The 98,899-nt window shown below is 38.1% G+C and carries 89 protein-coding genes, 14 tRNA genes, 2 rRNA genes and 1 other annotated feature (1 of these 106 running past the window's edge); of the genes, 15 read left to right on the forward strand and 90 right to left on the reverse strand.

Annotated features, from left to right (window positions below):
- From recJ to ACEN4I_RS00395, 32 genes are all read right to left on the reverse strand, one after another.
- Nucleotides 1–1,389, reverse strand: partial view of a single-stranded-DNA-specific exonuclease RecJ gene (gene recJ, locus ACEN4I_RS00240; protein WP_407127483.1) — the 5' portion only. It extends 945 nt beyond the left edge of the window; only the first 1,389 of its 2,334 coding nucleotides appear in the window; its start codon is at nt 1,387–1,389; the stop codon falls past the left edge of the window.
- A gap of 135 nt (nt 1,390–1,524) precedes the next feature.
- Nucleotides 1,525–2,391, reverse strand: a complete 867-nt coding sequence (locus ACEN4I_RS00245) for a DegV family protein (RefSeq protein WP_407097219.1) — start codon at nt 2,389–2,391, stop codon at nt 1,525–1,527.
- Nucleotides 2,392–2,413: 22 nt separating this feature from the next.
- Complete coding sequence (locus ACEN4I_RS00250) at nt 2,414–2,974, reverse strand: DUF1836 domain-containing protein (RefSeq protein ID WP_407097218.1); 561 nt, start codon at nt 2,972–2,974, stop codon at nt 2,414–2,416.
- A 152-nt stretch (nt 2,975–3,126) separates the two neighbouring features.
- Complete coding sequence (locus ACEN4I_RS00255; RefSeq protein WP_407101875.1) at nt 3,127–3,489, reverse strand: lipopolysaccharide assembly protein LapA domain-containing protein; 363 nt, start codon at nt 3,487–3,489, stop codon at nt 3,127–3,129.
- Nucleotides 3,490–3,536: 47 nt separating this feature from the next.
- A complete protein-coding gene (locus ACEN4I_RS00260) occupies nt 3,537–4,337 on the reverse strand; it encodes an SDR family NAD(P)-dependent oxidoreductase (protein WP_407126290.1) in 801 nt (266 codons plus the stop codon).
- A 13-nt stretch (nt 4,338–4,350) separates the two neighbouring features.
- A complete protein-coding gene (gene rnz, locus ACEN4I_RS00265; RefSeq protein WP_407097215.1) occupies nt 4,351–5,295 on the reverse strand; it encodes a ribonuclease Z in 945 nt (314 codons plus the stop codon).
- 57 nt (nt 5,296–5,352) lie between these two features.
- Complete coding sequence (gene obgE / locus ACEN4I_RS00270) at nt 5,353–6,678, reverse strand: GTPase ObgE (protein ID WP_407097214.1); 1,326 nt, start codon at nt 6,676–6,678, stop codon at nt 5,353–5,355.
- A 381-nt stretch (nt 6,679–7,059) separates the two neighbouring features.
- Entirely contained in the window at nt 7,060–7,785 is a 726-nt protein-coding gene (locus tag ACEN4I_RS00275; RefSeq protein WP_407101871.1) for an amino acid ABC transporter ATP-binding protein, read from the reverse strand.
- Nucleotides 7,778–9,265 (reverse strand): ABC transporter substrate-binding protein/permease, encoded by a 1,488-nt coding sequence (locus tag ACEN4I_RS00280; RefSeq protein ID WP_407101869.1) that lies wholly within the window; start codon nt 9,263–9,265, stop codon nt 7,778–7,780. Before ACEN4I_RS00280 ends, ACEN4I_RS00275 begins: the two co-directional genes overlap by 8 nt.
- Nucleotides 9,266–9,964: 699 nt before the next feature.
- Nucleotides 9,965–11,254, reverse strand: coding sequence for a glutamate-1-semialdehyde 2,1-aminomutase (gene hemL / locus ACEN4I_RS00285; protein ID WP_407101867.1), 1,290 nt, complete (start codon nt 11,252–11,254; stop codon nt 9,965–9,967).
- Entirely contained in the window at nt 11,238–12,674 is a 1,437-nt protein-coding gene (gene hemA, locus ACEN4I_RS00290; RefSeq protein ID WP_407101865.1) for a glutamyl-tRNA reductase, read from the reverse strand. The genes hemL and hemA overlap by 17 nt, the downstream gene beginning before the upstream one ends.
- A 94-nt stretch (nt 12,675–12,768) precedes the next feature.
- The gene (yihA, locus tag ACEN4I_RS00295) at nt 12,769–13,353 is read right to left on the reverse strand and encodes a ribosome biogenesis GTP-binding protein YihA/YsxC (RefSeq protein ID WP_407097209.1); all 585 of its coding nucleotides are present in this window, start codon (nt 13,351–13,353) and stop codon (nt 12,769–12,771) included.
- A gap of 368 nt (nt 13,354–13,721) precedes the next feature.
- The gene (gene clpX, locus ACEN4I_RS00300) at nt 13,722–14,975 is read right to left on the reverse strand and encodes an ATP-dependent Clp protease ATP-binding subunit ClpX (protein ID WP_407097227.1); all 1,254 of its coding nucleotides are present in this window, start codon (nt 14,973–14,975) and stop codon (nt 13,722–13,724) included.
- A gap of 244 nt (nt 14,976–15,219) precedes the next feature.
- Entirely contained in the window at nt 15,220–16,500 is a 1,281-nt protein-coding gene (gene tig, locus ACEN4I_RS00305) for a trigger factor (RefSeq protein ID WP_407097208.1), read from the reverse strand.
- 163 nt (nt 16,501–16,663) lie between these two features.
- Nucleotides 16,664–17,626 carry a tetratricopeptide repeat protein gene (locus tag ACEN4I_RS00310; RefSeq protein WP_407101863.1) on the reverse strand — a complete coding sequence of 321 codons (963 nt, stop codon included), beginning with the start codon at nt 17,624–17,626 and terminating at the stop codon, nt 16,664–16,666.
- Between the two features lie 222 nt (nt 17,627–17,848).
- A complete protein-coding gene (locus ACEN4I_RS00315) occupies nt 17,849–18,631 on the reverse strand; it encodes an acetyl-CoA carboxylase carboxyltransferase subunit alpha (protein ID WP_407097206.1) in 783 nt (260 codons plus the stop codon).
- A gap of 40 nt (nt 18,632–18,671) precedes the next feature.
- A complete protein-coding gene (gene accD, locus ACEN4I_RS00320; protein ID WP_407097205.1) occupies nt 18,672–19,523 on the reverse strand; it encodes an acetyl-CoA carboxylase, carboxyltransferase subunit beta in 852 nt (283 codons plus the stop codon).
- A gap of 41 nt (nt 19,524–19,564) precedes the next feature.
- Nucleotides 19,565–20,932 (reverse strand): acetyl-CoA carboxylase biotin carboxylase subunit, encoded by a 1,368-nt coding sequence (locus tag ACEN4I_RS00325; RefSeq protein ID WP_407097204.1) that lies wholly within the window; start codon nt 20,930–20,932, stop codon nt 19,565–19,567.
- Nucleotides 20,933–20,936: 4 nt separating this feature from the next.
- Nucleotides 20,937–21,359, reverse strand: coding sequence for a 3-hydroxyacyl-ACP dehydratase FabZ (gene fabZ / locus ACEN4I_RS00330; protein WP_204211168.1), 423 nt, complete (start codon nt 21,357–21,359; stop codon nt 20,937–20,939).
- Between the two features lie 55 nt (nt 21,360–21,414).
- On the reverse strand, nt 21,415–21,891 hold the full coding sequence (gene accB, locus ACEN4I_RS00335) for an acetyl-CoA carboxylase biotin carboxyl carrier protein (protein ID WP_407097203.1): 477 nt from the start codon (nt 21,889–21,891) through the stop codon (nt 21,415–21,417).
- Complete coding sequence (fabF, locus tag ACEN4I_RS00340; protein ID WP_407101861.1) at nt 21,892–23,130, reverse strand: beta-ketoacyl-ACP synthase II; 1,239 nt, start codon at nt 23,128–23,130, stop codon at nt 21,892–21,894. It lies immediately after the preceding gene.
- A 21-nt stretch (nt 23,131–23,151) separates the two neighbouring features.
- Nucleotides 23,152–23,889 carry a 3-oxoacyl-[acyl-carrier-protein] reductase gene (fabG, locus tag ACEN4I_RS00345; protein WP_407101859.1) on the reverse strand — a complete coding sequence of 246 codons (738 nt, stop codon included), beginning with the start codon at nt 23,887–23,889 and terminating at the stop codon, nt 23,152–23,154.
- A gap of 31 nt (nt 23,890–23,920) precedes the next feature.
- The gene (gene fabD, locus ACEN4I_RS00350; RefSeq protein WP_407101857.1) at nt 23,921–24,850 is read right to left on the reverse strand and encodes an ACP S-malonyltransferase; all 930 of its coding nucleotides are present in this window, start codon (nt 24,848–24,850) and stop codon (nt 23,921–23,923) included.
- 100 nt (nt 24,851–24,950) lie between these two features.
- Nucleotides 24,951–25,910, reverse strand: a complete 960-nt coding sequence (gene fabK, locus ACEN4I_RS00355; protein WP_407101855.1) for an enoyl-[acyl-carrier-protein] reductase FabK — start codon at nt 25,908–25,910, stop codon at nt 24,951–24,953.
- 30 nt (nt 25,911–25,940) lie between these two features.
- The gene (locus ACEN4I_RS00360) at nt 25,941–26,171 is read right to left on the reverse strand and encodes an acyl carrier protein (protein WP_407097198.1); all 231 of its coding nucleotides are present in this window, start codon (nt 26,169–26,171) and stop codon (nt 25,941–25,943) included.
- A 34-nt stretch (nt 26,172–26,205) separates the two neighbouring features.
- Entirely contained in the window at nt 26,206–27,183 is a 978-nt protein-coding gene (locus ACEN4I_RS00365) for a beta-ketoacyl-ACP synthase III (RefSeq protein WP_407101853.1), read from the reverse strand.
- An 18-nt stretch (nt 27,184–27,201) separates the two neighbouring features.
- The gene (locus tag ACEN4I_RS00370) at nt 27,202–27,651 is read right to left on the reverse strand and encodes a MarR family winged helix-turn-helix transcriptional regulator (RefSeq protein WP_407097196.1); all 450 of its coding nucleotides are present in this window, start codon (nt 27,649–27,651) and stop codon (nt 27,202–27,204) included.
- 281 nt (nt 27,652–27,932) lie between these two features.
- Nucleotides 27,933–28,265 (reverse strand): DUF2187 family protein, encoded by a 333-nt coding sequence (locus tag ACEN4I_RS00375; protein WP_407097195.1) that lies wholly within the window; start codon nt 28,263–28,265, stop codon nt 27,933–27,935.
- Nucleotides 28,266–28,495: 230 nt separating this feature from the next.
- Nucleotides 28,496–29,104, reverse strand: a complete 609-nt coding sequence (locus ACEN4I_RS00380; protein WP_407097194.1) for an alpha/beta hydrolase — start codon at nt 29,102–29,104, stop codon at nt 28,496–28,498.
- Between the two features lie 578 nt (nt 29,105–29,682).
- Nucleotides 29,683–30,132 carry a MarR family winged helix-turn-helix transcriptional regulator gene (locus ACEN4I_RS00385; protein WP_407097193.1) on the reverse strand — a complete coding sequence of 150 codons (450 nt, stop codon included), beginning with the start codon at nt 30,130–30,132 and terminating at the stop codon, nt 29,683–29,685.
- Nucleotides 30,133–30,440: 308 nt separating this feature from the next.
- Nucleotides 30,441–31,118, reverse strand: coding sequence for a CBS domain-containing protein (locus tag ACEN4I_RS00390; protein WP_407097192.1), 678 nt, complete (start codon nt 31,116–31,118; stop codon nt 30,441–30,443).
- A gap of 42 nt (nt 31,119–31,160) precedes the next feature.
- On the reverse strand, nt 31,161–31,757 hold the full coding sequence (locus ACEN4I_RS00395; RefSeq protein ID WP_407097191.1) for a TVP38/TMEM64 family protein: 597 nt from the start codon (nt 31,755–31,757) through the stop codon (nt 31,161–31,163).
- A gap of 262 nt (nt 31,758–32,019) precedes the next feature.
- On the opposite strand from ACEN4I_RS00395, the gene ACEN4I_RS00400 reads away from it, so the two are divergent.
- Nucleotides 32,020–32,667, forward strand: a complete 648-nt coding sequence (locus ACEN4I_RS00400; protein ID WP_407101851.1) for a PepSY domain-containing protein — start codon at nt 32,020–32,022, stop codon at nt 32,665–32,667.
- A 55-nt stretch (nt 32,668–32,722) separates the two neighbouring features.
- Here ACEN4I_RS00400 and ACEN4I_RS00405 read toward each other — a convergent pair whose 3' ends face one another.
- Nucleotides 32,723–33,283 carry a CDP-alcohol phosphatidyltransferase family protein gene (locus tag ACEN4I_RS00405; RefSeq protein WP_407101849.1) on the reverse strand — a complete coding sequence of 187 codons (561 nt, stop codon included), beginning with the start codon at nt 33,281–33,283 and terminating at the stop codon, nt 32,723–32,725.
- A gap of 172 nt (nt 33,284–33,455) precedes the next feature.
- Complete coding sequence (locus ACEN4I_RS00410) at nt 33,456–34,130, reverse strand: hypothetical protein (protein WP_407101846.1); 675 nt, start codon at nt 34,128–34,130, stop codon at nt 33,456–33,458.
- A 185-nt stretch (nt 34,131–34,315) separates the two neighbouring features.
- On the opposite strand from ACEN4I_RS00410, the gene ACEN4I_RS00415 reads away from it, so the two are divergent.
- Nucleotides 34,316–34,405 (forward strand) — tRNA-Ser (locus ACEN4I_RS00415).
- A gap of 101 nt (nt 34,406–34,506) precedes the next feature.
- On the opposite strand, the gene ACEN4I_RS00420 is transcribed toward ACEN4I_RS00415, so the two are convergent.
- A complete protein-coding gene (locus tag ACEN4I_RS00420; protein ID WP_407101844.1) occupies nt 34,507–35,451 on the reverse strand; it encodes a DUF975 family protein in 945 nt (314 codons plus the stop codon).
- A 312-nt stretch (nt 35,452–35,763) separates the two neighbouring features.
- On the reverse strand, nt 35,764–36,540 hold the full coding sequence (locus tag ACEN4I_RS00425; RefSeq protein ID WP_407097186.1) for a general stress protein: 777 nt from the start codon (nt 36,538–36,540) through the stop codon (nt 35,764–35,766).
- A 269-nt stretch (nt 36,541–36,809) separates the two neighbouring features.
- Between ACEN4I_RS00425 and ACEN4I_RS00430 the strand changes: the two genes are divergently transcribed.
- Nucleotides 36,810–36,883: transfer RNA gene (locus tag ACEN4I_RS00430), tRNA-Arg, on the forward strand.
- Nucleotides 36,884–37,048: 165 nt separating this feature from the next.
- Here ACEN4I_RS00430 and ACEN4I_RS00435 read toward each other — a convergent pair.
- A complete protein-coding gene (locus tag ACEN4I_RS00435; RefSeq protein ID WP_407101842.1) occupies nt 37,049–38,032 on the reverse strand; it encodes a diguanylate cyclase domain-containing protein in 984 nt (327 codons plus the stop codon).
- A 201-nt stretch (nt 38,033–38,233) separates the two neighbouring features.
- Here ACEN4I_RS00435 and ACEN4I_RS00440 point away from each other — a divergent pair, with 201 nt between their 5' ends.
- The gene (locus ACEN4I_RS00440) at nt 38,234–38,617 is read left to right on the forward strand and encodes a PH domain-containing protein (RefSeq protein ID WP_407097184.1); all 384 of its coding nucleotides are present in this window, start codon (nt 38,234–38,236) and stop codon (nt 38,615–38,617) included.
- A 70-nt stretch (nt 38,618–38,687) separates the two neighbouring features.
- Here ACEN4I_RS00440 and glnA (ACEN4I_RS00445) read toward each other — a convergent pair whose 3' ends face one another.
- From glnA (ACEN4I_RS00445) to ACEN4I_RS00510, 14 genes are all read right to left on the reverse strand, one after another.
- On the reverse strand, nt 38,688–40,028 hold the full coding sequence (gene glnA, locus ACEN4I_RS00445; protein WP_407101840.1) for a type I glutamate--ammonia ligase: 1,341 nt from the start codon (nt 40,026–40,028) through the stop codon (nt 38,688–38,690).
- A 45-nt stretch (nt 40,029–40,073) separates the two neighbouring features.
- Complete coding sequence (locus tag ACEN4I_RS00450) at nt 40,074–40,466, reverse strand: MerR family transcriptional regulator (protein WP_407097182.1); 393 nt, start codon at nt 40,464–40,466, stop codon at nt 40,074–40,076.
- A 597-nt stretch (nt 40,467–41,063) separates the two neighbouring features.
- Nucleotides 41,064–42,395, reverse strand: a complete 1,332-nt coding sequence (gene glnA / locus ACEN4I_RS00455) for a type I glutamate--ammonia ligase (protein ID WP_407097636.1) — start codon at nt 42,393–42,395, stop codon at nt 41,064–41,066.
- Nucleotides 42,396–42,564: 169 nt separating this feature from the next.
- Nucleotides 42,565–43,830 carry an aminotransferase class I/II-fold pyridoxal phosphate-dependent enzyme gene (locus ACEN4I_RS00460; protein WP_407101838.1) on the reverse strand — a complete coding sequence of 422 codons (1,266 nt, stop codon included), beginning with the start codon at nt 43,828–43,830 and terminating at the stop codon, nt 42,565–42,567.
- Nucleotides 43,827–45,074 carry a GTPase HflX gene (hflX, locus tag ACEN4I_RS00465; RefSeq protein WP_407097634.1) on the reverse strand — a complete coding sequence of 416 codons (1,248 nt, stop codon included), beginning with the start codon at nt 45,072–45,074 and terminating at the stop codon, nt 43,827–43,829. Before hflX ends, ACEN4I_RS00460 begins: the two co-directional genes overlap by 4 nt.
- A 39-nt stretch (nt 45,075–45,113) precedes the next feature.
- Nucleotides 45,114–46,046, reverse strand: coding sequence for a tRNA (adenosine(37)-N6)-dimethylallyltransferase MiaA (gene miaA / locus ACEN4I_RS00470; RefSeq protein ID WP_407097633.1), 933 nt, complete (start codon nt 46,044–46,046; stop codon nt 45,114–45,116).
- Between the two features lie 489 nt (nt 46,047–46,535).
- Nucleotides 46,536–46,934 carry a rhodanese-like domain-containing protein gene (locus ACEN4I_RS00475; RefSeq protein WP_407101836.1) on the reverse strand — a complete coding sequence of 133 codons (399 nt, stop codon included), beginning with the start codon at nt 46,932–46,934 and terminating at the stop codon, nt 46,536–46,538.
- A 105-nt stretch (nt 46,935–47,039) separates the two neighbouring features.
- Complete coding sequence (locus tag ACEN4I_RS00480; RefSeq protein ID WP_407097631.1) at nt 47,040–48,134, reverse strand: hypothetical protein; 1,095 nt, start codon at nt 48,132–48,134, stop codon at nt 47,040–47,042.
- 192 nt (nt 48,135–48,326) lie between these two features.
- Nucleotides 48,327–49,295, reverse strand: coding sequence for an ROK family glucokinase (locus tag ACEN4I_RS00485; RefSeq protein WP_407101834.1), 969 nt, complete (start codon nt 49,293–49,295; stop codon nt 48,327–48,329).
- A gap of 19 nt (nt 49,296–49,314) precedes the next feature.
- Nucleotides 49,315–49,542 carry a YqgQ family protein gene (locus ACEN4I_RS00490; protein WP_407097629.1) on the reverse strand — a complete coding sequence of 76 codons (228 nt, stop codon included), beginning with the start codon at nt 49,540–49,542 and terminating at the stop codon, nt 49,315–49,317.
- A 2-nt stretch (nt 49,543–49,544) separates the two neighbouring features.
- Nucleotides 49,545–50,246: a rhomboid family intramembrane serine protease gene (locus ACEN4I_RS00495; protein WP_407101832.1), complete on the reverse strand. Its 702-nt coding sequence runs from the start codon at nt 50,244–50,246 to the stop codon at nt 49,545–49,547.
- 97 nt (nt 50,247–50,343) lie between these two features.
- On the reverse strand, nt 50,344–50,928 hold the full coding sequence (locus ACEN4I_RS00500; protein ID WP_407126350.1) for a 5-formyltetrahydrofolate cyclo-ligase: 585 nt from the start codon (nt 50,926–50,928) through the stop codon (nt 50,344–50,346).
- Between the two features lie 255 nt (nt 50,929–51,183).
- Nucleotides 51,184–51,333, reverse strand: coding sequence for a 50S ribosomal protein L33 (rpmG, locus tag ACEN4I_RS00505; RefSeq protein WP_204211082.1), 150 nt, complete (start codon nt 51,331–51,333; stop codon nt 51,184–51,186).
- Nucleotides 51,334–51,455: 122 nt separating this feature from the next.
- Complete coding sequence (locus ACEN4I_RS00510; RefSeq protein ID WP_407097626.1) at nt 51,456–53,102, reverse strand: glycoside hydrolase family 13 protein; 1,647 nt, start codon at nt 53,100–53,102, stop codon at nt 51,456–51,458.
- Nucleotides 53,103–53,290: 188 nt separating this feature from the next.
- On the opposite strand from ACEN4I_RS00510, the gene ACEN4I_RS00515 reads away from it, so the two are divergent.
- Nucleotides 53,291–53,641: a hypothetical protein gene (locus tag ACEN4I_RS00515; RefSeq protein ID WP_407101826.1), complete on the forward strand. Its 351-nt coding sequence runs from the start codon at nt 53,291–53,293 to the stop codon at nt 53,639–53,641.
- A 21-nt stretch (nt 53,642–53,662) separates the two neighbouring features.
- Nucleotides 53,663–54,190, forward strand: a complete 528-nt coding sequence (locus ACEN4I_RS00520; protein ID WP_407097624.1) for a hypothetical protein — start codon at nt 53,663–53,665, stop codon at nt 54,188–54,190.
- A 75-nt stretch (nt 54,191–54,265) separates the two neighbouring features.
- On the opposite strand, the gene ACEN4I_RS00525 is transcribed toward ACEN4I_RS00520, so the two are convergent.
- On the reverse strand, nt 54,266–56,362 hold the full coding sequence (locus tag ACEN4I_RS00525) for a peptidoglycan D,D-transpeptidase FtsI family protein (protein WP_407101823.1): 2,097 nt from the start codon (nt 56,360–56,362) through the stop codon (nt 54,266–54,268).
- 200 nt (nt 56,363–56,562) lie between these two features.
- Between ACEN4I_RS00525 and ACEN4I_RS00530 the strand changes: the two genes are divergently transcribed.
- Nucleotides 56,563–59,322, forward strand: a complete 2,760-nt coding sequence (locus ACEN4I_RS00530) for a YfhO family protein (RefSeq protein ID WP_407101821.1) — start codon at nt 56,563–56,565, stop codon at nt 59,320–59,322.
- A gap of 63 nt (nt 59,323–59,385) precedes the next feature.
- Here ACEN4I_RS00530 and ACEN4I_RS00535 read toward each other — a convergent pair whose 3' ends face one another.
- Nucleotides 59,386–59,994, reverse strand: a complete 609-nt coding sequence (locus tag ACEN4I_RS00535) for a superoxide dismutase (protein ID WP_407097384.1) — start codon at nt 59,992–59,994, stop codon at nt 59,386–59,388.
- Nucleotides 59,995–60,961: 967 nt separating this feature from the next.
- On the opposite strand from ACEN4I_RS00535, the gene ACEN4I_RS00540 reads away from it, so the two are divergent.
- Complete coding sequence (locus ACEN4I_RS00540) at nt 60,962–61,738, forward strand: DUF1189 domain-containing protein (protein ID WP_407127488.1); 777 nt, start codon at nt 60,962–60,964, stop codon at nt 61,736–61,738.
- 670 nt (nt 61,739–62,408) lie between these two features.
- Here ACEN4I_RS00540 and ACEN4I_RS00545 read toward each other — a convergent pair.
- Together ACEN4I_RS00545 and ACEN4I_RS00550 are read right to left on the reverse strand one after the other, a co-directional pair.
- A complete protein-coding gene (locus ACEN4I_RS00545) occupies nt 62,409–63,734 on the reverse strand; it encodes a DEAD/DEAH box helicase (protein ID WP_407097385.1) in 1,326 nt (441 codons plus the stop codon).
- Nucleotides 63,735–63,955: 221 nt separating this feature from the next.
- Nucleotides 63,956–64,261, reverse strand: coding sequence for a hypothetical protein (locus ACEN4I_RS00550; RefSeq protein ID WP_407097386.1), 306 nt, complete (start codon nt 64,259–64,261; stop codon nt 63,956–63,958).
- A 401-nt stretch (nt 64,262–64,662) separates the two neighbouring features.
- On the opposite strand from ACEN4I_RS00550, the gene zwf reads away from it, so the two are divergent.
- The gene (gene zwf / locus ACEN4I_RS00555) at nt 64,663–66,171 is read left to right on the forward strand and encodes a glucose-6-phosphate dehydrogenase (protein WP_407097387.1); all 1,509 of its coding nucleotides are present in this window, start codon (nt 64,663–64,665) and stop codon (nt 66,169–66,171) included.
- 126 nt (nt 66,172–66,297) lie between these two features.
- On the opposite strand, the gene proS is transcribed toward zwf, so the two are convergent.
- From proS to ACEN4I_RS00575, 4 genes are all read right to left on the reverse strand, one after another.
- A complete protein-coding gene (gene proS / locus ACEN4I_RS00560; RefSeq protein WP_407097388.1) occupies nt 66,298–67,737 on the reverse strand; it encodes a proline--tRNA ligase in 1,440 nt (479 codons plus the stop codon).
- A 713-nt stretch (nt 67,738–68,450) separates the two neighbouring features.
- On the reverse strand, nt 68,451–69,320 hold the full coding sequence (locus tag ACEN4I_RS00565) for an aldo/keto reductase (RefSeq protein ID WP_407101819.1): 870 nt from the start codon (nt 69,318–69,320) through the stop codon (nt 68,451–68,453).
- Nucleotides 69,321–69,349: 29 nt separating this feature from the next.
- Nucleotides 69,350–70,885, reverse strand: coding sequence for a phosphomannomutase/phosphoglucomutase (locus tag ACEN4I_RS00570; RefSeq protein WP_407101817.1), 1,536 nt, complete (start codon nt 70,883–70,885; stop codon nt 69,350–69,352).
- Between the two features lie 55 nt (nt 70,886–70,940).
- Entirely contained in the window at nt 70,941–71,396 is a 456-nt protein-coding gene (locus tag ACEN4I_RS00575; RefSeq protein WP_407101815.1) for an arginine repressor, read from the reverse strand.
- A 173-nt stretch (nt 71,397–71,569) separates the two neighbouring features.
- Nucleotides 71,570–71,794: a binding site (T-box leader), on the forward strand.
- Between the two features lie 150 nt (nt 71,795–71,944).
- On the opposite strand from ACEN4I_RS00575, the gene argS reads away from it, so the two are divergent.
- Nucleotides 71,945–73,639, forward strand: coding sequence for an arginine--tRNA ligase (argS, locus tag ACEN4I_RS00580; RefSeq protein WP_407097392.1), 1,695 nt, complete (start codon nt 71,945–71,947; stop codon nt 73,637–73,639).
- A 36-nt stretch (nt 73,640–73,675) separates the two neighbouring features.
- Here the strand turns inward: argS and yidD are convergent, their stop codons facing one another.
- From yidD to ACEN4I_RS00615, 7 genes are all read right to left on the reverse strand, one after another.
- The gene (gene yidD, locus ACEN4I_RS00585) at nt 73,676–73,927 is read right to left on the reverse strand and encodes a membrane protein insertion efficiency factor YidD (protein ID WP_407097393.1); all 252 of its coding nucleotides are present in this window, start codon (nt 73,925–73,927) and stop codon (nt 73,676–73,678) included.
- A 77-nt stretch (nt 73,928–74,004) separates the two neighbouring features.
- Entirely contained in the window at nt 74,005–75,750 is a 1,746-nt protein-coding gene (locus tag ACEN4I_RS00590; RefSeq protein ID WP_407101813.1) for an ABC transporter ATP-binding protein, read from the reverse strand.
- Nucleotides 75,747–77,414: an ABC transporter ATP-binding protein gene (locus ACEN4I_RS00595; RefSeq protein WP_407127486.1), complete on the reverse strand. Its 1,668-nt coding sequence runs from the start codon at nt 77,412–77,414 to the stop codon at nt 75,747–75,749. The genes ACEN4I_RS00590 and ACEN4I_RS00595 overlap by 4 nt, the downstream gene beginning before the upstream one ends.
- Before the next feature lie 422 nt (nt 77,415–77,836).
- A complete protein-coding gene (gene trmL / locus ACEN4I_RS00600; protein WP_407097396.1) occupies nt 77,837–78,346 on the reverse strand; it encodes a tRNA (uridine(34)/cytosine(34)/5-carboxymethylaminomethyluridine(34)-2'-O)-methyltransferase TrmL in 510 nt (169 codons plus the stop codon).
- 25 nt (nt 78,347–78,371) lie between these two features.
- Nucleotides 78,372–79,532, reverse strand: coding sequence for a tRNA epoxyqueuosine(34) reductase QueG (gene queG / locus ACEN4I_RS00605; protein ID WP_407101809.1), 1,161 nt, complete (start codon nt 79,530–79,532; stop codon nt 78,372–78,374).
- A 561-nt stretch (nt 79,533–80,093) separates the two neighbouring features.
- A complete protein-coding gene (locus tag ACEN4I_RS00610; RefSeq protein WP_407101807.1) occupies nt 80,094–80,945 on the reverse strand; it encodes a putative RNA methyltransferase in 852 nt (283 codons plus the stop codon).
- A gap of 33 nt (nt 80,946–80,978) precedes the next feature.
- Nucleotides 80,979–81,869: an NAD-dependent dehydratase gene (locus tag ACEN4I_RS00615; protein WP_407097399.1), complete on the reverse strand. Its 891-nt coding sequence runs from the start codon at nt 81,867–81,869 to the stop codon at nt 80,979–80,981.
- A 181-nt stretch (nt 81,870–82,050) separates the two neighbouring features.
- On the opposite strand from ACEN4I_RS00615, the gene ACEN4I_RS00620 reads away from it, so the two are divergent.
- The gene (locus ACEN4I_RS00620) at nt 82,051–82,488 is read left to right on the forward strand and encodes a DUF2188 domain-containing protein (protein WP_407097400.1); all 438 of its coding nucleotides are present in this window, start codon (nt 82,051–82,053) and stop codon (nt 82,486–82,488) included.
- A 97-nt stretch (nt 82,489–82,585) separates the two neighbouring features.
- Here the strand turns inward: ACEN4I_RS00620 and ACEN4I_RS00625 are convergent, their stop codons facing one another.
- Together ACEN4I_RS00625 and ACEN4I_RS00630 are read right to left on the reverse strand one after the other, a co-directional pair.
- Entirely contained in the window at nt 82,586–83,152 is a 567-nt protein-coding gene (locus ACEN4I_RS00625) for a YtxH domain-containing protein (protein WP_407097401.1), read from the reverse strand.
- Nucleotides 83,153–83,242: 90 nt separating this feature from the next.
- Nucleotides 83,243–84,520, reverse strand: a complete 1,278-nt coding sequence (locus ACEN4I_RS00630) for an aminotransferase class I/II-fold pyridoxal phosphate-dependent enzyme (RefSeq protein WP_407101805.1) — start codon at nt 84,518–84,520, stop codon at nt 83,243–83,245.
- Between the two features lie 257 nt (nt 84,521–84,777).
- On the opposite strand from ACEN4I_RS00630, the gene ACEN4I_RS00635 reads away from it, so the two are divergent.
- From ACEN4I_RS00635 to ACEN4I_RS00650, 4 genes are all read left to right on the forward strand, one after another.
- On the forward strand, nt 84,778–86,115 hold the full coding sequence (locus ACEN4I_RS00635) for an ABC transporter substrate-binding protein (RefSeq protein ID WP_407097403.1): 1,338 nt from the start codon (nt 84,778–84,780) through the stop codon (nt 86,113–86,115).
- 205 nt (nt 86,116–86,320) lie between these two features.
- Nucleotides 86,321–87,145: a carbohydrate ABC transporter permease gene (locus ACEN4I_RS00640; protein WP_407097413.1), complete on the forward strand. Its 825-nt coding sequence runs from the start codon at nt 86,321–86,323 to the stop codon at nt 87,143–87,145.
- A 161-nt stretch (nt 87,146–87,306) separates the two neighbouring features.
- Entirely contained in the window at nt 87,307–88,053 is a 747-nt protein-coding gene (locus ACEN4I_RS00645; protein WP_407097414.1) for a carbohydrate ABC transporter permease, read from the forward strand.
- A 43-nt stretch (nt 88,054–88,096) separates the two neighbouring features.
- Nucleotides 88,097–88,729, forward strand: a complete 633-nt coding sequence (locus ACEN4I_RS00650) for a YesL family protein (protein ID WP_407097404.1) — start codon at nt 88,097–88,099, stop codon at nt 88,727–88,729.
- A gap of 62 nt (nt 88,730–88,791) precedes the next feature.
- On the opposite strand, the gene ACEN4I_RS00655 is transcribed toward ACEN4I_RS00650, so the two are convergent.
- The 22 genes from ACEN4I_RS00655 to ACEN4I_RS00760 form a co-directional block, all read right to left on the reverse strand.
- Nucleotides 88,792–88,950 (reverse strand): OadG-related small transporter subunit, encoded by a 159-nt coding sequence (locus ACEN4I_RS00655; RefSeq protein WP_407101803.1) that lies wholly within the window; start codon nt 88,948–88,950, stop codon nt 88,792–88,794.
- A gap of 40 nt (nt 88,951–88,990) precedes the next feature.
- A complete protein-coding gene (locus tag ACEN4I_RS00660) occupies nt 88,991–90,061 on the reverse strand; it encodes a sodium ion-translocating decarboxylase subunit beta (RefSeq protein ID WP_407101925.1) in 1,071 nt (356 codons plus the stop codon).
- A gap of 96 nt (nt 90,062–90,157) precedes the next feature.
- A complete protein-coding gene (locus ACEN4I_RS00665) occupies nt 90,158–91,288 on the reverse strand; it encodes a sodium ion-translocating decarboxylase subunit beta (protein WP_407101801.1) in 1,131 nt (376 codons plus the stop codon).
- A gap of 17 nt (nt 91,289–91,305) precedes the next feature.
- Nucleotides 91,306–91,668, reverse strand: a complete 363-nt coding sequence (locus ACEN4I_RS00670) for a biotin/lipoyl-containing protein (RefSeq protein WP_407101799.1) — start codon at nt 91,666–91,668, stop codon at nt 91,306–91,308.
- A 15-nt stretch (nt 91,669–91,683) separates the two neighbouring features.
- Nucleotides 91,684–91,947, reverse strand: coding sequence for an OadG family protein (locus ACEN4I_RS00675; protein ID WP_407101797.1), 264 nt, complete (start codon nt 91,945–91,947; stop codon nt 91,684–91,686).
- A gap of 15 nt (nt 91,948–91,962) precedes the next feature.
- Nucleotides 91,963–93,384, reverse strand: a complete 1,422-nt coding sequence (locus ACEN4I_RS00680; RefSeq protein ID WP_407101795.1) for an oxaloacetate decarboxylase subunit alpha — start codon at nt 93,382–93,384, stop codon at nt 91,963–91,965.
- Nucleotides 93,385–93,495: 111 nt separating this feature from the next.
- Nucleotides 93,496–95,142, reverse strand: coding sequence for a phosphoenolpyruvate carboxykinase (ATP) (locus tag ACEN4I_RS00685; RefSeq protein WP_407101793.1), 1,647 nt, complete (start codon nt 95,140–95,142; stop codon nt 93,496–93,498).
- Nucleotides 95,143–95,400: 258 nt separating this feature from the next.
- The gene (locus ACEN4I_RS00690) at nt 95,401–95,589 is read right to left on the reverse strand and encodes a hypothetical protein (protein ID WP_407097411.1); all 189 of its coding nucleotides are present in this window, start codon (nt 95,587–95,589) and stop codon (nt 95,401–95,403) included.
- Between the two features lie 233 nt (nt 95,590–95,822).
- Nucleotides 95,823–95,906: transfer RNA gene (locus tag ACEN4I_RS00695), tRNA-Leu, on the reverse strand.
- A gap of 41 nt (nt 95,907–95,947) precedes the next feature.
- Nucleotides 95,948–96,018, reverse strand: a tRNA-Cys gene (locus tag ACEN4I_RS00700).
- Nucleotides 96,019–96,039: 21 nt separating this feature from the next.
- Nucleotides 96,040–96,111, reverse strand: a tRNA-Gln gene (locus tag ACEN4I_RS00705).
- A 9-nt stretch (nt 96,112–96,120) separates the two neighbouring features.
- A tRNA-His gene (locus ACEN4I_RS00710) sits at nt 96,121–96,193 on the reverse strand.
- Nucleotides 96,194–96,212: 19 nt separating this feature from the next.
- Nucleotides 96,213–96,283 (reverse strand) — tRNA-Trp (locus ACEN4I_RS00715).
- A gap of 10 nt (nt 96,284–96,293) precedes the next feature.
- Nucleotides 96,294–96,374 (reverse strand) — tRNA-Tyr (locus tag ACEN4I_RS00720).
- Nucleotides 96,375–96,377: 3 nt separating this feature from the next.
- A tRNA-Phe gene (locus tag ACEN4I_RS00725) sits at nt 96,378–96,450 on the reverse strand.
- Between the two features lie 45 nt (nt 96,451–96,495).
- Nucleotides 96,496–96,568, reverse strand: a tRNA-Asp gene (locus tag ACEN4I_RS00730).
- Between the two features lie 19 nt (nt 96,569–96,587).
- A tRNA-Val gene (locus ACEN4I_RS00735) sits at nt 96,588–96,660 on the reverse strand.
- Nucleotides 96,661–96,685: 25 nt separating this feature from the next.
- Nucleotides 96,686–96,757, reverse strand: a tRNA-Glu gene (locus ACEN4I_RS00740).
- A 24-nt stretch (nt 96,758–96,781) separates the two neighbouring features.
- Nucleotides 96,782–96,871: transfer RNA gene (locus ACEN4I_RS00745), tRNA-Ser, on the reverse strand.
- 44 nt (nt 96,872–96,915) lie between these two features.
- Nucleotides 96,916–96,989, reverse strand: a tRNA-Asn gene (locus ACEN4I_RS00750).
- 10 nt (nt 96,990–96,999) lie between these two features.
- Nucleotides 97,000–97,115 (reverse strand): 5S ribosomal RNA (gene rrf, locus ACEN4I_RS00755).
- Between the two features lie 83 nt (nt 97,116–97,198).
- Nucleotides 97,199–98,899: ribosomal RNA gene (locus ACEN4I_RS00760) — 23S ribosomal RNA — on the reverse strand; the annotation flags it as partial.

A 98,899-nucleotide genomic window follows, 5' to 3' on the forward strand; every position in this document is an offset into this window, starting at 1 on the left:
GTCTTCTTCGGTTACTACTTTGTCGATATGGATTTCTTCTCCCATTTGACCTGACAGTTGTTGTACAGCAGCATAGTCATTTAATTTGGAACGAATCTGTTCAATATTTTCACTTGGCACCGTTAATCCGGCTGCCATATGGTGTCCCCCAAAAGCTACTGTTAAAGGGCGGATTTTACCCAAAGCTTCATACAAGTGAAATGCTTGAACACTTCTGCCTGATCCCTTTGCCGTTCCGTTTTCACGGTCAATGTTCAGGATGATCGCTGGTTTGCCTGTCTTTCCAACTATTTTACTGGCAACGATCCCAAGGACTCCTTCATGCCAGCCTTCTTTAGCTAACACATAAACATCTGGTGAAGTATCTGTTTGTTCAAGCATATCGAATGCTTCGTCGGTTATTTTTTTTACGTACTGTTGTCTTTCTTCGTTCTTCCCTTGGATAATCTGCGCAATAGATTGTGCTTCATTTTCATCAAATGTAGTTAACAAACGTACTGCAGGCGAAGCGTCTCCTAGTCTGCCTGGAGCATTCAATCTCGGCCCAATAATAAAACCGACTGATTCCTCATCTATTTCGTTTTTTTTAACGCCGGCTACTTCATATAAGGCTACTAACCCTAACCGTTGCGTTTGCTTCAATAATGCTATTCCTTGAGTCACCAAAACCCGATTTTCATCTCTCAATGAGACTAAATCGGCAATCGTCCCCAAAGCTACTAAATCCAGCAATTCAACGGGCATTTCCCCAAGCAGAGCAGTAGCAACTTTAAAAGCCACCCCTACACCTGCTAAATCTCCAAAAGGGTACTGTCCAGCTGGATGACGTGGGTGTACAATTGCATAAGCATCCGGCAGTTCTTCAGGAAGCTCATGATGATCGGTTACGACTACATCAACACCTAATTCCTTAGCTCGTTTAATCGCCTCATGCCCAGACACCCCGTTATCGCAAGTAACGATCAACTGGCACCCTTCATTGATCAATTTTTCAAAAGCTTTACTGTTAGGTCCATATCCGTCTATAAAACGATTGGGGATATAAAAATCTACATTGGCGCCAATCATTTCCAGTGTTTCAAGCAACACCGATGTACTAGTCACTCCATCCGCATCATAGTCCCCGTAAATGATAATTTTATCGCCAGTTTCTACCGCTGCCATGATTCTTTCTGTAGCACGTTCCATATCATGCATCAAAAAAGGGTCGTAAATCCGCTTTTCACTTGGATGAAGAAAAGATTGGATCTTTTCTTTTGTATCTAATCCCCTGTGTAAACACAAAGAAATAAATAACGGTGAGTAAGAAAGTTCTCTGGATAATTCTTGGATCAATTGATGATTTTCAGTTTTTTCTGCTTGTTTCCATTTCATACGAGCATTAATCACAGTCTTCACTCCCAACCTAACTAGTATATCAAATAAGCCGTATAAATGGTAGATAATGGACAGCAAAACATCCTCTCTAAAAACAAAAAACTTCAACAATAAGAGAGAAACTCTTGCTGTTGAAGTGCAACTTTTTTATTTTTCCAATCGGCTGACAGCGATCCCGATCAAACCAGGTCCAGTATGTACCCCTAAGGCTGGGCTGAGCGAATCAAAATAATTTGTACGGATATTCGGTAAAGCATTTTTCAATTTTCCAGCAATCGTGTCCGCCAATTCTTTAGTTTCTCTACCTGCATAACATACTGCCACATCGTACTTAACCGCTTGCTGTGCAAATTCAATCGTAGTATCGATCAGTTTTTGGATTCCTTTTTTACTTCCGCGAGCTTTAGCAACGGTGTAATAAATTCCATCCTCATTACATGAAATAACCGGCTTCAAGTTTAACAAGTTTCCGACAAGTGAGGAAACAAGTCCAATTCTGCCGCCTTTTTGAAGATATTCTAAAGTGTCCACATAGAAATGTACTTTAATATCTTCTATTCCATTTTGAAGTTTTTGTTTAATGATTTCCCATTCGAGACCAGCTTCTACATACGATAACGCTCGCTCTGCATGTAGCCCGCTGCCGATTCCAATATTCTTGGTATCCAACACAAAAACGTCTAAGCCTTCTATTTCTTCTGCCATTAAACGCACCATATTATTGGTACCGCTCAAGCCGCTTGAAATGGTGATGGCAATAACTTTAGTGTAGCCTTCTGCTTTGATTTCCATCATCATTTTTTTGATAGCTTCTCCGTCAGGCAAAGAGGTTTTAGGAACTTCTTCTTTCAAACGGTCATAGATTTCTTCTGCTTGAATGTCTACTTTATCGGTGTATTCCCCATCTTTGTAAATGATTTTCAAAGGAATCACTTTCATATTGCCCTTTTCTAAAATGTCCTGTGGAACATCTGATCCTGAATCAACTAGAAAAGCAATCTTTTCTTTATTCATTTTCTAATCGTCCTCCATTTAATTAATTACTTTTAGTTTCTTGATTTTCTGTCACTATAAGCGAAGCCACTAATTTTTCAGTCGCTATTTTAGTCGCTACTGCTAATGTAGCATTACGAACTAAAATATTTTCTTCTGTACAATCCTCTTTCATTAAAGGAACGTTACTGGTATTTCCGATTCTTGAAGCAACTGCCTTCAATGCATATTCTTGTTCAGAACAAAATAAATTATAAGCCTCTCTTATACCGTTTACTGAAGCTTGGTAGACGATCCCGTCTCTGACTTCTGGAATCGTAATCACTTGCTTAAGAATAGAGATAGCAATTAAATAGGCCAAGTGTTTCTTAGTGTACCTTTTTTTGACCGGTTTTGGAATAAGTTTCAATTTCACATAATTATTTACCATAGAGGAAGTAATGATTTTTTTATCATGGGTCGGATTGAAAATAACTAAATAATTTTCAATCAATGTAATGACTTGATCCATATATAAGTCGATATCTGGTAAATCATCCCATCTTGGCAAATGGTACTCTTCAACATCCACTTTCCATTTCAATAACTCTTCATTATACGTCATGTTTTCATATCCTTTTTAAAAGATAATTTATTTTAACACACACAAAGCTACTAGACAACATAGTTACAAGAACTAGATGAAAACGGTATAAAAAACTACCTCAATGTCTTTTCAGTTGTGGAAGAGATATTAAGGCAGTTTAAATTAGACCGTTATTTGGTTTCTGATTGATTCAATTGAGCTTGGAGTTGTTGAATTAAGCTGTTTTTGTCGCTTAATTCAGTCTCATGAGCTTTTTGAATATGTGCAATTTCTTGTTCTTGCTGTGCTTTGGAATTTTCTATTTCTTTTTTCAGTTGTTTGACTTCTTTCCGCTCTTTCAGCAAAGGCCCGGTCGAAATCAATACGGCTACTAAAGCTCCTATAAGCAAGGAGACTAAGATAACCATGATTAAAGGCCATGAAGCAACTGTAAAAGCAAAATTCACAGGGACTGCCTCAGTATTCATAACCGCAAACGCTGCAATCAATATCACTAATACCAATGCAATAATAGTCGTCCATTGTCTTCTCATTTTTTCAACCTCGCTTTGTTTAGTCGTTTCAGCTTTTTATATGAAATTTATTTTTGATTGAATAGAGTACTTGCTAAGTAATCCCCCATTTTAGGGAATAACGTATAGAATCTGCTGGCAACTTCCATCGATTTCGGCAAATTCAATTCTCGTTTGTTCGTACCGATCAAACGGACGATTTTGTGAGCCACTTCCTTAGGATCCAGTACATATTTGTCAACCTTAGCTAAATAGTCTCCATTTTTATCTGCTTTATCAAAGAAGGTTGTATTCACAGGACCTAAATTAACCGTTGAAACTTGAATAGATAATGGTTTCAGTTCTAGACGCAAAGCGTTTGTGTACCCAATAACCGCAAATTTAGTTGCAGAATAAATGGTCGATTTAGGAGTTGCCATTTTCCCTGCCATAGAGGCTATAGTGATGATATGACCACTTTCTCGTTCAGCCATATGAATCGCAGCCATTTGAGAGGTGTACATCAATCCCAGCACGTTCACTCGGAACATATCCTCTGCAATTGCCATATCTGCCGTCAATACACTTTCAAAGTGTCCAAAACCTGCATTGTTGATTAATACATCAATAGGACCTATTGTTGCAGTGATCTCCTGAAAGACAGCTTCAATTTCCTCAGGTTTTGAAATGTCCATCGAAAACAAGTAGGCTTTTTTACCTGAGATTTTTTCACAGGTATCTCTTACAGTCTGCAATTTATCTAAACTCCTAGCTGCAACTACAACGATGGCTCCTTCTAGAGCGGCTTCGTAAGCTATTTGTTCTCCGAGACCAGAAGATGCCCCGGTAATAAAAACGACTTTATCTTGCAAATGGTTATCAGATTTCACAAAGCTACCTCCTCTATAAATATTCTCCATCTTTTTGAAGCGGAATATCTACTTCACTAAAGTCTTTTACTACTGTGGTTTCTTTGAAAATTTTCTGTGCTTCTTTTTCAAGTGCATGAACATCTTTGGATAAAAATCGAGCACTGATATGTGTGAGTATCAGTTGTTTCACGTTAGCAGCTTTAGCTGTTTCAGCTGCTTCTACATTTGTAGAATGATTGTACTCTTTAGCAAGCTTGCGATTCGCATGATCAAATGTACTCTCATGCACTAATACATCCGCGTTTTCTGCCAACAATCTGCTGTTATCTGTTTTTTTAGTATCCCCTAAAATAGTCACCACTCGACCTTGATGCGGCGCTCCAATAAAATCTTTTCCATTGAATACCCGGCCATCTTCCAATGTGATCGTTTCGCCGTTTTTCAACTTGCCAAATAATGGCCCAAACGGAATACCTGCTTCTTTCACTTTATCTGCCTGAAGCGTTCCTTGATGACTGGCTTCTTCTATTCGATATCCAAACGATTGAATCCCATGCTTCAATTCCAGACAACTGACGGTAAAGTATTTATCTTGAAAAACAATGCCTTCTTTTTTGATTTCTTGAAATTTCAATGGATATTTTAAATACGTTCCACTGATTTTTAACGACGTCCTAACAAACTGCTCGATCCCTACAGGTCCGTAAATAGTAATTAGACCATCTCCACCCTGAAAAGCACGACTAGCTAGAAAACCTGGCAGTCCATAGATATGATCGCCATGCAGATGCGTAATAAAAATTTTATCCACTTTTCTCGGCTTTAAGGTGGTATGCAATATTTGTTGCTGCGTTCCCTCTCCACAATCAAACAACCAGACAGAGTTTATTTCATCCAACAGCTTCAAAGCAATACTGGATACGTTTCTTTGTTTTGAAGGTACGCCAGAACCTGTTCCCAAAAATAATAATTCCATTTCCTTCATCCTAATCTTCTTAAACTGTATATCTCTACTTTATTCTAACAGGGCTGTTTAATCCATGTATTCAAATTCAAATTCTTGATCTTTCATACGAACAATATCCCCATTTTTAGCACCACGTTGTCTCAATTCAGCGTCTACTCCCATAGATCTTAATTGACGAGCGAAACGCAAGGATGATTCATCATGATCAAAGTTGGTCATTTGGAAGAGTTTGATCAATTTATCTCCTCCAAGTGTCCATGTTGCATCCGGTTCTCTTTCAAGCGTATATGGTTTTTCTTCTGGTGTGTATTTGTATAGAATTGTTTCTTCATCATCCGCATCAACTTCATCATACACAGGGAACGGTTGCGTATTTTCCAATAAATCAGCTGTTTTACTCAGCAAGGCACTGATCCCTTTATGAGTCACAGAAGAAATTGGGAAAATAGCGATATCGTCATCAAATTCATTTTCTTTCAGTTCTTGAATTTTTTTCTTAAATATTTTTAAATTCTCTTCAGCATCAGGCATATCCATTTTATTCGCAACAATGATTTGCGGACGTTCTAATAAACGTAAGTTATACGACTCCAGTTCATTATTGATAACTTGGAAATCGTCAAATGGATCGCGTCCTTCGCTGCCGCTCATGTCAATGATATGCAGCAATACACGCGTACGTTCGATATGACGCAAGAATTGGATTCCCAGACCTACACCTTGTGAAGCTCCTTCAATCAATCCTGGCATATCAGCCATTACAAAGCTACGGCCATCGTCAATACGGACCATTCCTAAATTCGGTACCAAAGTTGTAAAGTGGTACGCTCCGATTTTAGGTCTTGCAGAAGAAACCACTGACAGCAAGGTTGATTTTCCTACAGAAGGAAATCCAACTAGCCCAACGTCAGCCAATACCTTTAATTCCATTTCGATTTCAAATTCTTGACCAGGTTCTCCATTTTCAGCAATTTCGGGAGCTGGATTTCTCGGTGTTGCAAAACGGATATTTCCTCGTCCACCACGACCACCTTTTGCGACTATTAATGTTTGGCCATCTTCAATCAAATCACCTAAAACTACTCCAGTTCCAGCGTTTTTCACTACTGTACCTGGTGGAACTTTAACGATTAAATCTTTTGCTCCTCTACCATGCATTCCTTTAGTCATCCCATTTTCTCCATGTGAAGCTTTGAAATGACGGTTAAAACGGAAATCCAATAACGTTCTTAAGCCTTCATCAACTACAAAAACGATGTTTCCTCCTTGACCACCGTCACCTCCAGATGGACCGCCATCAGGAACATACTTTTCACGACGAAAAGAGACCATTCCATTACCGCCGTTACCGGCCTTAACATTAATTTTTACTTGATCTAAAAACATTGACATACTTATTTCCTCCTCAATTGATTGAGACTAGAATAATTCTATTTATTGATGATTTCTTGAACGGATAACTTATTTACTTTTTTTCTCAAAAAATCAGGATCCTATTGTGGAATCTTCATCAACTTTGAAAGATTCTACTACATTCACGCTTAATTGTACTTTTATTTTTGACATTTGTCCATTTAAACAAGAGAGAATCCCTGGATAATGACGAGTTCTGTTGCGATTTTAAGTCATCTAAGGGATAAAAATGCATTTGCCTTAAAAAGGTCTAGGATCCTCTTCTTCCTTTCACAGCGAACTCTCACATTGAACACATAAAAACAGTACCAATGAACCACTCCACTGATACTGTTTTTAAACTTTTTTCATCTGCCTGTACTACAACACTTTAGCTAAAAAATCTTGTGTCCGTTCATGTTGTGGAGAATTGAACATTTCTTCTGGTGTTCCTTGCTCCACAATGTATCCCCCATCCATAAACAATACGCGATCGGCTACTTTTTTTGCAAAGCCCATTTCGTGGGTTACAACGACCATTGTCATCCCTGATTCTGCCAAATCTTGGATAACGCTCAATACTTCCCCAACCATTTCAGGGTCCAATGCACTTGTCGGTTCATCAAATAGCATGACTTCAGGATTCATTGCCAATGCGCGTGCAATGGCAACCCGTTGTTGTTGACCTCCAGACAAATTAGATGGAAAAGCCTGTGCTTTTTCTTCCAGTCCAACTTTTCTCAACAATTCAATCGCTGTTTTTTCAGCAGCTTGTTCGTCCATCCCTTTTACTTTTATAGGAGCGATTTTCATATTCTCTAATACGTTTTTGTGAGGAAACAAGTTGAAATTTTGAAACACCATTCCCATTTTTTCTCTCAAATGGTTTAATTTAGCTTCTTTTACGTTGGTCAAAGAAGTCCCGTCAAAAATAACTTCCCCTTCAGTAGGCTTTTCCAATAAGTTCAAACAACGCAGCAAAGTACTTTTCCCTGAACCAGAAGGGCCGATGATCACAACTACTTCACCTTTTTTTATTTCCTCGTTAATATCTTTTAAAACGACATTTTCTCCAAATGATTTTGCTAAATGTTCTATTTTAATCATGTGACATCTTCCCTTCGTAGTAGTTCAGTAATTTAGTTAAACTGAACGTTAAGATAAAGTAAATGACCATACTAACTGCTAGGGGAGCAATACCCCGGTAAGAAACAGATGTGACCACTCTTGTTTGGAAAATCAATTCGCTGACCCCAATAACAGAAACGATCGAACTTTCTTTGATGATCGTCACAAATTCATTTCCTAAAGCTGGCCAGATATTTTTCAATGCTTGAGGGAAAATGATGTGTCTCATAGCCGTATTTTTACTCATTCCTAAACTGCGAGCTGCTTCGACTTGGCCAGTTGGAACAGAGGATAGACCAGAACGTATGATTTCGCAGACATAAGCACCGCTATTCAATGAAACGGCAATAATTCCGGCTAACATAGCTGGGATATTAATGATATATCCTACAGCAAAATAGATAAACATGACTTGGATCATCATTGGTGTGCCACGTACAAACTCCACATAAGCAGTCGCTAAAAAACTAAATAATTTATTGTGGGACAACCTTACTAAAGCCAACAGTACACCAATAATAGAACCGATAATCACGCTGACTACTGAAATAAAAATCGTATTCAGTGTTCCTTCTAAGAAATAAGACCAATAATTGGTCATAGAATTTGTGCCTGACTCAGACGATTCTGAATCTTGAGCTGTTTCCAAATAATTTCCAGCTTGAGCTAGGTACTCAGGAATCAGGTCTTCCGCTTGAATCTCAGCTAACGAAACATTGACTACATCCATTAGAGCGTCAGATCCCTTAGACATCGCAATAGCAGATCCTTCAGTCTCTCCTCCTTCAAAACCACCTTCAAAAGTCAGAAGCGCGTCATCAACGCCTGCAAAAGACAACGCGTTCGGGCCTTCCATAACGATAGCATCTACTTTTTTGGTTTTTAAAGCCAGCAATAAATCTGATGTTTTTCCTAAAGAAATCAATTCTGAGTCCGTCATTTCTGTTTTAGTTAATCCTTCTTGGATCGAACCCATTTGAGCCCCGACGATTTTCCCTGCAAAATCATCTTTTGAAGCATATAGGTCTTTGTCTTCAGAACGAATGACAATGTTTTGAGTAGCTTGGTAATACGTATCGCTAAAATCAACACTTAATTTACGTTCCTCTGTTGCAGACATACCTGCTAGAATCATATCTATATTGCCTGTTTCAAGAGCCGGTATCAAGCTGTCAAATTGCATATCTTCTACTTGCAATTTTACACCTAAATCATCCGCAATCTTCTGAGCAATCGAAATATCCATCCCGACGATTGTATCTTTTCCGTCAACAGTCGCGTGAAACTCATATGGCGGGAAATCAGCACTTGTTCCCATAATGAGAACGCCACGTTCCTTGATATCTTCCAAAGATGTGTCTTGTGAGGTTTCTTCTGCGGAAACGAATTGTGGGAATGAGAATAGTGGCAACATAAATCCAGCTAACAACATTAAGGTTATCAAACCTTTTTTCTTCATATTTTTTCCTCCTGAATAGGGTACTCATAATCAATAGAGATAGTTTAACAAACCAAGAATATTTATGCAATATATTTTTGATAAATTTCTTTTTTATACATTATTAAACGTTTTTATACATGTTTTAAGCCTCGTTTATGTATATTTCCTATGCAAAAAAGAGATTCTACAACATTTGACGTTGGTAAGTAAAAAAAATAAATCCTAAACCTTTAAAAAACTCATTTCTAGAAATCTTTGGTGGAATATGAGATTGCTTATAGCCATGCAAAGGATGCAAAACAAAGGAAACTCTGTGGGCTTACGCTCAAGCGTATTGCTGCAATTGTCCCCTTTTATTGAGAGGCGATACTATATCGTTGAGTTTTTTTTATTATATGGTAGTTAAAGGGTTGGTTTGAACCATATGTGGTTAAAGAGTTTGAGGATATAGTCGTTGAGAAGCTAGTTTAGACCATATCCAGTTAACTACTTTAAAGATATGGTAGTTAAGACCTTATTAACTACCATATTGACTGATTTCGACTTAAGATATGGTAGTTGAGACTTTTTTTTTCGGCTCAAGGCGGTCCAATAGCTTTCTGTAAGCAACACCATAGTCCGGAGAAAATTTCTTTACCCACGCTAGAAGATGAAGAGCAAAAAAGACTGAAAAGAGAATTTTTCTCTTTTCAGTCTTTTGGATCACATTATTCAACTCTATCTCATCAATGCTGCAAAGCTTTGATCCATAGCAGTCAATGTATCTTCAATATCTTTTTCCGTGTGTTCTGTACACAAGAAAATCCCTTCAAATTGTGAAGGAGGCAGAAAAATGCCTCGATCTGCCATCTCTTTATAGTATTTGGCGAAAAATGCTGTATCGCTCGCCTTACTTTGCTGATAGTTAGAAACAGGTGCCTCAGTAAAGAACATTCCTATCATACTGCCTGCTTGATTGACGGTTATGTCAATACTGTATTCTTGACTTAAGGAATGGATCCCTTCTTTTAGGAGATTGCCTAAATGTTCAAAATAACGGTAATCTTCTGGTGTCAATTGAGATAGTGTCGCTATACCAGCAGCCATAGCAATAGGATTACCTGACAATGTTCCAGCTTGGTAAATTTGACCAGCTGGAGCAATGTGTTCCATGATCTCTTTGCGTCCACCGTAAGCTCCTACAGGTACCCCTCCGCCAATTACTTTTCCTAAACAAGTAATATCGGGAGTCACACCAAAGTAGCCTTGTGCACTATGGTAACCGACTCTAAATCCAGACATCACTTCATCAAAAATCAATAACGCTCCATCTTGTTGAGTTAGTTCACGCAGTCCCTGAAGAAAACCATCTACAGGAGGAATAACTCCCATGTTCCCCGCAACTGGTTCAACAATGACCGCAGCGATTTCGCCTGCATAAGCAGCAAACAATTCTTTTACAGCTGCCAAATCATTGTAAGGAGCTACATACGTATTGGAAGTCGTGCTTTTTGGAACTCCTGGAGAATCAGGTAAACCTAGAGTAGCTACACCAGACCCTACTTTGACTAATAAAGCGTCATCGTGTCCATGGTAACTGCCCTCTAATTTAATGATCTTATCTCTTCCGGTATAACCGCGCGCTAAGCGCAACGCGCTCATAGTGGCTTCCGTTCCCGAATTTACGAATCGCACCATGTCGATTGAAGGTACTCGATCGATCACAATTTCAGCTAGTGCAGTTTCCATCTCGGTCAACGTACCAAAACTAGTTCCTAATGCGGCAGCTTCCTGGATTTTTTTAACTACAACAGGATTTGCATGGCCTAGGATCAACGGACCCCATGATAAAACATAATCAATGTATTCATTACCATCTTCATCAATAATATGGCTTCCTTTACCTTGCTTCATTACAATAGGAGGAACATCCACTGATTTAAATGCCCGCACAGGACTGCTCACCCCGCCTGGCATAAGCTGAACAGATTTTTTGAAGATTTCTTCTGATCTAGTAGTATTTCTCAAACTGAACGACCTCTTTTCTTTCGAAATTAAAGACCGCTTTGTTTTCTTCTAGTGCTTTAGTGTCTTCTTTTTCTGATTTTGCTTCTTCTTTAGGTTTTTCTTCTCTCAAACCAATATTTACTGCAAATCGATTCATCTCTTTTTCAGCTTTTTCTGATGAGTCTGTTTTTGCCATATCTTTCAGTGATTGAATCGGTTGTTTAGACAATTGGTTGATGACGCTTTGCATGTGTTTCTGAATCACTTCTGTCTCATGTTCCGTTAACTCAGGCAATTTATTTTGTAAACTGGTCATCACGGTGTCTTTGAGTTGATTATTTTTTTGACTGAATTCTTCCAAATAAGGAACTGATTTTCTTTCCTGGAACCAAAAATTGAATTGATAAACAGCTTCTTCCATTTCTGATTTGATAAAACTCAGTTCTTTTTCTTGTAATTGATTGGTCGATTTTAATTCACTGCTGATTCTGTCCATATCAAATAGGAAAATTTGTTTGTCCATTCCCAATTCTGTTTCTATGTTCCGGGGAACAGAAAGATCCATCATCATTTGATTTTTCTTAGAGAACCGTATATCATTCATTTTCTTGACTACATCCGTCGTTATAATCAAATCTTTAGACTTGGTAGCAGTAATTACACCATCGACTTTGGCTAATGACATAGGCAAATGGTTGTAATCGCCTGTATGAAAAGTCCGCATACTGATTTCACGTTTCTTCAGAAGATTCGACCATTCGTTTAATTTAGCTACTACTTTTTTTGTCTTTTCATAGTCACGGCTGACGATCGTGACAGAATCAGCCCCTTGATAAACTAAGGCTTTTGCTGCAGATTGAGCCATTTTCCCTGCCCCGATGATCAAAAATCGTTTATCGGAGAATTCCGACCATTCTTGCTTGAACAACTGTACTGCTGCTGAAGCAGCATCTCGTGATACTTGATCTATTTTAGTTACGGTATGCATTTTCTTAGAAAATGCTACTGCTTTGTTAAATAAAGAACTCAAGATAGGGCCTACTGTCTTTGCCATTTGAGCAACTCGATAAGCATTTTTTACTTGTCCCAATATTTGGCTTTCTCCCACAATAGCGGAATCCAAACCTGTGGTGACATTAAATAAATGTGAAGCAGCACTCAAATTCGATTTTCCATAAGTAGTAGAAATCACTTGAGAGACATCGTACCCTGAATAATCAGCAATGTAATGCAATATATCGCCGTGTTTAAAAGAATCAGGATCAACATACAAATAGTATTCTGTCCGATTGCAAGTTGTCAAAATAGCCACTTCTTTTATTCCAGAAAACGAGTGTATATCAGAAAGTTGTTGATTTATATCGCTCTCTTCTATAGCATAATTTTCTCTAATTTCTATTGGTGCACATTGATGATTCACACCATAAAGTAAGATTTTCAATGTTTATCATCCTTTTAATTCTTCATTCCAATGTTGTGAGTGAATAGATTCGTTTCTAGGTCTTAACACCTAATATAAGTCCATTATTTTTAATCTACTTGATTTTTTCTTCAATGTACTTCCAAACTTCATCCATACCTAATCCTGTTTCTGAAGAAAATGTAAGAAGTTTATCCTCTGCATCCATCTCAAAGCCGTCTTTAATGATTTTTTCATGTTTATTCCATTTACTGCGTGGAATCTTGTCTACTTTTGTTGCCAAAATTAAAACAGGAATATCATAGTATTTTAAGAAATCATACATTTGAACATCATCGTTAGTAGGTGGATGTCTAAAATCAACCACGCAAATGGCTAGTTTTAATGTTTCTCTCTGTGTAAAGTATGTCTCCAGCATCTCTCCCCACTTAGCTCGTTCTGTTTTAGAAACTTTTGCATACCCATAACCAGGTACATCGACAAAATAGAATTTTTCTTCAATTTTGTAGTAATTCAATGTTTGCGTTTTTCCAGGTTTACTGGAAGTTCTAGCTAATTTTTTACGATTCGTCATCTTATTGATAAAAGAAGACTTCCCTACATTTGATCTTCCTGCCAACGCAATTTCCGGAAGGTTTGTCGTAGGATACTGTTTTGGTGAAACAGCACTAATGATAAATTCTGCATTATTTACTTTCATAATGTTTTGCACGCCCTTTATATATCTTACTGTATTTTATGATTTTCCAGTTTAATTAGATCGATCTATACTATATCACTAAACTAGCGCACAGCAATTTTTCCCTAGTTTACGATTCTACGAAACTAGGGGCATTTCTGATGGTAAAAACTCATTCGCCCGATAAATCCATTTCCTATTCTAACATACCTGATACTAAAATATAATATTTAAATCTTCTTTTCGCATTTTCCCAACATAAAAAAGAGATATTTGTAACACAATTGTAAAATTACGATTGTATCTTTTTAAAAAAAAAAGCAAAAAAACTACAGAAGATCAGCCTTTTTACCGGTTGATCTTCTGTAATAACAGGTTTAATTAAACTATTAAACGACTTTTTTGCCTTCATTATTATAGAAAATGGCTTCAGTGGTACCTGCGACCGCTTCTTTCGTGATCACACATTTAGATACTTCTGGGCGACTTGGTAAGTCAAACATAATTTCCAACATCAAGTTTTCGATAATCGAACGCAAACCACGAGCTCCAGTGTTTCTCTCGATAGCTTGTTTGGCAATTTCGCGTAAAGCATCTTCTTCGAATTCCAATTCTACGTTATCTAATTCCATCAATTTTTTGTATTGTTTTACCAAAGCATTCTTCGGCTCAGTTAAAATATGGATCAAATCATCTTCTGTTAATTTTTCCAGAGCAGCCATAATTGGCAAACGTCCAATAAATTCAGGAATCAATCCGAATTTCAATAGGTCTTCTGGAATAATTTGCTGCATTACAGATTTAGATTCGTCGATTTTTTTCTTCGATGAACCAGAACCAAAACCGATCACTTTTTCTCCTAAGCGGTTTTTAACGATCGTATCGATTCCATCAAAGGCCCCGCCAACAATGAACAGAATATTCGTTGTATCTAATTGAATAAATTCTTGTTGTGGGTGTTTTCTTCCGCCTTGAGGAGGAATACTGGCAACCGTACCTTCTAAGATTTTGAGTAAAGCTTGCTGTACGCCTTCACCTGATACATCACGAGTAATCGATACATTTTCACTCTTACGAGCAATTTTATCGATTTCATCAATATAAATAATCCCTTTTTCAGCACGTTCAACATCAAAGTCAGCTGATTGCAATAATTTCAAGAGAATGTTCTCAACATCTTCCCCAACGTAACCCGCTTCTGTAAGGCTGGTTGCATCTGCAATCGCAAATGGAACGTTTAGAATACGCGCTAGAGTTTGAGCAAGGAATGTTTTCCCAGAACCAGTTGGTCCGATCAAAGAGATGTTGCTTTTTTGCAGTTCAATTCCATCTTCTTCTTTTTCACCCATATGATTCACACGCTTGTAGTGATTGTACACCGCAACAGACAAGGATTTCTTAGCCTGTTCTTGACCAATCACGTATTCATTTAAAATTTGTTGAATTTCTTGAGGTTTTGGTACTTCTAAGAATTCACCATAACCTACTTCACTAAATTCTTCATCTATGATTTCTTTGCATAAGTCGATGCATTCGTTACAGATGTAAACACCAGGACCGGCAACGATTTTCTTCACTTGATCTTGTGTTTTTCCACAGAATGAACAACTTACGACTCCACTTGTTTCTTCATCATTAAACATGTTCCCATACACCTCAATTCTGTTTCCTGTTTCAATCATTGACACCACCTCTACAGTAGCACAATGTTCAAACTTTTTAAATAATAGCATAAAAAAAGGGATAATGCTACTCATGGTGATCTTCATTGAGTAAGAAAGGGACCAGACCAAAAAACCTATGGCCCAGTCCCTATACATACCAAGAGTATACCTCTTAAAACTGTTCTAACTGACGTGCTTCATCAAAACAGCACTTGATATAGAATTATTTTTCTACTGCAGAAGAAGTGATTAAATCAATAGCTTTTTTCAATGAAATGTCGTGTTTCAACATATCAGGAGTCAAAGCATTTCTTACAGCATCCACTTCCATACCGTATTCTTCAGAAAGATTTTTGATTTCTTCTTCAACTTCTTCATCAGAAGGCTCAAAGTTTTCTTTTTCAACAATAGCTTCTAATACTAAGTTTGTTTTCGTTCTGAATTCTGCATCAGTTTCCATTTGTTTGTGCAAGTCTTGTTCTGTAGTACCAGTGATTTGGTAGTACATTTCAGGAGATACACCTTGTTGTTGCATGTTGTTTAAGAAGGATTCCATTTGACGGTGAACTTCGTCATGTACCATTGAATGTGGAATTTCTTCGATTGTTGCATTTTCTACTGCTTGACGAATAGCTGCATCTTCAACAGCTTCTTCAGCTGAAGCTGTTTTAGCTTCTGTTAATTGTTTTTTCACTTTTTCTTTTAATTCGTCAAGAGTTTCAACATCTTCGTCTACATCTTTAGCGAATTCATCATCTAATTCAGGAAGTTCTTTTGCTTTAACTTCGTGAACTTTAACGTTAAATACTGCTTTTTGACCTTTCAAGTCTTCAGCTTGGTAGTCTTCTGGGAAAGTTACGTTAACTTCCACTTCATCTTCAGCTTTTTTACCAACTAATTGGTCTTCGAATCCTGGAATAAATGAGTTTGAACCTAATTCAAGTGAGAAGTTTTCGCCTTTTCCACCTTCAAAAGCTTCGCCGTCCTTAAATCCTTCAAAATCGATCACAACAGTATCGCCATTTTCAGCTGCTTCTTCTTTTAAAACTAATTCAGCTTGAGCGCTGCGTTTGCTTTCTAAGTTTTGAACTACATCTTCGTCAGTTACTTCACGGTCTTGTTTTGGAACTTCAAGACCTTTATAATCACCAAGTTCAACTTCTGGTTTTACAGTGATTTTAGCTTCAATTTCCCAAGCTTTTCCAGTTTCCATGCTTTTCACATCGATTTGTGGTTGGTCAACTGGTTCAACGCCTGTTTCTGCTAAAGCAGCTTCATAAGCGTCTGGTAAGACAGCGTTCAATGCATCTTCATATAACGCTTCTTCCCCATACATTTTGTTAAATACTTTACGAGGAACTTTCCCTTTACGGAAACCTGGTACTGATAACGTACCTTTAACTTTGTTAAAAGCTGTATCGATTCCTTGTGTTATTTGTTCTTGTGAAATTTCAAATGATAGAACACCATCATTTTTTCCTGTTTTTTCCCATTTTGCAGTCATGTAAATTACCCTCCGAAATATTCTATTTTCATAGTCTTTTGAAGACTTGCATACTTTTTCATATTACACTACTTATGCGGTTTTGTAAATAAAAATTGCTTTTGAATCCCTGACAAATAAGAAATTTTTCTCTGTAATAGACGTTCTTTGATCTATAGACAGCTTAAGATAACATCTGTTCAATTTCTAAATTCAATCGATTGATCCAATCAGCCATTTTTTGAATTTCCTTATCATCTTCAGACTCATTTTTAGATTCTATGTCGTACCGTCTAAAGCTCAAGGAAATCCATTCGTCAGCATCGGTAATCACTTCTTCAATATAAGGATGCAGCAATAAAAAATACAAATTCATTTCTTGAAGCAAAGCGTGATACAACGAGGGATTATCATCTTCAAACTTTTCTTTTAATCCTTCAATGACAGCTTCAACGACTCTTTCATCTTCTAATGAAGTTAATTTTGCAGGAGTGACCAATCTTCTTTGCTCAAACCAATACAATTCAAATTCTTCGTCTACTTGATGATCAATTAAGATTTCCAGCACCGTACTTTTTACGATTTCATTGACAAAAGGGTTCCTTAAAATGCTTCTTGCTCCTAATGCATACCACTCTTTGTCCATTTCTTTCATGTCTTTGACCAAAGCGGCTTGGTGCTCAAAAGATTTATCCCCCATTGCTAATATCTCTTTCAACAATTCTTGATTGTGTTTCTTTTTCTCTTGCTGATGTTTGTTTTTTTCGTGCTCTAAAGCAATTTTAGTAGCTTTCCACATTTCTTTCGTCGATGTGCTCAGATTGTGTTGTGCTGTTTTCTTTTGGATAATTCGCTCAGCTTCAACGAACAACTGACTTTTGATTAAAAGTGTGGTGTATAAACTATACAAACTTTCTTCATTTTCATAAAGTTCTTTTTTATCATCTGCGATCTCTTTTGCAGTTTCATAGTCTTCCAGTTGATACAGTGCTGATACATACATGGCATTCACACTTGGTTCTTGACGAATAGCGTATGCTTCTTTAAAAAAACGACAAGCTTCTTCTATTTTGCCTACTTGAAACATTTTGACAGCTTTTTTTAAATACAGCTCATAATTATTTGGAAAATCGATCCGTTCTCCCATGGTTCACCTTCTTTGCACCATTTTGCTTGCGCTAGCAAAAGTTTTTTTAGCTTCCTCAATTTTAGAGAGCAGCTGGTTGATTATTCACACCAGCAACTTTGCTGCAACGTATGTTTTCAGTTTAACACACCACACGAAGTTCTGTGAATAAAATCCTTGCTGCACGAAAAAACTTATCTTTCTACTATAAAATAGAAAGATAAGTTTTTTTGTCTAGTTATTTTAAAACGCTCTAAATTTTTTATACCGTTCATTAACTAATTCTGTAGCTGTTTTCTTGGACGCAACAGATAAAAAGTCGGCTATCTCTGTTTTTAAGGTAGCGAGAATTTGTTCTTGGGCCAGACGCTCACCTTCGATAGATTCAGAAATAATTTTGTCTATCACAGACAAATCCATTAAGTCATCTGGTGTCAGCTTCATTACTTCTGCTGCTTCCTTAGCTCGTGAAGCATCTTTCCAAAGAATAGACGAAAATCCTTCAGGCGATAATACAGAATACATTGAATTCTCCATCATCCATACTTCATTTCCCATAGCCAAAGCTAAAGCTCCGCCACTTCCACCTTCTCCAAGAATAATCGAAAGAATAGGAACTTTTAATTGACTCATTTCGAGAAGATTTCGTGCAATAGCTTCTCCTTGACCTCTATCTTCTGCCTCAACGCCACAATAAGCTCCGGCAGTATTCACAAAATTGATGACAGGACGGTTGAATTTTTCTGCTTGTTTCATCAAACGCAATGATTTTCGATAGCCTTCAGGATGAGGAGAACCAAAATTGCGACGAATATTTTCTTTGAGTTCGTGTTCTTTTTGGTTTCCGATCACCGTAACTGCTGTACCATTTAAAGTAGCAATTCCGCCAACGATAGCTTTATCATCACGAAATAAACGATCACCGTGTAATTCTATAAAATCTTCAAAAATTTCTGATACGATATCCAGCGTGTTTAAACGGGATATTTTTCGCGCGCGTTCTACGATTTCAATGGCTTTTTCCATTTAGGGCACCTTCTTTGTCAACGCTGTTTAAAAAGCTGTTTTATTCATGTAATTTAAGTATTGATCCCAACATTTGTTTCAATTCGCTTCTTGGGACGATTTGGTCGATAAATCCATTTTCCATAACCGATTCAGCTAACTGAAAATCATCAGGCAATTTTTCTTTAATGGTTTGTTCGATCACACGTTTCCCAGCAAATCCAACTAATGCTCTAGGTTCAGATAAAATAATGTCTCCTTGCATAGCAAAACTAGCTGTTACGCCGCCTGTGGTAGGGTCTGTCAACACAGTGATATACAGAAGACCGGCTTCGCTATGTCGCGCAATAGCTCCGCTTATTTTAGCCATCTGCATTAAAGAAATAATCCCTTCTTGCATTCTGGCACCACCAGAAGCAGTAAAAATAATCACAGGCAATTTTTCTTCTGTAGCTCGTTCAACTGCACGCGTAATTTTCTCTCCGACGATGTGACCCATACTTCCCATCATAAACGTCGAATCCATTACGCAGATGACTGTATGATGGCTATTTATTGCAGCTTTACCCGTGACAACTGCTTCATTCGAGCCGGACTTATTTTGTGCTTGTTGCCATTTATCTTCGTATCCGGGAAATTCTAACGGATTTGACTGCTCCATCACTTTATCCCATTCCTCAAAGCTGCCTTCATCGGCAATCAATTGAATCCGCTCGGTTGCACAAATTCTAAATGAATATCCGCATTCTGGACAGATTTTATCATGACCTAAATCTTTGGTATAAATTGATTTATGACACTGAGGACATTTGGTAAACATTCCGTCTGGTACAACGGGAATCGCTGTATCTTCGGTTTGTGTTCGATCCACATGAATGGGAATGTACACTCGTTTCTTCTTAAACAGTTTCAATTTATCACCTCTGTAAAAAGTTCTTACTTTCTTCGATTTAATTAATCAATACGAGGCACCCAATTTTTAAGAAAATCCGTTTCTAAATAACTAGTGTCGTATTCTCCACTAATAAAAGTGGCATCATTTAATAAATCTTCCTGAAAGAATTGATTGGTTATGATTCCTTCTATAACAAGTTCACCTAATGCACGTTTCATTTTAGCTATGGCTTCCGGACGATCCGCACCTTTAGTGATGATTTTTGCAATCATCGCATCATAATAAGGAGGGATTTCAGCACCTTGGTACATGGCGCTTTCCACCCGCAAACCGAGCCCGCCTGAAGGAACTAGTAAATAGTTTAATGTTCCAGGGGAAGGAGCAAAATTAAACGCTGGATTTTCAGCATTGATACGACACTCGATCGTATGTCCTGTTAGTCTAACATCTTCTTGTTTCAAAGACAATTCTTGACCAGAAGCAATTAAAATTTGCTGTTTGACAATATCTACTTCAGTCGCCATTTCCGTAACGGGATGTTCTACTTGTATACGGGTATTCATTTCCATAAAGTAATAGTTGCTATCTACATCTAACAAAAATTCAATCGTTCCCGCATTTTGATAATGTACATATTTAGCTGCTTTTACAGCAGTTTCTCCTAGCAACTGTCTTTGTTCTTCATCGATCGCTACAGAAGGAGATTCTTCGATAACTTTTTGATTTTTACGTTGTAAAGAACAATCACGTTCTCCAAGATGGATCACATTCCCATGATTATCCGCCAGAATTTGAACTTCTATATGACGCGCATGTTCAATGATTTTTTCCATATACATATCATCATTTCCAAAAGCAGCTTTTGCTTCAGATTTAGCGTTCACATAAGCAGTTTCTAGTTCTTCTTCATTCGCTACACGACGCATCCCTTTACCGCCACCGCCAGCACTGGCTTTCAGCATCACAGGATACCCAAGACTTTTAGCTGCAGTTTTAGCTTCATCCATAGAATGAATGAATCCTTCACTACCTGGAATAACAGGTACACCAGCTTCGATCATTAGTTCTCTGGCATTTGCTTTATCTCCCATTTGATGAATGGTTATCGGTTTTGGACCAATAAAAACAATATTCATTTCTTCACACATAGTCGCGAACGTACTGTTCTCAGATAAGAATCCAAAACCAGGATGAATCGCTTGAGCGTTTGTGACTACTGCTGCACTTAATATAGATTGCATATCCAAATACGAATCGGTTGCTTTTGCAGGTCCAATACAAATAGCTTCGTCTGCTAATTGCATGTGTAAAGCGTCTCGATCTGCTTCGGAATAGACGGCGACTGTTTTAATCCCCAGTTCTTGACACGCACGTATCACACGTACGGCAATTTCGCCTCTATTTGCAATAAGAATTTTATTTAACATAGGCTTAACGTCCGATAATAAATGTCAATTCGACTTCGCAGACTTTTTTCCCGTCAACGTAAGCGACACCTTTACCGATTCCTGCATAATCTTTTAATTTCACGATGTCTACATGTAACATCAACTGGTCGCCTGGTTGAACTTTTTTACGGAATTTAACTTTGTTCATTCCACCTAAATAAGCTGTTTGTCCTTTAAATCTGTCTAGTGACAATAGAGGAATCGATCCAGCTTGAGCCAATGCTTCTAAGATGTAAACTCCAGGCAATACAGGCTCGCCAGGGAAATGCCCTTGGAAAACTTCTTCATTGATGGTGACATTTTTTAATGCTACCACATGTTCACCAGGTGTCATTTCTTCCACACGGTCGATAAAGTAAATTGGGAAACGATTGGGGATTAATTTTTGGATCTCTGCTATATTCATTTTAGTCATTTCTAAAATTCCTCCTTAAATAATGTAAAAAGCGGTTAAATCAGCCCTAATCAACTCTGAATAACGCTTGGTTGTATTCTACAACTTGACTGTCTTCAATCAGAATTTCAGTAATCGTTCCATCTACTTCACTCTTGATTTCATTCATTACTTTCATAGCTTCTACAATACAAAGTGTTTCGCCAACTTTTACAGTATCTCCTACTTTTTTAAACTCAGGTTTTCCTGGTTCTGGAGATAAATAAACCACTCCTACAATCGGAGATAAAATCTCTTCCCCTGCGGCAGCCGGAGTGCTTTCCGTTTCCCTCACAGTGACGGATTGATAGCTGCTTTCGTTGTTGTAAGCTGTTTCGTTTACAACAGGGCTAATTGTTTCAATTTTTGTGTCTTTAGTCATTGATTGAGAAGTAGCAGAATTTTTGCTCATTTGAACGGTTACGTTGTCCATTTGCAATTGAAATTCTTTTAGAGAAGACTGATCAACCAAATGCAGCAACTCTTTTACTTGGTTAAAGTCCATCTATTTTCCCTCCCATTTTTTAAATAAGGTTACGGCATTGTGTCCACCAAAACCTAATGAATTGTTTAGAGCGTATTGAATCTCTTTTGCTCTACCTTCATTTGGAATGTAGTCTAAATCACATTCTTCATCCGCTACTTGTAAACCGATGGTTGGAGGAAGGAAGCCTTCTTGTAAAGCTTTCACACAAGCTACTGCTTCGATACCACCAGCAGCACCCAATAAGTGACCCGTCATACTCTTAGTACTTGAGATAGCTACTTGCTCAGCTGCATCCCCTAAAGCGTATTTAATGGCTTTCGATTCTGATGAATCATTGGCTTGAGTACTTGTTCCATGAGCGTTGATGTATCCGATATCCGCTGGTTGAATATTTGCTTCATCCATAGCTAATTTCATCGCTCTACCTGCTCCGCTGCCATCTGGTGATGGAGCTGTCATGTGATAACCATCTCCGGTTGCACCATATCCAACGATTTCTGCATAAATAGTAGCACCGCGTTCAATAGCATGGTCAAGACTTTCCAACATCAATACGCCGGCGCCTTCACCCATAACAAAACCATGACGCTCTTTGTCAAATGGAATCGACGCACGATCAGGATCAGTACTAGTTGATAGAGCATTCAATGCTGCAAAACCAGAGATTCCGATTTCATTTACCGTTCCTTCTGCACCGCCAGCAATAATAATATCTGAATAACCATGTTTGATATTACGGAAAGCTTCTCCGATAGAGTTGTTTCCTGATGCACATGCTGTAACGATAGACGTATTGATTCCACGTGCACCAATGGCAATGGAAATATTTCCAGCTACCATGTTTCCAATTGCTAAAGGTACGAACAATGGAGCAACGCGTTGTGGACCTTTAGTGTGCATTTTAATGATTTGCTGTTCCATAGCGTTCAATCCGCCAATACCAGAACCTACAATGACTCCAAAACGATCCATGTCTGTTTTTTCTACATCAATACCGCTCATTTCAACAGCTTGAACAGCAGCTGCAACCCCATATTGTGAGAATTCATCCATACGTTTAGCAACTTTACGGTCCATATAATTTTTTGGATCAAAATCTTTTAATTCTCCAGCAACTGAGATCCCAGTTTCGCTAGCATCAAATTTAGTGATTTCTTTAATTCCGTTCTTTCCTGCTTTTAAGCCTTCCCAAAAGGTTTCAGCTGAGTTACCCAATGGAGTAACTGCACCCATACCTGTAATGACTACACGATTCATTTGTGTTCGTCCTCCTTATTATTAACCGTTCATGACCATTCCACCGTCAACATTGATGACTTGGCCTGTAATATAGCGGTTTTCGCTTAAAAAGACTGCTAATCTGGCTACATCTTCCACGTTTCCAAAACGTTTCAATGGAATTTGACCAACAGCTTGTTCTTTCATTTTATCTGACAATACATCTGTCATTTCTGTTTCAACAAAACCTGGAGCAATCGCATTAACAGTGATTCCTCTAGCTGCTAATTCTCGTGCTGCTGATTTAGTTAAACCCACAACACCAGCTTTACTGGCTGCATAGTTGGCTTGGCCAACGTTTCCTACTAAGCCCACAACACTGGACATATTAATAATTGTGCCGCTTTTTTGTTTCAGCATCACTTTTGAAGCATGACGAATCGTATTGAACGTCCCTTTTAAATTGATATTGATGGCTTGGTCAAAATCCTCTTCTGCCATTCTCATCAACAACATATCTTTTGTGATACCGGCATTGTTCACAAGCACGTCTACACTACCAAAAACTTCTTTCGTTTCTTCAATCAACTTTTGAGCAAAATCAAAGTCGCTTACATCGCCTAAGATTGTATGCGTTTTAGCTCCTAAACTTTCCAATTCATTCAACAAACTTTCTGCTATCGGCTTCCGACCGTTCAAAACGATGTTTGCGCCAGTTTTCGCAAATTCTACAGCAATAGCTTTTCCAATTCCTCTAGAACTTCCAGTTACAATAACAGTTTGATTTTTTAGATTCATATCCTCATCCTTTTTCTGCTATCTTCATGTTTTACGCAAGTTTTTGCAGCGTTTTTTCAAGCGATTTTATGTTTTCAACATTCATGATTTGTACTGTTTTATCGATTTTTTTGATAAAACTGCTTAATGTTTTACCTGGACCGATTTCAATAAAGGTATCTACACCCATATCGATCATTTTTTGTATGCTATCTTCCCAATAGACTGGAGACATCACTTGTTTGACCATTAATTCTTGAATAGCTTCAGCGTCTTCAATGGGTTTACCAGTGGTATTACTGATAATGGGAATACTAGGATTCATTATCTTGACCGTTTTGATTTCTTCTTTTAATTGTCTAGCTGCTGGTTCCAATAGACTGGTATGAAAAGGTCCACTGACTGTCAGCGGCACTACACGTTTAGCTCCAGCTTCCGACAATCGCTTGCTCGCTATTTCAACAGACTCTTTTAATCCTGCAATAGCAATTTGTCCAGGCATATTGTAATTTGCTGGAGAGACAACCCCATATTCCTCAGCAACTTCTTGGCAAATTTGTTCAATAATCAAGCGGTCTAATCCCATAACAGCAGCCATCGCACCTTCTCCAAGTGGAACTGCCTCAGTCATGTATTGGCCTCTTTTTTTCACTAATTGAAGAGCCTCCGGGAACGACAATACTCCTGCTTTCACAAATGCACTGTATTCTCCTAAGCTCAGACCAGCGACTACATCAGGTTGTAGTCCTTTTTCGGTCAATAAAGCATCAATGGCCATACTGACGGTTAAAATAGCCGGCTGTGTATACATCGTTTGATTTAATAGATCATTTTCTTCAAAACAAAGAGACTGCATATCTAATTGCAATGCTTCACTTGCTTGTTGGAAAATATCTTTTACGCTGTCATACTCTTCGTAAAGTTCTTTTCCCATACCTGCATATTGAGCACCTTGACCACTATATACAAATGCTGTTTTCATCAGTTTCACTTCCTAAAAAAAGAACTAGAAAACTATCGGAAGCAAAAAGAACTTCTTTTAGCTTTCTAGCTAATATAATGTGGCTGGTTGTTGTAAGAGTCTATGCCTCTAACGAACTAGCTTGTTTACGAATAATATCTTGGTATTCAGTCATTAATTCTTGAATGATTTCATGACAACTTTGTTCTTTTTTCACTAAACCGGCACTTTGACCAGACATGAATGAACCAGTGTCTTTATCTCCATCAATAACCGCTCTTTTCAATGCGCCTTTCCCCATTGCTTCTAAACGATCGAAATCTGGATTTTCATCACTCGTGATCTCTTTTTCTACTTTTAAGTATTGACGAGTCAATTTATTACGCAACACACGAACAGGATGTCCGGTAATTTGTCCTGTAATAACCGTGTCAATATCTTTTGCTTTGATAATAGCGTCTTTGAAATTTTGATGAACGGTACTTTCATTCGCCACAACAAAACGAGTTCCTAACTGTGCAGCTGAAGCTCCCAACATAAACACGGCTGCAACACCACGGCCGTCAGCAATACCTCCAGCAGCAATAACAGGAATGTTTACCGCATCTACAACCTGAGGCACTAAGTTCATCGTAGTTGTTTTCCCGATGTGTCCCCCAGCTTCCATTCCTTCACAAATAATGGCATCTGCGCCTTCATTTTCCATACGTCGCGCTAAAGCAACTGAAGCCACTACTGGAATAACTACTGTACCGACTGCTTTGAATTGAGCCATATACCGACCAGGAGAACCTGCTCCTGTAGTTATCACTTTTATGCCTTCTTCACAAACTACTTTGACAACATCTTCTACATATGGTGAAAGGAGTAATACGTTAATCCCGAAAGGTTTGTCGGTTAAAGCTTTTGTTTCATGAATCAATTCACGAACTGTTTCTCCTGTCGCATGTCCACACGCCAGAATCCCTAACCCTCCAGCATTTGATACAGCACTTACAAGACTAGGATTCGCTACCCAAGACATTGCGCCTTGAATGATTGGGTATTTTATTCCAAGTTTTTTTATTAAATCTGTCTGCATACAGATATTTCCTTCTTTCTATATGTAGAATTATTTTTTCGCGATTTCAGCTTCTACAAAGTTTACGATATCTTGTACGGTGTTTAATCCTTCTTCTGATTCGATCTTAATATCAAATTCGTCTTCGATATCATTGATGATTTGGAATAAGTCTAAACTGTCTGCTTCTAAGTCTTCACGGAAGTTTGTAGTTAATTGTACTTCTTCCTCGTCTTTATCTAATTGGTCCATAATAATTTCTTGAATTTTTGAAAATGTCATTGTTGTTTCCTCCATTAATATATAATTTATTTTTTTATAGTTGGATGAGCATGGAACCCCATGTCAATCCGCCTCCAAAACCCGTTAAAACAATCTTTTTGTTGCTTCCCAGACTTAACTTGTCTTCAGCAACCAATTCATGTAAGAGCAGCGGGATACTTGCTGCTGATGTATTCCCATATTTGCTGATGTTGACAGCAAACAACTCTGGTGAAATTTTTAATTTTTTTGCGATAGCTTTTAAGATCCGCTCATTCGCTTGGTGAGCCACTATACATTCTACATCCTCGAAGGGAGTATTGGTGTCGCTTAACAGCTTTTGAATGCTTTGTGGAACGCTGCGTATAGCAAAATCAAAAATGCTTCTGCCTTCCATTTGTAATGAATACTGATGCTCAGCTTTTTGCGAACTCCATTTTTCAGAAAGAGACAAGGTTCCTGCAGTAAGCGCGTTTCCGCGGCTTCCATCAGCATGAATGTCTTCTCCTAAAACAAACGATTCGCCTGGAGTATGTTTTAATAACACACCGCCAGCTCCATCACCAAAAAGAACAGCAGTACTTCGATCATTCCAGTCGATAATCTTCGACATGACTTCTCCGCCCAGAACTAAACCGTAACGGTAACTGCCTGACTGCATCAACTTATCGGCTATCGATAAAGCATATACAAACCCTGAACAAGCAGCGTTGACGTCAAACGACATGATTGAATGAGCACCTATTTTATCTTGCACTAGGCTGGCTGTAGAAGGACTCAAGTAGTCAGGAGTCATTGTTGCAACAACAATGAAATCCACTTCTTCAGCTTGTACACCTGCATTTGATAAAATATGCTGAGCGGCTTTGGCACATAAATCTGACGTATTTTCAGTTTCGCTGATATGACGTTCTTTAATACCTGTGCGGCTTGTTATCCATTCATCAGAGGTCTCTAAAAATGTTTCTAACTGTTCATTGGAAATAATTCTTTCTGGTACGTAACTTCCTGTACCGACTATTTTAGTTCCCATTCCATTCAACTCTGTTCTCTATAAAGAATTTTTTGTGCGATCTAAGAATAGATGTAAGTTTCTCAAACCTTTTACTAAAATTTCTGCTTCTTCGTCGCTTAAATCACTAAGCGTTTCTTTGACCATGTCACGATGAAATTTATCGTGCAGGCGGTAGAGCAGACGTCCTTTTTTAGTCAGTCCAAGTTTTACCACTCGTCTATCTTCTTCGCTTCTAATACGTTCGACATACCCTTTTTTCACTAAATTGTTTATTGATACAGTTAGTGTACCTACAGTTACATAGGTTCTCTTAGCTACTTCTGTGGTGGTGTTTTCTCCGTACATTCCAATGGCTTCGATTGTGTGCATCTCTTTAATAGATAAATCATTAAATCTACTGCCTTTTAAAGCATTTTCTTCAATAATTAAGACTTCATTGAATATCTTAACTAAATAAGGATTTATCTCATTGACAATTTTATCCACATCTCTCCTCCCATCTGATGAATATCCAAAACAGAATTTAGTTTGAACATCAAATTGTTTGACAATCAAAATACTAATTCATTTTAGTTTGACTGTCAATAAAAATTCGCAACTTTTTTTGACAAGAACTCAAAACAAGCTATATATCAGCATTTTAAGAGAAACTATTTTGAAACCCAAAGTAACGTAGAACCTGAAAAATATCTCTTTTACTATTTTTTCTAAAAAAAACAAAAAAAGCTGGATCTGATTTAAGATCCAACTTCTTAACGTGTATTTTTTTAGAGAACAGTTTGTTCAATATCTTTAAAATTAACAATAGTTCTATCTTCCATTAAATCTTTCATTTTTTCAGAAGATAAGTCCCAGGAGATATCTACAACAGCACTATTTTTCAATAGTTTTGTAATGACACCTGCCATTTTTTCATCGCGGAAAGTAAAAATAATTTTATCTCCCACATCTGGTTTAAAAGACAACTTAATCTCTTCAATCATCTCAACAGCTTCATTATAGGGTACTCCTAGAAGAGTTGCAATTCTCGAATTGCTTGCTCCTTTTCTAAGTTCCACTTCAACTAACGATTGAATCTCTTTGGTAATTTTATTACCCATTTAATCCCCTCATTTCTTCAACTCTACAAAGAATGTAACTTAAAAAAATAATCTTTTACTCTCAAACTCCTCTTTCATTATAACACAATTATAATTTTTCGCAAAATAACTAACGTTTCTTTAATTTTCCTTTATTTTTAGTCCAGAAAACAGAAAAACTACGACTAAAAAGTTTTACCTTTTCCATCATAGTTATAGAAGGGACAAAAAATTTATACACTGTACCTTTTTTAAGAGAAGTTTTTAATATACCATTGAGCAGCAGCAACCACTTCTTTTTGAGTCAAAGAATGTCCATGCTGTCCCCAGTCAATTTCCACTGTGGAACCAGCTTCTTCAAGAAGGTGTTTTAAGTCTTTGCTTTCTTGAGGAGCACAAATCGGATCATTTTCTCCAGCCCCAATAAAGACTGGGACTTGGTTTAAATTAGGCAGATCCATTCCTCTAAGTGGAACCATTGGGTGGTGAAGAATTGCACCTTTTAACACATCTTGGTAATGGAATAGTAAGCTTCCAGCGATATTTGCCCCATTTGAATAACCTATCGCTACGACATTGTCTCGATCAAAGCCATATTTTTTGGCGGCTTCATCAATAAAATCTGCTAGATTTTTCGTTTCTTCTTTTAAATTTTCAATATCGAAAACACCTTCAGCTAATCGTTTAAAATAACGTGGCATTCCATTCTCAACTATATTTCCACGTACACTCAATACTGATGCTTCTGCATCGACCATCTCTGCTAGCGGCAGTAAATCATTTTCCGTTCCACCCGTTCCATGCAACAATAGTAACGTTGGTTTTGTTGGATTAGTGCCTTCTTTAAATAAATGTTTCATCAACCTCAACCTCTCTGATTTAGTTTGGTTTAATTTCTCTTATTTCTATTGGAGTCAGCAATAGCTCCGCGCTCTCAGTAATAGAGAACGCTAAAGTAATTGGGGTCCTTCACTTCTGTCGGATAAAAATCTTTAATTGCCACTCCAGCTGTCACACCATAAAACGTATACGGATTTTCTTTTCCGTCTGTTCTGGCTACTAATTCTAACTGCAGGTCGGGAGGATCTTGGAAGTTAAATAATCTTCTCTAAAACAAGCAGATTTTTCAACGGGTATACCAAAAGAAAGCACTCATTATTCCTATAAGGGCAGTGATCTTTCTGGAACCACATAAAATGTGACACCAGTTTGGCCGTCTCCAATTGTTCCTTGACGAGCATTTCCAAAGGAACAAACGTCATGATCGTACCTGGTTGACCTTTTTCATTTTCAAAATATAAATGATAGATACCTGGATCATCAAAATCCACCTTTTTTAATGTGTCGAAACCCAAGTACAAAACCTTAAAAATCAACGTTTTATTGGGAATTCCCAAAGTTTGTTTCTCAGTTCCTGTTCCCCTAGCCGTTATACAGATTATTTATTTTTTGTACTTTGCTCTGCTGCAGTCAAGCCAACTTTTTTTACTAACGGGATCAGCGTTTCTATTTCTTCACTAGATAATACAGAAAACAATTCTGTAATCATTTTTTCATGAAGAGGGAAAGCTTCTTCCATGAAGGATTTACCTTTATCTGTTATGTGCGCGAAAATAACTCTGCGGTCGGTCGCACACGGTTTCCTTTCGATATGTCCTTTTTGCTCTAATTTATCAATGACATACGTCATACTGCTGCTGGAAAGCAGTATTTTTTTTCCAATGTTTTGGATCTTTTGTTCTCCTTTAGCATAAAGCAACTCTAAAACTGCAAATTCCGTGGGGTTTAACCCATACTTCACCATGTCTTGTTTCATCACATCTTGCAGGCTTTGAGACGCTCGCAACATCACTGTTAGCGCTTTTAAAGAATCTTCATTTTTCGCCATTAAAAAAACTCCTTCCATGTATACATCGCTTATTATATATATCAAAATAATTTATCTTCAATTCGAGATAAACATACCATAGATTTTTCTGCCCGTCAAACAAATCGCTGGGAAGCTTTTAGTCTACAAAAGAGTGATCCATGCCTTTTACATCTATAAATGATCAAAAAAAAGCTGTGATAGAAATATCGCAACCTTTAGTTCTAGTTCTATTTAAATGTCATTATCTTTCTGTACGCAAGAGCTTTAAAGCTCTTGACCAACTCAGTATACATAACATAAAACAGAACAGATTTTTTTGAATTCTTCTATAAATCAGAAGGCGTAATAATCCCCATAGGACTCTCAGTTTTTTTACCGTTTTCAGTAATCAGCAAAGCATCGATTTTCCGATCCTTTTTTAACAGTTCTGCAGCTACATCGATACTCATATCTTTTCGTACGAATAAATAATTGTTGCTTTTAGAGTCTTCTCTCAAGATTTCTTCTGTTGTAACTTGTTTTAAATCCACTACAGCGGACTTTAAATGATTGGCTAACCAGTACGTAATGCCATTTTCTGTCAACAAACCAATCAAATCTCCTTTTTGATAGACAGGAAAATGAGTGATCTGTTTATTTTTAATGGTTTCCAATACGGTAAGAAATAAGTCCTCAGCTTGGAAATGAACCACATCTCGTTTAAAAGCAGGATAAACTTTTGGCGGGCTTTTGATTACAGATTCAATCAATTCGATCCTATCTACAACTTTATCCGTAGGTACAGCTAAGTAACGGCTTGTCTCCAGTTTTTTATGCACTAACACATTTCTTAGATCGGCAAAAATTTGCAAATCATTCTTATATTCTTTGACTCCGCTATTGCGGTATTCATTTTCATCTAGCAAATGATAAAAAGGTTTTTTGTGTGCTTTTTCATTGCTCATAAAACTCAAATGATTGTGAATGCGGTTAAAACTAGCTAAAAATCGTTCTGCATTATCCACTTTCTCATCCTTTCTTTGATTTTCTTACGATCCAAAAGAACTTTAGAAAATATTCAACCAGTTCACTATCGTAGTCCATCCCAGGCTGTACAATATAATTGGAATCGGCTTTCCAAGAATAATAATCACAGCAAATTTTTTCCAAGACATTGTTGTTAATCCAGCTAAATAACACAACGCGTCATCAGGTGCTATAGGACCAAAAATACCGATAGCAAAAATGCGATCAAACATTTTACCATCATTTAACCATTTGGAATACTTGTTGAACACTCTCTTGCTTAGCATCTTTTCTACTAATGGCTGGCCATAACGTTTAGAAATCAAAAATGCTCCAAAAGAACCTATACAGATCCCAATATAATTGTACACGATTCCCCATACCGGACCAAATAAGATCACTCCAGCCACACATGTAACGGCTGCTGGAAGAATAGGCAACACGACTTGTAAAAACTGAATAAAAATAAATACCAATATAGCTTGTGCCCCGTAACTTTCAACATATTGAATCAAACTCTCTCTCGAGTCGAAAACGTCATTGCTGTAACCAAGATAAAGAAAAAAAACAGTCATCACCAATCCCGCCAGTGTCAGCAAATCAAACCAATTGAAGCGGAACTTTTTTACGTATTTCATATCTAAACCCCAATTTCTATATCCATTCTTAATTTCCCTACAATGATTGTACGATAATTATTTGATGTATGCACTCCTTCTTTCGTTGTATTTTTCCTTCTTCTGTCAAAAATACTTTGAGCAGATGAATGTTAGCCATTATTTTTTCTTGTTATACTGCAGGTATAAGTAAGAAATTTCGCTATGTATCCTCTTTTTATTTTTTTATAAACAGATGCCACTTAGCGAATTAGCTGAAAAACAAAAAGAAAGGAAGATCAAAATGACAAACAAAAGAAAACTAGCCTTTTTAGCTTTAATTAGTACAGGGATTTTAGGGGCTTGCGGAACGGACTCCTCAACGGATACCGGTTCAGAGGAACAAAGCAGTTCTGCTCAAGAGAGCTCGACCAGCAGTCAATCAGAAGACATGAGTTCAGAATCATCTGAATCAGAAACTACTGGCGACTCTTCTTCTAGTAGCTCAGAATCTGCTCAAGGAATTCATGAACAGGAATTTGATATCAGTTTAGATGATGCCATCCAAATTTATAACGAAACCCATCCTAATTCTTCTATTGAATCCATTGAATTTGATGATGACGATGGAAAATACGAATATGACTTTAATGGGTTTGATGAGTCTGCTGAATATGAATTGAGCATTGATGCTTCTACAGGAGAAGCCATCGATAGAGATACTGACAATAATGATGATGACAACAATGATGCTTTGAACTTAGACAACATCGTTTCTCCTCAAGAAGCTATGACAACTGCTATGGAAGAAATCGGCTCTGGATATGTGGATAATTGGCATTTAGATACCGAAAACGGCTCAACCGTTTATGAGATCAGTATTGAGAATACTCAAGATGATGACGACATTATTATTAATGCTGAAACAGGAGCATTCATGCACAGAGATTAAACCATTTAACGACACACAAAAAGCTGGCCTAGACCAGCTTTTTGTGTACTTTTATTTAGTTGTTTGATTGATACATATGCACAAAAATTTTTGTGTACAACATGAACGACAACAATAAAAAGAATCCCGTGATCAACATTAATCCATTAGCAACAGCATCACTGATCATTGGAAAAGCCACCATTATCGTCATACACGTATAAAATACCGCTGTTGACACTTTTCCATACCACAAAGCACCGTCTAATTTTTTGTTTTTCTTGATCAAAACAATATTCCAAAAGAGCATGGACAGTTCTTTCACTAAAAATAAAATCACGATGATCCACATATACTGAAAACGAACCATTAAACAAAACAGAATCGCCGCTTGTGTTACTTTATCTGCTACCGGATCCAACAACTTTCCGATATCCGTAATTTGATTGAATTTTCGAGCAATAATGCCATCCACTAAATCTGTGATTCCAGAAAAAAGGATGATGAGGCCCGCAATTCTATAATCTTGGATACTGTCAGCATTTACATAAAATGAAACAAATACCGGTACCAGAATTAACCGAATAATAGAAAGTATATTGGGGATCGTGAAAATCTCTTTTCCCTTATGTGCCATTCTCTCTCCTCCACTAATCTTTTACTGTTTTATCCTTATGTAGGACACTTATCTTTTTTATCATACCATTTGATAAAGCTTTTTACATCACTTTTCATCTTGAAAAAATATCCTGTGACACAAAAAAAGAACCTGAAAGTAATCTCTCAGGATCCAGACTGTATCATTAAAATTATCTTTCATCGTATTCAAATGAATCGATTGAATAAGTAACATTTTCTAGATCACTCACACTAAAGAATGCTTCTTGACTGTCCATTGGAATTTTGAAATACGCTGGCATTGTAGTATCTGTTTCCAGAATCCCAAAATCATCTTCAGATAAAACAAATGGAGCGCTATCTAATATAACTTCCCCATCAACAGTACTCATGCTGACAGTTAAGTTAATATTTGTCATTGCCATATCTGTCCGGTTCACTATAATGAACACCGCTTTAACATTATCTTGACCTTGCTCCCCTAAAAATAGACCTGTGAAATGAATAGCCACATCATTATCAATACCTAATTCTTCCGTTTGGGACATTCTAGTTTGGATTTCTTGGAGCAATGGATCGCTTTCTAACGTATAGCCTTGATCGATCTCAGATTTTTGAGGGACTAACGGGAATTCTGAAGTGGCTACTTCTCCGCCAGTACTCTCAGACTCACTTGAAGTTGCTTCTGAAGAAGCCGCTGAAGATGATGCTGAACTCTCTTCTACACTTGATTCAGAAGTTTCTGCGCTAGATTCAACACTAGACTCTGAAGATTCGCTTACTTGTGACTCTTCCGTAGTACCTCCCATTAAATCGCAACCCGCTAACAAAGCAGCAACTCCCAGTAACGTTACCAATTTTTTCATATTCTTCTCCTCCTAAGTTTTTGCCCCTTTCCAGATAAGTGATTATCAATTAAGAAACATAAGGTGTTTTACTTCTACAATTCTATTATACCTTAGAAGAGATAGTGTTCAAAATGAAATACTCAATTTGGTTATTGTCATCCTAAAAAAACAGGTTTATACTAAAGAAAGTGGCCAATAACAATGGAAGATTACCCAAGTTCGGCTGAAGGGGACGGTCTCGAAAATCGTTAGGCGAATTTATTCGTGCAAGGGTTCAAATCCCTTATCTTCCATACAAAAAAGGCTGCTGGCCTATAATTTACAGACTTCTTCGGTCTGGTGTTAGCGTTTAGGCCTGCAGTCTTTTTTTATTTTGTACAGTTAGTATTGAACACTAGAACCTATCTTGGTTATTTTCTGAATCATCAAAATCATCGGATTCATCATATGGATCGATGTAGTCAGTAGAATAACTAGAATTCTCTTCATATTCCACTTCATCCATTTCCATCTCTGGGAAACCCACTAAATCACGGTAAAAAACTTGATTAGCTGTTTTTCTATAAGGTTCAACATAAAGCGACAGAATGAGGATCACTAAAATGAACGCCAAGACTACAAAAATCATTCCAAAGAAGAATCCCCAGAATTCATTTGGTGCATATGTGCTGGCATATTCGAATTGGTAGCTGATCGTATTGATACTGCCGAAAATAAACGCTAAAAATAGAATAACGGGTATTAAGTACCATAAAATAAATGAAAATTGCAGTTTAAAATAGTCCCATTTTCTACCTTCCATGATTTCTTTACTGCGTTGAATCGCACCCATGATATCCAAATTTGGATCGTCTTTGTAGACATTAAACGATTGACTGTAACTATAAGATTTAATGATTCCTGGTATGATCAACAATAAACTCCACAAGATAATAAATAAATTAGTTACTACTGAGATCCCTAAAACTTTAAAAAATCGATTGGTTTTTAAGGACTGAAACATCGCTTCTACAGTTAATTTTTCCCCGTCAACCATATCTAGTAAAGACCAGTCATAACCGACTGCGAAGACAGCCGTAATAAAGCTGACTACTATAGTCACCAATGAAGAAAGAATCGTTTCTCTTGTACTTGCAGCTATCATATCCGAGGTAACCAGTGCTGGATCTTGTGAAAATGTTGATGTTAAGCTCTCAAAGCTGCCCGCTCCTACGAGACCCAATAACACCTCACTGATAATGGAAGTTAAAATAGTCATAATCACTAAGTTTAATATCGCTATTTTCCAATTTCCTGAAAGCCTTGCTTTGGCTTCTTTCTTTAGTTCTCTTATTCTCATACATACTCCTCCACTCTTTCCCTACATTTTTCTGGTGGGCTACGCTCATTATACCAAATAAAGAGAATTCTTTAAGAATAATTCAAAAGAATTCTCTTTTATTTTTTATGAAGTATTGACAACAAATCCATGACTATAAGTTACTTTTTTTTCTTTGGTCTCAAGAAATAAATCAAAGACAGCAGCAACGAAAAATACACTCCGACATACCCTAAAGCAAAATAGGTGATGATTCTCAGCATTGATCTCACCAACTTTCTTTTAAAGCAACGTCCTCTCGTTTAACAGACTCAACAGCTCGTATGATGTCTACTATCTTCTCTTCTCATCATCTGGACCTTCTCCTTGTATATTAGGACTGTTCGAATCTAAAGGTTCTATACCTTGCGGTGGAATTTTAGGGTCAATTCCAAATCCTGGTATAGTCGGATCAGTTGGCTCATCTGTTAAAGGTTGATTGTTCAATTCTTGATTAACTTGGGTAACCTCATGATCTTCAACGTACTGAGTTTCTTCGTCTGCATTTCTATTTCTCTCCTTAGACGTGTAAGTGAATTTATCTTGTACATCTGTTGTCCCGCTATCTGAAGTACGTATATCATTGGAATTTCTTGAACTGAAATCAGCATCGACTCCTGTTCCAGGTAAAATCGGGTTGATTCCACCCGGGGTTTCGTTAAAATCTCCTGTCTCTCCACCAGTCATACTAGTATTTTCAGAGGATTGAGCAGTCTCGCTTTCTCTTCCCATAGTAAAGCTCGTGCTTTCTTCAACCAATATGACATAGCCATTGTTTTTGACCACTTCATTGTATTGATTTCTCAAATGCTCCTCTAATTCATATTTTCCTAAAGGATTTTCTGCATCACTATCACTAAAACTTTCTTTTATTTTATCTAGCATTCCTTTATCTTCTTCTTTAGCTACTGTATCTATTTTAGCATCAGTGATATCTTTTAGTTGTTCTTCATTTTCTTTTTTAGTCATGACCGTGATGTCTTTTTCTTTGTACCCCAATTCTACCAAGTCATTTATTTTTTCTACTGTTTCTTCTGCTGATAAAAAACTATCAATTACTTTATAGCTCATATTTTTTCCTCCTCTTATTCCTATCTTCTAGGAATTGCATCTCTTTCAAGATAATCGTATCAAATCAGTAACCCCTTTCCAACTATTTAGCCTAGGGAAGTATCCATTTTGCGCTTTCCTACGAAGATGTTTGATCGCTTTAGCTTTATTTTCAGTAATGGTAAAAAAGGATATAACTTTTTTTACATATTTATGAGTTTTCTGTTGACTTTTTATTCATTTGGGCCTATAATAAATCTTGTCGCTGGTTAAACAACGACAAACAAAATGTCTCAGTAGCTCAGCAGGATAGAGCATTCGCCTTCTAAGCGAACGGTCGGGAGTTCGAATCTCTCCTGAGACGCTAAAAATATCTAATGTATAAATGTATTTATATCGTTAGTACAAAACTAAGACACTCTCTTCGGAGAGTGTTTTTTTATTTTGTCTTTATTTCTGGTCAACAGACAAAAGCATTCTTTCCGATAAAGAATGCTTTTAATCGAATCATTATTATAGAAGAAAATAGTTATCCCACGACTTGATTTCCCCCGTTATTATCAGCAGCCACCATTTTTTTAGAGGCTCTTTGAATCAGTTCGCTAATAGTTTCAATGGGATTATATGTAGAGATACCTGCACTGACACTCACATTTCTCGGCACATCAAACAATGTTTCAAAAACAGCTTGACGGATCGTCTCTGCGGTGTCATGAGTTTCTTTTTTAGTGGTGTTTTCCAGCAATATGAGAAAGACGGATTCTCGGTATCTTCCAGCAATATGTTTGTCTTGTATAACTGTCTGAATGATTTTACCTACTGTCTTCAGCACTTCTTCACTCAACATAATACCGAAATCCTCTTCAAATCTGGCATAATGATCTATTTTTAAGAAAACAATCGACAGCGGTTCATTTTTCGCTTTGGCTTTGCTGGCGCATTTGGCCAACTCAACTGTGATAGCTGATCGTGAATACAAAGACGTTAATGAATCGGTTTTTAAACGATCGGATAGATGTTTATTTTTCGATTCTAATTGTTCTCTGTCTACTTCTTCTTCAGTCACATCAAATACAATTCCAGAGAGGAAAAGGGGCTCGCCTTTTTCATTTCGTTCCGTCACTTTCCCACGGTCTTGATATACTTTCCATGAACCATCTTTAGCTTGGATACGATACTTCACTTCCCACACAGGAATTTTCCCCGCAAGATGGTCTCTCATCTTTTGCATGACTTCTTCTTTGTCTTCTGGATGCAGTTTGTCTGTAAAAAACTGAAAGGTCACTTTCTCCGGTAAATCTTCTTTTCCATACCCAATCGCTTCTGCTTTCAATGGATTGAACGTCACTTCATTCACTGTAAAATCCCAGAACCATTGTCCCAAGTTTCCAGTCCAGCCAAATTCTAAACGCTCTGATTTTTGAAATGTCTGCAACAATTCTTTATTTAATCGCGTTAAAGACACTATTTTGGTTACCAATTCTTCTTTTGAATACTCTTCGTATTCTTGCATTTTATCAACTCCTTTTGTAGAACTTGAGCGGAAACTTAAAAACCCTTTATTTAAGTAAGTTTACTATACTTTAGCTTCCCCTTCAATAAGTCTTCAAAAAACTTCTTTCTTTCTATAAATAGCGTCTCTGCTTTCACTTCTTTCTACTCTTTTGATATACTGGTTGAAATGAGTATTTATTAACTAAAGGAGTGTATATACATGGGATTACTTGGCGGAATGATGGGAAATGCAAGCAATATCAGCGCAGAAGAGGCACGTAAAAAGTTAGGCAGTGTTGTTTTAGACTCAGAAGAAATCGATTTAGCTTTCAAATTAGTGCGGGATACGATTGTTTTCACGAATAAACGATTGATTGTTATAGATAAGCAAGGAATGACAGGGAAAAAAACGACTTTCCAATCATTACCTTATAAATCGATCAGCCGGTTCACCGTTGAAACTTCAGGGCATTTCGATTTAGATGCCGAATTAAAAATCTATATTTCAAGTGGTGCAGAACCAGCTGTAAACTTGCAATTTACAAAAGATAAACATATTGAAGCCATTCAACAAGCCTTAGCTTTAGCTGTTTTAGGCGCTTAATTGTTCACAATAAAAAGGCACAACTGATCGCTGTAAACGATCAATTGTGCCTTTTTGATTAAACAAAAGCTTAATACAATTTCAAGTATTGTTCTCTTTCCCATTGTGAAACTTGGATACGGAAAGCATCCCATTCTACTTTTTTCGCTTCTACAAAGTTATTGTAGATATGTTCTCCTAAGCCATCTTTGATGATTTCATCTTTTGACAATGCTTTAACAGCGTCCAATAAAGTTGAAGGCAAGTCATAGATTCCATTAGCTTGGCGGTCTTCTTCATCCATTGCATAAATATTGCGGTCGATAGGTGCCGGCAATTCTAAGTTATTTTTAATCCCGTCAAGTCCAGCTTTCAGCAAAGCAGCCATCGCTAAGTAGGGGTTTGCGCTCGGATCTACACTGCGTACTTCAATACGTGTAGACATGCCGCGCGATCCTGGTATACGGATCAATGGTGAACGATTACGACCACTCCATGCAATATACACTGGAGCTTCATAACCGGGAACTAGACGTTTGTACGAGTTGACTGTTGGGTTGCAGATCGCTGTAAACGCATGTGCGTGAGCTAAAGTCCCCGCAATAAATCCACGAGCTGTATCGCTTAACTCCATATCTCCTTTGCTATCATAAAATGCATTGCCTTCTTTAGTAAAGAGAGATAAATTAAAGTGCATACCTGATCCATTGACACCAAATAAAGGTTTCGGCATAAATGTTGCGTGCAAACCATGTTGACGCGCAACTGTTTTGACCACTAATTTAAAGGTTTGAATATTGTCGCACGCTTCTAGTGCGTTGGCGTATTTCCAATCAATCTCATGTTGTCCAGGAGCTACTTCATGATGACTAGCTTCAATTTCAAAACCTAGTTCTTCTAATTGCAATACGATATCGCGACGGCAGTTTTCTCCTAGATCAACAGGAGCTAAGTCAAAGTAACCACCATGATCATTCAATTCCAAAGTTGGTTCATTTTTATCATCTAATTTGAACAAGAAGAACTCCGGTTCCGGTCCTAAGTTAAATTCAGTAAACCCTAGTTCTTCCATTTCCATCAACACACGTTTTAAATTCGCACGCGGGTCCCCTAAAAATGGAGTGCCGTCCGGATTATAAATATCACAAATCAAACGTGCCACTTTTCCTTTGCCTTTCCCGACCTCCCAAGGGAAAATCAGCCAAGTATCCGTATCTGGGTGTAAGTACATATCACTTTCTTCGATCCGCACAAAACCTTCGATAGAAGAACCATCAAACATCATTTTATTGTCTAACACTTTCTCCAATTGACTAATGGGCACTTCAACGTTCTTTATGGTTCCTAAAATATCGGTAAACATTAATCGGAGGAATCGTACATCCTCATCTTTTGCAGCTTGTTCAATAAATTCTTTGGTAAATTTTGCCATTACTGTTTCTCTCCTTTATAAATCAGACTTTTTTATGTAAAGCTATTAATGTTTAAAACGTTGTTGATTCAGTTTATTTTTATCTTTGGGAGACATTCCACTAATAGATAAAAACTCAGAATACAAAATTCTTCTAACATCATCATCTGTTAAATTCTTTTCATATGATTTGGTTTTTTCATTATTTTCGAGCTCTTTCAATTCATAAATCCTTTTAATACCTGCCATGTTGATTCCATCAGCTAAATAATCTTTAATCTCAAGGAGCACATCAATATCATTCAGAGAATACATTCTTCGATTGCCTTCATTCCGTTCAGGATAAATCAACTCTTGTTCTTCATAATAACGAATCTGTCGTGCCGTTAAATCCGTCAGTTTCATAACTGTACCAATTGGAAATACAGACATAGATCTTCGCAATTCTTTTTCTCTCATTTTTGTCCTCCTCTCAATTACTTTTACAGATTACCAGTTCATATCGTGCATGTCAATCTATTTTTTACAAAATGTTAGGTTTTCTAACATAGATTTACGAACTTAAACATTTTAAAAGGGTTCTTCATTCCGAATATCAAAACAAATTTTCAGGTATACCACTTTTTATAAAGGGGTGAAAACAGATCCACTTTCTCGCTGCAATAAAGACTACTATTCGCCTGACTGGTTCTATGAGACTGAAAAGTTATGTTCAATATAAAGCCTCATAAAAAAATTACTACCTTTAACTGTTGAAACTGCTCTCTTGACTCATACAATTAATCATCATCAGACTTTGAGAATCTATTTTGACCGGCTTAAGTTTAAATCAGACAAAAAAAGACCGAGACACTTTCGCGGTCCCAGTCTTTTAGATTCTGCAATATTTGACGTTAGTAAATAAAAATAGTTTCCTTTTTAAGGCTAAACCTTTTAGAAACTCATCCTTAGAAATATCCTCCGGTCTATAAGGTTTTCCATAAGCAGTTCCATAGGTCGGAGGAAATTTCTTTACCAACGCCAGAAGATAAAAAATCATCTTTTATACATCGTAATTTATTTTTTAAAGTATTTTTGTTGTTCCCATGGAGATACTTGTTCATTGTATTCTACCCATTCTTGTGTGCGAATGGTAATGAAGTTGTTATACATATGATCGCCCATAGCTTCTTTCATGAGGTCATCTTTTCTCAAGTAATTGACCGCTTCATATAATGTCGCTGGCAAACGCTCAATGTCTTGTTCCCCCAGTTCTGAAGATGTCATTTGATAAATGTTCTTTTCAACCGGATCTGCTACAACTTTACTTTCTTGAATCCCGCTTAATCCAGCTTTTAACAATACCGCTAAAGCAAGATACGGATTTGCGCTTGGATCTACACTGCGTAATTCAACACGAGTAGACATCCCTCTAGAAGTTGGCACGCGCACTAGCGGCGAACGGTTGCTGGCACTCCATGCAATATGCACAGGCGCTTCAAACCCTGGTGTTAAACGTTTGTATGAATTGACTGTTGGGTTGCAAATCGCTGTATAAGATTTAGCGTGTTTCAACAGACCGGCTATGAATTCGTGAGCTGTTTTGCTTAATCCCATAACATCTTCTTCGTCATAAAAAGCATTTCCTTCTTCATTGAATAAAGACATGTTGAAATGCATACCTGATCCATGAACCCCATTGATCGGTTTCGGCATAAACGAAGCATGCAATCCATGTTTGCGGGCAATTGTTTTTACCACTAGTTTAAAAGTTTGAATGTTGTCACAAGCTTCTACGGCATCTGCATATTTCCAATCGATCTCATGTTGCCCAGGAGCAGCTTCATGGTGGCTGGCTTCAATTTCAAAGCCTAATTCCTCTAGTTGCAACACAATATCCCGACGACAGTTTTCACCTAAATCAGTAGGCGCTAAATCAAAATACCCACCATGGTCGTTTAATCGCTGCGACGGTTCTCCGTTTTCGTCTAATTTAAACAAGAAAAACTCCGGCTCTGGCCCTAAATTAAATTCTGTAAAGCCCTCACTTTCCATTTCTTCTAAAACTCGTTTTAAATTTGAACGAGGATCTCCGGCAAATGGGGTCCCATCTGGATTGTATACATCACAAATCAACCGTGCGATTTTTCCGTATTCTGTATCCCACGGGAAAATGAGCCAAGTCGATAAATCTGGTCGTAATTGCATGTCACTCTCTTCAACTGCTACGAAGCCATCGATTGAGGAACCATCAAACATCATTTTATTGTCTAGTACCTTATCGAGTTGACTGATGGGAACTTCTACATTTTTTATGACCCCATCTATATCCGTAAACATCAAACGTAAGAATCGTACATTTTCTGACTGTGCAATTTCCTTGATTTCTTGCTTTGTATGATTTTTCATTGTTTTGTAACTAAACTCCTCTTAATTTTTTTAGTCCTTAAATTGTGTCTCCCACAATTTCTCCTTACTAAACGTAACACAAAATCACTGGACTTGTCATGGAATAACCCCTAAGGAACACAGCAAAAAGCCTGACCATAAACTATCTGCTATGATCAGGCTCACTAAATTAAGGGGTTTTTGTTTCAAAATACAACTCTGATACGGCAGCTGTTACAGCTAGTTTGACATGTTCATATGTCAAACCACCTTGGACATACAACGTATAAGGTGCGCGGATCGGACCATCAGCTGTCAGTTCAATACTTGACCCTTGAACGAATGTTCCAGCTGCCATAATCACATCATCTTCATATCCCGGCATATAGGCTCCAATTGGGGTTACATGTGCATTGATTGGAGAATATTTTTGGATCGTTTGCGCAAATTGAACCATCTTCTTTTCATCATTCAATGAAATCATTTGGATCAAGTCGGTGCGTTTTTCATCCCATCTTGGTATAGAAGAGACTCCGCAAGTTTCCAATAAAGCAGCTGTATAAACAGCACCTTTTAAAGCTTCTCCCACAGTGTGAGGAGCCATAAAGAAACCTTGATACATTTCCGGTAAGCTGTACAGAGAAGCCCCAGCTTCACGACCGATACCTGGAGAAGTCAAACGGTAACCACATGCTTCTACTAGATCCAAGCGACCAACGATGTACCCGCCGATTTTAGCTAACCCTCCACCCGGGTTTTTGATCAATGAACCTGCCATCAAATCAGCGCCAACTTCTATCGGCTCTCTTTCTTCCACAAATTCTCCATAACAATTATCCACAAAAATAATGACTTCAGGATTGACGCTTCTGACAAATTGGATCATTTCTTCAATTTTCTCAATCGTAAAGGAAGGACGGCTAGCATAGCCGCGAGACCGTTGAATCGCTACAACTTTCGTTTTAGCCGTCATTTTTTCTTTGACCATTTCAAAGTCTACACTGCCGTCTTCTAACAGAGCTACTGAATCATACCCCATTTGATATTCTTTAAAAGAGCCGACTGCATTTCCGGTCACTCCGACAACTTCCAATAACGTATCATACGGCTGCCCTGTGATGTACAACAAATCATCTCCAGGACGCATGATTCCAAATAACGCTGTAGTAATCGCATGGGTTCCTGAAATCAATTGCGGACGGACTAGCCCTGCTTCAGCTTTAAACACGTCTGCGTACACTTCTTCTAATGTATCGCGGCCAAAATCATCGTATCCATAACCGGTAGAAGGGTTAAAATGCTGATCAGAGACACGTTTTTCTCGAAAACTGTCCAGCACTTTCTTTTGATTGATCAAGGCGTTTTCGTGAATTTGATCCACCATCGGCTGGATTTTCTTCTCTACCTCAGTAATTCGTTGTTGCAATTCTGATGTATATTGTTTATTCCAACTCATTCTTTCTCCGATTCTCCAATCCATCTAGACGTCGCTTTAGCATAACCTTTTACGACATAAACATTTTTTTCTTCATCGTATACTTGTGTCGCTATTTGTGTTTCTTGTTTCAACTGAATCAATAAATCTCCTTCAGCTACAGGTACTTCTATCCGATACGGTTCCATGATTTCTTCTACTTTGTCCATTAATTGAGTCAACAGCAATTCGATATCTTGATCATTTTTAGCAGACATCACAATGTTCGGGAAATAATCTGGATAAAACGGTCCTTCAATCAAATCACTTTTATTATAGATCGTTAAAAGCGGAAGGTGGTCCATTTTTAAATCCATCAATAAATTCATTACGGTACGTTCATGTTCCAACATGTTTTCTGCTGACGCATCCACGACATGCAGCAATAAATCGACACCTCTTGTTTCTTCAAGAGTAGATTGAAAAGCTTCAATCAATTGTGTTGGCAAGTCTTGAATAAATCCTACTGTATCGGTTATCGTGACATTTAGTCCGCTTGGCAATTTCAACTGCCGTGTCAGCGGGTCCAGCGTAGCAAACAATTTATTCTCTTCATACGTTTCAGCATGGGTCAACTTATTGAGTAATGTTGACTTGCCGGCATTGGTGTACCCCATTAATCCAATCTGAAAAATATTGCTTTCTTTTCGCTGTTTACGTGTCAGTTCACGGTGTTTTTCTGTTTTGAACAATTCTTTGCGAATATCGTTTATTTGATCGCGAATGTGGCGACGATCCGTTTCCAACTTAGTTTCACCAGGTCCTCTGGTTCCGATTCCACCGCCAAGCCTCGATAAGTTTACCCCTTGACCAGCCAGTCTTGGCAATAGATATTGCAATTGAGCCAATTCAACTTGCAGCTTTCCTTCTTTGCTTTTGGCGTGCATCGCAAAGATATCCAAGATCAATTGCACCCGGTCGATTACTTTTACTTCGACCACATCTTGAATATTTCTCGTTTGTCCTGGAGTCAGTTCATGGTTAAAAACGACCGTATCGGCTTCCAGCTCTTCTACTAATAGTCCTAATTCTTCTATTTTCCCTTTGCCCAAATAAGTTCGTGAATCTGCTCGCGCTCTTTTTTGAGTCAAATGACCGACCACTATCCCTTGAGCCGTTTCTGTCAATTGTTCCAATTCTTTTAGGGAATAATCAAATCCAAAATCTGTTTCTGTCGTTTGGACTCCTACTAGTATGACTCGTTCTGCTTTAGCTTGTGTCTCCATAAAATCACCCCTTCATCATTTCATCCGGCATTTAAATCACTAGTTAAAAAACGCCTCAACTTCTGCCAACACTTGTTTCTCATCTGTTGGATGCTCTACCAGATTCCACCAACTGACATTATCCATGCGATTCCTGAACCAAGTCAGTTGTCTTTTAGCATATCGTCTAGAATTTTGTTTGATTTGTTCAATGACCTCTGATTTAGTTTCTTCTCCTTTAAAGTAAGAGAACCATTCTTTATAGCCAATTCCTTTGGCCGCTTGCGTATCTTCCAGACCTTGTTCGACTAACTGATACGCTTCTTTTTCTAGACCAGCAGCAAGCATTTGATCCACGCGTAAATTGATTCGGTCATACAATACAGAACGTGCCGTGTCTAATCCGATTATTTCAGCATCGTAAATCGATTCTTTTTGCTGACGTTCATTTTGGTAAGAAGAAAATGGTTCTCCGGTGACGTGAAATACTTCCAATGCTCTGATCACTCTTCTGCGATTATTGTGGTGTATTTTCTGAGCTGCCTCTGGATCGATCTTTTTCAACTCTTCCCACAAAAAAAGATTTCCTTTTTCCTCTGCTATAGCTTCTTTTTCATTTCTGAATACTGGATCTGTCTGACCTTCTCCACCATAACTGACATCATACAGCAGCGATTCAATGTACAAACCCGTCCCGCCTACAATAATCGGGATTTTCCCTTTGGCAGTGATTTGTTTAATCAACTCTTTGGCTCTTTTTTGAAACACTGTCACCGTGTAATTGCCCCATGGTTCTATTTCATCAATTAAATAATGGGGAATCCCCTCCATTTCTTCAGAGGTTACTTTAGCTGTTCCGATATCCAAACCTTTATAGATTTGCATAGAATCACCGCTGATGATTTCACCATTCATTTTTTTGGCTATTTCGATACTCAAACTCGTTTTCCCAACTGCTGTCGGTCCAACAATAACAAGTATTTTGGTTTTCATGAGTAATACAACACTCCTTTTGCTACCAATACTCCCTTTACTCAAGAAAACAACTAAAAAGTCAGTGAAGATAACGCCTTTACTTTTAGAATCCTTGATGCTGGATCAGAATATGGTTCCTTCTATTATCTTGGTAATTATACCATATATTACGCTATTCCTCTCCTATCAAACCTAATTCAGTCTTTCTATCTTTACAAAAAATCTGTTCGTATAACACAAACACGACCTCAGTAGCAGAATTCTTCAAAAGGTTCACTCAGGAGGCGCTTAGATTGATTCTAAAATGTAGGCTTCTTAGTTGGATTGAATAAGCTGCGTTGGCAGACATGCGCAAAAAAGCAGCTCATACTAACATAAAAACTACCCGGACTGTTTGGAAAAAGCCCAAACTATTCGGATAGTTTTATGTACGATGAGCTGGATGCTCTGCTCAGCGCTCTTTTTTTAGACGAGTTGTGTACGAGCAAAACGCCATGTTTTACTCTATTATCTAGCTTTCCGTTTGATTTTGCCTGTCCATTTTTTGTAGCCGCCCTTTAATGTGTAAAGGTCTGTGTATCCGGCTTTACGTAATTTTAAGGCTGCACGTCTGCTGATAGTTTGATTTTCATCGTAAAGGTAGATGGGTTGATCCTTACGAAAATCAGTGATGCGTTGTTTTAACATAGAGTATGGAACATTGCGTGCTCCAAGAATATGTCCTGCATCAAAATCGTCTTTTTCACGAACATCAACTAATTGCACTTTTCTTAATCTCTTGGTAAAATCTTCTTGCGGTAATTCCACGGCTGCATTTTTACGTCTAAAGTATTGTACCAGTTCGTAAATACCCCAAATGATAATAACGCCCCATAATATATAATTGATAATTGTCGTTGTTTCCAAAATCTAGTGAACCCCTTTCTGTACATCCTTGTTCAAGTACTAATTTTACACAAGAATGCGCTAATTTACTAGAGGTTTTTTCTTGCTGTAAAGAGAATCCATGGATTAAAGGGAAATTAATTCATGGATTGTTTGATTTTCGATATCGATTAGCAGTTCGAAGTTCCAACCGTACAAGCAATACTGTCCATTTGCAGAAATTAAAATCGGTGCTTCTTCTGGCACTTCTACTATAGGTTCAATTTGGCCTTCTTCAAAATTCAATTCAGCAAAGATAAATTGACCTGGCTCCTCCTCAATGGAGACAGCCTTCTCTGCAAAAATACCATAAATAGAAGTGCCTCTTTCTGCTTGTGTTAAATAAGGGAATAAAATGCGATTATTCATAGTAACTTTCGGAGCCACCATAAAGCCTGCATCTACTAAAAATGGGTATTGATAAGTCAACATGATTTCTTGCTCGTTGAAATCTGATGGAGTGAACTTGATAAACGTATCTTCATGTAAAAAGAAATCAGATGCATAGGAATCCAACAACAAAACCTCGCCGTTTCGGATATCTCCCATGTATAACTTTCCGGTTTCCAAGGTAAAATCATCTTCATTATCGATAAATAAGTACAAGTTTTCAGAGTACCATTGCGGATTCAAAGAAGCTGACTCGACAGCGGTGTATTCATTGGTCTCAATGTTCCAATTGTAGACTGACGTATTATTGTCTCCTTCATAATAAGATACAAAAGCGACAGCTGGATTCTGTGCATTGACATTTATGTCTACAAAACCGTTGGAATTGATCGGCAATTCTTGGATTTGTTCCCCTGCGTAACTTAATACAATCAATGTCGACGCAGCATTTTTTACTTGCTGCACAATAATTTTTTCTTCACTAGCAATGACGTTCGAGGCTAAGATGAAAGAATCAGTTTCATACAGCAAGCTGAAAGAACCGGTAAAAATATTAAATGAGTAAAGCGAATCCCCATCTATATCTCCCGATTGAACAATAATTTCTTCTTCCGATTTCCAACCGATTATTTTACGGAATTCTTCTCTCGGTAAAGGAATCTGCTCGAAGACAACTTCCTCTTCTGTTTCATCACCTGTACTTGGTGTTGCATCCTTAAATTGACAAGCACTTAAAAATAAGGCGACAACTAGAAGTAAAACGACTATTTTACCAGTGGATAAACGTATCATACTCATCACCCTATTTTGGAATTTCAACTTCATTTCAATCCTGTCACTTTTTTTACGTTCTGATAACAATCTAAACTTATTATAACATAGACTACTACTGACCTCCTGCATAATGCCTGTAACCCAGCATAGTCTTACAAATGAAAAAGCACCACGGCCTTTTGCCTTGGTGCTTTTGCTGTCATTATTCTATTATTCCGCTACAGAAGCTTTTACCAGTGAACTAGCTCCGATAACACCTGCATCATTTCCTAAAATCGCTAAACGAATCTTTGTGGATCGACGAATAGTTGGAAATGTATATTTTTCAAAATAAGGTTGAATGGTTTCCGTTAAAATCTCTCCAGCTTTTGAAACGCCTCCGCCAAGAACGATCGTAGACGGATTTAAAATATTCGCCAAGTGAGAAGAAGCTAACCCTAAGTAGTAAGCTACTTTATCTACGACCATCAAAGCTAGCGGATCTTTTTCTTTCGCCAAATCAAAGACATCTTTTGCAGTGATCAATTGTCCGTCATCAATGATGTATTTTAGTCTGGAATCACCCGCAAAGCTATCTGAAAAGTCTCTCGCCAAATGAACGACACCTGTAGCGCTGGCAACAGTCTCTAAGCAGCCCGTTTTTCCACACGTGCAGGCATACCCGTTCGGGTCTACTGTAATATGGCCAACTTCACCTGCTGCTCCAATTGCTCCGTGAACCAATTTTTTCCCTACAATGATTCCGCCTCCGACGCCTGTACCAAGAGTCAGAAACACAACGTTTGGATCGCTTTCTCCTGCGCCTCTCCAAGCTTCGCCTAAAGCAGCTACATTTGCATCATTGTCTATAAAGAATGGAATTTGTGTTCCCGCTTCAATTTGCTCTCTGACAGGCTGTACTGTTTTCCAATTTAAATTATAGGCACCGATAACGGTTCCATTTACAGCATCAATTGTCCCCGGCGAACCCATTCCGATCCCTATAAAATCTTCTGAAGTCATGCCATACATGTGCAAGTGTTTATTGATGGCTTCAATAATAGAAGGAACGATTTTTGTACCTTCTTCAGAAATATCCGTCTCAATACTCCATTTTTGTTGGATTTCTCCTTCTTCTGTTAAAATAGCAAATTTAACCGTAGTACCGCCCAAGTCGATTCCAATAATTTTTTTTGACATATGTATTCCTCCATGTTGACTAGTTATTTTTTTGATCCATGTGTTCTTGTTCCCATTGGTGCTCTTTTTTTAAGATAACCATAGCCGAGACAAATACGTCTCGTTCAATTAAATGAGTTTGATAAATTTTCCTTAATTCGTCCATCATCAATTCAAGATCCCAGAGTCTTTCACCGACGTGGACAAAAATACCGTAGCGTTTCAGCAATTGCTGCACATCGTAAACACTTTTTAAGGAATGTTCCATCTCTAAAACACTCCTAAAGTGCGTACATAACCGATGATCAACAGCACTGCCAAAAGACCGGCAAAACTCGCACCATATAGCAAACGTTTCTTTTTCCATCTGGGTAATGGATTTTGTACACTAATAGCCGTTGACAATAAAAATCCTCCTGCAAGACCGCCTAAATGTCCTGCTAAATCTACAGAGGAATTGAAAAATCCGAAAATCAAATTAATGACAATCAAAGTTCCAAAATTCCGAGACATTTGTTGGATCGCCGGATTATTGGTGTATGTTCTGCCTAAAAATATCGTAGCTCCGAATAAACCGAACAAACTCGTACTGGCTCCTGCTGATACAGATAAGGCATTAAATGCAAAACTAGCTGCATTCCCTGCTATTCCGCTTAAAAGATAAATCATAGCGAAACGCCAGTGTCCCAATGTGTTCTCTAATTGGATACCCAGAAAATACAAAATAACCGAGTTCATCAGCAAGTGTACCCAACCAATATGCAGGAATATAGGAGTGACTAATCGCCACCATTGACCTGCCACCAGTAATGGATTAAACTTCGCCCCATATTGAACTAAAGTCAAGGTGTTGGTGCTTCCTCCGTCAAAAGTCATTAAGATAAATAACAGAATTTGAAGACCTAAAAAAGTATACGTGACGATTGGTTGCCTCAAATAGCGTTTTATTTTCATTTGAGTTTGGTAATTCATCTATTAAACTCCATTCTCACTTATATTTTTTACTCATTCGTCTTTTCAATTCTATATTATAGCACAAAGTAATCTTCACAAAATGCAAAATAATATTTTATTTTCCTGTTTGGAAATCTGCAGTTGAAATAACCTTATCTTCCATGACTAAAGCGTCCATCGGTATATCAAAGGGTTCAGGATCCCACAAATCAATTTGCTGTTCCTTTAATACCAACGCTATTTTAGTCCCTAAAAAATCTGCTAAAAACCGATCGTAATAACCCCCACCAAATCCTATCCGATAACCCTCTTTTGAAAATCCCAGTCCCGGAACAACCACTAAATCAATGGCATTTTTAGCAATAGGCTGTAATGCAGGATCCGGTTCAAGCAATCCAAATGAAGAAATTTTCATCGGTGTATGTTCATTATATAAGACAAAATCCATGATCCGTTCTTTTTTTGCTCTCGGCATCACGATCTTTTTATTTGTTTTCCATGCTTCTTCCACTATAGGCAAAGTATTCAATTCGAACTCTTGAGCCATGGTCAAGGCAATGGTTGAAGCTTGCTGCCAATAGCGCGAACGAAAAAGATTGGCATAAATTTTTTCTTCTGCTGCTTTTTTTTCAATTCCGCTTAGTTTTTTTAACGTCCGGATTTTGTCTTTCCGAATCTCTTTTTTATTCACTGTTTCCACTTTCCCTTCTTAAAGTTGTGATAGAGGTCATTTACATACCCGTAAATTTAATTCCTTACTTCACACTCTTCTTCAGTATAGCAAAAAAGGAACCGGTATAAATCCCCCAATTCCTTTTTTCTTTGTGATTTTTTGATTGTATTCCACTAATCGGCTCGTAAGACAATACGACCCTGCGGCTGTTTGAATAAATCAACCAGTCACAGGGACGTATTTATACGGCAAGCCATACGTATTCCACAGCATTTAACTAAATTATTTAGTTTCACGGTGTAGAGTTACGCGACGTTCGCGTGGGCAGTATTTTTTAAATTCAACACGGTCCGGATTGTTACGTTTGTTTTTCTTTGAGATGTAGTTACGTTCTTTACATTCAGTACATTCCATTGTGATGTTTACGCGCATGATTTTCCCTCCAAGCATTAAACAATATTTGAAGATAGTTATTTATCCAATCTTCCGACTTGATTATGATACCATTTTTTTATAGTAGATTCCAGTATTTTTTTATTCTTTGTAAAGTTTTTTTACTTTACATAAAGAGGAGAATCTAATTTAACGACAAATGTTTCGTAAGCATCCAATTGAAGTTGATTTAAATCATATCGTTTAACCGCACTATTACTGATGATGGGTTCCAATTCAGTTGTTTCCTCAGTAAACTGAAATTTGTTGACTTGCTCACTAAAATTCGCCACGACCAGCCATGTCTCTCCTTGGAAAGTTCTTGTATAAGCAAATAAAGATTCATCTTCTTCTGCCAACAATTGATAATCACCGTAAACCATAAGAGGATTTTCTTTTCTCAATTGAATCAATTTTTGGTAAGTATAAAAAATAGACTTTGGGTCAGCTAAAGCTTGTTTCACGTTGATCGACGGATAATTTGGATTTACCGGCAACCAAGGTTGTCCTGTCGTAAAACCTGCCTCTTTTGAATCTTCCCATTGAATTGGAGTGCGTGCATTATCTCTTCCTTTAGCATTGATAGAAGCCAAAACAGCTTCTTTGCTGTACCCTTCTGCCAAACGTTCATGATACATATTCTTTGTTTCTACATCATCTGCTTGGGAAATATCGGTCAGGGTAATATTTGTCATACCGATTTCTTCTCCTTGATAAATATAAGGAGTTCCTTTCATCATATGCAGCAAAATAGCAAACATTTTAGCACTCTCCACACGATGTTCCTGATCATTTCCCCATCTCGAAACGATTCTGGGCTGATCATGGTTGTTCCAAAAAAGACTATTCCAACCCTCATTTTGAAGCTCCACTTGCCATGTAGAAAGAACTTGTTTTAATTCCACAACAGACAGCGGTCTTAGATCCCATTTTGCTTTTCCCGGCTGTTGGTCGAGAGCCATATGCTCGAATTGAAACACCATAGATAATTCTTTGCGATCGGTACCAGAAAACAGTTTCGCTTGTTGAGGATTAGCTGAATTGGTTTCTCCAACCGTCATCACATCCTGTTTTCCAAACGTTTCACGATTCATTTCCTGCAAATATTCATGCAACTTAGGACCGTGAGCGGTGATCTCTTGGTCTGGCAGTTTACCGACCAACTCAATAACGTCCAACCGAAATCCGCCGATCCCTTTATCCAGCCAAAAATTCATCATGTTATAGATCTCATAACGCATGTCTTTATTTTCCCAATTTAAATCTGGTTGGCGTTTACTAAATAGATGCATAAAATATTGCTCGGTTTCTTCCTCATATTCCCACGCGGAACCGCTAAAAACAGAACCTAAACCGTTTGGAACATCTCCATTCACTGGATCTCTCCAAATATAATAATCGCGATAAGGATTTTCCTTGGATTTTTTTGCCTCAATAAACCAAGCGTGTTCGTCTGATGTATGGTTGACAACCAGATCCATTACTAAACGAATATTTCTTTTTTTAGCTTCTGCTATCAGCAGTTCCATATCTTCCATTGTTCCAAATTCTGCCATGATAGCATAATAATCGCTGATATCATATCCATTATCATCATTAGGCGATTCATAAACTGGACTGAGCCAAATCACGTTAATCCCTAATTTTTCAAGATAATCCAATCGTTGAATGATTCCTTGAATGTCTCCTATCCCATCTCCATTGCTGTCTTGAAAACTTCTAGGATAGATTTGGTACACTACTGCATTTTTCCACCATTTTTTGTCCATAGTTAACTCCTTAAGTTTTTTGATAAGGCTTTCAAACGTAGTTTACCATATCTTTCAAACCGAGAGGACACCTTTTTTCAAAAGGTACAAAAAGCATGAAATTATATTAAGTTTTATTTACAACATAGGTTTTGTGCGCATATTGTGGTAAACTTTTTCTGGAAGTAAATTATAAAGAGGTGAAATAAATGGATTTATGGATTATTGTGATTGTTCTACTTGTTATTGCAATAGCTTTGATCGTTTGGTCTTTCTATAAACAAGACAATGGAGAAAAAGTGCAAGAAGAATTTGAAGAATTATCTTTGCAGTGGTTGCAAGAAATCGATCATTTGAAAAAAAGAGTCACTTTACTTGAATCAGAATTGAATATTCAATCGGAAGAATTGCCTTTATCTGATAAAGTACATGATGTATTAAGAAAACACATCATCACTTTGTATACACAAGGTGCTGCACCTGAAGACATTTCCAGCCAAACACGTTTATCTGAACAAACCGTTCAAACGGTCATAGACGATTATGTGTTAGAAGCCTAATCAATCAAGGAGGTACATAACATGAGTAAACCAGCATTACGATTCTTGTCGTTAGGTTTCTTGGTATCTGCACTCATTCTTGCAGGTTATCGTTCGTTCTTTTACGAATCCCAACCTGTTGATGCAACAGATGCTTCAACTGAGTTGACTCAAGAAGATGAAACGTATAAAGATAAGTATGAGAGTCTGCTTGCAGAAACTGAACTGGCAAAAATGGAAAGCGAATACGCTGAAGATGGACAAGATACTGAATCTACTGATGAAACAGCTGCTGAGGAAAGCTCTGAGAGTGAAACTGAAGAAGCAGACAGCAGCACAGAAGAATCTTCATCCGAAGCTGTGACAGCTACTGTTGTCATCAATAACGGCGATCCAAGCAGTATTGCAGCTCGTCAGTTGCAAGATCAAGGAATTATTGAAAATTCTGCTGATTTTGACAACTTTTTAGAAGAGAACAATTTGTCAAACCTAATTCGACCTGGTACTTTCACAATTGAAAGTGGTATGTCGTTCCAAGAAATCGCGGACATCTTATCAAGTGAAAATTAATTTTCCTGATATTAAAAGTTGTCAAAAAAAGGCCGGCCCATATCTTATGGACCAGCCTTTTTTGATGTCCTACACTTATTCTGCTCCTTCAGAAGAGTCCGTTGCATCTTCATCAGGGGTTGCTTCTTTGTACTCGCCTACTTTGAAATAAGCATCCATTACTTTTCGTGCAGCAATCGTATTTTCATAGTTTGTATTGTTGTTTGGTAGATTGGGCACAATGACAGCCACCGTAATTTCCGGATTATCATATGGCGCATATCCCACAAAGGTCTTATTCGTTACTGATTTTCCATTATAAAAAGCTTGGGCAGTCCCCGTTTTTCCTGCGGCCTCATACTCAGCACCTACAAAACGAGAACGTGCAGACCCATTCGCTCCGTGTACTACTTGGTAAAAGCCTTGATGCACTCGTTCCATCGCTTTAGGATCAACATTGACGGTGTTTAAAATCTCAGGTTCTAATTGTGTTTCGATTGTTCCTAAACCGCCATCTTCCCCTGTAGACCAAATTTCATCTACCAGTCTAAGCGCGATACGTGTGCCTCCGTTAGCAATTGTTGAAGCATACTGCAACAACTGAATTGGAGTATACGTATCGTACTGTCCAAAACCAAAGAACATTGCTAAACCAGCATTTGGATTAGGCCCAACATATCCAGTTGCTTCACCTGGTAAATCAATTCCTGTTTCTACACCTAAGCCAAATTGAGCAAAGTAATATCTTAGTTTAGTCATGACTTGGTTGACGTTTATCGGGAATGTTCCCTTGGAATTAAGTTGGTACTGACCGCCCATCCGTAAAACGACTTTTGCCATATAAACGTTTGAAGATTGTTCTAACGCGCCTATGTCATTTAATGCGACACTACCATTTCGGTTAAACACCGAGCTAATACTTTGAGTTTGCCCTGTTTTAAGTGGAGCATCGACAATTACATTATCATCAAAGGTCAACGCGCCATCCATATAGCCGGCTAATACAGTCGCACCCTTTACAGCAGATCCCATTGAATAACTTTGAGTAATATTTCCCAATGCATCATCTTCAATTTTGCCTGTTTCAGAATTGTATTTTTTACCGACTAAAGCTAAAATTTCTCCTGTTTGCGGATCAGAAGCAGCAATGTAAATTCTATCATTGTCCCCTTCTCGTTCGCCTAGTGATTCAACAGCAATTTGTTCTATCGTCTCTTGAAAATCCATATCTGTTGTCAGCACTAAATTATCGCCTTTTTCACCAGCGTACTGTTCAATCGTTTCAATGATATCTCCATTAGTGTTGGTTTGAGTTTCTGATTTAGATTTGGAACCGCTGAGAACTGATTCATATTGCTGTTCCAGCTGACTGTTTCCCACACGATCGTTTCGTGCATATCCTCTAGCCAAGTAAGTAGATAATTGACTTTCAGGTACTCCTTGTTCCTCTGTGGAAACTTCTCCAAGAATACTCTTCAGCATACCTTCTTGAGGATAATTTCGGATCCAATCTGTACCCGTATCTACACCTGGCAATGAACTTAAATGTTCACTGACTAAGGCGATTTCTTGATCTGTCACATTTTCATTTTTAATGTTGATCGTTGTTAAGGCATAAGCCCCATTCATTTTTTTAAAGATAGCTGCCGCTTCAGTTTCCACATCAGACATTTGAGCAATGTCTTCATCCGTTACTTTGGAAATTTGCGTTTGATAAAAATCAGAACCGCTTAGATCCAATTCTTTTTCTGATAATCTCTTATTGATTTTTTCCTCATTCAGAACTAACCAATAGTCTTGCAGATCACGAGGTGTAATATCGTATTCACTTTCGTTCTCTACTCTGACTTTAGAGGGCATATCGATAACAGCGGCTAAATCCAACGCTATCTTAGCCATATCTTCTGAAGGAACACCTTGTCCACGTGTATAGGTGATCGTTTGTACCGCTGTATTCCCTACCATTTTACGATGTTCAGCATCATATATTTCACCACGAGGCACATTTCCGGTTGCTAAAGTTGTCTCTGTTCGAGCAACTTCTGCTTCAAATTCTTCACCACTGACAATTTGCAAATAACCAAGTCTTAAAATAAGTAATGCGAAGCACACAAACACACCAGCAAATAGTATGTTAAGTCTTAAAGGAATATGCGACTTATTCTTCGTTTGTTTTTTTTGATTTGATTTCAAATGAACACCTTCCTATTTAAGTAGAACTTCGTATATTGTAACAGATTATCCGACCTTTAACCATAATCGCTAAAAAGTTTCACATTTAACTTTTTTTTGAATTCCTATCAGTAAAAAAACTTTTTTCCTGAATCGATTATTTCTCCTGCTTGAATATGCTATTCTAGGAGTAAGCAATTTTTTACTTGGGGTGATCGATCATGAAAAAACGAATAAGACTATTTATTCAAAATCAATGGCCATTATTATTAGCTTTTGCAGTCCCTTTTTTGGTTATGTCCGTCATTCATGCATTCAAAGGGGTCTATCCATTTGGAAATGAAACTGTATTAACGATTGATTTGGGACAACAATATGTTGATTTTTTAGCTTATTATCGCACGACGCTGCTTGAAGATCCGTCAGCTTTCTTCTATTCCTTTTCGAAAGCCATCGGCGGGGATATGGTTGGATTGTGGGCTTATTATTTAGCCAGTCCATTTAATCTGATTTTCTTACTATTGCCGCAATCGCAAGTTGCATTAGGCGTTACAGTAGTCACTATGCTGAAATATGGTTTAGCCGGCTGGAGTTTCGCCTACCTATTAAAAAAAGAATTTGGTGGGGATGGTTTTAGTCTAGTAGCCTTTTCAACAAGCTATGCTTTAATGGGATACACGATTGTCAATCAATTCAACATCATGTGGTTAGATGGAATTATCTTCTTGCCGCTCATTATTTTAGGTTTGGAACGGCTGATCAAGCAGCAAAAAGGTGGTTTTTACACTGTTTTTTTAGCCATTTGCCTGATATCCAACTATTATATAGGGTATATGGTCTGCTTTTTCCTTGTTCTTTATTTTATCTTCCGCTGTATCAGTATTGGATTTCCACATACCAGTAAACGAAGGGATAATGTTCTGTCATGTATCAAAACAAGTTTATTGTTCATTTGGCATTCCTTGTTAGCTGGCGGTCTTTCCGCTATCTTGTTGCTTCCTACCCTTCATTCATTAATGGTAGGAAAAGCCAGTTATATAGAGTTGGATTTTAAATGGGAAACAGATTACTTTTTTCCTGAGATGGTCTCGAAATTTTTTGTTGGAGCCTTTAATTTTGACCAAATGCCTTCGGGATATCCAAACCTGTTTATAGGCAGTTTAGCTCTATTGTGCGTCTGCCTGTATTTCTTTAATCGGGCGTTTCCGTTACGAGAACGTGTTGCAGCTTTCGTACTAGTGACTTTTTTTATTTTCTCTATGAATATAGATGCCATGAATAAGATCTGGCATGCTATGCAATACCCGAATTGGTATCCGTATCGCTTTTCGTTCGTGGTCTCTTTCTTCCTATTATTATTAGCTTTTCGTAGTTTTACTCATTTGAAAGGGGTCAATCCTTTAGCTACTTTTTTAACCATGGTCATTGCATCTGGAATAGGACTGTATGTCTATAATGGAGAATTTGACTTTCTCACTCCCATCCAAGTCATCATTACTATGTTGTTTACATTCTTGATTTTATTGCTGCTTATTTTGAAACCACAACAGTATAAATGGTTGGGTTTCGTTTTATTTTTGGTAACGAGTATTGAAATGACGGTCAACGCCAGCATTTCTTTATCCAGGTTAAGTTATGTAGATCAAGACACGTTTTCTGTTTATCAGCAAAGCCAGCAGCAAGTGATCGATTGGATAGAAAACCAAGATGATGATTTATACCGGATCGAAAAGACTTTTGTGCGTACTAAAAATGACAGCTTCCAAGCCGGATTTAATGGCATTACGCATTTCAGTTCTACATTTGAAAGTGCTGTGCCCGACCTTTTCGGCCGTTTAGGAAATCCTGTCGGAGGTGGATTCCTGACCTATTCAAATGGGACACTTTTAACCGATGCTTTGTTTGGAGTGAAGTACTACGCCAGTGAACGAAACGATCTGTATTGGAAAGACAATGAAGATATCCCTGCTTTGATAGAAACCGCGACGGAGCCATTAGAACAAAACAATTTTAGATACGATACTTTTCAAACAGCATTCTCTTTCCCATTCCGCTCGTCCTTAAATAAAGACAAGTATCATTTTACTTTGAAGCAGACTAAACCAGATTTAAAAGACTATCAAAAGATCGCCGCTACAAACCAAGTTGTGATTTACGAAAATCCTTATAGTCTGCCATTTGCATTCGGCAGCTCGAGCAATATCGAATCGGTATATTTACAGAAAAACCGGCCTATTCAAACACAAGAAGCTGTACTGAGTGCCCTAGCAGGAAGCAGCAACGCAACGACTTATTTCTTTCCTGAAGAGTTCTCAAGCACGATCTATCAAAATGTGCTGCTCTCTGGTTCTAGTTTTGAGCCAATTATTGAAAAAGACGACGAAGAGATTAAATCATCCGTTCAATTTCAATTTACTCCGAATACCAATGATGCTTATTATCTTACCGTAGGCTCTGCTATTGGAGACGAAGACGTCAACTTGTATTTAAATGGAGAACCATACGCATTCTATGATAGTTCAAATGAGACATTGATCCATAACTTAGCCAATGAAGATTATGGAAAGACGATAACATTTGAAATTGAACTGCTGGAAGATTCAATTTCTTTAGAAGATATTCAATTGTATCGCTTAGATACATCCGCCTTTGTTCACTCTATCGAATCCTTGCAAACTGGTGGAATGGAAGTTGATCATCATAGTCAGACAAACATCGAAGGTATTGTTACTATTCAAGACAATCAAGATTTCTTAATGACTTCAATTCCGTTCAGTGAAGGATGGTCTGTTTCTGTAGACGGTGTTCCGGTTCAGCCAGAAGAAGTGATTGATGGTTTACTAGGTATTCGGATCCAACCAGGAAAACACAAAATTGTCTTTTCTTACCGTACTCCTTATCTATTTGAAGGCATCATTATTACTTTTATTGCAATCGTATTATTGCTAATCCCTTCTATCCTCAAAAAAAAAAATATGTAACACAATAAAAAACCAAGCAATGGGATGCGAACATCTCATTGCTTGGTTTTTTATTTTACCGAGTTATTTTGCAGCGTCGTAACGTTTGCCTGCTTCTTCCCAGTTTACTACATTCCAGAATGCTTCAATGTATGCTGGACGTTTGTTTTGGTAGTTTAAGTAGTATGCATGTTCCCATACATCTAGTCCAATAATTGGAGTTTTACCTTCAGTTAATGGAGAATCTTGGTTTGGAGTTGAAACAACTTCAAGTTTCCCATTGTTTACTACTAGCCAACCCCAGCCTGATCCAAATTGACCAGCTGATGCTGCGGCAAATTCTTCTTTGAATTTATCGAAGCTTCCAAAAGTTGCTTCAATAGCATCCTTCAACGCTCCTGTTGGTTCACCGCCGCCATTTGGAGATAAAATTTCCCAGAAGAAGCTGTGGTTTGCGTGTCCGCCACCGTTGTTACGTACAACTGTACGAATATCTTCAGGAACAGATTGTAGATCTGCAACTAATTCTTCGATCGTTTTGTCCGCTAATTCAGGGTGTTTTTCAAGAGCCCCATTAGTTTTCTCAACATAAGTTGCGTGATGCTTGTCGTGATGTAATTTCATTGTTTCTTCATCAATGTGTGGTGCTAAAGCATCGTATGCATAAGGTAATTCTGGTAATTCAAAAGCCATAGTGTCATTCCTCCATATAATAAAATAGTTGCTTACTATTAATAATCTAACACTTTTTATAACCGATTACAATTTAAAAGACGAATTTTGTGAATTTCTTTGTCACATCTTATAGATCATACAGAGTCCTTCCATTTATCCATCATGGGAGTTACTGTCAGTAATGTTACAGGTAAAATGGGCACTCATACGTTTTAACGCTTCAGCGCTTATGCAGTCTTTGTAGCGTAAAAGTTTTCAATCTGTTAAGATTCAAAACGATCCCCTGACGTTCGTCAGACAGCACTGATTCCGGATGAAAGTTCTTTACCAACACTATACAAAGATGGAACAGGCATTTTTTCGCCATCGAATAAAAATGCCTCTTTTTTAAACCAGTCTGGTTCTATTTCACGTCATACGTATGAAAAAATTTAAATAAAAAATAAGATTACGAATCCTCTCGTCTCTGGTATGCTAAAAGAAAAATGCGGAAGTGGGCGACATGAACGAGATTTTATATCTGTTGAATGAAGTGGAAGGCTTCTGTCTTCATTATGAGAAAGACCTGCTTTCTTTGCACTTCCCGAAATATTTAGACACGCTTTTTAAGCTGTGACTCGTTTGAGACCCGTGATATTTCTGAAGGAATAGGGGGGGCTTGTAGCCATGTAAAGGATGAAATGTGAATTACGGAGCGTTAGCGCTTCAGCGCTTACGATTCCGTTTGAAGCTTGAAAGTCTGGAGACTACAGGCTCCAGACGGTCCCATGGCTTTCACAAGCAAACCCGTCCATTCCGGAGGAAATTCCACCCCATAGAGCCGCCCCTACTTATTAAGAGAGCGTTTTAGAAAGAAGACTTTAATTTTTGGGAGAAAGTACTTTTCATGCGTATGACGTGGTTCTATTTCAAGTGCTATTGAGTTTAGTTTCATAAAAGATTACAATTACATAGAACATCAAGAATTTTTTAAGGAGGAATACTTATCCAGCTCTTTCAGTTATTTAAAGCATCTTTATCTCGTCCTGAACAATTGATCCAAGCAAAGAATTTAAAAACAGGAAAAATAATTTTGTATTTTATCTTTTTGTCTTTTATTTTGACGATTCCCAGTTGGGTTCAAACCAATCAGCTATTAACAGATTTTATTCAAGATGGACAAGAAGTTGCTCAAAACATACCCGATTTTGAAATAGAAAATAACCAAATCACCCCTGCAGAAGATGCAGAAAGCTTTATTTATCAAACCAATTCTATTATTTTCGCTTTTGATCCCAGTGGCAACATCACCTCATCAGACATTGATAAACGTGTTTCCGGCAATACTCTTGGAATCTCATTGCTAGAGGATGGACTTTATTTAAGCATTCCCTTATACCCTATCCAGTTTCCATATAGTCAACTAAATGGGATGGATCAGGATACTTTTAAAGACGTTATATTAGGATTGCAAACCGTTAATCCTTTCGTTTTAGGTATTACCTTTGTACTATTATGGGTCAGCTCTTTGATTTTAGCTTTGATCTATAATTTTTTGTACACTGTATTTGGAAATTTGATTGCCACTATCACGAGAAAGCCATTGCGTTTTAGTGAAACGTGGAAAGTGGTGTTAGTTGCTTCTACTCTTCCAACTATTTTATTTACCGTATTGAATCTATTTAATATTCATCCTTTATTCCAATTAGAAGTGCAACTGGGAGTGACGATTTATTTTTATTATTTGTCTATCAAATCTATTCCTAAAAAAGAAACTCTCTAATAGATTTTTATTATCTAGATCGGACGTGCAAAAGTCGCATCAAAGACTTTTACATGTCCTTTTTTGTAGTTCTATAAGAAGAAATCACTTTATTTCGTATCCTTCCATAAACCGCTTTTAGTCCTCTCCCATTTACTTTATTCCTATTGCTTCCTCCTTTTACTTGAAAAAAACTATGAATTTTTTGTTATTATTAATAAGTAAGCAAGTAACCACTTGCTATCATCTGTTGCAGTGCTCTCAAAAATACCACTTTGACAATCGTTGGACGCGTCAGTCCATTTCCACAGTTATTTCTGCTTTTCTGGCATATCTATCCATACTACTGGCTACATGAAGTCCACATAGCCAAGTACATCTAAGCGATCAACTTGACCGCTACTCTTACATTTAATCTATACATTAGTTTTCCAACCTTAAGGGAAACCCTCCAATCGAAAGCATCTTCTTATGCGAGTCCTGACTTAGTATAGAATATCTAGGATTGTTTACATTTTTTGCAAACACAAATCATTGAACCTTCTTGTATATTAGGAAGAGGAAAAATAACTTTTCCTCATTTCCTGCCCAACAATAGAATTTATTTTGATATACCCGTTTTTAATCGGATAATTGAAAAAGATCTCAAAAAAGAAGGCCATCTCTTTTTGAGACAGCCTCCTGCTTATACTTATGATTTTTTACCACGATTGCCTTCAATTCGTCGTTTTCGTTGGTTATTCTTTTTGATTTCACGACTGATTTTCTTTTTGTAACCTGGCTTGACGTTTTTCTTTTTCTTTTTCACATAACCGCGTAAAGATGGGCTTAATGTATCTTTAGCAGTGTTTTCACGTTTTTCTCGTCGTTGGCGGTCAAAAGTTTCTTTGATTTCACCTTTTGAAATTTTCTTCGGTTCAAATTTCACACCAATCTTTTCAATATCGTTCACCAAATTTTCTTCGCTTGGAGCATAAAGGGTAATGGCGATCCCTTTCATATTCTTTCTTCCCGTTCTTCCGACACGGTGAATAAAGAATTCTAAATCATTCGGGATCTCAGCATTGATGACGTGAGAAACTCCTTCGATATCGATGCCTCGAGAAGCTAAATCTGTCGCTACAACATATTGGTATTCCAGATTTTGGATTTGTCTCATCACGCGTTTACGCTCACGTGGAGGAATATCTCCGTGAATTGTAGCCACTTTTAGGCCTCGCGATTTTAACTCATTAGCAATTTCTTCTACTTTAGCTTTTGTATTGGCAAATACGATTGCTAAATAAGGTTGTCCGATCGTCAGCAATTGATAAATGATATCCACACGTTCTCTTCCTTTAGTAGAGATCAACCAATTATCAATTGAATCAGAGATAACCGTCTTAGGTGCAATTTGTTCAAATAAAGGATTTTCCATGTATTTCTTTAAGAAGGGTCTTAGAGATTCAGGAATAGTAGCTGAGAAGACCAGCATTTGCAAGTTATCCGGCATTTTGCCTGCAATTTTATCCACATCTTCTAAGAATCCCATATCTAAAGTCATGTCAGCCTCATCGACTACAAATGCAGTCGCAGTATGGACCAACAATCCATTAGCATTCACTAAATCTAGAATCCGTCCTGGAGTACCGATTGCAATATGAGGTTGCGTATTTTCTAACTTACTCAATTGGCGTTTTTTATCTGTCCCGCCGACAAAGTTTTGGACAATAACAGCTGGATTTGATTTTTCTGCCAATTGAACAGCTGCAAGATACAACTGTTCAGCAAGTTCACGACTAGGCGCAGTAACAACAACTTGGACTTCATTTTTTGCAGCATCGATTTTGTTCATCAATGGCAGCAAGAATGTATGCGTTTTTCCAGATCCGGTTTGAGATTGGCCAATAACACTTCTGCCTTTTTGGATAGCTGGAATCAATTTTTCTTGGACTTCTGTTGGTTCCTTAAAGCCCAATTCTTGGATCGATTCAATCAAAAAAGGTTGCAAATTAAATTTTTCAAATGGGTGTACCATTGTATCGCCTCTTTCTATCAATGTTATTTCTAGAATAACAACGTGGATGCTTTTTTTGGTTGTTCATTAGACTTTCCTACTTAACAAATTTACCACATTCATTCGTTTATATAGAATAATGAATTCTGAATTTTTCTATGACTCCGCATCTTGACTAGTATAACATAAAACCCATCTTTTTCTAAGTATGAATTGTGCGTGTTCCTCCATTTTTTATTGGTTTAACGGAAACGAGTTCTAAATGCAACAAATAAACAGATCCCCGCAATCGCTATTATAATAAAGTACCCACAAAAGATGATCTCCATGGCTAACAAGTCATAGAATAAATAACCCATCAAAGTCCATGTGAATGTTATCACGCCTGTTACCATCATAAAGCGACCAATCAATTTCACTCTCTCTTCAGCATCTTCTTTCTTGAAAAGACTCATAACATTCATTTTAAGTTGTCCTTTATTCAACAGCTTTCCGTCTACGAATAACAGCCCACTAAATAATGCGAAAACTAAAAATAAATAGTCCACTTTTTCCCCACTCTCTATTTATAGATACTTTGATTATACGAACAAATTAAATTAAGTTAAACCAATAACCTTAACTGAAATAATAAATGGTTTCTTTTCCTCTACTGATTAGAACTTGCACAAAATGTTTTTTTTCCTCCGAATCATCATTCTTAAAAACGAAAGAAATTCGTTGCAACCGTTAACAAATTTAGGTTTTATTTGATTCCTATGTTAAAATAAAATGGCTATTACTATTTACTAAATGAGAAATTTATCGTAAACGCGGTATAACAAATCAACTTCTTTGAAAACGAATGATTGATTCTGCTCTCAGAAAAAAGTACAATTAATTGAAGCAAACTTAAGATAACAATACCTGTTCGTCTTAAAGGATTACTTGAAAGTGAGGTTTGGTTAGAGTGATTGAAGAAAAAAAAGCTCTATTTATCATTTTTGGCGGGACTGGAGATTTAGCCAATCGTAAATTATATCCCTCCCTCTATCGTTTATTTAAAAAAGGCTATTTGAAAGAGCATTTCGCTGTTATTGGAACAGCTAGAAGAGAATGGTCTGATGACTATTATCGGGAGATCATCATGAGTAAAATTGGAGATTTGGCAGAATCTGAGGAACATGCGAAAGAATTTGCAAGTCATTTTTATTACCAATCCCATAATGTACAAGACATCGAACATTATAAAACATTGCAGTCGCTTGCTGAACGTCTAGACGACACTTATCAATTAGACGGAAATCGGATGTTTTATTTAGCAATGTCCCCAGATTTCTTTGGAATCATCGGTGAAAACATTAAATCGCAACAATTGCTGACTGAAAAAGGATTCAATCGTTTGGTGATCGAGAAACCTTTTGGAAATAATTACGAAAGTGCCTTTGAACTCAATGATCACATTCGTGCTTCTTTCAATGAAGATCAAATTTATCGGATCGACCACTATCTAGGAAAAGAAATGGTTCAAAATATTTCGACTATCCGATACGGCAATCATTTGATCGAATCCATGTGGAACAATCGCTACATCAATAACATTCAGATCACTTTGAGCGAATCTTTAGGCGTTGAAGAACGCGGTGGTTACTATGATACCAGTGGAGCTCTAAGAGATATGGTTCAAAATCACATTCTTCAAATTGTAGCCTTGTTGGCAATGGAACCTCCAGCTGTCTTCCGTGATTATGAAATTCGACAAGAGAAAATCAAAGTTTTGCGTTCGCTTCGTTTGTATTCAGAAGAGGAAGTACGTGTAAACTTTGTTCGCGGTCAATATGGAAGAAGTACTGTCAACGGAGAAACTTTGACAGGATATTGTGAAGAGAAAAATGTGGCTGAAAATTCTCAAACAGAAACTTTCGTAGCTGGAAAATTGTTTATTGATAATTATAGATGGTCTGGTGTTCCACTATATATCCGTACTGGTAAACGTTTGGCTGAAAAAGGGACACAAATTGATATCGAATTCAAAAATGTTCCTCATCAATTATTCCAAACAGCCGATAATCAGCCGTTGCCTCCAAATATATTGTCTATTTTCATCTCTCCTACCGAGGGATTTGCATTGCAATTAAATGCTAAAAAAGTAGGCCCAGGAGTTCAACCTGAACCTATCCAATTGACTAGTTCTCATTCTGCAGAAACTACTGCGAACAGCCCTGAAGCCTATGAAAAATTGATCTTAGATTGTTTAAACGGCGATGCGACAAACTTTACGCATTGGGATGAAGTAGCAGCATCATGGGAATTTGTGGATAAGATTCGTACAGCTTGGGATACGTTTGATATGGAGTTCCCGAACTATCCAAGCGGCTCCATGGGTCCTATCGAAAGTAAACATTTATTGCAAAAAGACGGCTTTAATTGGCATTGGTCTCCTGTGTCTACGATGAAAGATACAGCAGAACAGGACTAAATAAAACCTTAATCTAAAAGAGATCAAAATTCACCTGTTATGTGGTGGATTCTGGTCTCTTTTGATTGTTATGATAAAAAAACATCTCTCAGCATTCGCTGATGAGATGTTTTTCTTTTTTATGGATCAATAAGCTCTTGCTAACCAAACGGTATGTTTAGCAGGTTTACCGGATACGATACAAGTTTCTTTAACCACAGGTGGATTGAAAGGAATATTACGAGTTGTGAAGCCTGTTTCTTCTTTGATTTTAGCTTCCGTTTCCAATTCGCCATCCCAACCAGCTAAGACAAACCCTGGTACTTCTCCCGCAGTTTTTTTCTCTTCGATATGAGCTTTCAGCTCATCTAATGTATCGATCGTTGTATATTCATTTTCTTTGCGGTATTCACGAGCTGTTTCCAACAAGCGTGTTTGCATACTGTCAAGTGCTTCTGGTACGTAAGCCATGATATCATCTAAAGAAACGGCCTCTTTATCGCCTAGATCGCGCATTTTAACCATCACTTGATTATTTTCCATATCTCTAGGGCCAAATTCAATACGCATTGGCACACCTTTTAGTTCCCATTCATTGAATTTGAAACCTGGAGAGTTGTCTGTATCATCTAAAATGACACGGAAACCGTTCACTTTCAATTCGGTTTCTAATTCTCTTAAACGTTCCACGATCTCTGGTTTTTTCTTCCATGGACCAACAGGCAATAAGACGACTTGTTTAGCAGCCACTTTCGGCGGCAATACCAATCCTTGCTCGTCCCCATGAGTCATGATCAAAGCACCGATCAAACGTGTAGACACGCCCCATGATGTCGTATGAGCTAGTACATGTTGATTGTCTTTATTCAAAAATTTGATATCAAAAGCTTCAGCAAATTTCGTTCCCATATAGTGAGAAGTTCCTGCTTGAACCGCTTTTCCATCTTTCATCATAGCTTCAACAGAAAAAGTATCTACTGCCCCAGCAAAACGTTCAGAAGGTGTTTTTTGCCCTTCGTATACTGGTACAGCTAACAATCCTTCAATTACTTCTTTATAAATAGTCAGCATACGCATCGTGCGTTTGCGTGCATCTTCTTCGCTTTCGTGTGCTGTATGCCCTTCTTGCCATAAAAACTCAGAAGTGCGTAAAAATGGTAAAGTTTTCTTTTCCCAACGGAATACATTTGCCCATTGGTTGATCTGCATTGGTAAATCGCGGTAAGAGTTTACCCAATCACTAAAGGCTGTACCAATCATTGTTTCAGAAGTAGGACGCAAAGCTAAACGTTCTTCCAATTGTTCTCCTGCTGCTTCAGTTACCCATGGCAATTCCGGGCTGAACCCTTCAATATGATCTTTTTCTTTTGTAAAGAATGATTCAGGAATCAGCATTGGGAAGTAAGCATTACGGATACCTTCTTCTTTAAAACGTTTATTGAATTCCTCTTGGATGTGTTCCCACATTTCGTAGCTGTCCGGTTTGAACACGATACACCCACGAACTGGTGAATAATCCATTAAATCGGCTTGTTTGATTGTTTGGATATACCAAGCTGAAAAATCTTCTTTTTGTAAATTACTCATACTTTCTTCCTCCTATTTTAACGAACGATTTTGGCAAAAAAAATAAGCATACTCCATCCTCTAAAAAGGACGAAACATACTGTCTCCGCGGTACCACCTTAATTGGTCAGTTTCAGTTGACCCAACTCAATTTCTGATAACGGCAGAACTCCGGTCATATTTCTACAACGTATTGTCAGGAAGGTTCAATCAATCAGCGGGGGCTTTTCTTTCAGCAATCAAAAAGCTCTCTTTTACCCATCATTTATCTACTAACCCTAACGCACCTACATTGCTTATTCTAAGCTAACTTCTTTTAAAATACAAGGATTACTTTTTCAGAGGCGGCTTATGACGTGTGATGCTTTTACTTTTTTCAAAACTGCCTTATGGTTAAGGAACAGCTTTGTAGCTCATAATTCAGCCTGGTGGTTCAACCCAATTATTAGGTAGAACCATTATAGATCACTAATCGAACCGATAACTCCTGCGAATTGTTAAGTAGAGCCACTATAGCTGGCAATTCACACCGGTAAAGCAAGCCGATTATTAAGTAGAACCACTATAGTTCACAATCCGAACCGGTAAACCACTCCGATAGTTAAATAGTACCCAACCTTCCTTATCAACGACTTATGGAAACCACCACAAAAAGCTCTGGGCGCTAGGAATTGTTTCCTAGCGTCTAGAGCTTTTTGTGTATTTAATTTGATCGACACAACACAGTCCAACTATTATTTAGCGTCTTCTGGACGGATAGAAGTTTCTTTAAATCTTTCTTGATCATCAGGATCGCTACCGTAGCGAACACCAGTATCTAAAGATTTCATTTGCTCCATCTCTTCAGCCGTTAAACTGAAATCAAATATTTCACTGTTTTCTTTGATGCGGTTAGCGTGTACAGATTTTGGAATAATCACTTCTCCTCTTTCTAAGTGCCAACGCAAGATGACTTGTGCAGGTGTTTTGCCGTATTTTGCAGCTAATTCCACAATGATCGGTTGATTGAACAAGTCAGTTTTTCCTTGACCTAATGGACCCCATGCTTCATGAATAATGCCGTTTTCTTTCATGTATTCGTGCAATTCATTTTGCGGGAACTCTGGGTGAGTCTCAATTTGATTGATCATTGGTTGCATCAATTCTTGTTTTTTCAATTCTTCTAAATGGTGAGTTTGGAAATTAGATACGCCGATGGCTTTGACTCTGCCTTCTTCGTACAATTCCACTAAAGCTTTCCAAGTTTCCACGTATTTAGGAGCAGCCCAGTGAATCAAATACAAGTCTAAATAGTCTGTATCTAAACGATCTAATGATTCTTGGAAAGCTGCTTTCGTTTCTTCGTAGCCTTGGTCGTAGTTCCACACTTTTGAAGTCAAGAAAATTTCTTCTCTGGTAATACCAGATTCTTTTAGTCCTCTAGCCAAGTATTCTTCATTTCCATAAATTTTGGCAGTATCAAAATGACGGTAGCCAACTTCGACAGCAGCTTTGACTGCTTCCACAAGTTCTTCTTCGTCCTTCATCAAAAATACGCCTAAACCTAATTTAGGAATTTCGACTCCGTTGTATAATGTAATACTTTCAGCTAATGGTTGAACCACATTAACACTCCCTTTTCTACCTTTTTTCTTTATAACTTAGAAGAATCTAGTCCTTCTTGTTGACTAAAGAACAGTTTAACATTTTCTCGCAATTGAGCAATCGAATCTGCTTGATCACTTTCAAAATATAAAACCAGCAACGGTTCATGCAGACTTAAGCGTAATAAAAACCAGCCTGTTCCATATGCACCAGATGTATTGACACGTACACCCTCTAAGTTGTTGTTTTCAATCTCCATATCCGGCTGATCAGTTATAAAGTTTTTAAATGCTTCAATAACTTCCTCGCCAGTTTGTTGGACTGTATCTGTAGTGATTTTAAAACGAACTTCATCTGTTTCAACAGGTTGTTTTAATGATTCAAATAAACTCGAGAACTCCTTGCCTTCTGCAGATAATTCAGCATCCGCAATCAAGATCTTAGCAATCAAGTAAGCTCCATCATCCAGGAAATAATTTTCTTTCAGTGCTGCATGACCACTCGTTTCGATCGCAACTGATGTGTGCACACCTTCTTGATTTAATTTGATGGCTTGATTGATGACGTTGCGGTAACCCGTTAGGTGCCGATTTTGGTGTCCTCCAAGCTGTTCAATAAAGTCTTTCAAGTGTTCAGAAGTCGCTGAACTTGTCACGATAGTCGTTCCCGGATTCTCTTGGATCACGATTGCTGAAATTACCGCAATCAGATTGTTCCGATTCACCGTTTGTCCGTGGCGATCTACTAAAGCTGATCGATCTACATCCGTATCGAAAATAACTCCCATATCGGCATCACTGTCCAGCACGGCTTGTTTAATGCTTGCCATCGCTTGTTTGTTATCGGGGTTTGGAACATGATTGGGAAAATTGCCATCTGGTTCCAAGAATTGACTTCCTGAAATATCCGCTCCCAGCTTTTCCAATACTTCTGTGGCAAAAAAACCTCCAGCTCCGTTTCCAGCATCCACAACAATGTGTTTTCCCTCTAAAGGAAGTTCAGGATTACGAGCTGTCGTGATGCCAGCTTGAATTTTTTGACGTAAATCAGCTGCATAATCTTCCAACAAATTTTTACGTTCAATGATGCCTTGATTATTCTCCCAAGTCACAGCATCCCAATTCGCGTTTTCCAACATAAAAGTAATGTCTTCGTGCTCTGCTCCTCCATCAGCTGTAAAAAATTTCAAGCCGTTGTATTCAAACGGCAAATGACTGGCAGTGATCATAATGGAAGCATCACAGGCATAATACTCATATTGAGTGGCCATAAAAAGTGCCGGTGTCGTTGATAATCCAACATCTACCACGTCGATACCTGCATTATTCAAGGCTTCGATCAGCACTTCTTTGATTCGGTTTCCAGATAAGCGGCTGTCTTGTCCGATAGCAACTTTTACAGGTTTCTCTAAATTATCCATTATCAATTGCTTTTTCTCTTTTAACCAACAAGCAAAACCAAAAGCTATGGATTCGATTGTTTGATCATGCAACGTAATGTCGTGTTCCGGTGTTTTGACCGCTATTCCACGTATATCAGAGCCATTTTGCAATTTTAGTAATTCATTTGCTGATTCACTAGCCAATTTAATTCCTCTTTTCTTTTAAAATGAGACTTCTAAACATATCCTATTTTTAATTTTACAGTTTAATAAATTGATTCAAATATTCATACATTTTTATCGCATTTTCTTCGTCTTTTGAAATCAATAGACAAGTATCGTTACCACCTACAGAAGCCACTATCTCAGGAAATTCGATCGCATCAATCAATGCCGCAGCGACGTGAGCATTTCCAGGTATAGTCACAATAATCGTGATGAATTGTACACGTTCTAGTTTTACCACGACATTGCCCAATGTTGATTGCAGACGCTCTTCTACAGACAAATTATTCGTTTGGTATAAAGTATATTTCATACCACCTTGAGGAGTCGAAGTTTTGATTAAATTCATTTCTTTAATATCTCTAGAGATAGTCGCTTGGGTTGCTTCTACTCCCTCCTCTTTTAAATAATGGAGCAATTCATCTTGGGTAGCAATATCGTGATTGGTGATAATCTGTTTGATTGCTAATTGACGATTCGTTTTTTTCATAGCCAAACCTCCATATGTAATTCGTTTCTTTGTCTCCCAGTATATCAAAAAAAGGTAGAAAGCGGTTAATAATTTAATTATTTTTACAATAATAATGAATAAACATTCTTTTTATTGAAAAACATTGGCATCTCGCCTGTTGTTTTGTTATAATAGGCTATACAAAATTGAATGAACAATCGTAGATGAAGAGAGTACTGCTTGAGGATGTTTTGAAGCGAGCTGGGTTGGTGAGAGCCAGTAATAAAAACTTGCAGGAAGCGCACTTCGGAGAGATGAGAACAAGGATCAGTATCACTAGTTCCATCCGGCTTATTCGGCCGTTACAGTGAATCAAGTGGTTGCGTCAATTTGACGTTGCAATAAGAGTGGTACCGCGGGGAATTCTCGTCTCTTTTTTAGTTTGATGTCATGAAAACTAAAAAAGGGCTATTTTTTTATGCAAAAAAACTGTTCTCCAGATGATTGGGTCTTTTCTACTGAGCATAATACATTCATAAATACAAAGACAAAATTTAAAAAACAAATTAACTAGAGGAGTTATGACAATGAATTACAAATTACAAGTGGCTCAAGCCTTGCATGAACAAGTTTCAGAAACATTGTCTGTTGAAGACATTCTTAACTTATTGGAAAAGCCAAAATCCGTTGAACATGGGGATGTAGCTTTCCCAGCTTTCTCACTAGCAAAAGCTTACCGTAAAGCACCACAACAAATTGCTGCCGATTTAGGAGAAAAAGTATCTTCCCCCATTGTTGAAAAAGTTGAAGTTGTCGGACCTTATTTGAACTTTTTCTTAAATAAAAAAACCGTTAGTGCCCACGTCTTACAAGAAATCTTAGAACAAAAAAATGCATACGGTGATATCAATATCGGACATGGAGAAAATGTTCCGATCGATATGTCTTCTCCTAATATTGCTAAACCTATTTCTTTAGGACACTTGCGTTCTACTGTAATCGGAAATGCTTTAGCACATATTGTTGAAAAAATGGGCTACCAACCTATCAAAATCAATCACTTAGGAGACTGGGGTACTCAATTTGGAAAATTGATCACTGCTTATAAATTATGGGGTACTGAGGAAGCGGTTAGAGAAAATCCGATTCAAGAGTTATTGAAACTGTATGTTCAATTCCATGAAGAAGCAGAAGAAAAACCTGAATTAGAAGACGATGGCCGTGAATGGTTCAAAAAATTAGAAGATGGTGACGAAGAAGCTACTGAATTATGGAAATGGTTCAAAGAAGAATCTTTAAAAGAATTCAATCGCATTTATGATAAACTAGAAATCACGTTTGATTCTTTCAATGGAGAAGCTTTCTACAATGACAAAATGCAAGAAGTTGTCGATTTATTAGAAGAAAAAAATATTTTGACCGTAGACAACGGAGCTACAATTGTGGATTTAGAAAAATACAATTTAAACCCAGCATTGATCAAAAAATCAGATGGTGCAACACTGTATATCACCCGTGATTTAGCTGCTGCTATTTATCGTAAACGTACGTATGATTTTGCTTTATCTCTATATGCAGTTGGAAATGAACAAAGCAATCATTTCAAACAATTAAAAGCTGTTCTGACTGAAATGGGTTATGACTGGGCTAATGATATGCACCATGTTCCATTTGGTCTGATCACAAAAGATGGTAAAAAATTGTCTACACGTAAAGGAAAAATCGTTCTTCTAGAAGAAGTATTGGATGAAGCCGTTGCCGTGGCCCTAAAACAAATCGAAGCGAAAAATCCTGATTTACCGAATAAAGAAGAAGTTGCCCGCCAAGTAGGTATCGGCGCTGTTGTCTTCCACGATTTGAAAAATGATCGTTTAAACAACTTTGACTTTACGATCGATGAAATCGTTCAATTTGAAGGAGAAACAGGCCCTTATGTTCAATACTCTAGAGCTAGAGCTTTAAGTATCTTGCGTAAAGCAGGCGTTGATGAAGTTTCTGCTGCTGATTTCTACGCTTTAGATGATGCTTACAGTTGGGAAGTGATCAAACTGATCCAAGAATATCCTGAGACACTTCAACGTGCTTTTGGTAAGTTGGAACCATCTGTAATCGCTAAACACGCGATCCATTTGGCACAAGCCTTCAACAAATACTACGCCAACAGTCGTGTATTGACTGAAGATGCTGAAAAACCAGCCCGTTTAGCTTTGGTTCAAGCAGTCGCTATCTTATTGAAAGAAGATTTAAGAATATTAGGAGTACATTCTCCTGACCAAATGTAACAGCAAAAAAAACGAGGTTGAGTAGAAGGCAAACTTTTACTCAACCTCGTTTTTTTTATTGCGTCTAATGGAAAAATGTTCCGGGACTGGATCATACCCTCCTCTGACAAATGGATTACAGCGTAAAATTCTAAAGAAGCCCATAATTGATCCCTTGATCGCTCCATGTTTGCGAACCGCATCGATCGAATATTGCGAACAAGTTGGATGGTAGCGGCAACTGGGTGGAAAAAGAGGAGAAATCCCTTTTTGGTATCCTCTAATCAATAAAATAACAATTTTTTTCATTTATTCACCTACATCATATGATTCTCTTATTATAGAGCAACACCCTTACTTTTGTAAAGTAAGGGTGTTGCTCTGTTTTATTGACTTTTTTCTTTTTGTGAACGATACATTTCTGCATAGATTCCTTGTTTTTGAATCAATGACTCATGATCTCCCTGTTCTACAATTTGACCTTGATTCAGCACTAGAATTTGATCAGCATGTTGGATCGTCGACAAGCGATGGGCAATAATGAATGTTGTTCTTCCCTTTTTCAACACCTCCATCGCATGTTGAATCATTTCCTCCGTTTCAGTATCGATACTTGAAGTTGCTTCATCTAAAATCAATATTTCAGGATCAAAGGCCAGCGCTCTCGCAAATGAGATTAATTGGCGTTGACCAGACGAAAGCGTACTGCCCTTATCCACTACGGGTTCATCAATTCCCTTTGGCATATTATGCAGCAAGGTGTCTCCGCCAACTTCTTCGATTGCTTTGATCACCGCTTCACGACTGATCGAAGTTTCTCCCAACGTAATGTTTGAAGCGATCGTTCCCTTAAACAAATAAGGGTCCTGCAGCACGATCCCCATATGTCTGCGCAAACTTTTTCTAGAGACGGATGTGGTCGGCGTACCATCTATTGTGATCGTCCCCTTAGTCGGGTCATAAAAACGGAATAACAAATTCATGATCGAGCTTTTTCCTGAACCTGTATGGCCTACTAAAGCGACCGTTTGACCTTTTCTAGCTGTAAAATCGATATCTTTCAATACGTATTCTTCATCCTTATAAGCAAATGAAACTTGATCAAAGACAACTTCCCCTTCTTTAAAGTCTAATTCGCCTGTCTGGTCTTCTTCTGTTTTGACTAATTTCATTTCAAAAACTCGTTTCGCCGAAGCCATCGCAGTCTGCAAGTAAGCGTATTGGGTCACAATACCTTGAATGGGATTAAATAAACGAGTCGTGTAATCTACATAAACATACAATACTCCAACTGTTATCCCTAGTGCCGAACTAAAATAGGCGTTTCCAAAATACACTACCAACAAGAGCAAGGTAATATTTTTAATCACTTCCACAAAACTAAACGAGCCCATAGAATCCAATAACGTAAATTTCAAACTGTATTTATACCACTCTTCATTTACATCCGTAAATTCTTTTTCCATTTTGTCTTCTTGCTGATAAGCTTGAATGATCGACATCCCTTGAATGGATTCATTTAAGGTCCCATTGATCTCACTAACCAATGACCGGATTTTTGTAGTAAACGGTACAGCAAACTTTTGGTACACAACTGCCCACAATACAAAGAAAGGAACCAATAACAGCGTAATCAATCCAAAAGTAATGCTAATTTGCATCAAGGCAATATAGATCCCTACTAGATAAATCAAGTTGGTCAACACTTGTCCAACCACAACGACGTAAAATATCCGTAATTGCTCCGTATCATTTGTGATACGAGAAACCACTTTTCCAGCAGGCAAATTGTCAAAATAACGGATCGGCAGTTTTTGTACATGGGCAAATAAATCATTCCGCATATTTTTAACGATTTCATTTGCTCCGATAGTCAGCAGTAAGAAACTAAAGTACCGGGTTATCGCTGTTACAAGCGCCAGTCCTAAGAATACGGCTAAATAACGGATCAATAAATCGACAGCTAGCAGCGTCTGATTCGAAGGAGCAATTACATCATCAATGATTCGTTGAATAATCAAGGGACCTGCTAAATCAGCTCCTACAGCAACAATCATTAATAAGATCCCAATAGAAAAATGGAGTTTTTTCTGGAAGGAATAAACCACTAATTCTTTAATTGTATTTTTCATTTAGTGTCCTCCTCTTTTAATTGTTGTCTTTGGTATTGCGTTTGGTACCATCCTTCTTTGGCAATCAAATCAGCATGTGTACCTTCTTCAATAATTTTCCCATCTTCCAGCACAATGATCCAGTCTGCATGATGAATCGCTGATAGACGATGAGTGGTGATCAAGGTCGTTTTCCCTTTACGAACGTGTTGAATATTATCAATGATTTTTTGTTCTGTTTTCGCATCTACTGCAGATAACGAGTCATCTAAAATCAAGTACTCTGGATTTTTAATCAACGCACGCGCAATGGAAACACGTTGTTTTTGCCCACCTGAGATGGCAACGCCTCTTTCTCCAATCAATGTATCCAACCCTTCAGGCATTCTAGCTAGATCTTCTTCAAAATTGGCCAAACGAACTGCATCCATGATCTCGTCATCCGTTGCTCCTGGCTTGCCGAACTGAATATTTTCTCTTATTGAACGAGAAAACAGCGTATAATCCTGCGGGACATAACCGATCATTGGTTTCAACACGTCGCTTTTCAACTCTTGAATGGACTCAGATCCAACAGTGACCGCTCCATTTCCAGCAGGATATTGGAGCAGTAATTGACGGATAAAAGTCGTTTTCCCGCTCCCGGTTTTTCCTACAATCCCCAGAGTATTTCCTTGAGCGATTTTAGTTTTGACATTCGCCAAATTGGCAGACTCAGAAGAGGGATATTTAAAGGTGACTCCTGAATATTCGATATCTTGACTATCCAGTACAGCTTTGTATCCCTCTTGCTCCATATCATCACTGGATCCCAATACTTCTGCCACTCGTTTCATAGAAGCACTACCTTGCTGCACCAAGTTGATCAGTTCCCCGACTGCCTGAACTGGCCACACCAGCATACCTAAGTAGACTTGGAAAGAAATCAACTGTCCTAAAGTCAGTTCTCCATTTGAAACTAAAACAGCACCGTAACCAAATGCTACAATGTAACTGATTCCCATCAAGATCTTTACAATCGGAGAAAACAAGGCGTTGATTTGCGCTACAGAAATGTTTTTTTGCAGGACATCTTCTGTTTTTTCCGCAAATTTTTGAGCCATAGCATCTTCTTGAACGTACGCACGCACGACTCGTACACCCTCTACGCCTTCCAAGACATCATCATTGATATCTGCAAAAGCTGTTTGAGAAGCTAAATATCGCTCATTCACTCGATCTCCAAGTATTTTCAACAGATACGCCATGATCGGCATAGTCAGCATAGACCAGATGGTCAATTTCCAAGACACCGAAACAAACATCATGACCAAGATAAATCCAAGAAAAACTGTCGAATCCATGGTTACCATAATTCCATAACCAGCCATTTCTGATATTGCATCTAAGTCATTGGTGGAACGGGCCATTAAATCTCCGGTACGATATTTTTCATAAAAGGTTGCTCTCATACGTAAAAAGTGTTTCATTAATCGTTCTCGTAGTTCTTTGGCCAATAAGTTTCTGCCTCCGAAAAATAGATATCCCCAAAATACTTCTGTTCCATAAGTAATTACGATCGATAGAACAAATAAAGCGATTTGGCTGATTAGTCTTTCAGTAGTTAATGTATTGCTGTAAATCTGGTCGATCACATTTCCAATGATATATGGTGGTATCAGCACTGCCGCATTTGAGAATAACATGGCAAATATCCCCCACCCATATCTCTTCTTATGCGTTTTAAAAAAAGGCCACAATTGTTTAACTAACTCTTTCATTCTCCCCCAACTTTCCACGCTCCTATCAAAAAAAGACAAAAAAATAGCACTAATCTATTAAAAAACAGATGAGTGCAGAATTTCCTTTACATTTACTCGTCGATTTTTGAATAGGAGGATAATCTTAATTTATGAATGTTTAAATCTGCTAAATAAATCATGATCGATTCTCTCCATTTCCTAAGTATAGTTTACAAGTCATATTGTAGCCCTTTCATTAAAAATACACAAGTCAAATTGACATATTTTATTCATCTTTTTCATTATTTTCTTAGAAGTTGATTTTGGACTATAAAAAAAGCCCACCTTGGAATAGAATGAACTTCTCCAAGATAAGCAAGTAAAGGTTAGTCTAGTTTGTCGTTAGCGTAATGGTGTTGCAATTCTAATCCAGAAAATTCTTGTTGCCGTAATACTTCATAAATCATAATGGCCGCTGTATTGGAGAGATTTAAAGAACGCACGTGTTCATCATTCATCGGTAATCGTACACACTTCTCTTCATTTTCACGCATAAATTCTTCCGGCAATCCTGTTGTTTCTTTCCCAAAAAGAAAATAATAATCTTCTTCTGTATTGGTATAATCTACCTCGCTGTAAACGCGATTGGCAAACTTAGAGACTAAAAACAGCTGTCCGTCTTTAGAATATTCCATAAAGGCTTCCAAGTTTTTATGATAAGTAATGTTTACATCATTCCAATAATCTAATCCAGCTCGTTTTAAATGTTTGTCATCCGTTTTAAATCCTAATGGCTCAATCAAATGTAAATGCGAGTTGGTTGCAGCACACGTACGGGCAATGTTTCCTGTATTTGCTGGAATCAGTGGTTCAAATAGTGCAATGTGATTTGTCATGTTTCTTTCTCTCTCTCCTATTAACTTACTTCAATTTTTTATTTCTGATGACTTCAATAGCTTGAGTAATCTCATAAACAGCTTCTTCATCCGTCTCTTTCTCCAAAGCTTCGTGTAGAAATTCGATCACCAGATCATCTCTTTTTGTGACTATTTTGGAAATAGACCAAGCTGCTGTCCCACGAATTACGGGACGAACATCTTCTTCGATGCAGCGCAACAGATCCGGCAAAGCAGTCCGATCACGCGAGTTTCCTAAGGCAATAATAGCATTTCTCTGCAGCGGCTTCTTCCCTCTCCAGGAACCAGCCATTGAGCCAAATTGCTCTTTAAAGTCTTTGTTGCTGATTGTCAGCAATGGTTTTAATTTGGGCATCACTTTTTCAGGATCGGGTTCCATTTCATCATGAAAATGAAAATCTTTTCCTCTATTATAAGGACAAACAATTTGGCAAATATCGCATCCGTAAATGACATGTCCGATTTTACGGCGGAATTGTTCGTCCATCATCCCTTTGGTTTGTGTCTGGTAAGAAAGGCATTGTTTAGCATTGATTCTTCCATCTCCCAGTAATGCTCCAGTAGGACAAGCAGTGACACAACGCATGCATTCCCCGCATCCAAAAGGAACAGGTTCGTCTGGCTCAAACTCTAGATTAGTGATGATTTCTCCCAAATACACATAGCTGCCGAATTCTTCTGTGATCAGCAAGCCATTTCGCCCAATAAACCCCACTCCCGCTCGTTGAGCTACGGCAACATCTACTAATTCGCCCGTGTCTACCATCGGCTTAAAAGTCACTTCTTTATCAGCGGTCACACGTATATAATCGATGAGGCGCTCCATACGATTCCGCAATATGTCATGGTAATCTTGCCCCCAAGAAGCGCGCGCAAATTCTCCACGTCGAACCCCTTTTTCTCTCTGCGGAGGCTCACTCATTTTTGTAGGATACGCTAAAGCAATGGAGATAATAGATTTTGGCTGATCAAAAATCAACTCTGGATAAACGCGTTCTTCAATGACTTTGTGTTCGAATCCAGAATGGTGCCCTTTTGCTTGTTGAGCTTTCAATCTTTCCTCTAGACCATCAAACGGTTCTGCTGTAGCAAACCCGATTTTATCAATGCCGATTCGTTTACTTTCCTCAATGATCCGCTTTTTTAATAAAGTCCCACTGGTCATCTCGATCCCAACCTTCATGTCGTCTTCATAATTTAAGAATGTAAGTTTATTTTATCATATTTACTCTGTCTAGTCTGTTACAATTCAATCCTGTCTTTTTAAACGGTTCCGCAATTTTTGACGTAAGTAAGTAACGGCTAACTATCTTATAAGCTAAATCAGATAGAACTTTAGTTGGGATATAGGTTGCTCATAGTATCCTAGATCATGGCTGAAGAATGACGATAATGCGGTTGTTATCGTCATGGAGCACAGTTGAATGAGGATAATCTGGTTGTCATCATCAATGAGCACAGCTAGATGATGATAATGCAAATTTGAACGACAAAAAAACGTATCGCTTCGGTGTCCAGCACTGCGAAACGATACGTTAGTAGAGCCTCTTGATCTCATTAACTTTTATCAACATCTGATGGGATTACTGATAAAAACGAATGAACCTGTTTGGCTTATAAATAACAATATAACACCATCATGATATGAATGCAAGGGAAATCTTTTAAATAGTTTTCTTGTCTCAACTAAAAATGACTTTTTTAGGAAATCGTTTGATTTGCTTGATTATTCTGGCATTTTACCCACTAATAAACAAACATGGATCGTAATTTCTTTCAGTGGATGAGCTACCGCATATTTTAAAGCTTCCTCACTTGCTCCCCAGTTCAAAGGGGTCATTTTCACCAAATCCTGATAGTTTTCCAGCGTCAGCGGAAAACTATATCGAATGGTGTAAATTTGACTCTCCGGAAAGTGTTCTTGGAACTTTGCGACCACCAGTTCATTCGAATACGATTGCTTCTCTTCTCGATCTCGATAAAGCACATTTCTTAGTTCTATTAAGTAATCTTTATCCGGAACAATTTTTAGAAGAGTTCCATTAGGCCGCAGCATTCTTTTGAATTCTTGATAATTCGAAGGAGAAAAAATGTTCAATAATGTATCAGTTTGTTTACTTGCAAATGGAGAATGAGCCAAATCAGCCACACACCAAAAAGCATCTGTAAAATGACTTCCCGCTAAAGCAATCGCATCTTTGGAGATATCGAATCCGATTTGCTTTCCTTCAAGCCCCAATGAAGACAGATAGTCTAATTGAGAACCTTCCCCAGATCCAATATCAATGGTTGTACCGTTTTTTTCTTCAATGTGCTCCATAATCTCGTCCAGCATAATGTTGAACAAACCCGCTTGAGCTATCCGAAAACGTGAAGACAGCATCTCCGTATCGTATTCATTAGAGACCCCTTTTGTTAAAAAATGAACCGTCCCTTTTTTAGAAATATTAAAGTTGTGGCCTTCTTCACACACCAGACTATTTCCATCTACCGATTGAAACGGCTCTTGACAAATAGGACATTGAAACAAATCAAGATTTTCTTTCAAGAATTTTTTTGCTTTTTCTATCTTTTTCAACTCTTTGAAACTCCTCACTAGACTAGTTAGACCTTAGTTATTTTCTTGTTTTAGTTCGGCAGTTAATTGGTATATCAACGGTTGCAGCCAACTTTTTAAATCCGGTACAGGATACCCTTCTTTTTCTAAACGCGTCACTTTCAAATAACAGTCTTCCTTCAGACTAAACGGCGATTGGTTTTCTTCATCAGAAGTGTATTCAATATTGGCTTGTTTTCCAGTGGCTTCTTCGATCCAATGCATCAACGTTTCCAGTTCAACGGTTTCATTTGAACTCGCATTGTAGACCCCTGTTTTTTGGTTTTCGATCAACCACATCATAACATTAGCTACTTCGCTTCCCTTAATGAAACTGATGCGCGCATCAGCACGATATAGACGGAAACTTTCTTCATTCATCATTCGACGAATATAATAGTGCAGACGCTCAGTATAATCATTCACATCTAAGACGATTGGAATCCTTAAAGCCGCAGTTGGAAAAGCTTCGTCTTCAAACAAGACTTTTTCTGCTTGACGTTTGCCTTCTCCATAAGTAACTTCTTTAGTTCTGTCCAAATCAAATAACCAAGGATCAAAATCTGTTTCACTGTATCCATCTTTGCTTCCTTTATAAACGGATAATGTGGAAGTGAATAAGTAATACCCTACTTTTCCACCCAGCTTTTCTTGAATGATTTGCGCATCTTCTTTTGTGAAACAAATATTGTCTAATACAATATCCCATTTTTTTTCGCAAATATCGTTCCATCCTTCATGTTCCGCATCAGAACGGTCCAGTACAACGTGTGCGACATTTTTGCCTTTTGGCACTTTATTGTTGCCTCTTGTAGCGAAAGTGACATGGTATCCTTTTGAAATCAGTTTATCTGCTGCTTTACGTCCAAAAAAACGCGTGCCTCCTAAAATAAGCACTTTTTTCATGCGCTTCACTCCTCGCGTGATTTTTTTATAAATCAACTGTACCATAAGTCCTATTTTTTTACATTAACAGAAAGTAGTTTTCCATAGTATTTTTTTGTTTTTATAAATCGTTTCATTTGCTGAGTGAGTTAAAGAGTGATACATTGTGAGGGAAATAGTTCAGATAGAAAGGATAGATACTATGCCATGGAATATGAACGATTTTCCAAATGCTTTTAAAAATTTCGACCCTTTATTGCGTAAAAAAGCCATAGATATCGGCAATGCTCTACTCGACAATGATTATCCAGAAGATAGAGCCATTCCTATTGCAATCTCACAAGCAAAAGAATGGTTGTCAGATGCTTCAAAAGATGAAAAAGAAGCCTACGAGAACGAAAAGAACCCAACCAAAACTGACAAACATGATACCTCCAGCTCCAATCCAGATTTATTGGACAATGATGTGGAAGTCTATTTTGAAGACGACACTTGGGTCGTAAAAACAGAAGATGCTAAGCGTCCAAGTGATACATTTGATAAAAAAGCAGATGCTGTAAAGCGCGCCAAAGAAATTGCAGAGAATAAGGATTCTTCCGTTATTCGCTATACAAAAGACGGAAAGAAACAAGATGATTGATTGAAATAACCCTTCTGAAATTCATGGAGTAAAGTGAATTTCAGAAGGGTTATTTTTTGTTGAGACTTTATGAGTTGTTTAATTTCTTTAAAGTACTTTATTCTTTAAAGGTATTTTCAATATCCAACTCTTCTTCAAAGGCTTCTTGATACAATTCATATTCTCTTTCGCCTTGTCTTTCTTCTTTGGCTTCGGTGATTTCTTGTTTCGATTGTTTAGCCAGCTCTCCAGAGTAGATTTTAACATTGTTTCCAACATCCGAAAGATCATTTTTCAATTCACCAGCAGTGATTTTCACATCTTGTGCTGCTGCTTTAAGATTGGCTTTTAACAAGTCTTTACTCATGGAGTTTTTATTTTTCAATCCCTTTAGATTTTCCTTTAAGATCGGACCATCTACTCTGGCTTGACTTGAAATTTTGTTGGAGGCTTCTTTAAAGCTAACAGATACACCTTTTGAAGCATCTTGAAGTACCGCTTTGACATCTTCGCTTTTATCTTTAGCAATATCAAAATAATCTTTTCCAGTTTCTTTCGTGCGATTTGCTTTCTCCATTAATTCTTCTTGTAACTCATCACCTGGTTTTGGTGCATATAACATAGCTGCTGTGTAGGCTGCTGCTCCTCCAATCAATGCTCCTAACCAAAACGTTCCTTTTGACATAGCTATCCACTCGCTTTCCTTAAATTCATAAATAACCTTTTTATTTCCTTTATCTCATTTATTTTAGCATGCTGAAAAGTATTTCACACTTTATTTGTTTGAGTCCAGTTCTTTTTCTAAACTAACCATTTCTACACACAAACAAATTGCCTTAACAGCGGCTTCTATTTCTTCCACTGAGATAGATGTTGGCGCTAAACGGATACTGTTATTTCGTGGGTTGACTCCATAAGGATAAGAGGCATTCGCTTCTGTTAAGCTCACTCCAATATCCGCTAATAACTCAACAATTCTGTCTGCACAGCCATCCATTGTCGTTAAATGCACAAAATACCCCCCATTTGGCTCGGTCCATTCCAACATCGTTGATTCTTCACCAAAGTAGTTTCCAAAAAGATTACTGATGCTGTCAAATTTTGGTTTCAATAGTTCAGTATGTTTTTCCATATGTTGCAGTAAATGCTTTTTATCTTTCAAGAATTTCACATGACGTTTCTGATTGACTTTATCAAATCCAATCGTCTGATCAGAAAGAACTTCTGTAACCCAATCAATATTTTCTTTACAAGCTCCCAAAGCTGCTACCCCGGCACCTGGAAAAGTAATTTTTGAAGTAGAACAGAACATCCAAACTCTTTTTTCCGTTCCATATGATTTGCTGGTTTCTAATACATTTTGAACATGTTCTTTCTTTTCTTTAAGGTGGTGCACGACATAAGCATTGTCCCACATAATCACAAAATCTTGAGCAAGAGTTTTCATTTTAGCCAATCTGTCGACTACTTCGTTCGAGTAGGTCACTCCTGTAGGATTGCTGTAAGTAGGGATACACCAGATTCCTTTGATTGAAGCATCATTAGCTACTAGAATTTCCACTTGATCCATATCCGGTCCAGTTGAAGTCATTTCAATAGGAATCAATTCAAACCCTAATTTTTCTGTTGCATTGAAGTGTCGATCATAACCTGGACTTGGGCATAAAAATTTGACTACCTTTTCTTTAGCCCATGCTGAATTTTTATCTGACTGTCCTAAAAACATTTTGCTGGCTAAAACAGTATACATTAACTGCAAGCTCGAATTCCCTCCAACGATGACCTCATCAGCGGTAATTTCCAATACTTCTGAAAAAAATTGTTTCGCTTCAGGGATCCCTGTCAGTACACCATAATTACGAAAATCAGCTTCAGTTTCTTGATACAGATCTTCCGGCGTTAAAATGTTCAACATCGGTTCAGATAAGGCTAATTGATCTTTGCCAGGTACTCCCCTTTTCAGATTTAATTGAAAAGGTTTCTCTTTGAATCTATCGTATGTCTCTTTCAGCTCTTCTAAACGGTTAATTTTTTCTTCATTTGTTTGTCTCATCTTGTTTAGTCTCCTTAGCGGCATCATTCTTTTTGTCAATAGGTAAATTATAGCCAAAATAGTTGCGGAGGGGAAGAAATACCTGATTGAAGCAGTTTTTTTATTTTTATATCATTTAAGGCTATTTATTTGAATACTTCGAAACTATAGTATATCATCAAAATTGAAGAAGCACTCATTAATGTATGCCCTTACGTTAAGTGCCGACATTAATTCTGCTATTCCCATTATAACTTAGAAAGGTGAAGGTGGTAGCAATGATTAAAAGAAAGAAATTTTGGCTTTCTTTGACCCTTACAGCAGGAACTGCGCTTTTATTAGCAGCATGCGGAGGAGGAAATGAAGAAGCAAATAATTCCGAAGATACCGGAGCGGATGGAGATAAAGTTTCGATTGAATTCTGGTCTTTCTGGGGCTCTGGTTTACGCAGAGACGCTATTGAAGAAATTATTGAAGATTTTAATACATCACAAGACGAAATCGAGGTTGAGTACGTTTATCAACCATGGGGAGACATATGGACCAAATCACTAGCTTCTATTGCAGCTGGGGATCCACCTGATGTTATCGTTCAAGACATCAATTCAGTTCAACAACGTGCAGAAGCACAACAATCAACGAACCTTCAAGACTACATCAACCAAGAAGATGATATGGAATCTCTCTTCTATCCTCATTTATGGGAAACCGTATTCTATGAAGATAATGCCTATGCGTTGCCTTTTAATACAGATACCCAAGTGCTTTTTTACAATAAAGATGCTTTTGAGGAAGTAGGCTTAGATCCTGAGACTCCACCTGCTACATGGGAAGAATTAGAAGAATACGCTCGTGCTTTAGATGTACAAGACGGAGATTCATGGGAACGCATCGGATTTTACCCGCTTTGGAATGTAGGCGCAGATGTTTGGGCATTAAATGCGGATAATGGCGTAAGCTGGTTCGATGACGAAGGTAATGTGACCATTGATACACCTGAAAAAGTAGAAGCTCTTGAGTGGATCTTAGAATGGCAAGACTACTATGGTGCTGACACTATCAATTCATATGAAGCAGAATTCGGCTCAGGAGTTGCTGATCCATTCATTTCTGGATTAGTGGGTATTCGAGCTCAAAATATCAACTATTACACCAATTTACTTGAAAATGCACCTGAAGACTTTAACTTTGGTGTAGCACCTTTACCAGAACATGAAGAAGGCAGCGGAAATTGGTCATGGGGTGGCGGTTTCGTTCTAGAAATCCCATACGGAGCAGAAAATCCTGAAGCTTCTTATGAGTTTATGAAATACCTCACTTCAACAGAAGTTCAAGAAAAATTTGGTTTGAATAGTTTTGATATTATGGCAAACCAAGAAGCTAACACTAATCTGACAACTCATCCTGATTTAGATGAGGAAGGCCAAATGATTTATGAAATGGCTGACCGCAATTTAGAAAACACAGTGATCACTCCTGTTCCTTTGACTGCACCTGACTTTAGTTCTTTAGTGAATGGAGAAATTGATAATGTGATGCTTGGAAATAAATCACCTGAAGAAGCATTGGAAGCAGCTCAAGCTTCAGTTGAGAATCTCGTTGAACAAAACGAATAACGGTTTATTTCATGAGCAAAATGACTCAGCGGACAAGGTGACAGAGGCTATTCTTTGTCGCCTTGTTTTGTACTAAACGAAAGAGGTGAAAAAATTGGCTGCTACAACAGAAAAGCAAAAGAAAAAAAAGACTAAAAAACAAAAAAATGATGCTCTTTGGGGCCTCTTCTTTGTCTCTCCATTTATCATTGGTTTCGTTATTTTTATGTTGGGGCCAATGCTATTTTCTTTCTATGGAAGTTTTACTAACTACAATTTGACTTCCAAAATGGACTTTATCGGCTTTGATAATTTCAGAAGAATGTTTACACAAGATGAGCTTTTTTGGAAATCACTCTATAATACGGGGTATTACGTCTTGTTCAATGTTCCTTTGACAGCGATTGGGAGTGTTTTATTAGCCGTCTTATTAAATCAACGCGTGCGAGGAATCTCCATATTCAGAACTATTTTTTATTTACCCGCTATTTTATCTGGTGTGGCCGTCTATGTATTATGGATGCAGATGCTCTCTCCTACATCAGGTTTAATAAATACTATATTAGCTTGGGTCGGGATTCAAGGTCCTGCTTGGTTATTTGATCCCCAATGGACAAAACCGGCTCTGATCTTAATGAAACTGTGGAGTGTGGGAGGCGCAATGCTGCTGTATTTGGCGACTTTGCAAAACGTTCCAAACCAACTATACGAATCAGCAGAAATCGACGGAGCCAGTGCTTTTAAACGATTCCGTCACATTACTTTACCAATGATCACGCCCATTATTTTTTATGATGTAGTTACATCAACTATCGGAGCTTTCCAAATTTTCCAAGAAGCTTATGTCATGTCGGAAAGTGGCACGAATGGTCCAGCGAATTCCCTTCTCTTCTACAATTTACATATGTGGAACAAAGCTTTTGTGGCTTTTGACATGGGGTATGCAATGGCTATGTCTATGGTATTATTTGTTATCGTGTTGAGTTTAACATTTGTGAATTTAAAATTGGCTCCTCGTTGGGTACATTATGGAGGAGGTCGAAGTGAATGATTGAAAATGTTTCGAATACAAAAACTTCTGAACAAACTGAAAAAATTATTCCTAAAAAGCAGCACTTTAAGAGTCGGAAAAGACAACGTAATGCAAATAAATTCATTTCTTACATTCTTTTGATTGGGGTAAGTATTGTTCTATTAGCTCCACTCTTTTGGATGGTCTTTACTTCTTTAAAACCAATGGAAGAAATCGTGCGCTTCCCGCCAAGCTTCTTTCCGGAAACTTTACAATGGTCCAATTATACAGAAACCATTGCAGCCTTTCCGTTTTTCAAATATGCAAGAAACACTTTGCTGATCACGTTTTTTGTTGTGTTAGGTAATGTGGTGTCCAATTCATTTATCGCCTATGGTTTTGCTAAAATATCTTTCCCAGGGAAAAACATTTTATTTTCTCTCGTCTTAGCTACCATGATGATTCCAGGATTTGTTACCATGATTCCACAATACATTCTATTCACTCGAATCGGCTGGGTAGGAACTTATTTACCGTTGATCGTCCCGTCTTTCTTCGGTAGTGCCTTCAATATCTTCTTGATGCGTCAATTTTATTTATCGATCAATGATGAGTTGATTGAAGCCGCCCAGATTGATGGTGCAAATCATTTGTATATCTGGAGTCATTTAATGGTTCCTTTGACTAAACCAGCATTGATTACTATTGGGATCACATCCTTTAACGGAGCATGGAATGACTTTCTTGGACCATTGTTGTATATTCATGATGAAGAGATGTATACCTTACAAATCGGATTACAAACTTTCCAAAATCAATCGACTACCCAGTGGAATTATTTGATGGCTGGAGCTACTTTAGTCATGATCCCAACAGTCTTATTGTTCTTCTTCGCTCAGAAATACTTCATTCAAGGAATGGACTTGACTGGCGGAACAAAAGGATAAAAAAATGAAAATATACAGTAAATCGGTAGAAAGGACAACTCTGATGAAAAAATTCGACTTTACCAACGGAATTGTAGAAGGTACCGAATGGATATCCCGACTGGCTGTTTTGAACCTTGTATGGCTGTTGTTTTCACTGCCTTTAGTTACCGCAATTCCAGCCACAAATGCCTTGTTCCATATCTTGCATTTGTGGTCACAAGGCGAAACGTCTGTGCCTATTTTTAAAACTTTTCACCATTATTTTAAATCACATTTTTGGGAAGGATACAAAATTGGGCTGCCGGTTTTCGGAATATCTGCAATCCTATTCCTAGACAGTTGGTATTTAGCCAGCTTATCCTCTCCAGCAGCTTGGATACAAGTTTATAAGTACGTGATTTACGTCGCTTCTATTCTTTTTGGATTGACAGCTTTATTCTATTTCCCGTTAACCAAAAAGCTGACTACTTCTTTGCCAAAAAAATTTTTAACGGGGTTTGTTTTAATGGCTGGTCATCCGCTCATCAGCTTGGGACTATTCCTCATCTCTGGAGTATTGCTTTTTGTATTGTTGAGATGGCCAGCATTATTCTTTTTCTTTTCAGTAAGCGGTCTTGGCTGGATAGCCACAATAGCTGTAAAAACTACTTTCACTAAAACCCTGTTGAAAAAAATCCATTCTGTACAGAGCTAAATGAACAGTTAAAAAGGAACGCCAAGACAGTAAAGTTATTGTCCTGACGTTCCTTTTTTAATTTAGTTTTTTACTGAAGAGTTATCCCCTTTTGACGGAAATAATTTGATCAGCAAAATACTCGTCACGTACAAGATAAACAGGACAGCAAAAATTCCTAACATACCAATACCCATAAGTTCCAATCCTTTTTCTAAAGCTGTGTAATCTACATCAAACATTCTACCGCCTCCCTTCAAGAAAACGATCTTTACAACAAGGTCACATAAAGTAATTCAATACTAAGCCTCCAGCTACAACCGAGGCAATCTGTCCAGAAACATTCGCTCCAATTGCATACATCAATATGAAATTCTGATTGTCTTCAGTATGGGCCATTCGCTGGATAACTCGAGCTGACATAGGAAATGCAGAGATACCAGCAGCACCGATCATCGGATTGATTTTTTCTTTTCTGAATATATTCAGAAACTTGGCGAATAGAACCCCGCCGATGGTATCCATTACAAATGCCACCAGACCAAAAGCAATGATTAAAAGTGTACTAAGATTTAAAAACTGATCAGCCGTCATTTTTACTGAAATGGTCAATCCCAATAAAATACTGACCAGATTGACTAATTCATTTTGTGCGGACTGACTCAATCGATCCAATACACCGCATTCCCGCATCAAATTGCCAAACATCAAAAAACCGACTAACGGCAATGAAGCTGGAGCGACAAAGCCCGCCACAAAAACAACACTAATTGGAAATAAAATTCTAGTTGATTTAGAAATTGATTCTGCTTGGTAAGTCATCTTGATTTTCCGTTCTTTTTCTGTAGTGACCGCTTTGATGGCGATAGGCTGAATGATAGGCACTAAGGCCATGTAAGAATATGCTGCTACAGTAATGGGTCCCAATAAATGAGGCGCTAACTGATTGGCTACAAAAATGGATGTCGGACCATCTGCCGCTCCAATAATTCCGATAGAAGCAGCTTCTTGCAAATCAAATCCAAATATAATCGCTACTAAAATAGTAAAAAAGATCCCAAATTGAGCTGCTGCTCCAAATAAAAACATAAAAGGGTTCTTTAACAATGGTCCAAAATCGATCATTGCTCCGATACCGATAAAAATCAACAATGGAAACAACTCATTCGAAATCCCAAAATCAAAGAGAACATCTAAAATTCCTTCTTGAGTCTGTCCATTTATTTCTTGACTAATCAATCCAGAGCCGGGTATATTGACTAATACAGCGCCAAGCCCCATCGGAATAAGCAGTGTAGGTTCATACTGCTTTTTGATACCCAAGTAAATCAACAAAGCTCCAATTCCCATCATAATGATTTGACCAGAAGTAACTGCTGATAATCCATTGATAAAAGCTTCCAAATAATCCCCTCCTGCCACCATACGCTATTATTCCTCATTTCTTCATTAACCAAAGAAAGATAACAACACACCTGCAGCTACTGCAGAACCAATGACACCTGCTACATTTGGCCCCATGGCGTGCATCAACAAGTAGTTGGAAGGATTGGCCTTTGCTCCCTCTTTTTGAACTACACGTGCAGCCATCGGAACGGCAGAGACGCCTGCTGCACCAATCATTGGGTTGATCTTTCCACCAGACAGCTTGCACATCAATTTCCCCATCAATACACCACCTGCTGTCCCTGCAGCAAATGCGGTTAAGCCCAACAACACAACTTGTAAAGTCTCTATAGTGAGTAAAATATCCCCATTGGCTTTAGCTCCAACCGTTATCCCCAGCAGAATCGTGACAATATACATAAATGAATTTTGTAACGTTTCAGTAAGTTTCGGTACAACGTTGCTTTCTTTCACTAAATTTCCCAGCATCAGCATTCCGATTAGTGGAGCTGATGAAGGAACAACTAAAATAACAAATATCGTAGTTACAATAGGAAACAATATTTTTTCTGCTTTTGATACTGGACGCAACTGTTCCATTTTAATTTCTCGTTCTGCTTTAGTTGTTAAGGCTTGTATGATCGGTGGTTGGATAATAGGAACCAATGCCATATATGAATAGGCAGCTAACGCTATGATGGGTAATAAATGATCTGCTAATTGAGTAGTCAAATAAATTGCTGTCGGTCCATCTGCACCACCAATAATTCCAATAGATGAAGCTTCTTGAGGCGTCATTCCCAAAGCCAAAGCTCCGAAAAAAGCAATAAAAATCCCGACTTGTGCCGCTCCGCCTAACAACAAGGTCTTAGGATTTGCAATTAAAGGTCCAAAATCAATCGTTGAACCTAAACAGAGAAATATAAGTGGCGGATAAATTCCCAGCTCTGTTCCTTGATAGAGATAGTACAAGAGTCCTCCTGACGAACCAGCCTGAGGAGCCAACATGAGATTGGCTAAAGGCAAATTCACTAATAACATTCCAAAAGCTATCGGCAACAGCAGATAAGGTTCATACCCTTTTTTGATGGCTAAATATAGAAAAGCACAAGCCAATAGGATCATAATGACGTGTTTGTAACTCATATTGACCAGACCAGAAGTAGTGATGAGTTCATTTAGTGCCTCAAACATTCGCCTTCCTCCTCACCTCAAGAGATAACCATCAATGAGTCCCCAGATTCTACCGCCTGATTAGCTCGTATTTGGATACTTGAAACCACTCCATTGTTGGGAGCTACAATTTCATTTTCCATTTTCATGGCTTCTAAGATGCACAAGACTTCTCCCTTAGAGACTGTTTGTCCTTCGGCTACTTGAAGACGCAAAATAGTACCGGGCATTGGAGCAGAAATGGTATGACCATCAGTCTGAGTTGTATTATGATTCTGCTGCGGTGTTGATTGGACAGGTGCAGTGGGTTGTGCGAGCTGTTGGGAGCGAGTTTCAGTGTCGACTTCTTTCACAGATACTTGATAGACTTTTCCATTAACCGTAATTTCGTAATTTTTCATGTCATGATCCTCCATTTAACGAATTCTTTTTATGGACGTGATTTGATAATGCTTATTTTGCTGCTCTTCATTCGCTAAAATCAATGCCATCAAAGCCGCTGCTGTTCTCGTCTCTTCATCTTCCACTAGAGTCGTTGCAGCTTGTGATTTCTCTTTTTGTCTTTCTAAGACGATCCGAGATAAACTGATGACAAGCTGCAGCCCAATCAAAATGAGAAAAACAACTAACATACTAATGACAGTGACCACTACTCCATCCATAACAGTGAAATTTCCCATACTACCCCTCTTTCCTTACATACTCGCTGAAATTCGTATCACCACATCTTCAGCTACAGATTGTACTGTTGGTTCAGAAACCATCACAGGTCTTTGGTATTTCTTTTCTAAAAAAGCTTTGCCTACTTGCGGGAAAAGAGCATACGTCAAAACATCCTCATCTGATTTTGCTAAGTCACCCAACTCTTTTTTCAACCGATCGAATTCTGGTTCGATATGATTTGCAGGACGATCGGTTACTACAGGATCATCATGAATGATCGACTTCCTGAATTCTTCGCTTACCGGTACCGGAGTTTGCCCATAAGAACCACGCAAATATTCTTTGATTTCATTTGGTACCATCTTATATCGTTCCACAGATAAAACATTGAATACGGCTTGAGTTCCGACCATTTGGCTCATAGGGGTTACAAGAGGCGGGAAACCTAAATCAGCACGTACACGAGGAACTTCTTTCAGTACCTCATCGTATTTATCCGTAGCATTAGCTTGCTTCAACTGAGATAACAGGTTAGACAACATCCCACCTGGAACTTGGTAAATCAGCGCTTTTGGATCTGATCCCATCATTTTCGGGTTCAACAATTCATTTGCCAAATATTTATCTCGAATAGGTTTAAAATAATCCGCGACTTCTTCTAACAGGTCAACATCTAGTTTAGTACGATTCTCCCCTTCATTTAAACAAATAGCCATTGTTTCTGTAGGTGGTTGACTAGTCCCTTCTGCGAATGGTGAAATAGCGGTATCGATCATATCCACTCCTGCTTGGACTGCCATCAGATAGGTCATTTGAGATGTGCCGCTGGTAGCATGTGTATGCAGACTTAAAGGTACCGTGATGACCTCTTTTATTGCCTTAACTAAGTCTTTTGCTACATAAGGGGTCAGTATTCCAGCCATATCTTTAATGCAAATAGAGTCTGCACCCATATCTTCCATTTGTTTCGCTAAGTCAGCAAAATAAGGGATCGTATGCACATCACTGATCGTATAACAAATGGTCAATTGTGCATGCCCGCCATTTTTTTTTACCGCTTTTAAGGAAGCTTCTAAATTTCGTACATCATTTAATGCATCAAAAATACGAAAAATATCGATTCCATTCTCCATCGCTTTTTCGACAAATTTGTCAACCACATCGTCTGCGTAATGACGATAGCCCAACAAATTTTGACCGCGCAGCAACATTTGCAACTTTGTATTCGGAGCTCGTTTGCGTATTTCTCTCAACCTATCCCAAGGATCTTCATTTAAAAAGCGAATGGCTGCATCAAATGTTGCTCCACCCCAGCATTCTAAAGAAAAGTATCCTACTCGGTCCATTTTTTCAATGATTGTCAACATATCTTCTGTGGACATTCGAGTAGCCATCAAACTTTGGTGAGCATCTCTAAGAACTGTTTCTGTCATTTCAATCGTTCGGCCTGGCATGTATCTTCCTCCCCACTCAAAAAATGGAAAAGCAATTCTTACAATAAGAATTGCTTTTCTTACGCAAATCAAGAATGAACTGTAAAGAACTCATTCTTATTTTACGCTTACTCAAAATTCTTCTATTAGATTTAATACAGCTTTCAAAGCTTCGTTAGGCAATACATTTAAGGGATTTTTTTGATTTTGTTCATTGATAAATTCGCCACGCATTTTCATTCTTTCATCCACTAAAGCCGTATAAGACGAATTAGAGAAACCCGGTTCAAATCCGTTGACTACTAAATAACTGATATCTGAACAATTGCCAAAAGGTTTGAATTCAGCTGTTCCCTCCACTATTTTTTCTACTGCTTCCAGAGTGACTTCTTTAGGTATTTTTTTATCTAAAAAGAAACCTGTGTTCAGAATGTAGCAATCGGTATTTTTTTTCTCAAACAGGTATTTAAAATTATTGTAATCATCGATCAACGGATAAACTCTAAAGGGATTAGCATAAGGCTCAATAACCAACTTGTTGATATCTACCCCTTTTTTCAAACGCTCAGCAGTCGTTCTTTTAGTAGCCAGAGTGGCTCCAAACGTCGTGGCCAACACTGGATCGGTTACTTTTAAGACTGGCGGCAGCGATTCATCTTTCATGATCCAGAAAATAGCATTGATCGGTTCATCAAATTTATCTACTCGATTTGGCGTAGAATAACGGGATTTCACTGTCCGCCCATTTCCGTTACGTAGATCTTCTGTCAACAGGACTTTTTTCCCCTCTTCATCTTGAGTGACTCCTACATTTTGTACACTGACAAAGTAATCTACTTCTGGATGATCAGCAGGATAATCTTGTGTTTTATCAAAATAAGACGGTTCTAAAGCGATGGAAGAGCCATTTTCCAAAGAAATGATAAAAGCATCATCATGCAATACTTCGATTCCATACTTATCATCATGCTTGGCATGAGTCAAGGTCGATTTACCTGAACCCGATAGTCCGAAAAATGCTGAAACGTAACTCTCGTTATTTTTAAGAGTAAATTTCTTCTGTCCGCCATGACAAGAGGCATAACCGACATTATGGGCAATATTCCATGCTAAAGTAAGTGTAGCTTTTTTTAATTCCCCAAAATAATTCATCCCAAGAATGAAGGCACAATTGTGTTCAGGATCAAAATAGGCTAAACCTAATGGATAATCTGGATGATGCCAATAAGCATCTTGGTAAATCATGATATCTCCTTCATTGATTTCAACGGAAGATTGATACATCGTGTTGTATTCTTCATTGGTCACTTGGAAATTTAACAACCAAGAATACAAGTTATTTTCTTGTCCTTCTGGTACCGTTAAATGAGCTTTCACCATAAAATCAGAATCTAATCCTACATAAGCTGTTGTTTTGTATCTTAATTTTTGCGTACCATCATAAACGGCATCCATAACCAAAGATTTAATTTTTTTATCTTCTTCAGGATTTTCTCCTTGTATTCTTTTTGCTACAGCAGTTCTTCCTACAACATTGTTTCCATTTTCCACTAAAACTTTAGCGCTTTGAGGCAATCCTAGTTTTTCAGGAAATTTAACGTCCAAATCAGTCACAATCGTATTGACAGCATCATGTGCTAATCCATAGGCATCTTCAAGTGTAGTGACTAACTGAATATTATTGCTGTACATAGAAGTTTCGATAATAGAACGTAATGAAGAAAACAGGTGATTTGTTTTGCGAATTTCTGATTTTAAAAATCTTTCTTTCGTTGACAATGGCGACACTCCTCACAATTAATAGATTATTGGAACCATCTTTACCTATTGCTGCAACTTTTCAAAAACTTTTAAACCGACTATTTTCTCCCATCCTTTCTTTTCTTATTCAAACTTCTAAAAGTTGACCAGCAACACTTAAAAAATTTATAGTGACTCGATTACACTCTTATAATAACAGAAAAACACCTATTATTAAAGCGCTTACTTTACTTTAAATAAAAGAATTCATTCCTTTTTTGGAATGAATTCTTTACCTCAATGATGATCTTTATTCTTTTGGAATGGATGATTGCCTTTTTTAATCCTAGTTCCTACATATACTATATACAGTCCATAAGCAATAACCAAAACTGCAACTAATGGTTGGATAGCTATCGCAAAAATTCCCATGAGCACAATTAAACTTCCAACAATTATCTGCCATTTTCCTAAACGTTTATTCACGATCATCTCTCCTACTTGTTCTCTTACTTCTAGTATAACAAACTATTTATCCAAATGTTGTCGTTTAGGAATTAAATAAACTAATTCTATTGTCTCCATCGACTTATAGTTTGTTAAATCTGCTATAAACTCACATTTTTTTACTTACCAACGTCAAATGTTGTAGAACCGAAATTTGTATATAGCAATACAAAAAAAGCAACAACGCTATTATACGCTGTTGCTTTTTAGTATACCGGCGGCCGGAATCGAACCGGCACGCCCTCGCGGGCACAGGATTTTGAGTCCAGCGCGTCTACCAGTTCCGCCACGCCGGCAAGATTACTAATTGCAAGTTTTAACTTTTATTAAAGTCATAAGGCGGTAACCGGATTTGAACCGGTGATGAAGGTTTTGCAGACCTCTGCCTTACCACTTGGCTATACCGCCAAAATATAATATTTAAACAAACTGGGCTAGCTGGATTCGAACCAGCGCGTGAGGGAGTCAAAGTCCCTTGCCTTACCGCTTGGCTATAGCCCAATAAAAAAGGGCGACTGATGGGGATCGAACCCACGCGTGCCGGAACCACAATCCGGTGTGTTAACCACTTCACCACAATCGCCATAATTTAAATGTACTAACAGGGGTAGTAGGAATCGAACCCACATTGATGGTTTTGGAGACCATAGTTCTACCGTTAAACTATACCCCTAAAATAATAATGGAGGGGGGCAGATTCGAACTGCCGAACCCGAAGGAGCGGATTTACAGTCCGCCGCGTTTAGCCACTTCGCTACCCCTCCAAATGGCCCGGGACAGAGTCGAACTGCCGACACCTTGAGCTTCAATCAAGTGCTCTACCAACTGAGCTACCGGGCCATATGCATTAGGAAAAATTAGTGCTATTCTATTTTTTCAAAAATACGGTCTCGACGGGAATCGAACCCGCGATCTTCTGCGTGACAGGCAGACATGTTAACCCCTACACCACGAGACCATAATTTAATTTGTTGCAATGGAGGTTAACGGGCTCGAACCGCTGACCCTCTGCTTGTAAGGCAGATGCTCTCCCAACTGAGCTAAACCTCCAGGTTTGAATAAACCTTTATTACAATGACCCGTACGGGATTCGAACCCGTGTTACCGCCGTGAAAGGGCAGTGTCTTAACCGCTTGACCAACGGGCCATAACTTACATTAAAATTTCACAACGGAGAGTAAGGGATTCGAACCCTTGAGACAGTTTTCACCGCCTACACGATTTCCAATCGTGCTCCTTCGGCCAGCTCGGACAACTCTCCAGATTCTAGTTTCCTTGTACCCTATACATGAAAATACTATGTAACTCCGCAAGTAGGACTCGAACCTACGACATCGTGATTAACAGTCACGCGCTACTACCAACTGAGCTATTGCGGAATAACTATATGCGCGGCAACGTCCTAGTCTCACAAGGGGAAACCCCTCACTACCTTCGGCGCTAAGAAGCTTAACTACTGTGTTCGGCATGGGAACAGGTGTGACCTTCTTGCCATCGTCACCACACATATGTGTGAGAATAGTGTACTCTCAAAACTGGATTTGTCTAATGCACATTCGTTCAGATTCTTCGAATCCACCTAAAAACTTTGGTTAAGTCCTCGACCGATTAGTATTGGTCCGCTCCATCTATCACTAGACTTCCACTTCCAACCTATCTACCTGATCATCTTTCAGGGGTCTTACTCACTAATGTGATGGGAAATCTCATCTTGAGGGGGGCTTCACGCTTAGATGCTTTCAGCGTTTATCCCTTCCACACATAGCTACCCAGCGATGCTCTTGGCAGAACAACTGGTACACCAGCGGTGTGTCCATCCCGGTCCTCTCGTACTAAGGACAGCTCCTCTCAAATTTCCTGCGCCCGCGACGGATAGGGACCGAACTGTCTCACGACGTTCTGAACCCAGCTCGCGTACCGCTTTAATGGGCGAACAGCCCAACCCTTGGGACCGACTACAGCCCCAGGATGCGATGAGCCGACATCGAGGTGCCAAACCTCCCCGTCGATGTGGACTCTTGGGGGAGATAAGCCTGTTATCCCCAGGGTAGCTTTTATCCGTTGAGCGATGGCCCTTCCATGCGGAACCACCGGATCACTAAGCCCGACTTTCGTCCCTGCTCGACTTGTAGGTCTCGCAGTCAAGCTCCCTTCTGCCTTTACACTCTACGAATGATTTCCAACCATTCTGAGGGAACCTTTGGGCGCCTCCGTTACATTTTAGGAGGCGACCGCCCCAGTCAAACTGCCCGTCTGACACTGTCTCCCAGCCAGCTAATGGCTGAGGGTTAGAGTGGCCATACAGCAAGGGTAGTATCCCACCAATGCCTCCACCAAGACTGGCGTCCTGGCTTCAATAGCTCCTACCTATCCTGTACAAGCTGTACAGACACTCAATATCAAACTGCAGTAAAGCTCCATGGGGTCTTTCCGTCCTGTCGCGGGTAACCTGCATCTTCACAGGTACTATAATTTCACCGAGTCTCTCGTTGAGACAGTGCCCAAATCGTTACGCCTTTCGTGCGGGTCGGAACTTACCCGACAAGGAATTTCGCTACCTTAGGACCGTTATAGTTACGGCCGCCGTTTACTGGGGCTTCAATTCTGAGCTTCGCCGAAGCTAACCCATCCTCTTAACCTTCCAGCACCGGGCAGGCGTCAGCCCCTATACGTCATCTTTCGATTTTGCAGAGACCTGTGTTTTTGATAAACAGTCGCTTGGGCCTATTCACTGCGGCTGACCAGATGGTCAGCACCCCTTCTCCCGAAGTTACGGGGTCATTTTGCCGAGTTCCTTAACGAGAGTTCTCTCGCACACCTTAGGATTCTCTCCTCGACTACCTGTGTCGGTTTGCGGTACGGGCTGTTTGTTTCTAACTAGAAGCTTTTCTTGACAGTGTGACATCAGGAACTTCGGTACTTAATTTCCCTCCCCATCACAACTTGTCCTTAAAGAAGCAAGCATTTGACTCACTTCAAGACTTGTTGCTTGGACGTGCATATCCAGCAGCACGCATTCCTTAGCCTCCTGTGTCCCTCCATTGTTCAAACAAAACAAACAGGTACAGGAATATCAACCTGTTGGCCATCGCTTACGCCGTTCGGCCTCAGCTTAGGTCCCGACTAACCCTGGGAGGACGAGCCTTCCCCAGGAAACCTTAGTCATTCGGTGGACGGGATTCTCACCCGTCTTTCGCTACTCATACCGGCATTCTCACTTCTAAGCGCTCCACTAGTCCTCACGATCTAGCTTCAACGCCCTTAGAACGCTCTCCTACCATAGAACCTA

The sequence above is a fragment of the Desemzia sp. FAM 23990 genome, assembly GCF_045528485.1.
Lineage (GTDB): Bacteria > Bacillota > Bacilli > Lactobacillales > Carnobacteriaceae > Desemzia.

Coding starts and splice junctions, on each gene's coding strand:
- ACEN4I_RS00245 (WP_407097219.1), bottom strand. CDS start 2,391: ATGAATAAAGAAAAGATTGCTTTTCTAGTTGATTCAGGATCAGATGTT.
- ACEN4I_RS00250 (WP_407097218.1), bottom strand. CDS start 2,974: ATGACGTATAATGAAGAGTTATTGAAATGGAAAGTGGATGTTGAAGAG.
- ACEN4I_RS00255 (WP_407101875.1), bottom strand. CDS start 3,489: ATGAGAAGACAATGGACGACTATTATTGCATTGGTATTAGTGATATTG.
- rnz (WP_407097215.1), bottom strand. CDS start 5,295: ATGGAATTATTATTTTTGGGAACAGGTTCTGGCGTACCTTCAAAACAA.
- obgE (WP_407097214.1), bottom strand. CDS start 6,678: ATGTCAATGTTTTTAGATCAAGTAAAAATTAATGTTAAGGCCGGTAAC.
- ACEN4I_RS00275 (WP_407101871.1), bottom strand. CDS start 7,785: ATGATTAAAATAGAACATTTAGCAAAATCATTTGGAGAAAATGTCGTT.
- ACEN4I_RS00280 (WP_407101869.1), bottom strand. CDS start 9,265: ATGAAGAAAAAAGGTTTGATAACCTTAATGTTGTTAGCTGGATTTATG.
- yihA (WP_407097209.1), bottom strand. CDS start 13,353: ATGAAAGTAAATAATGCAGAATTTATCATTAGTGCTGTTTCACCAAAA.
- clpX (WP_407097227.1), bottom strand. CDS start 14,975: ATGTTTAATGATGAAGAAACAAGTGGAGTCGTAAGTTGTTCATTCTGT.
- tig (WP_407097208.1), bottom strand. CDS start 16,500: ATGACTGCAAAATGGGAAAAAACAGGAAAAAATGATGGTGTTCTATCA.
- ACEN4I_RS00310 (WP_407101863.1), bottom strand. CDS start 17,626: ATGGGAGAACGGATCGATTTTCCAAATAATTATGAGCTGTATTTAAAA.
- ACEN4I_RS00315 (WP_407097206.1), bottom strand. CDS start 18,631: ATGGAAAAAGCCATTGAAATCGTAGAACGCGCGCGAAAAATATCCCGT.
- ACEN4I_RS00325 (WP_407097204.1), bottom strand. CDS start 20,932: ATGTTAAATAAAATTCTTATTGCAAATAGAGGCGAAATTGCCGTACGT.
- fabZ (WP_204211168.1), bottom strand. CDS start 21,359: ATGAATATAGCAGAGATCCAAAAATTAATCCCCAATCGTTTCCCAATT.
- accB (WP_407097203.1), bottom strand. CDS start 21,891: ATGGACTTTAACCAAGTAAAAGAGTTGCTGCATTTGGTTGATCAGTCT.
- fabF (WP_407101861.1), bottom strand. CDS start 23,130: ATGAATCGTGTAGTCATTACAGGTATGGGTGCAGTTACTCCATTGGGT.
- fabG (WP_407101859.1), bottom strand. CDS start 23,889: ATGAATCTAAAAAATCAAACTGTTATTGTAACTGGAAGTTCTAGAGGA.
- fabD (WP_407101857.1), bottom strand. CDS start 24,850: ATGAAAACAGCATTTGTATATAGTGGTCAAGGTGCTCAATATGCAGGT.
- fabK (WP_407101855.1), bottom strand. CDS start 25,910: ATGCAGACAGATTTAATAAAAAAACTTGGAATAAAATACCCAATCATT.
- ACEN4I_RS00360 (WP_407097198.1), bottom strand. CDS start 26,171: ATGACATTTTCAAAAATTCAAGAAATTATTATGGACCAATTAGATAAA.
- ACEN4I_RS00365 (WP_407101853.1), bottom strand. CDS start 27,183: ATGGGAACTAAAATAGTCGGTACAGGAAGTTACGTACCAGAAAGAATT.
- ACEN4I_RS00375 (WP_407097195.1), bottom strand. CDS start 28,265: ATGGGTAATAAAATTACCAAAGAGATTCAATCGTTAGTTGAAGTGGAA.
- ACEN4I_RS00380 (WP_407097194.1), bottom strand. CDS start 29,104: ATGAAACATTTATTTAAAGAAGGCACTAATCCAACAAAACCAACGTTA.
- ACEN4I_RS00385 (WP_407097193.1), bottom strand. CDS start 30,132: ATGGCGAAAAATGAAGATTCTTTAAAAGCGCTAACAGTGATGTTGCGA.
- ACEN4I_RS00395 (WP_407097191.1), bottom strand. CDS start 31,757: ATGAAATACGTAAAAAAGTTCCGCTTCAATTGGTTTGATTTGCTGACA.
- ACEN4I_RS00400 (WP_407101851.1), top strand. CDS start 32,020: ATGACAAACAAAAGAAAACTAGCCTTTTTAGCTTTAATTAGTACAGGG.
- ACEN4I_RS00405 (WP_407101849.1), bottom strand. CDS start 33,283: ATGGCACATAAGGGAAAAGAGATTTTCACGATCCCCAATATACTTTCT.
- ACEN4I_RS00410 (WP_407101846.1), bottom strand. CDS start 34,130: ATGAAAAAATTGGTAACGTTACTGGGAGTTGCTGCTTTGTTAGCGGGT.
- ACEN4I_RS00420 (WP_407101844.1), bottom strand. CDS start 35,451: ATGAGAATAAGAGAACTAAAGAAAGAAGCCAAAGCAAGGCTTTCAGGA.
- ACEN4I_RS00425 (WP_407097186.1), bottom strand. CDS start 36,540: ATGAGCTATAAAGTAATTGATAGTTTTTTATCAGCAGAAGAAACAGTA.
- ACEN4I_RS00435 (WP_407101842.1), bottom strand. CDS start 38,032: ATGCAAGAATACGAAGAGTATTCAAAAGAAGAATTGGTAACCAAAATA.
- ACEN4I_RS00440 (WP_407097184.1), top strand. CDS start 38,234: ATGGGATTACTTGGCGGAATGATGGGAAATGCAAGCAATATCAGCGCA.
- glnA (WP_407101840.1), bottom strand. CDS start 40,028: ATGGCAAAATTTACCAAAGAATTTATTGAACAAGCTGCAAAAGATGAG.
- ACEN4I_RS00450 (WP_407097182.1), bottom strand. CDS start 40,466: ATGAGAGAAAAAGAATTGCGAAGATCTATGTCTGTATTTCCAATTGGT.
- glnA (WP_407097636.1), bottom strand. CDS start 42,395: ATGAAAAATCATACAAAGCAAGAAATCAAGGAAATTGCACAGTCAGAA.
- ACEN4I_RS00460 (WP_407101838.1), bottom strand. CDS start 43,830: ATGAGTTGGAATAAACAATATACATCAGAATTGCAACAACGAATTACT.
- hflX (WP_407097634.1), bottom strand. CDS start 45,074: ATGGAGACACAAGCTAAAGCAGAACGAGTCATACTAGTAGGAGTCCAA.
- miaA (WP_407097633.1), bottom strand. CDS start 46,046: ATGAAAACCAAAATACTTGTTATTGTTGGACCGACAGCAGTTGGGAAA.
- ACEN4I_RS00480 (WP_407097631.1), bottom strand. CDS start 48,134: ATGATACGTTTATCCACTGGTAAAATAGTCGTTTTACTTCTAGTTGTC.
- ACEN4I_RS00485 (WP_407101834.1), bottom strand. CDS start 49,295: ATGTCAAAAAAAATTATTGGAATCGACTTGGGCGGTACTACGGTTAAA.
- ACEN4I_RS00490 (WP_407097629.1), bottom strand. CDS start 49,542: ATGGAACATTCCTTAAAAAGTGTTTACGATGTGCAGCAATTGCTGAAA.
- ACEN4I_RS00495 (WP_407101832.1), bottom strand. CDS start 50,246: ATGAATTACCAAACTCAAATGAAAATAAAACGCTATTTGAGGCAACCA.
- rpmG (WP_204211082.1), bottom strand. CDS start 51,333: ATGCGCGTAAACATCACAATGGAATGTACTGAATGTAAAGAACGTAAC.
- ACEN4I_RS00510 (WP_407097626.1), bottom strand. CDS start 53,102: ATGGACAAAAAATGGTGGAAAAATGCAGTAGTGTACCAAATCTATCCT.
- ACEN4I_RS00515 (WP_407101826.1), top strand. CDS start 53,291: ATGGATTTATGGATTATTGTGATTGTTCTACTTGTTATTGCAATAGCT.
- ACEN4I_RS00520 (WP_407097624.1), top strand. CDS start 53,663: ATGAGTAAACCAGCATTACGATTCTTGTCGTTAGGTTTCTTGGTATCT.
- ACEN4I_RS00530 (WP_407101821.1), top strand. CDS start 56,563: ATGAAAAAACGAATAAGACTATTTATTCAAAATCAATGGCCATTATTA.
- ACEN4I_RS00535 (WP_407097384.1), bottom strand. CDS start 59,994: ATGGCTTTTGAATTACCAGAATTACCTTATGCATACGATGCTTTAGCA.
- ACEN4I_RS00545 (WP_407097385.1), bottom strand. CDS start 63,734: ATGGTACACCCATTTGAAAAATTTAATTTGCAACCTTTTTTGATTGAA.
- proS (WP_407097388.1), bottom strand. CDS start 67,737: ATGAGTAATTTACAAAAAGAAGATTTTTCAGCTTGGTATATCCAAACA.
- ACEN4I_RS00575 (WP_407101815.1), bottom strand. CDS start 71,396: ATGAAAAAAACGAATCGTCAATTAGCAATCAAACAGATTATCACCAAT.
- argS (WP_407097392.1), top strand. CDS start 71,945: ATGAATTACAAATTACAAGTGGCTCAAGCCTTGCATGAACAAGTTTCA.
- yidD (WP_407097393.1), bottom strand. CDS start 73,927: ATGAAAAAAATTGTTATTTTATTGATTAGAGGATACCAAAAAGGGATT.
- ACEN4I_RS00590 (WP_407101813.1), bottom strand. CDS start 75,750: ATGAAAAATACAATTAAAGAATTAGTGGTTTATTCCTTCCAGAAAAAA.
- ACEN4I_RS00595 (WP_407127486.1), bottom strand. CDS start 77,414: ATGTTATTCTCAAATGCGGCAGTGCTGATACCACCATATATCATTGGA.
- trmL (WP_407097396.1), bottom strand. CDS start 78,346: ATGACAAATCACATTGCACTATTTGAACCACTGATTCCAGCAAATACA.
- queG (WP_407101809.1), bottom strand. CDS start 79,532: ATGACCAGTGGGACTTTATTAAAAAAGCGGATCATTGAGGAAAGTAAA.
- ACEN4I_RS00615 (WP_407097399.1), bottom strand. CDS start 81,869: ATGAAAAAAGTGCTTATTTTAGGAGGCACGCGTTTTTTTGGACGTAAA.
- ACEN4I_RS00620 (WP_407097400.1), top strand. CDS start 82,051: ATGCCATGGAATATGAACGATTTTCCAAATGCTTTTAAAAATTTCGAC.
- ACEN4I_RS00625 (WP_407097401.1), bottom strand. CDS start 83,152: ATGTCAAAAGGAACGTTTTGGTTAGGAGCATTGATTGGAGGAGCAGCA.
- ACEN4I_RS00630 (WP_407101805.1), bottom strand. CDS start 84,520: ATGAGACAAACAAATGAAGAAAAAATTAACCGTTTAGAAGAGCTGAAA.
- ACEN4I_RS00635 (WP_407097403.1), top strand. CDS start 84,778: ATGATTAAAAGAAAGAAATTTTGGCTTTCTTTGACCCTTACAGCAGGA.
- ACEN4I_RS00640 (WP_407097413.1), top strand. CDS start 86,321: ATGTTGGGGCCAATGCTATTTTCTTTCTATGGAAGTTTTACTAACTAC.
- ACEN4I_RS00645 (WP_407097414.1), top strand. CDS start 87,307: ATGGTCTTTACTTCTTTAAAACCAATGGAAGAAATCGTGCGCTTCCCG.
- ACEN4I_RS00650 (WP_407097404.1), top strand. CDS start 88,097: ATGAAAAAATTCGACTTTACCAACGGAATTGTAGAAGGTACCGAATGG.
- ACEN4I_RS00655 (WP_407101803.1), bottom strand. CDS start 88,950: ATGTTTGATGTAGATTACACAGCTTTAGAAAAAGGATTGGAACTTATG.
- ACEN4I_RS00660 (WP_407101925.1), bottom strand. CDS start 90,061: ATGATGGGAATTGGAGCTTTGTTGATTTACTTGGGTATCAAAAAGCAG.
- ACEN4I_RS00665 (WP_407101801.1), bottom strand. CDS start 91,288: ATGTTTGAGGCACTAAATGAACTCATCACTACTTCTGGTCTGGTCAAT.
- ACEN4I_RS00670 (WP_407101799.1), bottom strand. CDS start 91,668: ATGAAAAATTACGAAATTACGGTTAATGGAAAAGTCTATCAAGTATCT.
- ACEN4I_RS00675 (WP_407101797.1), bottom strand. CDS start 91,947: ATGGGAAATTTCACTGTTATGGATGGAGTAGTGGTCACTGTCATTAGT.
- ACEN4I_RS00680 (WP_407101795.1), bottom strand. CDS start 93,384: ATGCCAGGCCGAACGATTGAAATGACAGAAACAGTTCTTAGAGATGCT.